At 71.1% G+C, this 115343-nt stretch carries 102 protein-coding genes and 4 pseudogenes (1 of these 106 running past the window's edge); 56 read left to right on the forward strand and 50 right to left on the reverse strand.

The window, feature by feature from the left end; translation table 11 throughout:
* Positions 1-263: 263 nt before the first annotated feature.
* A pseudogene (locus tag BFV98_RS00005) lies at positions 264-631 on the reverse strand (cyclic-phosphate processing receiver domain-containing protein).
* 365 nt (positions 632-996) lie between these two features.
* On the opposite strand from BFV98_RS00005, the gene BFV98_RS31775 reads away from it, so the two are divergent.
* Entirely contained in the window at positions 997-1431 is a 435-nt protein-coding gene (locus BFV98_RS31775) for a hypothetical protein (RefSeq protein WP_143025306.1), read from the forward strand.
* Between the two features lie 122 nt (positions 1432-1553).
* Here the strand turns inward: BFV98_RS31775 and BFV98_RS00010 are convergent, their stop codons facing one another.
* Positions 1554-2807: a hypothetical protein gene (locus BFV98_RS00010; protein WP_071094274.1), complete on the reverse strand. Its 1254-nt coding sequence runs from the start codon at positions 2805-2807 to the stop codon at positions 1554-1556.
* Positions 2808-2840: 33 nt separating this feature from the next.
* Between BFV98_RS00010 and BFV98_RS32510 the strand changes: the two genes are divergently transcribed.
* The 8 genes and pseudogenes from BFV98_RS32510 (at position 2841) to BFV98_RS00055 (ending at position 10014) form a co-directional block, all read left to right on the forward strand.
* Positions 2841-3170 (forward strand): hypothetical protein, encoded by a 330-nt coding sequence (locus tag BFV98_RS32510; protein WP_030275327.1) that lies wholly within the window; start codon positions 2841-2843, stop codon positions 3168-3170.
* 196 nt (positions 3171-3366) lie between these two features.
* Positions 3367-3777: an SMI1/KNR4 family protein gene (locus BFV98_RS00020; protein WP_083395210.1), complete on the forward strand. Its 411-nt coding sequence runs from the start codon at positions 3367-3369 to the stop codon at positions 3775-3777.
* Positions 3778-4278: 501 nt separating this feature from the next.
* Positions 4279-4920: an SUMF1/EgtB/PvdO family nonheme iron enzyme gene (locus BFV98_RS33025; RefSeq protein ID WP_357002107.1), complete on the forward strand. Its 642-nt coding sequence runs from the start codon at positions 4279-4281 to the stop codon at positions 4918-4920.
* A gap of 32 nt (positions 4921-4952) precedes the next feature.
* Positions 4953-5411: a DUF3592 domain-containing protein gene (locus BFV98_RS00035; protein ID WP_013287184.1), complete on the forward strand. Its 459-nt coding sequence runs from the start codon at positions 4953-4955 to the stop codon at positions 5409-5411.
* Positions 5412-5497: 86 nt separating this feature from the next.
* Positions 5498-6616 (forward strand): annotated as a pseudogene (locus BFV98_RS32435) (IS630 family transposase).
* A 345-nt stretch (positions 6617-6961) separates the two neighbouring features.
* On the forward strand, positions 6962-8491 hold the full coding sequence (locus tag BFV98_RS00045) for a tetratricopeptide repeat protein (RefSeq protein ID WP_013287183.1): 1530 nt from the start codon (positions 6962-6964) through the stop codon (positions 8489-8491).
* A gap of 96 nt (positions 8492-8587) precedes the next feature.
* The gene (locus BFV98_RS00050; protein WP_013287182.1) at positions 8588-9583 is read left to right on the forward strand and encodes a hypothetical protein; all 996 of its coding nucleotides are present in this window, start codon (positions 8588-8590) and stop codon (positions 9581-9583) included.
* A gap of 92 nt (positions 9584-9675) precedes the next feature.
* Positions 9676-10014 carry a hypothetical protein gene (locus BFV98_RS00055; protein ID WP_013287181.1) on the forward strand — a complete coding sequence of 113 codons (339 nt, stop codon included), beginning with the start codon at positions 9676-9678 and terminating at the stop codon, positions 10012-10014.
* Between the two features lie 213 nt (positions 10015-10227).
* Here BFV98_RS00055 and BFV98_RS00060 read toward each other — a convergent pair whose 3' ends face one another.
* A complete protein-coding gene (locus BFV98_RS00060; RefSeq protein WP_049794834.1) occupies positions 10228-10551 on the reverse strand; it encodes a pentapeptide repeat-containing protein in 324 nt (107 codons plus the stop codon).
* 133 nt (positions 10552-10684) lie between these two features.
* The gene (locus tag BFV98_RS00065) at positions 10685-11131 is read right to left on the reverse strand and encodes a hypothetical protein (RefSeq protein WP_030275198.1); all 447 of its coding nucleotides are present in this window, start codon (positions 11129-11131) and stop codon (positions 10685-10687) included.
* Here BFV98_RS00065 and BFV98_RS00070 point away from each other — a divergent pair.
* The 6 genes from BFV98_RS00070 to BFV98_RS00095 all read left to right on the forward strand — a co-directional run bounded on the left by BFV98_RS00070 (position 11097) and on the right by BFV98_RS00095 (position 17355).
* Positions 11097-12413: a DUF808 domain-containing protein gene (locus BFV98_RS00070; RefSeq protein WP_255367934.1), complete on the forward strand. Its 1317-nt coding sequence runs from the start codon at positions 11097-11099 to the stop codon at positions 12411-12413. The two genes, BFV98_RS00065 and BFV98_RS00070, sit on opposite strands and share 35 nt — an antisense overlap.
* Before the next feature lie 363 nt (positions 12414-12776).
* Complete coding sequence (locus tag BFV98_RS00075; protein WP_013287178.1) at positions 12777-14150, forward strand: DUF4303 domain-containing protein; 1374 nt, start codon at positions 12777-12779, stop codon at positions 14148-14150.
* A gap of 508 nt (positions 14151-14658) precedes the next feature.
* Complete coding sequence (locus BFV98_RS32520) at positions 14659-15141, forward strand: HAD domain-containing protein (RefSeq protein ID WP_369830069.1); 483 nt, start codon at positions 14659-14661, stop codon at positions 15139-15141.
* Between the two features lie 151 nt (positions 15142-15292).
* The gene (locus BFV98_RS32165; protein WP_071094279.1) at positions 15293-16309 is read left to right on the forward strand and encodes a hypothetical protein; all 1017 of its coding nucleotides are present in this window, start codon (positions 15293-15295) and stop codon (positions 16307-16309) included.
* Positions 16310-16465: 156 nt separating this feature from the next.
* Complete coding sequence (locus tag BFV98_RS00090; protein ID WP_071094281.1) at positions 16466-16804, forward strand: hypothetical protein; 339 nt, start codon at positions 16466-16468, stop codon at positions 16802-16804.
* A complete protein-coding gene (locus BFV98_RS00095; RefSeq protein WP_071094283.1) occupies positions 16792-17355 on the forward strand; it encodes a dihydrofolate reductase family protein in 564 nt (187 codons plus the stop codon). The genes BFV98_RS00090 and BFV98_RS00095 overlap by 13 nt, the downstream gene beginning before the upstream one ends.
* A gap of 129 nt (positions 17356-17484) precedes the next feature.
* Here the strand turns inward: BFV98_RS00095 and BFV98_RS00100 are convergent.
* Positions 17485-18143, reverse strand: a pseudogene (locus BFV98_RS00100) (response regulator).
* A 49-nt stretch (positions 18144-18192) separates the two neighbouring features.
* A complete protein-coding gene (gene metK / locus BFV98_RS00105) occupies positions 18193-19383 on the reverse strand; it encodes a methionine adenosyltransferase (protein ID WP_071094286.1) in 1191 nt (396 codons plus the stop codon).
* A 142-nt stretch (positions 19384-19525) separates the two neighbouring features.
* Between metK and rfbB the strand changes: the two genes are divergently transcribed.
* Positions 19526-20515, forward strand: coding sequence for a dTDP-glucose 4,6-dehydratase (gene rfbB / locus BFV98_RS00110; protein WP_013287172.1), 990 nt, complete (start codon positions 19526-19528; stop codon positions 20513-20515).
* A 58-nt stretch (positions 20516-20573) separates the two neighbouring features.
* On the opposite strand, the gene rfbA is transcribed toward rfbB, so the two are convergent.
* Both rfbA and BFV98_RS00120 read right to left on the reverse strand, forming a co-directional pair.
* Entirely contained in the window at positions 20574-21446 is an 873-nt protein-coding gene (rfbA, locus tag BFV98_RS00115) for a glucose-1-phosphate thymidylyltransferase RfbA (RefSeq protein WP_013287171.1), read from the reverse strand.
* Between the two features lie 16 nt (positions 21447-21462).
* The gene (locus BFV98_RS00120; RefSeq protein ID WP_071094288.1) at positions 21463-22242 is read right to left on the reverse strand and encodes a cyclase family protein; all 780 of its coding nucleotides are present in this window, start codon (positions 22240-22242) and stop codon (positions 21463-21465) included.
* A 153-nt stretch (positions 22243-22395) separates the two neighbouring features.
* On the opposite strand from BFV98_RS00120, the gene BFV98_RS00125 reads away from it, so the two are divergent.
* The 7 genes from BFV98_RS00125 to BFV98_RS00155 all read left to right on the forward strand — a co-directional run bounded on the left by BFV98_RS00125 (position 22396) and on the right by BFV98_RS00155 (position 28575).
* The gene (locus tag BFV98_RS00125; RefSeq protein WP_030275186.1) at positions 22396-22836 is read left to right on the forward strand and encodes a nuclear transport factor 2 family protein; all 441 of its coding nucleotides are present in this window, start codon (positions 22396-22398) and stop codon (positions 22834-22836) included.
* Positions 22837-22903: 67 nt separating this feature from the next.
* Positions 22904-23644, forward strand: a complete 741-nt coding sequence (locus BFV98_RS00130; protein ID WP_013476207.1) for an SDR family NAD(P)-dependent oxidoreductase — start codon at positions 22904-22906, stop codon at positions 23642-23644.
* Between the two features lie 54 nt (positions 23645-23698).
* Complete coding sequence (locus BFV98_RS00135) at positions 23699-24961, forward strand: activator-dependent family glycosyltransferase (RefSeq protein WP_030275184.1); 1263 nt, start codon at positions 23699-23701, stop codon at positions 24959-24961.
* A gap of 110 nt (positions 24962-25071) precedes the next feature.
* On the forward strand, positions 25072-26343 hold the full coding sequence (locus BFV98_RS00140) for a beta-ketoacyl synthase (protein WP_030275182.1): 1272 nt from the start codon (positions 25072-25074) through the stop codon (positions 26341-26343).
* The gene (locus BFV98_RS00145; RefSeq protein WP_071094290.1) at positions 26340-27551 is read left to right on the forward strand and encodes a ketosynthase chain-length factor; all 1212 of its coding nucleotides are present in this window, start codon (positions 26340-26342) and stop codon (positions 27549-27551) included. The genes BFV98_RS00140 and BFV98_RS00145 overlap by 4 nt, the downstream gene beginning before the upstream one ends.
* On the forward strand, positions 27551-27820 hold the full coding sequence (locus tag BFV98_RS00150) for an acyl carrier protein (RefSeq protein ID WP_030275178.1): 270 nt from the start codon (positions 27551-27553) through the stop codon (positions 27818-27820). The genes BFV98_RS00145 and BFV98_RS00150 overlap by 1 nt, the downstream gene beginning before the upstream one ends.
* A gap of 14 nt (positions 27821-27834) precedes the next feature.
* On the forward strand, positions 27835-28575 hold the full coding sequence (locus BFV98_RS00155) for an NAD(P)-dependent oxidoreductase (RefSeq protein ID WP_030275177.1): 741 nt from the start codon (positions 27835-27837) through the stop codon (positions 28573-28575).
* On the opposite strand, the gene BFV98_RS00160 is transcribed toward BFV98_RS00155, so the two are convergent.
* Positions 28565-29326, reverse strand: a complete 762-nt coding sequence (locus tag BFV98_RS00160) for a phytanoyl-CoA dioxygenase family protein (RefSeq protein WP_225319605.1) — start codon at positions 29324-29326, stop codon at positions 28565-28567. The two genes, BFV98_RS00155 and BFV98_RS00160, sit on opposite strands and share 11 nt — an antisense overlap.
* A 204-nt stretch (positions 29327-29530) precedes the next feature.
* On the opposite strand from BFV98_RS00160, the gene BFV98_RS00165 reads away from it, so the two are divergent.
* Positions 29531-30736: an aromatic ring-hydroxylating dioxygenase subunit alpha gene (locus tag BFV98_RS00165; protein ID WP_071094292.1), complete on the forward strand. Its 1206-nt coding sequence runs from the start codon at positions 29531-29533 to the stop codon at positions 30734-30736.
* A gap of 64 nt (positions 30737-30800) precedes the next feature.
* Positions 30801-32018, forward strand: a complete 1218-nt coding sequence (locus BFV98_RS00170) for a class I SAM-dependent methyltransferase (RefSeq protein ID WP_071094294.1) — start codon at positions 30801-30803, stop codon at positions 32016-32018.
* A gap of 43 nt (positions 32019-32061) precedes the next feature.
* Here BFV98_RS00170 and BFV98_RS00175 read toward each other — a convergent pair whose 3' ends face one another.
* From BFV98_RS00175 to BFV98_RS00185, 3 genes are read right to left on the reverse strand one after another with little or no spacing between them, the layout of a single operon-like run.
* Positions 32062-33357: an activator-dependent family glycosyltransferase gene (locus BFV98_RS00175; protein WP_071094296.1), complete on the reverse strand. Its 1296-nt coding sequence runs from the start codon at positions 33355-33357 to the stop codon at positions 32062-32064.
* 2 nt (positions 33358-33359) lie between these two features.
* Positions 33360-34292 (reverse strand): aromatase/cyclase, encoded by a 933-nt coding sequence (locus BFV98_RS00180; protein ID WP_013287158.1) that lies wholly within the window; start codon positions 34290-34292, stop codon positions 33360-33362.
* An 18-nt stretch (positions 34293-34310) separates the two neighbouring features.
* A complete protein-coding gene (locus BFV98_RS00185) occupies positions 34311-35120 on the reverse strand; it encodes an SDR family NAD(P)-dependent oxidoreductase (protein WP_369751983.1) in 810 nt (269 codons plus the stop codon).
* Between the two features lie 112 nt (positions 35121-35232).
* Between BFV98_RS00185 and BFV98_RS00190 the strand changes: the two genes are divergently transcribed.
* Entirely contained in the window at positions 35233-36540 is a 1308-nt protein-coding gene (locus BFV98_RS00190) for an activator-dependent family glycosyltransferase (RefSeq protein WP_071098690.1), read from the forward strand.
* Here the strand turns inward: BFV98_RS00190 and BFV98_RS00195 are convergent.
* From BFV98_RS00195 to BFV98_RS00215, 5 genes are read right to left on the reverse strand one after another with little or no spacing between them, the layout of a single operon-like run.
* Positions 36521-37783: an activator-dependent family glycosyltransferase gene (locus BFV98_RS00195; RefSeq protein ID WP_013287155.1), complete on the reverse strand. Its 1263-nt coding sequence runs from the start codon at positions 37781-37783 to the stop codon at positions 36521-36523. The genes BFV98_RS00190 and BFV98_RS00195 overlap by 20 nt on opposite strands.
* 18 nt (positions 37784-37801) lie before the next feature.
* On the reverse strand, positions 37802-39046 hold the full coding sequence (locus BFV98_RS00200; RefSeq protein WP_071094297.1) for a P450-derived glycosyltransferase activator: 1245 nt from the start codon (positions 39044-39046) through the stop codon (positions 37802-37804).
* Between the two features lie 34 nt (positions 39047-39080).
* Positions 39081-40055, reverse strand: a complete 975-nt coding sequence (locus tag BFV98_RS00205; RefSeq protein ID WP_255367937.1) for an NAD(P)-dependent oxidoreductase — start codon at positions 40053-40055, stop codon at positions 39081-39083.
* Positions 40004-40624, reverse strand: coding sequence for a dTDP-4-dehydrorhamnose 3,5-epimerase family protein (locus tag BFV98_RS00210; protein WP_174361802.1), 621 nt, complete (start codon positions 40622-40624; stop codon positions 40004-40006). The genes BFV98_RS00205 and BFV98_RS00210 overlap by 52 nt, the downstream gene beginning before the upstream one ends.
* Before the next feature lie 45 nt (positions 40625-40669).
* Complete coding sequence (locus BFV98_RS00215) at positions 40670-42067, reverse strand: activator-dependent family glycosyltransferase (protein ID WP_255367938.1); 1398 nt, start codon at positions 42065-42067, stop codon at positions 40670-40672.
* Positions 42068-42139: 72 nt separating this feature from the next.
* On the opposite strand from BFV98_RS00215, the gene BFV98_RS00220 reads away from it, so the two are divergent.
* Genes BFV98_RS00220 through BFV98_RS00230 form a run of 3 tightly spaced genes read left to right on the forward strand, consistent with a single transcriptional unit; the run spans position 42140 to position 44969 of the window.
* Positions 42140-42718, forward strand: a complete 579-nt coding sequence (locus BFV98_RS00220) for a TetR/AcrR family transcriptional regulator (protein ID WP_013287150.1) — start codon at positions 42140-42142, stop codon at positions 42716-42718.
* Between the two features lie 41 nt (positions 42719-42759).
* Entirely contained in the window at positions 42760-43626 is an 867-nt protein-coding gene (locus tag BFV98_RS00225; RefSeq protein WP_013287149.1) for an SDR family oxidoreductase, read from the forward strand.
* A 56-nt stretch (positions 43627-43682) separates the two neighbouring features.
* Complete coding sequence (locus BFV98_RS00230) at positions 43683-44969, forward strand: activator-dependent family glycosyltransferase (RefSeq protein ID WP_071094301.1); 1287 nt, start codon at positions 43683-43685, stop codon at positions 44967-44969.
* Here the strand turns inward: BFV98_RS00230 and BFV98_RS00235 are convergent.
* Complete coding sequence (locus tag BFV98_RS00235; protein WP_071094303.1) at positions 44962-45729, reverse strand: SDR family NAD(P)-dependent oxidoreductase; 768 nt, start codon at positions 45727-45729, stop codon at positions 44962-44964. The genes BFV98_RS00230 and BFV98_RS00235 overlap by 8 nt on opposite strands.
* Positions 45730-45884: 155 nt before the next feature.
* Here BFV98_RS00235 and BFV98_RS00240 point away from each other — a divergent pair, with 155 nt between their 5' ends.
* Complete coding sequence (locus BFV98_RS00240) at positions 45885-46319, forward strand: ester cyclase (RefSeq protein WP_013287146.1); 435 nt, start codon at positions 45885-45887, stop codon at positions 46317-46319.
* A complete protein-coding gene (locus BFV98_RS00245; protein ID WP_071098692.1) occupies positions 46316-47191 on the forward strand; it encodes a class I SAM-dependent methyltransferase in 876 nt (291 codons plus the stop codon). The genes BFV98_RS00240 and BFV98_RS00245 overlap by 4 nt, the downstream gene beginning before the upstream one ends.
* A gap of 68 nt (positions 47192-47259) precedes the next feature.
* Here the strand turns inward: BFV98_RS00245 and BFV98_RS00250 are convergent, their stop codons facing one another.
* From BFV98_RS00250 to BFV98_RS00270, 5 genes are all read right to left on the reverse strand, one after another.
* Positions 47260-48087, reverse strand: a complete 828-nt coding sequence (locus BFV98_RS00250) for an NAD(P)H-binding protein (protein ID WP_030268078.1) — start codon at positions 48085-48087, stop codon at positions 47260-47262.
* 3 nt (positions 48088-48090) lie between these two features.
* Positions 48091-49692: an FAD-binding oxidoreductase gene (locus BFV98_RS00255; protein ID WP_013287143.1), complete on the reverse strand. Its 1602-nt coding sequence runs from the start codon at positions 49690-49692 to the stop codon at positions 48091-48093.
* The gene (locus BFV98_RS00260; RefSeq protein WP_013287142.1) at positions 49689-50012 is read right to left on the reverse strand and encodes an antibiotic biosynthesis monooxygenase; all 324 of its coding nucleotides are present in this window, start codon (positions 50010-50012) and stop codon (positions 49689-49691) included. The genes BFV98_RS00255 and BFV98_RS00260 overlap by 4 nt, the downstream gene beginning before the upstream one ends.
* 108 nt (positions 50013-50120) lie before the next feature.
* Entirely contained in the window at positions 50121-50888 is a 768-nt protein-coding gene (locus BFV98_RS00265; RefSeq protein WP_255367941.1) for an ABC transporter permease, read from the reverse strand.
* 53 nt (positions 50889-50941) lie between these two features.
* A complete protein-coding gene (locus tag BFV98_RS00270; protein ID WP_013287140.1) occupies positions 50942-51928 on the reverse strand; it encodes a daunorubicin resistance protein DrrA family ABC transporter ATP-binding protein in 987 nt (328 codons plus the stop codon).
* A 198-nt stretch (positions 51929-52126) separates the two neighbouring features.
* Between BFV98_RS00270 and BFV98_RS00275 the strand changes: the two genes are divergently transcribed.
* From BFV98_RS00275 to BFV98_RS00285, 3 genes are all read left to right on the forward strand, one after another.
* Positions 52127-52897, forward strand: a complete 771-nt coding sequence (locus tag BFV98_RS00275) for a response regulator transcription factor (protein ID WP_071098694.1) — start codon at positions 52127-52129, stop codon at positions 52895-52897.
* A gap of 289 nt (positions 52898-53186) precedes the next feature.
* On the forward strand, positions 53187-55112 hold the full coding sequence (locus tag BFV98_RS00280) for an AfsR/SARP family transcriptional regulator (RefSeq protein ID WP_236619458.1): 1926 nt from the start codon (positions 53187-53189) through the stop codon (positions 55110-55112).
* An 84-nt stretch (positions 55113-55196) separates the two neighbouring features.
* On the forward strand, positions 55197-56183 hold the full coding sequence (locus BFV98_RS00285) for a Gfo/Idh/MocA family protein (RefSeq protein ID WP_030268087.1): 987 nt from the start codon (positions 55197-55199) through the stop codon (positions 56181-56183).
* A 15-nt stretch (positions 56184-56198) separates the two neighbouring features.
* Here the strand turns inward: BFV98_RS00285 and BFV98_RS00290 are convergent, their stop codons facing one another.
* Positions 56199-56909, reverse strand: a complete 711-nt coding sequence (locus BFV98_RS00290; protein WP_071094305.1) for a trans-aconitate 2-methyltransferase — start codon at positions 56907-56909, stop codon at positions 56199-56201.
* Between the two features lie 178 nt (positions 56910-57087).
* Here BFV98_RS00290 and BFV98_RS00295 point away from each other — a divergent pair, with 178 nt between their 5' ends.
* Positions 57088-58197, forward strand: coding sequence for a DegT/DnrJ/EryC1/StrS aminotransferase family protein (locus BFV98_RS00295; RefSeq protein WP_013476228.1), 1110 nt, complete (start codon positions 57088-57090; stop codon positions 58195-58197).
* A gap of 127 nt (positions 58198-58324) precedes the next feature.
* A complete protein-coding gene (locus tag BFV98_RS00300) occupies positions 58325-59761 on the forward strand; it encodes an NDP-hexose 2,3-dehydratase family protein (RefSeq protein WP_030268091.1) in 1437 nt (478 codons plus the stop codon).
* Positions 59762-59924: 163 nt separating this feature from the next.
* Here the strand turns inward: BFV98_RS00300 and BFV98_RS00305 are convergent, their stop codons facing one another.
* Complete coding sequence (locus BFV98_RS00305; protein ID WP_255367942.1) at positions 59925-61160, reverse strand: nucleotide disphospho-sugar-binding domain-containing protein; 1236 nt, start codon at positions 61158-61160, stop codon at positions 59925-59927.
* Between the two features lie 128 nt (positions 61161-61288).
* On the opposite strand from BFV98_RS00305, the gene BFV98_RS00310 reads away from it, so the two are divergent.
* From BFV98_RS00310 to BFV98_RS00320, 3 genes are all read left to right on the forward strand, one after another.
* Entirely contained in the window at positions 61289-61903 is a 615-nt protein-coding gene (locus BFV98_RS00310) for an NADPH-dependent FMN reductase (RefSeq protein WP_071094309.1), read from the forward strand.
* Positions 61900-62652, forward strand: coding sequence for a class I SAM-dependent methyltransferase (locus tag BFV98_RS00315; RefSeq protein WP_071094311.1), 753 nt, complete (start codon positions 61900-61902; stop codon positions 62650-62652). Before BFV98_RS00310 ends, BFV98_RS00315 begins: the two co-directional genes overlap by 4 nt.
* Positions 62653-62721: 69 nt before the next feature.
* Positions 62722-63141 carry an ester cyclase gene (locus tag BFV98_RS00320; RefSeq protein ID WP_071094313.1) on the forward strand — a complete coding sequence of 140 codons (420 nt, stop codon included), beginning with the start codon at positions 62722-62724 and terminating at the stop codon, positions 63139-63141.
* Between the two features lie 77 nt (positions 63142-63218).
* On the opposite strand, the gene BFV98_RS00325 is transcribed toward BFV98_RS00320, so the two are convergent.
* The 3 genes from BFV98_RS00325 to BFV98_RS00335 all read right to left on the reverse strand — a co-directional run bounded on the left by BFV98_RS00325 (position 63219) and on the right by BFV98_RS00335 (position 68874).
* Positions 63219-64352, reverse strand: coding sequence for a nucleotide disphospho-sugar-binding domain-containing protein (locus tag BFV98_RS00325; protein ID WP_071094315.1), 1134 nt, complete (start codon positions 64350-64352; stop codon positions 63219-63221).
* Between the two features lie 7 nt (positions 64353-64359).
* Positions 64360-65631 (reverse strand): acyl-CoA dehydrogenase family protein, encoded by a 1272-nt coding sequence (locus BFV98_RS00330; RefSeq protein WP_030268103.1) that lies wholly within the window; start codon positions 65629-65631, stop codon positions 64360-64362.
* Positions 65632-65874: 243 nt separating this feature from the next.
* Positions 65875-68874 (reverse strand): BTAD domain-containing putative transcriptional regulator, encoded by a 3000-nt coding sequence (locus tag BFV98_RS00335; protein WP_071094317.1) that lies wholly within the window; start codon positions 68872-68874, stop codon positions 65875-65877.
* Positions 68875-69196: 322 nt separating this feature from the next.
* On the opposite strand from BFV98_RS00335, the gene BFV98_RS00340 reads away from it, so the two are divergent.
* The gene (locus tag BFV98_RS00340) at positions 69197-72145 is read left to right on the forward strand and encodes a hypothetical protein (protein WP_071094319.1); all 2949 of its coding nucleotides are present in this window, start codon (positions 69197-69199) and stop codon (positions 72143-72145) included.
* A 151-nt stretch (positions 72146-72296) separates the two neighbouring features.
* A complete protein-coding gene (locus tag BFV98_RS31325) occupies positions 72297-72515 on the forward strand; it encodes a PEP-utilizing enzyme (protein ID WP_083395213.1) in 219 nt (72 codons plus the stop codon).
* Here the strand turns inward: BFV98_RS31325 and BFV98_RS00345 are convergent.
* The 6 genes from BFV98_RS00345 to BFV98_RS00370 form a co-directional block, all read right to left on the reverse strand.
* Positions 72466-72966 carry a MauE/DoxX family redox-associated membrane protein gene (locus BFV98_RS00345; protein ID WP_071094321.1) on the reverse strand — a complete coding sequence of 167 codons (501 nt, stop codon included), beginning with the start codon at positions 72964-72966 and terminating at the stop codon, positions 72466-72468. The two genes, BFV98_RS31325 and BFV98_RS00345, sit on opposite strands and share 50 nt — an antisense overlap.
* Before the next feature lie 3 nt (positions 72967-72969).
* Positions 72970-73281 (reverse strand): S24/S26 family peptidase, encoded by a 312-nt coding sequence (locus BFV98_RS00350; protein ID WP_013287125.1) that lies wholly within the window; start codon positions 73279-73281, stop codon positions 72970-72972.
* Entirely contained in the window at positions 73278-75056 is a 1779-nt protein-coding gene (locus tag BFV98_RS00355; protein WP_030268113.1) for an ABC transporter ATP-binding protein, read from the reverse strand. Before BFV98_RS00355 ends, BFV98_RS00350 begins: the two co-directional genes overlap by 4 nt.
* Positions 75057-75059: 3 nt before the next feature.
* Positions 75060-75542, reverse strand: coding sequence for a hypothetical protein (locus tag BFV98_RS00360; RefSeq protein WP_030268115.1), 483 nt, complete (start codon positions 75540-75542; stop codon positions 75060-75062).
* Positions 75543-75612: 70 nt separating this feature from the next.
* Positions 75613-75849 carry a hypothetical protein gene (locus BFV98_RS00365; RefSeq protein ID WP_013287122.1) on the reverse strand — a complete coding sequence of 79 codons (237 nt, stop codon included), beginning with the start codon at positions 75847-75849 and terminating at the stop codon, positions 75613-75615.
* 65 nt (positions 75850-75914) lie between these two features.
* The gene (locus tag BFV98_RS00370; RefSeq protein WP_071094323.1) at positions 75915-78833 is read right to left on the reverse strand and encodes an AfsR/SARP family transcriptional regulator; all 2919 of its coding nucleotides are present in this window, start codon (positions 78831-78833) and stop codon (positions 75915-75917) included.
* A 411-nt stretch (positions 78834-79244) separates the two neighbouring features.
* On the opposite strand from BFV98_RS00370, the gene BFV98_RS00375 reads away from it, so the two are divergent.
* A complete protein-coding gene (locus BFV98_RS00375) occupies positions 79245-80786 on the forward strand; it encodes a CopD family protein (protein ID WP_071094326.1) in 1542 nt (513 codons plus the stop codon).
* A 50-nt stretch (positions 80787-80836) separates the two neighbouring features.
* On the opposite strand, the gene BFV98_RS00380 is transcribed toward BFV98_RS00375, so the two are convergent.
* The 10 genes from BFV98_RS00380 to BFV98_RS00425 all read right to left on the reverse strand — a co-directional run bounded on the left by BFV98_RS00380 (position 80837) and on the right by BFV98_RS00425 (position 92819).
* A complete protein-coding gene (locus BFV98_RS00380; RefSeq protein ID WP_071094328.1) occupies positions 80837-81757 on the reverse strand; it encodes a M56 family metallopeptidase in 921 nt (306 codons plus the stop codon).
* Positions 81754-82116 carry a BlaI/MecI/CopY family transcriptional regulator gene (locus tag BFV98_RS00385; protein ID WP_013287118.1) on the reverse strand — a complete coding sequence of 121 codons (363 nt, stop codon included), beginning with the start codon at positions 82114-82116 and terminating at the stop codon, positions 81754-81756. The genes BFV98_RS00380 and BFV98_RS00385 overlap by 4 nt, the downstream gene beginning before the upstream one ends.
* Positions 82117-82224: 108 nt before the next feature.
* Complete coding sequence (locus tag BFV98_RS00390) at positions 82225-82881, reverse strand: DUF305 domain-containing protein (protein ID WP_071094330.1); 657 nt, start codon at positions 82879-82881, stop codon at positions 82225-82227.
* Between the two features lie 76 nt (positions 82882-82957).
* Complete coding sequence (locus BFV98_RS00395) at positions 82958-83359, reverse strand: DUF6153 family protein (RefSeq protein ID WP_071094332.1); 402 nt, start codon at positions 83357-83359, stop codon at positions 82958-82960.
* A 160-nt stretch (positions 83360-83519) separates the two neighbouring features.
* Entirely contained in the window at positions 83520-84662 is a 1143-nt protein-coding gene (locus BFV98_RS00400) for a nitrate/nitrite transporter (protein ID WP_174361801.1), read from the reverse strand.
* Positions 84663-84789: 127 nt separating this feature from the next.
* A complete protein-coding gene (locus tag BFV98_RS00405) occupies positions 84790-86085 on the reverse strand; it encodes a molybdopterin molybdotransferase MoeA (RefSeq protein ID WP_071098696.1) in 1296 nt (431 codons plus the stop codon).
* Positions 86082-86843 (reverse strand): respiratory nitrate reductase subunit gamma, encoded by a 762-nt coding sequence (gene narI, locus BFV98_RS00410; protein ID WP_071094334.1) that lies wholly within the window; start codon positions 86841-86843, stop codon positions 86082-86084. Before narI ends, BFV98_RS00405 begins: the two co-directional genes overlap by 4 nt.
* Positions 86840-87460 carry a nitrate reductase molybdenum cofactor assembly chaperone gene (gene narJ / locus BFV98_RS00415; RefSeq protein WP_030498889.1) on the reverse strand — a complete coding sequence of 207 codons (621 nt, stop codon included), beginning with the start codon at positions 87458-87460 and terminating at the stop codon, positions 86840-86842. Before narJ ends, narI begins: the two co-directional genes overlap by 4 nt.
* On the reverse strand, positions 87457-89154 hold the full coding sequence (gene narH, locus BFV98_RS00420) for a nitrate reductase subunit beta (protein ID WP_071094336.1): 1698 nt from the start codon (positions 89152-89154) through the stop codon (positions 87457-87459). The genes narJ and narH overlap by 4 nt, the downstream gene beginning before the upstream one ends.
* On the reverse strand, positions 89154-92819 hold the full coding sequence (locus BFV98_RS00425; protein WP_030268135.1) for a nitrate reductase subunit alpha: 3666 nt from the start codon (positions 92817-92819) through the stop codon (positions 89154-89156). Before BFV98_RS00425 ends, narH begins: the two co-directional genes overlap by 1 nt.
* A 234-nt stretch (positions 92820-93053) precedes the next feature.
* On the opposite strand from BFV98_RS00425, the pseudogene BFV98_RS31790 reads away from it, so the two are divergent.
* Positions 93054-93228 (forward strand): annotated as a pseudogene (locus BFV98_RS31790) (radical SAM/SPASM domain-containing protein); the annotation flags it as partial.
* A gap of 49 nt (positions 93229-93277) precedes the next feature.
* Here BFV98_RS31790 and BFV98_RS00430 read toward each other — a convergent pair.
* Both BFV98_RS00430 and BFV98_RS00435 read right to left on the reverse strand, forming a co-directional pair.
* Positions 93278-93718 carry a hemerythrin domain-containing protein gene (locus BFV98_RS00430; RefSeq protein WP_047891999.1) on the reverse strand — a complete coding sequence of 147 codons (441 nt, stop codon included), beginning with the start codon at positions 93716-93718 and terminating at the stop codon, positions 93278-93280.
* Positions 93719-93847: 129 nt separating this feature from the next.
* A complete protein-coding gene (locus tag BFV98_RS00435; RefSeq protein WP_013287108.1) occupies positions 93848-94654 on the reverse strand; it encodes a DUF2249 domain-containing protein in 807 nt (268 codons plus the stop codon).
* On the opposite strand from BFV98_RS00435, the gene BFV98_RS00440 reads away from it, so the two are divergent.
* From BFV98_RS00440 to BFV98_RS00475, 8 genes are all read left to right on the forward strand, one after another.
* Positions 94653-95411 carry a helix-turn-helix domain-containing protein gene (locus tag BFV98_RS00440; RefSeq protein ID WP_262420890.1) on the forward strand — a complete coding sequence of 253 codons (759 nt, stop codon included), beginning with the start codon at positions 94653-94655 and terminating at the stop codon, positions 95409-95411. The two genes, BFV98_RS00435 and BFV98_RS00440, sit on opposite strands and share 2 nt — an antisense overlap.
* Positions 95408-96535: a hypothetical protein gene (locus BFV98_RS00445; protein WP_071094338.1), complete on the forward strand. Its 1128-nt coding sequence runs from the start codon at positions 95408-95410 to the stop codon at positions 96533-96535. The genes BFV98_RS00440 and BFV98_RS00445 overlap by 4 nt, the downstream gene beginning before the upstream one ends.
* Positions 96535-97857, forward strand: coding sequence for a hypothetical protein (locus BFV98_RS00450; protein ID WP_071094341.1), 1323 nt, complete (start codon positions 96535-96537; stop codon positions 97855-97857). Before BFV98_RS00445 ends, BFV98_RS00450 begins: the two co-directional genes overlap by 1 nt.
* Positions 97858-97860: 3 nt before the next feature.
* Positions 97861-99213, forward strand: a complete 1353-nt coding sequence (locus BFV98_RS00455) for a multicopper oxidase domain-containing protein (protein ID WP_071094343.1) — start codon at positions 97861-97863, stop codon at positions 99211-99213.
* A gap of 5 nt (positions 99214-99218) precedes the next feature.
* A complete protein-coding gene (locus BFV98_RS00460; protein ID WP_071098698.1) occupies positions 99219-99977 on the forward strand; it encodes a YwiC-like family protein in 759 nt (252 codons plus the stop codon).
* A 129-nt stretch (positions 99978-100106) separates the two neighbouring features.
* Positions 100107-101060 carry an NAD(P)-dependent alcohol dehydrogenase gene (locus tag BFV98_RS00465; RefSeq protein ID WP_071094344.1) on the forward strand — a complete coding sequence of 318 codons (954 nt, stop codon included), beginning with the start codon at positions 100107-100109 and terminating at the stop codon, positions 101058-101060.
* A gap of 185 nt (positions 101061-101245) precedes the next feature.
* On the forward strand, positions 101246-102313 hold the full coding sequence (locus BFV98_RS00470) for a lytic polysaccharide monooxygenase (protein ID WP_013287101.1): 1068 nt from the start codon (positions 101246-101248) through the stop codon (positions 102311-102313).
* A 91-nt stretch (positions 102314-102404) separates the two neighbouring features.
* The gene (locus tag BFV98_RS00475; protein ID WP_013476257.1) at positions 102405-102989 is read left to right on the forward strand and encodes a hypothetical protein; all 585 of its coding nucleotides are present in this window, start codon (positions 102405-102407) and stop codon (positions 102987-102989) included.
* A 156-nt stretch (positions 102990-103145) separates the two neighbouring features.
* Here the strand turns inward: BFV98_RS00475 and BFV98_RS00480 are convergent, their stop codons facing one another.
* Together BFV98_RS00480 and BFV98_RS00485 are read right to left on the reverse strand one after the other, a co-directional pair.
* A complete protein-coding gene (locus BFV98_RS00480) occupies positions 103146-103649 on the reverse strand; it encodes a hypothetical protein (protein ID WP_071094346.1) in 504 nt (167 codons plus the stop codon).
* Complete coding sequence (locus BFV98_RS00485) at positions 103642-104973, reverse strand: molybdopterin-dependent oxidoreductase (protein WP_013287098.1); 1332 nt, start codon at positions 104971-104973, stop codon at positions 103642-103644. Before BFV98_RS00485 ends, BFV98_RS00480 begins: the two co-directional genes overlap by 8 nt.
* A gap of 186 nt (positions 104974-105159) precedes the next feature.
* On the opposite strand from BFV98_RS00485, the gene BFV98_RS00490 reads away from it, so the two are divergent.
* On the forward strand, positions 105160-106221 hold the full coding sequence (locus BFV98_RS00490) for an NAD(P)-dependent oxidoreductase (RefSeq protein ID WP_013287097.1): 1062 nt from the start codon (positions 105160-105162) through the stop codon (positions 106219-106221).
* 37 nt (positions 106222-106258) lie between these two features.
* Here BFV98_RS00490 and BFV98_RS00495 read toward each other — a convergent pair whose 3' ends face one another.
* Complete coding sequence (locus tag BFV98_RS00495; protein ID WP_071094348.1) at positions 106259-107740, reverse strand: hypothetical protein; 1482 nt, start codon at positions 107738-107740, stop codon at positions 106259-106261.
* Between the two features lie 145 nt (positions 107741-107885).
* On the opposite strand from BFV98_RS00495, the gene BFV98_RS00500 reads away from it, so the two are divergent.
* From BFV98_RS00500 to BFV98_RS00510, 3 genes are all read left to right on the forward strand, one after another.
* Positions 107886-108560, forward strand: a complete 675-nt coding sequence (locus BFV98_RS00500; protein WP_071094350.1) for a glycosyltransferase family 2 protein — start codon at positions 107886-107888, stop codon at positions 108558-108560.
* Positions 108557-109231, forward strand: coding sequence for a DUF2064 domain-containing protein (locus BFV98_RS00505; RefSeq protein WP_030268161.1), 675 nt, complete (start codon positions 108557-108559; stop codon positions 109229-109231). The genes BFV98_RS00500 and BFV98_RS00505 overlap by 4 nt, the downstream gene beginning before the upstream one ends.
* A 620-nt stretch (positions 109232-109851) precedes the next feature.
* A complete protein-coding gene (locus tag BFV98_RS00510) occupies positions 109852-110697 on the forward strand; it encodes a DUF6671 family protein (protein WP_013476258.1) in 846 nt (281 codons plus the stop codon).
* A 16-nt stretch (positions 110698-110713) separates the two neighbouring features.
* Here BFV98_RS00510 and BFV98_RS00515 read toward each other — a convergent pair whose 3' ends face one another.
* Entirely contained in the window at positions 110714-111256 is a 543-nt protein-coding gene (locus tag BFV98_RS00515; RefSeq protein ID WP_071094352.1) for a carbonic anhydrase, read from the reverse strand.
* Between the two features lie 91 nt (positions 111257-111347).
* Between BFV98_RS00515 and BFV98_RS00520 the strand changes: the two genes are divergently transcribed.
* Positions 111348-115343: the 5' portion of a putative inorganic carbon transporter subunit DabA gene (locus tag BFV98_RS00520; protein WP_071094354.1), read on the forward strand. 237 nt of this gene lie beyond the right edge of the window; only the first 3996 of its 4233 coding nucleotides appear in the window; its start codon is at positions 111348-111350; the stop codon falls past the right edge of the window.

The following is a 115343-nucleotide window of genomic DNA, read 5'->3' on the forward strand; positions in this document are numbered from 1 at the left end:
CAGCGTGGATGCGGCAGCGCTCGCATCGCCAGTCCGCTGGTTGCCTTTCACAGTTGCATCCGCTCCGGTCCCGTCGAGCCAACCCTGAGAAACAAGCCGCCCGGGCCCGCCCTTCATCCCTGCTGACGGCGGCCCTGTCTCTCAGCGCCACCGTCAACCACCGCGCCGATCTCGGAGCCTACCCAGTGGGTATCGCCTCGACATCTACCGGGCGACAGCCGGTGGGTCGCAGCCTGCTATACGTGACGGCGTGGCCGGATCGATCAGCTCGCCGGAGGGCCTTTGTCGTAGCCGACGTCTGAGCAACCCGACGCGACGCGGACCCGGTAACCCCAGCGCCTCAGGACAAGCGCGATTCTTGCGGCACCGCCCGGGTTGGCGGAATGGACGACGACCACACCGATGTTGAAGGGGCGGTCGTAGAAGGCGGCCTGTTCCAGGACCTCTATCACCGGCCAGATGGTGTCGTCGCCGCCCAGGTCGTGGTCCAGCCACAGCTCGTCCAGCCGACCATCCCCGTAGCGGGTAAGAAGCTCGACTCCGGCAGCGCTCGTACGGGCCACCTCCGCGCGGCGCCATCGACGAATGACCGAAGGTCATCGATCAGAGCGATCGCTCGCCGGGCGTCCACCCGGTCATGATGCGCGGGCACCGCCACGCGTCGCCATCCGGTTTCGCCGGCGAAGCAGGCGCCGAGAGCTGTCGGGGGGTGTTGCGGTGATCCAGGCCGGCGGCGAAGCCGCGGATTCGGGGCATCCGGCGTGGGGCGCGGTTGATCCAGGTGTCGAGGTGCTGCTCGGTGCCCTGGTGGCGGACCAGCGCGGCGGACCCGCGGGCGAGGCTGGCGACGTTCGAGGTCCGGTGACGTGGCGGGCCGGACAGCGCCCCGCTCCCAGGGGGGGGCGGGATCGTCAACTGCAACCGGCATGACCGCGCGAATCGCGGCAGAAGCGGACGGCGTGAGGCATCCTGTTCGCCTCGTCAGAGGAGGTTGTCATGGAGTCGGATCAGCCGACCCAGGCTGCGATGGAGGCGGCGACGGCGGACCTACTCCATCTGGGCTTCCTGGAGATCCGGTTCCTCACTGCGCCACTGCTGGATGCCCATTCGGCGGACGCACTCGATCGACGTCGTGAGCGCGCCAATATGATCGCCGACCTCTGTCACCAGCTTCCAGGGCTTCTCGCGCCGCAGCGACGCGATCAACTCGCCGACGGGCTGCGATACCTTTGGCGAACTGCTACCGCGACCAAGCGTCAGTGGCTGCGGTCCCGCTGGGACCACCTGAACTACGATCACCGCTGGCTGACTGAGGCCGCTACCGAACGGCCCACCTCAAAGGGGAAACTGCAAACGCCGACCCGCCGGGCCCACCAATTGAATCCGGCGCCAAATGACCTCGGGCGGCACCGAGCTACCCACGGCAGATGAGTGCACCTGATCTCGGTCAACGCCCGGACGTCCGACCGTTGAACCGTTGAACCGATGACCGGAGGCGGGCGTCGGGTGCACGTCGACCAGCGCGGCGTCGGTCGCTCGCTGTCGTGGACGGCTCAGGTTTCGTCGAAGAGTTCTTCGGCGATCGTGGCTGTGTATGGAGCCTCGCTGTAGGTAAGCCAGCGCGCGATTTCGTCGGCATGACCGCCGACGGCGGTCGCGGTGGCGACGGCGTCGACCGCGTCCGAGGGTGGCGTGACCCCGTCGCGGGTCACCAAAGCTAGTGGCCACGACGGCCGCACTCGAGCACCGTCGGCGTAGAACAGGAACGGCGGTACGAACTGCAGCAGGCGACCGTCCGCGTCATCGACGGTGTCACCGGAGCGAAGCGCACCGTATGGGCGGTGCAGCAGCTTCATCTCGAATGGCTCGGCACGCTCCAGCCACACGTCTGCCGCGTCGGCGTATCCGCTGCCGACCGGCAGCAGCGCGATGCTCGCTGTCAGTCTCGGCAGGAAGCCGTCGTCCATCGGCGGGTCGTATCGGTTGGACCGCACCACGTAGCACCGGGTCGGCGGTACGCCAACCGCGCACCGGTCGCCCTCGTCGAGTTCGGCCGCCGGCGGGCGCAGCTGGTACGGCCACCACGGCTCGGTAGATTCGTCGACGGGGAAGGCGACGCTGCCGTTCGGCAGGTACGCCGAGTCGGGATCGAGCACGGCCCCCCACGGCCAGCGCACCGCCGCGTAGTACTTGCCGGCGCGTGTGGTCACCGTTGGGGTCCACGGGCATGACACCGCCACCACGTCACCGACCTGGTAGGGCAGATCGTGCGGGGGTATCACGATCTCCGGTCGCTTAGGGTCGGCGTTCAGCAGGCCGTGGTTGGCAAGTCGGGCTGCCCATTCGGCGCCGAGCCGGGCGGAAACGATCCGGATCTGGGCCGCCGCCTGCGCGGGAGGCTGCTGCGTCATCGCCAGGGTGTCCCGCTGCGCCTGCGCCTCCCGGTCTCCCGAGTCGTCGTCGGACCCCAGCTCCGACCAGAGGTCCACCGTCCGCGTGACAAGCTGTTCCATGGGTTCGGGCATGGGCTGCCGAGCAGCCTCGGCCGCTCTGACTATGACCTCGAAGATCTGCGCCTCGGCGCTGTACTCATCGCACAGGGCTCTGAGCTTCGCGCCTACTGCCGCGATCCGGTCCGCGTCGGGCGCGGCGAGCTCGCCGTGCCCCGTCCAGAACGCGTCGACGCTGTCTCGATAGAACGCGGCCGCTCGTAGCGTGCCGCACGCGTGCACGTACGGTGCGAGACGCTCGAGGCAACCCGCCACCCAGAGACCCGCCTGCCAGGGCAGAAGCGTCGTACCAGGCATTCCACCGCACCCCCCGTGTTACGCGCCGGAACAGTGGACCATGCCCGGCATCCCCTGGGAGCGGTCTGGGAGCTGCGGGACCAGGTGCAAAGCGAGGCGGCAACCGCGTCAGAGCCGAGGACTTGGCACCGCGCGTCCAGCGTCAACCCGGGCACCGGCCTGCGTGATAGGGACCGCGACCGCCGGTCCCAGTACCTCGCGTGCGGCGCCGACCTCGGCATCACCTCGGGCGCCTACAACTGGCAGCTCTACCAGCCCGGAACACGGTACTGGCTGTTCCAGGGCATCGAGACCGGCATCTTCGTCGCCGTCGCCGCCCTGCTGCTCTACCTCGCCATCCGCCGCATCCGCCGCGTCGCCTGACCGCGAAGCCGTCCACGGGAGGCACCATGCGCTAACTCACCTACATCGCCGCTGCGGCCCTGCTGGCTCGGCATCCGCTGGCATTCACCTGAATCTCTCTGCAGTTGTGCTCGCCGGCTTTTCCCCCCGCTCATGCCGCTGGTGGTGTGCGTCGATGTCTTGTGGGGGGACTGCTCGGAGCACCGACGATAGTTACATGATCATTGACAGCTTGCCGGTCCCGTCTGCGCTGCTCCGGGTGCTGCAGCAGGGGCGGTGGGTAGCTCCAGACCGCTCGTCGTCGACGTACCGGGAAGTCTTCGGTGATGACGCCGTAGCGCCGCAGTTCCTTCCCTTGAGTCGGATGACGGCCAACAGGCGCTGGCTCGATGACATCCCTGAGGACTATCGCGGGTTCTACCTCGGTCAACCGGACCGGCAGAGCCCGCCCGGCGACGTGGATCCCGACCGGTCTCTCCTGATCGGTGACCTCGGACCTGACCGGCCGTTTGCGTTGGACTACAGACCTTCGTCGGCCGCACCGTCGGTGATCTACCTCAGCACAGCGGCGGACTGGATCGAGGTTGCGCCCAACATCGAGATGCTGATCGAACGCCTCGGGATCTGACTGTGCGGAGGGATCCCTTTGATCTTCTGCCGCCGACCGGGCGCAACGTTCGGTCGCGCCTACCGTATGCGTGATGGCGTGCAGGTGGCCGGGCATTCGTTAGGTGCCGAACCCGCCGCACAGGTAGTACAGGCTCGTGGCCAGTCCCAATATCCAGCCAGCTACGAGGCCAGACGATGACCCACGGTCGAGCCGTCCGGACAGCGCGAAGCAGCTGCCCAGCAACACCAGCTGGGCAATGCCGTACGTGAGTACGCCGACGAAGAGCGCCGCGAACCTCCCACCGGCATCCAAGTCCGAATTCGGCCGCCACCAGCGGCGGTGGCCAGGGCAATCGTGAACCCAACAGGCAAGACCGTGCCCAGCGAGGGAGACGACCGTTCCGGTAACCATCGGCCTGGTGACCGTCACCGCCGGAGCGTGACCCCGTGCCGACCGAGCGCTCGTACTCGTACCAGGCGGCGCGGTTGGTGATGCCGGACTGCTAGCGTTCGGCGTCGTGTGGACCGAAGAGATCGTGGCCGGGCGGCCGGCCTGGCGGCATATCCCGTCCGGCGTGGTCTTTCGGGCGGTGCCGGGCGGGACCTTTCGCATGGGTCTGTAGGTGCGGGTCGAACCATTCCTGATTGCTCGGCACCCGCTGACGGTCGCGCAGGTCCAGCACTGGTTGCCCGAGTACGAGGACGACTACGCCAACGCGGACTCCGGCACGGCCCGGCCCGAGAACGACCTGGACGAGCTGTGCCATTCCGGCTGCCCAGCGAGGCCGAATGGGAGTACGCAGCCCGAGCCGGCACCACCACCTTGACCTTCCGCGGCGACGAGAAACCCGGCGAGGGCCATCTGCTCGACGACTTCGGCGATGAGCGGCGGACAGCCGCCGCTGAGAACGCGTTCGGGCTGGCCGCGATGGGCTCGGCAGCCGAGATTTGCGCCGACGTGTGGATTCCCGGTTTTGTGGGCGCCCCGGCGGATGCCCGCCCACGCACCGGTGACGGGCCCAGGGCCGTACGCGGCGGTGCCGCCGACCTCTACCCGTGGCAGGGCTGCGACGAATGGCTGCTGCTGCTCGCCGCCACCCGGTATGAGCACGATCAGTTCACCGCGGTCCGCCCGGTCGCACCACTGCCGCCCTGGAGTTAGCCAGGCCGCCGGACGAGACGCGAGGAGGGCCGGTGGTGGAGAGCCCGTTCGGCTGGCGAGAGTTGAAGCTGGTCCTCGCGGTTGTCCTCGGCACCCTTCTGATCGGCGTGGGGATGCTGCTCACCGTTCGGCTGAACGAGGCGATCGACGAGCGGGTTCGCGTCGGCGCCGAGACGACAGGCCAAGTGGTCCACGTCGAACGGTTCAGGATCACGCGTTCGTTCTCCGCCACGAGGCTGACTGTGGACTACACGTTCGACGGCGTGCGGTATCGGGAGCGGTTCTCCAGCGAACTCGACGAGAGTGAGTTCCGCGTCGGGGAGTTACTCGACGTACGCGTCGACAGGACGGATCCGACCCGGGCTGCCACGCCCGACGGGTACGCGACGGAGGATCTGCTCCTGCAGGCGCCGACTGTCCTGGCTGGCCTCGGCCTCGTCATGATCGTGATCTCGCTCGCGCTTATCAGAACGGGCCCTCGGCGCGGCTAGTGCTCGGACCACAAACGTTCGCGGTGTTGGTGACACGCCGGGCCTGGGTGGCGGTCGGGCTGGGGTTGCGGCGTCAGGCTGTCGGGGTGGCAGAGCCGGTTCGGGTACGTCGATTAAGTGATCAAGAAGGACAGCGGCTGCAACGGCTTGTGCGCCGGGGCACGGGCTCGGCCGTGCGGCTGCGGCGGGCGATGGTCGTGCTTGCCTCTGCGGGAGGCAACAGCGTGCCAGTCATCGCCCGGCTCGTGCAGGCCGACGAGGACTCCGTGCGGCAGGTGATCCACCGGTTCAACGAGATCGGCATGGCCAGCCTGGACCCTCAGTGGGCGGGTGGCCGTCCCCGCCGGATCAGTAGCGACGACGAGGCGTTCATCGTCGTGACGGCCAACACCCGCCCCGCGAAGCTGGGGCGGCCCTTCACCTGATGGAGCGTGCGCAAGCTCGCCGAGCACCTGGCGCACAACCCGGACCGGCGGGTGGTCGTCGGCCGGGAGCGGCTGCGGCAACTACTGCGCAAACACGAGATCACCTTCCAGCGCACCAAGACGTGGAAGGAGTCCACCGACCCCGACCGCGAGGCCAAGCTGGCCCGTATCGAGCAGGTGATCGAGCAGTTTCCGCACCGCACGTTCGCCTTCGACGAGTTCGGGCCGCTGGCGGTCCGACCGCACGGCGGCGTCGGCTGGGCGCCGAAAGGTCGCCCGCGTAGGCTGCCGGCTAACTACCACAAGCTGCACGGCGTGCGGCAGTCCCACGGCTGCTACAGCATCGGCGACGACCAGTTGTGGGGCGTCATTCGCACCCGCAAGTCCGCGGCGAACACCCTGGCCGCGTTGAAGTCGATCCGGGCCGCTCGCCCGGACGGCGCACCGATCTACGGCATCCTGGACAACCTGTCCGCCCATAAGGGGTTCAAGATCCGGCAGTGGGCGGCCCGGAACAAGGTCGAGATGTGCTTCACCCCGACCTACGCCTCCTGTGCCAACCCCATCGAGGCGCACTTCGGGCCGCTACGAACCTTCGTCATTGCGGGCTCGGATCACCCCAACCACACCGTCCTGGCCCGCAACCTGCACGCCTACCTGCGCTGGCGCAACGCCAACGCACGCCACCCCGATGTCCTGACCGCCCAACGCCGCCACCGTGCCGAAATCCGCAGCGAACGACAACGCCGCTGGGGCCAACGCGCCACCCGAGCCGCATGACCAACCCGGCCAACGTTTGTGGTCAGAGCACTAGGTGGGCTGGTGGAACCCGACTGGCGCCCCCCGGCCGCGGATCGGGGCGGCTGTTCCGCGCGGAGAGTCGTCAACTCGTAGATGGCGGAAGGGTGGTAGTCCGCGCTGAGACTCGAATCCCACCGGATACCTGCTGGCTAGGGCACTTGCTCGGTGACCTCTTCGGCGTGCCCGAAGTGTCTGCGGCTCGGCATACGGGGGCCGACGGGCTGATCATTTGGGCCTATATTCGCCCTAGTGAAGTCGACGGGTTGGCGTAGATGGCTGCGGCGGGGGACGCGGGTTGACGCTTCGCTGCGCCAGGTCGGGGCGGTGGTCGATGAGGCGGTGGAGCTGTCGCGCGCTGGTCGTTTCGACGATGCGGTCGAGACGGGCCGCCGGGCTGTGGAGATGTTGTCTGGCTTGACAGCACGGGACCGTGGCACGGTTCTGCCCACTCTCGTCCTGGCATGCAGCAACCTGTCCTATTACTTGTCGGACGCTGGCCGGCCGACGGAGGCGCTGGAGTGTGCGGAGGAGGCGGTCCGGCTGGCCCGGGAGCTTTACGCCATCGACCGCCGTCACGAGGAGCAGCTCGCGGAGGCCCTGGACGCGCTCGCCAGGCGACTTATGAGTTGTGGCCGAACGCCGGAGGCGCTGACTGCTGGCCGTGAGGCGTTGGCGTTGATGGACGTATGTCCTGACGTCCTGCTGTCGCGCCTGCTTGAGCCCTACGCGATGGCGTTGGCGGCGACCGGCCAGCACGCCGAGGCGCTGCAGGTCAGCGACCGTGCCCTGCAGTTGCTGCGCAGGCTGGCTGTGGATCAACCGGTCGGCTCGCAAATGCACGACGCCCTGGGCAGGGTCTTGAGCCTGCACGCGAACCGGCTGTTCGAGGCAGGGCGGTGGGAGGAAGCGGTCGACGTCGGCGCCGAGACGGTCGCGCACTTCCGTGAGTCGATGACGGGCAGCCAGCCGCGGCGTCTCGGCTACCTGGCGACTGCTCTGAAGAACCAGGCGGTTTGTCTGGCGGGAGTACGACGGACGGCGGAGGCTCTGGCGGCGGCCGCGGAGGCGGTCGAACTGAGTCGTGAACTTGTCGCAGCCCAGCCCGAGGTGCATCATCCGCTCCTCGCCTCGTGTCTGGACACGTACGGCGGGCGGCTCAGCGAGATGGACCGGCGGGCGGAGGCCGCGGCCGCGACCGATGAGGCGGTGAAGCTGTATCGCGCTCTGGCCGCTGTCGACCGGGCGGTATACCTGTCGAGGCTGGCCGAGGCGGTGGGCAATCAGGGAGCCGTCACCGAGGATCGACAGGCCAGCCTCGCCCTTACGACAGAGGCAGTGCAGTTGCGTCGGGAACTCGTTGCGGACAACCGGGCCGGACACCTGCGGGACCTGGCGCTGTCGCTGTTGAACCTGGCTAACGGCCTGGCCAGGTCCGGCCGGCTCGACGAGGCCCTGGCCGTTGGCGAGGAGACCCTTGAACTGCAGCGTGAGGTAGCGACGGTCGACCGGCCTGCAATCCTGTCGCGACACGCGGAGATGCTGCGGCGGCAGGCGGTGTGGCTGGACGACGCCGGCCGTACGGTCGAGGCGCTGGCGCTCGGCGAGGAAGCGATCGCGGTCGCTCGCGAGGCCGTCGCCGGTAACCGGGCCGCCAATCTCAAGATTTTGTCGTATGCGCTGGAGGATCAGGCGGCACGGCTCGAGAAACTGTCCGGTCGCGGATCGCGGCAGACGCGACGGCCCGGGGGCACGCCAAGCTTCAGCAAGAAGAAGGCGCGCCGTGCGCAGGTGATGGCGCGCGAGGCGCAGGAGTTGTGGGCGGAGTACCAGCAAGGTGCGTCGGCCTCCGGCTAAGCGACGCCACAGCGTGCGTCATCGCGTGGTGGTTCCGGAGCGGCCGTTCGGTGCGGTCGGGAAGATCCTGTCGGATCCGCTGCCTAGGGTCAGCGCATGTACTTCGTGTGCCGTTGGCGAGAGGATTCTCCATACAGTAAGCGCGTTGTCACCCTGCCTGATGCGAACGTGCTCGACTGGTTTCGCCGCGGCTGGAAGCACGACGACCCGACGGGGTGGATCGACAGTGAGCTGGGCGGCGATGTGTACGGCTTGGAGTCGATCTTTGAGGCGGCCGGGGAGCGTAACCTGCCGCCGCCGGAGTCGGTGGACGAGCTGCGGCAGCTGCTGACCGAGTACCTGTGGGTGGAGGGCGACGACAAGGGCGACTTCATTCGGCTCGGTGAGCACGCCCTGAGGGTTCGCACCGATGACGACGAGGTGGATCTCGCGTACTACTTCGTCGATGACGACGCGGCGTCTGCCTCACCTGACCGGCTCGCGTTCCTCCTGCACGACACGTGGCCGCTGCCCACCGGCGCGGGCGGGTCGGAGACCGTCTTCCGCCACAGCGTTCCCGTCCGCAGCGTCCGGCTCGCCCCGCCCGGCACGGACTGCACCTTCTCGGTCCGCCTGTGCTGGCAGTCGCCTGACCTATACCGGAACCTGGATCTGACCGGTGCCATCCAGTTTCCCGGCGTGAGCCTGCCGGACCTCGCCACCCACCTGGCCGTCGATGGCCCCGGCAGCCACCGATGGCCACACGACGTCCGGCTGCTACGGGCGCTTGTCGCTCCCGGGGAACACGATATGGGTCGGGCATTGGAGCGCTACGCCCAGCTGCCAGGTTACGCCCCATCACCTGCCAGTCTCGACCGAGCCCCCGCGCATGAAGCCGTTCTTCAGGAGATAACCGACCTGCTGCACACGGAGCGTCTCGCCGAATCGCTGATACGGCTGGATGCGCACATCGCGCAGGTCGCCCGATACATCGACGGCTTCTTCGGGTTCGACCAGTGGATCCTGTTCGACAATCGCTGGGCGGCGACCCATCCCGAGCTGGCACGCTCGCTGCTGCACTACGCCGCTCACTGGGACCCCTACGAGAAATAGCTACGGGCGCGGGTCGTCGTGATCATCGAGGGGGTTGCCGGGTGAACATTTCGTGGAGTGCTACGTCTCCGACGACAGGGACGTTCGCAGCGGTGGAGCGCTCGGGCATCGCTGGCCTCATCGAGCGGTTCGATGGACTGCGGACCCAGGGGCGCGGGTACGTCGAAGTGCGGGCCGGCGATGTTTTCCCTGTGCTCACGCTCGGGTTCACGGAGTCCGCGGCGGTCGTCCATCTGATGACAGGCGAGGACGCCATATCCCTGCTGGCCGCCGACGAACCTGCGAGCATGAATGCGCAGGTACTGGTGCTGGACGACCTGGTCGAGTTCGCCGCGGACTTCATTCTCGACCTCGAAGGCGCCTGGCAGGTCGTCGAGGAGTTCGTCCGGACGGGCGACCCTGGCCGGGCAGGAGGATGGCGTGAGTTGTAGTGACGGCCATCGCGGATGGCGTCCACGCGCTGGCGTCACGGCCAAGCCAGCACGAGATTGCTGAGCCCTTACTCAATCCGTTCTAGGCCGTCAAACGCCACCCAACGATGCGCACGTCCAGCAACAGGGCCAGCTAGCTGGGGTAGCGCGGTTAGGCGGGTGAACGCGATGACAGCTCGGTGGCCCAACATCAACTGGACGTAACCCCGGAATCTAGAGATCGTTCGGCCACCCAATGACGCGCTCGGCGGTGACGCCTCGAAGGTCGGCTCCGTCCCACCGTGCCCCGGTGACGTCCGTGCGTCCGTACTCCGGATCGTGCGTCCTGACGTAGCCGAACCGCGCGTAGGACAGGTCGGTGTCACGCAGGTCGGCGCCCCGCAGATCGCAGCCGGCAAAGCTGACACCGCGAAGAGACGCGCCCCGAAGGTCGGCGCCACGGAAGTCACACAACTTGAACGAGTGCCCATCCAGGGTGCGGTGCCGAAGATCGCGACCCGCGAACGATTGCCTCGTCGCGCGGAGCGGGGTGCTCACCCGCGAACCGTAGCGTGGTCGCCCGTCGCCGAACCAGCGGTTTCTGCCCACTCACTTGCGGGGCAGTCCGTAGCGCAGGACCGCTACTTCGCCCGCACGTCGTGACGCGCGGGCGCCAACCCGAGCTTGACCGTTAGTCGTAGACCTCAGGCCGCCACAGAGTCTCTTCTCTGCGATCCGCCTCCGGCGGAGCCTGAAGCAACGGATGATCTTGTAACGGGCTGCGGTAGACCTCCAGTTTGTGTTCCGGCTGTGCGTTCCGTAGGGCGGCCACGAGGTCTCCGAGTTCCTCGACGACGGCGATGATCTGCTCCTCGCTGTAGCGGGCAGGGGCGTTGGTCTTCTCTTCGGCTGGCGTGTGCTGGTGCCGTTCGGCGTGTTCGCGTTCTGCCTGGGTCTCGGCGATCCAGCCGGCAACGACGCCTGGGTCGGCGTCGGCGTCGAGCGCCGCCCGGTAGCGCGCCAGTTTGGCGTCGCACCCGGCGATTGTGGGTCCTTCGAGCGCCGTCGGGGCGGCGGTGGGCGCTGCCGCAAGTGTGGCCAAGTTGCTCGCCGAACACGGTCGCATCGAGGAGGCCATCGGCCTGCACCGCAAACGCCTGGACGCCGGCAACGAACTCGCCGCCGGAGACCTCGCCGAACTGCTCGCCGAACACGGCCTTACCCGCGAACTGGAGGCAGAAGTACACGCAGGTACTTCTACGGCCACGTACTGGGTCGAGCTCTCGCCCGATATAAGACCCGGGCGGTGGCGTGCCGCGCGCAAGGACCTGAGCGAGAATGGGCCAGTTCGAACTCTGCGCAACCCTGGAAGGACCCCTCCCTTGGCCGGTGGACTCGTAGCCCTGCTGGATGACGTGGCGGTGCTGGCCCGAGCCGCTGCCGCGTCGATCGATGACATCGGGGCGGCCGCCGCGAAGGCCGGCGCCAAGGCTGCGGGCGTCGTCGTCGACGATGCTGCCGTCACGCCGCAGTACGTACGGAGCCTGGCGGCCGAGCGTGAGTTGCCGATTATCAAGCGCATTGCCCTGGGGTCGCTGCGCAACAAGTTCTTCATCATCCTGCCGGCGGTGCTGCTGCTCAGTCAGTTCGTGCCCTGGCTGCTCACTCCGATCCTCATGCTCGGCGGCGCCTACCTCTGTTACGAAGGCGCGGAGAAGGTGTGGGCCAAGATCGCCCATCACGATGCCCACGGCGCGGGCGAGGAGAAGGTGCAGGACGAGACGACACTGGTGTCCGGGGCGGTACGGACCGACCTGATCCTCTCGGCGGAGATCATGGTCATCACCCTGAACGAGGTGATCGATGAGGCGTTCTGGTCCCGCCTGGCGATCCTGGCTGTCGTCGCCGTCGTCATAACCGTCCTGGTATACGGCGTGGTGGCCCTGATCGTAAAGATGGACGACGCCGGACTGCGCCTGTCGCAACGTTCCGGCGCCGTCGCCACGTTCGGCCGCGGTCTGGTGAGGGCGATGCCGGTAGTCCTCACCGTGCTGACGGTGGTCGGCACCGCGGCGATGCTGTGGGTGGGCGGGCACATCCTGCTGCTGGGCACGAACGAGCTGAACCTGCACTTCCTGTACGAGGCCGTGCACCACGTGGAGGTGGCCGCCCACGACGCCACGGGTGTTCTCGGCGGGCTCGTCGGCTGGCTCGTCAACACGGTGGCCAGCGCGATCCTCGGGCTGATCGTCGGAGCGCTGGTCGTGCTGGTCATGACTCTCACGCTCCACCGCCGCAAATCCAAGCCTGCGACTGCGACTGCGGCGGCCGCGACTCGTACTGACGGCATCATCCCCGCTCCGCCGAGCCGTGCAGCTCAGCGTCGCGACGCTCCTGTGGACCGAGCGCCGCGCGGGTGACCGCAAAATCATCGCAATTCGACCAGGGGGTCAGGCGTTCTGGTGCTGAACCGCTCAGTACTCCAGCCGCACCTGGTGGAGCCAGAGTCTTCACTGGTAGTGGGCCGTTCTGACGCGGTATTGGTGTCGTCGTCGCCATCGTGACCTACCGACACAAAGACCGCGCCCTTGGCCGCGTCCCCGCAGCCACCAAGACCAACGGCTAACTGACTCCACGCGCGCCTACTGCCCGCATCCCGAGCGATGCAAGACCAGGCCAGGGCGCTACCAACATCGGGTTCGGCCCGGGCGGTTCTCGGGCCGGACGGGATTGGCGGGGCAGCCATCGGGGAGGGGAGCGGCCGTTTCGGGCAGGATAGCGGGGTGGCGGTGGGCTTGGACTGGGCGAGCTTCGAGCGCGTGCTGGTAGACGCCCTGGTGCAAGCCGTCCGGTCGACCATCGCCGAACATCCTGACGAGCGGTTCTACGCCGCGGCGTTGGACCGGATCTACCGCGAGACCGATGGCCAGATCACCCTGCCCAGCCTCGCGATGAACAGTGTCGAAGCGTTGGCGCAGCTTCCCGCCGAGGAGCAGACGGATGTGCGGTGGAACGCCGCCGACTGGGACCACTACGACGACGAGTGGCTCGCCGAGGGCCTGACCCGGGATTGGGAACGGCAGCTGGCCGCGGAGGCCTGCCGAGGGACGACCCGGCAGTGGGAGGCGACGTTCCGCCGGTACCTGTCGATGCTCGTGCGCGTGTGTAAGCGAGCCAGGGTCGCACTTCGCACCAGCGGCGTCACCGACCGGGACTTCGTGGTGCTGCTGCTCGACGACGAGTACCACGAGACGCTGATCAAACGCGTCCTCACCGAACGTGAGGTGAGCCGGCACATCCCTGAGTACGACCAGCGGGCGGTCGTGATGGCCCGGGTCGCCGCACTACCGGAGGCCGGACGCGCCGCGTACTACGTCGCCCGGCTGGACGCGTTTGACGGCCCGATCAGCGGCGAGGACGCCCAGGTGGCGCTGCGTGATCTCGGGCTGGCCGCGTTTCCCGCCTTGATCCCCCTGCTCTCTGCCAAGGACCGGGCGTGGCGGGCCGCCAAGCTGCTAGCCGACATCGGCCAACCCGACGGCGGCGTCCTGCGGGCACTGCACGAGGCGCTGACCGAGCGGGAAGGACCGGACCAGTCGTGGGCGGGCCGTGCGCTGGCGCGGCTGGGCCGCCTCGATCTCGTGCTCGACCAGATCCACCGTCTTCCGCAGGAGGTTGTGATCACCGCCGTCGCCGCCCCGTACACCAGCTTCCGCAACCAGGCGGTCATCGCACGGCGGTTGGACTACCGGCCCTTGCAGGACGTCATCGAGCGCCGGCCGGCGTATGTGCCGGCGCTGGCCGAGGAGCTCAAGCCAGGGCGGGGGTACTGCGACATCACCGTCGGCGAGGTCGACGAAGCGATCCGCGGACTGGCCTCGCCGTACGTCGTCATCCGCCGGCACGCGGTGTGCGTGCTCGGCGAACGGCGTCTCGGTGCCGCCGTCGCGAGGCGGGTCCTTCCGCTACTCGGACAGACGGTCAGCCAGGACCCGGACGCCACCGTGCGACGGCTGGCGATCCTTTCCCTGCGTGGCTGGCGCAAGGAGTCTTACCGGCACGCGAACGTGATCAGCGAGGCGCTCAACGACCCAAACGAAGACGTCCGCGAAACCGCCGCCTACTGGCTACGGGAACAGAACGGGCGACCCGCGTGACCGCGTATGTGCTCACGTGGGGTGGGCAGCCGTTGGCGCGCCCATGCCTGGGCTGCCGCGGCCAACTCGTGAGAGCTGCTGAATCGCGACCTGGCCCTCGCGGACGTCGGATAAGCAATGACCCCCACCATGGGGTGGAGCCGGGTTGAGCTGCCGGACCGTGAAGGAGCGTTAATTAGTGGACGAACGGACCCGCGGACTTCTCGACGCCGCGGTGCGCGAACAGCTTGACACTCACAGCCGGGTTCTACCGCCATGGCGAGCGCACCCGGAGATCGAGCGGTACAGCATCGGCTGGCGCATGGGCTACGGCGAATGGCACCTGATGCTCTGGTGGCACTGGTGGGAGTCCGCCCCCATGGACCAGGCGGCGCGGATCGCGTACTTCCAGGCCGACGAGCCGCCGCACCAGTGGCTGGACTGGGCCGCGGACCAGATCTGGCCGGATGAGGATTTCGGTGAGGCGAGCGTACGCCGCCTCGCCGCACACGGGATCGGTACGCGTCCGCTGTTGTTCCTGGACGTGGACGGAACACTCCTGCCGTTCGCCGGCGCCGCGCGGCAGATGGACGACGAACCCAACCCGTTGCTGGCCGGACTCAGCCCTGAACACGGCCGTCGCCTGGCCGCGTTGCCGTGCGACCTGGTCTGGGCCACGACCTGGATGGCCGAAGCGAACGAGGTACTCGCGCCGCGGCTCGGCCTGCCTCAGCTGCCCATCGTCGACTGGCCGGACGAAGATGACGACGACGGTCGGCTGCACTGGAAGACCCGCCACCTCGTCGAATGGGCCGCGGGACGCCGGTTCGTCTGGGTCGACGACGAGATCACCGACGCCGACCGGTCCTGGGTGGCCGCGAACCACAGCTCTCCCGCGCTCCTGCATCGTGTCGACCCACGCCATGGCCTCACCGATGCGGACTACAACACCATCGCAGGATGGCTGATGAAAGACGGCTCCACATGCATGAACGAGGAGACCACGTCCTAGGACGCTCTAGAGGGTGTGCCAGCCACCTCAGGCTCCAGTCGGTTGTCGTGTCGCTGAGTAACCGCGGTGGCCCGCCCCATGATCGCCGCCGATGCGTCCGGCGACTCGGCCCGCACCGTCGCCCGGCAGTAGCGGGCCACCGTCCGCCGAGATGTTCCGGCACCTCGACCGCATCGATCCCTGGCTGAAGCGCATGGACCCTGCCGGGCCGCACGAACGCCCCCAGGAGCGCAGCACGCTGAGCCGCGACAACAAGGAGATGCATCCGTACCAGCTCAGCCAGGCTGCCTGGCACGCCCTCTCGCACGCCGTCGACCACCTGCACTGCCTGCGCACCGTCCTGAAAGACGCGCACGTCATGCACATGTACGCCCCGTACTCGCTGGCCCGAGCCGCCTTGCAGAACGCAAGCGCGGCGGTATGGCTGCTCGCGCCGGACGACCGGGCCGAGCGAGTCCGCCGGCGGTTGCGCTTCGCTGCGCTGGACATCAAGGGCGGCGAGGCGGTCAGGGAACTGCTCGGTGCGCCGGAGGGACGCAAACCCGCGGAGGCCCGCACAGAGCAACTGCGCGAAATCGCGCGGCGGAGAGGTGTCGATCCGACGACCGCCGTGCGCCGGCTGACGTACGGGGAAAACGTCGAAGCAGCTGGCGACACCATGCCGGGTGGCAGAGTGCCGTTCGTGCTCACGTGGAAGATGTGCAGCGCTATCGCCCACGGCGACTCTTGGGCCACGATCAACGTGGTCAGCCAGGAGGAGATCCCGGGCGCACCCTCTGGCCTCGCCCATTTGAAGATCACCGCGGACCCGAAGACGTTGTTCTTCGCCGTGTTCTTCGCCGTCTCGATGACCGCCGCCGGCTGGCGCCTGTACGACGATCGGTCGCGCCGCATTCGCACTCAGCGCGACGTCACCCTGAGTGTGGGAACCGTACAGACGCAGAGGACGGCGAGGGGTTGGCGTTCGCCTCCGCCCCGGCCGACTGCCCGCGGGTGGTCTGCGGTCAGGTCGGTGGCCTCGTGTGCTGGTCGACGCCAGCCGGGGCACCAGTTGCCGTGCTTTTGGCCCTGTGCTGGGCCACGGCCTGGGCTCGGCGTGCATCCTCGCCGGGTAGGCGGGGTCGTCGGGCCCGCTTGGCTTGCAGGGTGGCGGCCGCGGGAAGCCTGACAGGTAGGGCAGCGGCTGTCGGATTCGGGCAGGGGCGTTCGTAGTTAGTGTGAGGGACAGCCTACGAGGGTGCTGTCGCGGTCACAGGAGGTGATGGGTGATGCGCCCGTGCGTCAAGGTCCACTGCATGCTCGATCTCGTCGGCCCATTGCCACCGTGACCTTCTCCGAGGTGCCGAACGAGGCGTTCCTGGCCCTCGGTATGCGCGACTACTGGGACGGCTACTTCGCGGGCCGGGCCGCGCTGCTGGGGCTGGCACCGGCGCAGGTGATGCACGCGGCCTTCGACAGCGTGCGGGTGGCCGATCGACCTTGCCCCCTGGCCCGCGGTCAGCGCGCCGACCGCGGGCCGGGCTCTGTACGCCGGCTCCGGGCGCTCGCTGTGCCGGAGGAGCCGGTGGCCCGGCTCCAGGCGTTCACCACGCTGGACGCCACGCTGATGAGTGTCCAGGTTGTAGCGGTTGATCATCGAGAGGTAGGGGCATGGCAAAGCTGATCTATGTGAATAACGTGTCGCTTGACGGCTACATGGAGGACGAACGCGGCGCGTTCGCCTGGTTGCCGATGGACGACGAGGTATTCGTTGTCTACACCGATCTCCTGCGGTCCGTGGGCACGTTCCTCTACGGGCGGCGGCTGTACGAGGCGATGGCCGTCTGGGAGACCGACGCCGCTCTGGCCGCCCAGTCCGACCTCATGGCCGACTTCGCAAGCGCCTGGCAGGCAGCGAGAAAGGTCGTGTACTCCACGACCCTCGCCGCGGTGTCGACCGCCGACACCCGACTCGAACGCCGCTTCGACCCCGACGCGGTACACGAACTGAAGGCCACGGCCAGCAGCGATCTCACCGTTGGAGGTGCAAACCTCGCGGCGCAGGCTCTTGAGGCCGGGCTGGTCGACGAGTGCCAGCTGTTCGTCTGGCCCGTGGTCGTCGGCGGGGGTAAGCCGGGCCTGCCGACCGGCATGCGCGTCGACCTCGAACTCCTCGATGAGCGCCGATTCCGAAACGGCGTCGTACACCTCCGCTACCGCCCTCTCGGGCAGTGAACGACGGCCCCGCCCGATCGCCAGCACTTGCATGGCGGCGGAGCGCTGACGGCTGATCCGACCGGAGACCTCCCAGGAAGACCGAAGTGGTCAGCGTTGGTTTCCGCAACTCGAGCCTGCGGGCGCCGATCAGGTGCCGACGCGGCGTGTCTCGTAGGTCCACATCACGATCACGACGCGGTTGCGGGCGTTGAGCTTGCGCATCAGGGCGGCGATGTGGGTCTTGACGGTGCTGAGGCTGATGGACAGCTCATCGCCGATCTCGCTGTTGGTCCGCCCGCGAGCGGCAGCCAGCAGGACCTGTTCCTCGCGAGCGGTCAGCGGCTCGACAGGTTCAGGTGGCACCGAGCGCGGGCGGCTGTTCGCGAAGGAGGACAGGAGCCTCGCGGTGATGTTCGGTGCGATCAGGGCGTCGCCGCGGGCGGCGGCATGGATGGCCTGGGTGAGCATCTCGGCGCCGGCGTCCTTGAGGAGGAAGCCTCGGGCGCCTGCCTTGAGCGCGTCGTAGACGTACTCGTCGAGGTCGAAGGTGGCGATGACGACGACGGCCAGCGGATCGGCGACGTCGGCCCCGGCGAGCTGGCGGGTGGCTTCGATCCCGTCGACCTCGGGCGCATGCGGGTGTCCAGCAGGCACACATCGGGACGCAGCGAACGGGCCATGGAGGTCGCCCGGCGGCCGTCGGCGGCGTCGCCGACGACGGCGATGCCCGGTTGGGTGTTCAGGATCATGCAGAGCCCTGCTCTGACGATGTCCTGGTCGTCAGCGACCAGCACGCGGATGGTCATGACGCGCGCGCTGTCCGAGGAAGCGTGGCAGGCTTTCCCGCCGTTGTGTTCAGGCCGCGGCGTCCTTGAGGTCCTGCGCGCGATCGGTGTTCTCCCACAGCAGATCGGGCAGTTCCCGGCCGAAGTGGCCATAGACGGCGGTCTGCCGGTAGATCGGGCGGAGCAGGCGCAGGTCGCGGATGATCGCGGCCGGCCGCAGGTCGAACACCTCGTCGATCGCGCGCTCGATCCGGTGCGTCGGGACGTTCTCGGTACCGAACGTGTCCACGAGGAAGCTCACCGGGCGCGCCTTGCCGATCGCGTATGCGACCTGCGTCTCGCAACGCTCGGCCAGGCCGGCCGCCACCACGTTCTTGGCGACCCAGCGCATCGCGTACGCCCCCGAGCGGTCCACCTTGGAGGGGTCCTTGCCGGAGAACGCGCCACCGCCGTGGCGAGCGTATCCGCCGTAGGTGTCGACGATGATCTTGCGGCCGGTCAGGCCGGCGTCGCCCATCGGCCCGCCGATCTCGAATCTACCCGTCGGGTTCACCAGCAGCCGGTAGTCCTCGACGTCCACGCCCAGGCCGGTCAGCTCCGGCTCGATCACGTGTTCGCGCACGTCCGGGGCCAGCAGTGAATCGAGTGAGATGTCCGCGGCGTGCTGGGACGACACCACCACCGTGTGCAGGCGGGCCGGGCGCGAGCCGTCGTACTCGATGGTGACCTGGGTCTTGCCGTCGGGCCGCAGGTAGGGGATCGTCCGATCCTTGCGCGCGGCGGCGAGCCGGCGGGCCAGCCGGTGCGCCAGCGCGATCGGCAGCGGCATCAGCTCGGGTGTCTCCGAGCAGGCGTAGCCGAACATCATCCCCTGGTCGCCGGCGCCCTGGGTGTCGAGGGCGTGCACCGAGCCGCCGGCCACCCGCTCGATCGCCCGGTCCACGCCGCGCGCGATGTCGGGCGACTGCGCGCCGATGGAGAGGTTCACGCCGCAGGACAGACCGTCGAAGCCCTTCCGCGACGAGTCGTACCCTATGTTCAGGATGGTGTCCCGGACGATCTGGGGGATGTCCGCGTAGGCCCGCGTGGTCACCTCACCGGCGACGTGGACCTGACCTGTCGTGATCAGCGTCTCCACCGCCACGCGGCTTTGGGGATCCTGCGCGAGCAGGGCGTCGAGGACGGCGTCGCTGATCTGGTCGGCGATCTTGTCCGGGTGGCCTTCGGTCACCGACTCGGAGGTGAAGAGGCGACGTGTCACGGTGCTCCTCGGGGGTGGCGGACTCGGTCGCCGAAGCCTGGCGGCACCGGCTCAAGGAAGGCTCAAGAGCGGGCGGACGATGCGTCCATCGGCGTTCCAGTGATGTCGCGGCCGGGATCGTTAGCGTGCCCGTATGACGACCATGCTGATCACCGGCGGAGCGGGCTTCATCGGCGCGAACTTCGCGCACCACGTCCGTCGATGTCATCCCGGATACCGGATCATCTTGCTGGACGCGCTCACCTACGCAGGGAACCGCAGCTCCCTCCGGCCGATCCTCGATCACATCGAGTTCGTGCACGGCGACGTACGTGACGCCGAAGTGCTGGATCGGCTGGTCGCGGCCAGCGACACCGTCGTGCACTTCGCGGCCGAATCCCACGTAGACAATTCGCTGCTGGATCCGGCGCCGTTCGTGCAGACGAATCTGGTTGGCACGTTCAACCTGCTCGAGGCGGTACGCCGCTACGATCGGCGGCTACACCACATCTCCACCGACGAGGTCTTCGGTGATCTCCCGCTGGACTCCGACGAGCGGTTCACCGAGTTGAGCCGCTACGACCCCTCCAGCCCCTACGCGGCCACGAAGGCCGGCTCCGACATGCTCGTGCGCGCCTGGGTGCGCTCCTACGGGGTGCGAGCCACCATCTCGAACTGCGCGAACAACTACGGTCCCTACCAGCACGTCGAGAAGTTCATCCCCCGGCAGATCACCAACGTCCTCGCCGGTGACCGGCCGAAGGTCTACGGGCGGGGCGACAACGTCCGGGAATGGACCCACGTCGACGACCACAACACGGCGATAGACGCGATCCTGCGGTCCGGCCGGATGGGTGAGACCTACCTCGTCGGCTCCGGGCAGGAATGCGACAACCGACAGATCGTGCGTCTGATCCTCGAGTTGATGGGCCGGCCCGCGGACGACTTCGACTTGGTCACGGACCGCCCCGGGCACGATGCGCGCTATGCCAACGACAGCGACAAGCTGCGGACCGAGCTGGGCTGGAAGCCGCGGTACGCCGATCTTTCCGCCGGCCTGGCCGGCACGATCGACTGGTACCGCCGCAACGGGTGGTGGTGGAAGCCACAGAAGGACGCGACGGAGGAGCGCTACCGGCGACTGGGTCGCTGACCGGCTCCGTCCTGACGCCTGGCGGAGCCGGCCCGGGAACGGGCCGGCTCAGGCGTGCTCAGGCCAGCTCACCCGCGATGTCCATCACGTAACGGCCGTAGCTCGAACCAGCCATCGCCTCGCCCAGCCGGTGGCAGGCGGCGGCGTCGATCAACCCCATCCGCAGCGCCACCTCCTCGATGCAGGCGATCCGCACGCCCTGCCGGGCCTCCAGCGTGCCGACGTAGAGGCTCGCCTGGAGCAGCGACTCCGGCGTACCGGTGTCCAGCCAGGCGAAGCCCCGGCCGAGGTCGACCAGCCGGGCCCGCCCGCGTTCGAGGTAGACCTGGTTGACGCCCGAGATCTCCAACTCGCCGCGCGGCGACGGTCCGATGTTCTTGGCAATGTTGACGACGTCGTTGTCGTAGAAGTAGAGCCCGGTGACGGCCCGGTTGGAGCGTGGCTTCGCCGGCTTCTCCGCGATGGACACGAGTCGGCCGTCCCCGTCGGTCTCGGCCACGCCGTAGCGCTCCGGATCGTGTACTGGGTAGCCGAAGAGGACGCAGCCGTCCACCTCGCGCGCAGTCTCCAGCAACAGGTCGGAGAAGCGCAGCCCGTGGAAGATGTTGTCGCCCAACACGAGGGCGACCTCGTCGTCACCGATGTGGTCGGCGCCGATCAGGAACGCCTCGGCGATGCCGCCCGGGTGCGGCTGCTCGGCGTAGCTCAACCGGAGCCCGAGATGCGCGCCGTCACCCAGCAGCCGCCGGAACTGCACGAGGTCGGCGGGGGTCGAGATGAGCAGGATCTCGGTGATGCCTGCGAGCATGAGCACCGACAGCGGGTAGTAGATCATCGGCTTGTCACCGACCGGCAGCAACTGCTTCGACACGGCCAGCGTCAGCGGTCGCAGCCGGGTTCCGGAGCCGCCGGCAAGGATGATGCCCTTCACTGGTCCACCTCGGTCCTCAGTCGTCGATCAACGCGACGGCGCGCGTCCAGCCGGCACCGGCGCCGGCGATGCGGATGGGGAAGCACGCGACCCGGAAGCCGTACGGCGCGGGTAGCTCGCCCAGGTTGGCCAGGCGCTCGATCTGGCAGTACTCGCGCTCGCGCCCGACCATGTGCGCCGGCCACAGCACCGACCGGTCACCGGTCCTGCGGTAGCGGTCGATGATGTCGCCGAACGGCGCGTCCAGGCTGAACGCGTCGGTGCCGATGACGCGCACCCCCAGGTCGAGCAGCAGCCGGGTGGCGGGCCCGTCGAGGCCCGCGAACCGGGTGAAGTATTCCGGGGTACCCGCCCGGGCGTCGGCACCGGTGTGCAGCAGCACGATGTCCATCAGGTCGGGACGCCGGCCGATGCGCGCGAACTCCTTCTCGATGCGGGCCGCGTCGATCACGCCCGTCCCGGCGTCGGTGAGGTCGAGGACCATGCCGGGCCGGAAGAACCAGTCCAGCGGCATGCTGTCGATGTGCCTCGGCGTCCCGTCGCCGTACGTGGTACGGGAACCGTAGTGCGACGGCGCATCGACGTGTGTGCCGGTGTGACTGGTCAGCGAGAGGCGGTCGAGGGACAGGAACTCGCCGTCGGGCAGCTCGTGCGGGTCGAAGTCGACACCGAAGTGCTTGCGCATCTCGGCGCACATGTGTTCGGCGCCCTCGCGCGGGGTGAGCACTTTGTGCACCACCGGGTCGGGCTCGGCAGACGATGCGTCGATCGCTGAGGATAGGTCGATCAGCCGCACACAGCACCTCCGCGGTCGCGTCAGTCGGATGGCCTCGATGCTGCGCGCGGCGGCCGGAACGGCGGTCGAGCGTCGCTTGCGGCCGGAACCAGTGAAGTTCGATGTGTACCGGGCACCGTCGAGCGGAAGCCGAGAAAGCCGATGGAGGACTCCATGCCGCTGGACACCGATCAGACCGCGGGTGCGACCCACACGTACGCCCGGGTCCAAGACTTCTACGCCCGGCACATGCACCTGCTCGATGCCGGCGAGGCGGCCGAGTGGGCCGCCATGTTCACTCCGGACGGCGTGTTCGTCCCGCCGTCGGCGCCCGAGCCGATCCGTGGCCGCCAAGCGCTGGAGGCGGGCGTGCGTAGCGCCGCCGCAGCGCTCGCGGACAAGGGCGAGCAGGTCAGGCACCTGCTGACGATGGCGGCGGTTGAGCCGCGCGCCGACGGTGTGCTCTTCGTGCGCAGCTACACGCAGGTCGTGGTGACGCCGCAGGGCGGTAAGCCGCGGTTGGAAATCATGTGCGTGTGCGAGGACGAACTCGTTGCCGCGGGCGACGAGTTGCTGGTGCGGCACCGTCGGGTCACCCGCGACGACCTCCCCTGAGTGCCGTGGCCGTCGTCGTCGAGCGCGGTGCGAGCGCGGCACCGGCCGCGTGTGACAGGGTCGTCATGTGACACGACACGAGGAACGCGTCTGGCTCGTCACGGGCGCATCGCGCGGGTTGGGCCGGGCGGTGACCGAGGAGGCCCTCGAAGCCGGTGACCGGGTAGCCGGCCTGGCTCGCGACGTGACCTCCTTGGCCGCGCTCGACCGGAAGTATCCGGGCCGGCTGCTCGCCCTGCCGACCGACGTGTCCGACCGAGCGGCGGTGTTCGGCGCGGTGGATCGCGCGGTCGCCCAGCTCGGCGGCCTCGATGTCGTGTTCAACAACGCCGGCGAGCTGCTTGCCGGAATGGTCGAGGAGTACACCGAGGAGCAGGTGCATGATCACCTCGCCGTGAATTTCCTCGGCGCGCTGTGGGTGTCGCAGGCGGTGCTGCCGCGGCTGCGCGCCCGTGGCGCCGGTCACCTGTTCCAGGTGACATCGAAGGGAGCCGGTGAGGGGCGGGGCGGCTACGGTCTCTACGGCGCCGGCAAGGCCGCCCTGAAGGCCCTCAGCGAGGCCCTGGCCGACGAGAGCCGCGACTTCGGGGTCCGGGTCACGATGCTGGAACCCGGCCCGCACGCGACGACTCTCGGCAACGCCATGAAGTCGACGCCGCGCCTGGATGTGTACGACCGGACGCGGCGCCGCCTGGCAGCCGAGGCCCCGCCGCTGGGACCGGTCGCCAGCACCAGGAAGTCGGCGGCCCGGATCCTGGAGATCGCGGGACTCTCCGATCCGCCGATCCGGGAGCCCCTGGAGGCCTGACCGGCTCCAGCGTCGCTCAGCGTCACGTCGAGCGTGCGGCCGCATGGTGCGCGCATGCGAGTGCTGTTCACGCCGTTTCCGTCCAGTTCCCACGTCAACAATCAGGTGCCGCTCGCCTGGGCGCTGCGTGCCGCAGGGCACGAGGTCTGCATGGCGACCCAACCCGACGCGACCGAGGACATCCTCGGTGCAGGGCTGACCGCCGTGCCGGTTGGCGACATGCTCGACGTCGCGCAGCACGTTCGCGACGCGGAGGCCCGCGAGGAGGAACGCCCACCCGCCGACGACGAGGCCGGGTCGTGGCTCGACACCTTCGACATCAGCGAAACCCGCACCGAGTCGCTGACCTACGACTATCTCCACGGCACCCTGACCGCCTGGACGAACGTCGTCCTGCAGAACACCATGCCGCGCCGGGCGCTCGACGAACTCGTCGCCTTCACCGCGCACTGGCACCCCGACCTGGTGATCTGGGACCCGATGTACTTCGCCGGCGCGATCGCCGCGAAGTCGTGCGGTGCCGCGCACGCCCGCTTCCTGTTCGGCCTCGACGTCCTCGGCAACCTGCGCCGGCACTACCTCGCGGCTCTCGCGGCCCGTCCCGCGATCCTGCGTGAGGACCCTCTCGCCGAGTGGCTCGGCCGGTTCGGATCCGGGTTCACTGAGGACCTTGTGGTCGGTCAGTGGACCCTCGACCCGGTTCCGTCCTCGCTCGCGTTGGATACCGGACTGCCGCGCGTCGGTGTGCGGTACGTGCCCTACAACGGGGCCTCCGTCGTGCCGGACTGGATCGGCGAACTGGAGGCCGGCACCGCACGCGTGTGCATCACGCTGGGCATGGCGCATCGCGAGGTGTGGGGCACCGATCGGCTCTCCGTCGGCCGGATCCTTCAGGGTGTCGCGGACCTCGGCGTCGAGGTGATCGCCACCCTCGACGACGTCGAGGCCGACGGGGTGCGGGTCGTGGACTTCGTGCCGCTGGACGTGTTGCTGCCGCTGTGCTCGGCGGTCGTGTCGCACGGTGGGGCGGGATCCTTCCAGACCGCGCTGGTGCACGGCGTTCCGCAGGTCGTCGTGCCGGACATGCTGTGGGACACCGGTCTGAAGGCACGCCGTCTCGCCGGGGCCGGTGCCGGCCTGTACGCCAACGACCTGACCGGCCTGCGGGACCTGGTCGGCCGGGCGCTTCACGATCGGGGGATCGCGGCGGCGGCCCGACGCCTGCGATCGGAGGCGCTCGCCATGCCCGCGCCGAGCGAGGTCGTAGCTCTCCTCGAACGACTCACGGCAGCGAACCGGCCAACGGCAGCGGGCTGAGAGAGACACCCGCTCCAGACACGCTCGACCTCGGCTCGAGCCCGCGACTCCATCGTCGATCGTAGGAGACCGGCACCAATGAGCAGGTCCGCAAGAGCGGGGGAGTCTGCGTGAGTCAACGTCGGGTCGTCATCACCGGGATCGGCGTCGTCGCGCCCGGCGGGTTGGGAGCGAAGGCCTTCTGGGAACGCATCGTGGCGGGCACCCCGATGACCCGCCTGATCACCGCCTTCGACTCCGCCGACTTCCGGTCGCGGATCGCTGCCGAGTGTGACTTCGATCCGTTCCAGTACGGCTTCAGCGAGCACGACATCGGGCGCTTGGACCGGGCCGCCCTGTTCGCGCTCACCGCCACGCGGGAGGCGATGAGCGACAGCGGCCTCGTCGTCGACCGCGACGACGCGCACCGGGTCGGGGTGAGTCTCGGTACCGCCGTTGGCGCCACGCTGCGGTTGGAGGAGCGTTACCGCGCGGTCAGCCACGAAGGGCGCGACTGGCTCGTCGACCACCGGCTCGCCGGCCCCGACCTGTACGACTACTTCGTGCCCAGCTCGATGGCGGCCGAGGTGGCCTGGGCCGCCGGCGCGGAAGGACCCAACGCCGTCGTGTCGGCCGGGTGCACCTCCGGCATCGACGCGGTGGGACACGCCTGGGACCTCATCCGCGACGGATCGGTCGATATGATGATCGCCGGCGCCACCGACGCGCCGATCGCGCCGATCACGGTTGCCTGTTTCGACGCCATCAAGGCCACGTCCAACACCAACGACGATCCAGGCACCGCCGCGCGGCCGTTCGACCGTACGCGTAACGGGTTCGTGCTCGGCGAGGGCTCGGCGGTCCTGGTCTTGGAGGAACTGCAGAGCGCGCGCCGCCGCGACGCGCACATCTACGCCGAGATCCGCGGGTACGCCTCCCGTGGCAACGCCTTCCACATGACCGGCCTGCGGCCCGACGGGCAGGAGATGGCCGCGGCGATCCGCGCCGCCCTCGACACCGCCCGCATCCCGGCCACCGCCGTCGACTACGTCAATGCGCACGGCACCGCGACCAGACAGAACGACCGCCACGAGACCCAGGCGCTCAAGCGGGGCCTCGGCATGCACGCCTACGACGTGCCGATCAGCTCCATCAAGCCGGTCATCGGACACTCGCTCGGCGCCGTCGGAGCGATCGAGGTCGCCGCCAGCGCGATGGCGATCGAGTTCGACGTCGTGCCACCGACGGCCAACCTCCACCACCCCGACGCGGAGCTGGACCTGGACTACGTGCCACGCGAGGCCAGGCAGCGCAAGCTCTCCACAGTGCTGACCGTGGGCAGCGGCTTCGGCGGATTCCAGAGCGCGATGGTGCTCTCCGCGCCCGAGGCGGTGGCAGCATGAGCACCGCCGTGGTGACAGGGCTCGGCGTCGTCGCGCCCAACGGCGTCGGTGCCGGGGACTACTGGGCGGCGACCCTGCGGGGCCGCAGCGCGATCGGGAGAATCGACCTGTTCGACGTCGAGGACTACCCGAGCCGCCTCGGCGGCGTGGTCACCGGCTTCGACGCCGGGAACCACCTGCCCAGCCGGCTGCTGCCGCAGACCGATCGCATGACCAGGTTCGCGCTGGCCGCCGCGGACTGGGCGGTCGCCGACGCCGACATCGACCGGTCGGCGCTGGCCGCGACCGACCTCGGCGTGTCGACCGCGAGCGCCTCGGGCGGATTCGCGTTCGGACAGAAAGAGCTCGAGCACCTGTGCGCCGACGGACCGAGCCACGTCAGCGTCTACCAGTCGTTTGCCTGGTTCTACGCCGTCAACTCCGGCCAGATCTCGATCCGGCACGACATGCGCGGCCCGATCGGTGTACTCGTCGCCGACCAGGCCGGTGGTCTCGACGCCATCGCGCACGCCCGCCGCTCCGTCCGAAAGGGCGCGCCGCTCGTGCTCACCGGCGGGATGGACTCCGCGCTGTCCCCGTACGGGCTGGCCGCGCTGATCTCCAGCGGCATGCTGTCCACCGCCGACGACCCGCGCCATGCCTACCTTCCCTTCGACCGCAAGGCGAACGGCCACGTGCCCGGCGAGGGCGGCGCCATCCTCACCGTCGAGGACGGCGACCGGGCCCGCGAGCGTGGTGCCCACGTCTACGGCGAGATCGCCGGGTACGCCGCCACGTTCGATCCCTCACCGGGCTCGGGTCGTCCGGGCAACCTCGGGCGTGCCGTGCGGGCGGCCCTCGCCGACGCCGGAGTCGGCCCGGACGAGGTCGGCGTGGTCTTCGCCGACGCAGCCGGCGACGCGGACGCCGACCGGGCGGAGGCCGAGGTGATCGTCGACCTCTTCGGCCCGCGTGGCGTCCCGGTCACCGCGCCCAAGACGATGACCGGTCGCCTGTACTCCGGCGCCGGCCCGCTCGACGTGGCGACCGCGCTGCTCTCGCTGCGCGACAAGGTCATCCCGCCGACCGTGAACGTCGTCGCGGACTACGCCCTCGACCTGGTCGAGGCCCCCCGGCCCCTGACGGCGTCGGTTGCCCTGGTGCTGGCCCGCGGCCGGCAGGGCTTCAACAGCGCACTGGTTGTACGTGCCCCACGAAAGGAAAACTGATGAGTCAATCCGTCCGATTGAGCGTTCCCGATCTGATGACCATCCTGGCCACCTGCGCCGGCGCAGCGGAGCCCGTCGACGCGGCCGCCGAAGACCTCGGCGAGGTCCCGCTGGCCGACCTGGGCTACGACTCCCTCGCGTTGCTCGAAGCGTCGAGCGCCGTCGAACGGCGGTTCGGTATCTCGCTGCCCGAGGAGGAGGTGGCCGAGGTGCGGACGCTGAATCAGCTAGGCGACCTGGTCAATGACCGCCTCGCCCAGGTCCGGTGACCGGTGCCGACCCGATGCGTCTGATCGGCAGCGGTTTCCTCGCCCGGCATCTGCGGCCGCTCGCGGACGCGTACCCCGGCGTCACCGTGCTCGCTGCCGGGGTACCGAGGCACCCGCTGCCGGACGCCGAGCACGAGCGTGAGGCTCGGCTGGTGGCCGACACACTCCGGGACTGTGTGCGCGACGGCCGGCAGTTGGTGTTCTTCTCGACCGTCAGCATGTACGGCGGGCCGGGTTGCCAGGGACGCGAAGACGACCCCGTCGAGCCGGCCCTCCCGTACGGACGGCACAAGCTGGATCTGGAAGGGATGATCCGCGACTGCGGCGTTCCGTACCTGATCCTGCGCCTCGGGTACGTGCTCGGTCCCGGAGAACCGGAGTTCCGGCTCGTGCCCGCAATCATCCGGCAGCTTCGCGCCGGACGCGTCACGGTCCAACCAGGCGCCCGGCGCGACATCGTCCACGTCGAGGACTGGATGACGGTCGTCGACCGGCTGCTCGCCACCGGCGTCACCGACGAGGTCGTCAACGTGGCGTCGGGGGACTGCGCTGAGATCGCGGCCGTCATCGACGTCCTGGAGCGGCATCTCGGCGTGACGGCCGAGCGGGTGCTCCTCGACTCGACAGTGTCGCACTGCCCGTCGATCGCCAAGCTGCGCACGCTCGTACCGGAGGTGACGGCGTTGGGTTTCGGGCCGGGCTACCATCGCGTAGCCCTGGCCCGCTACCTCTCCTCCCTCCGCGCTACAGGGTGATGAGCGGGAATCCCTCGTCGTCCAGCGGCTGGCCGGGCTCGAATCCCGCCATGTGCCCGTCCTGGACGCCGGGGCGGTAGGTGGCGTCAGCGTTGACGTACACGATGCCGTGGCCCATCCGACGTGCGTCGGACGTGTTGCTACCGGCCAGATGCACGGTACGGCAGTGGTGAAACGCCACGTCACCGGCGCGCAGTGGCACGGTCACCCGCGGCTGCCACGGGAACTCCGGCCAGATGTCGGTGATGTCGGCGAACTCCTCGAAACTCGTCATGTGCTCCTGCCGGTGCTCCGGCGGTCGCAGGTGCGAACGGGGCACGTACGACAGGCAGCCGCGCTCGACCGGGACGTCGGACAGCGCCACCCAGGCGGTCAAGGCCCGCGACAGCGACGACAACGGCAGCCCGGTCTCGTCGTCGTGTACGAGCGTCGGCGCCGCCTTGTGCGGCTCCTTCGCGAGCACCTCGCTGGTGTACAGCCGCATCGGGCCATCGGCGAGCTGCAGCGCGATCGAACCGATCGCCGGGTGAAGGGCCAGTTCCCGGATCGTGTCGCTCTTGCGCCAGGCCTGCGCGACGTAGTTGACCTCGACACCGTTGACGCCGTCCCAGATCTCCATGTGGCTGTCGAGGAGCTGGGCGGCCGCCTCGGCATACCGGGCCACCTCGTCGGCGTCGAGCACGCCCGGCACGTGGACGAAGCCCTGTTCCCGGTAGCGGCGGATGGTCTCGTCAGAAATCGGATCGATCATGCTTCGCGCGCCTGTGTCTCCCATGGACTACGTCCTCCCGTCACGGTGACTGCCGCCCACAGGGTGCGGCGCGCCGCTCGAGTCCTTCGCGTCAGCCGGTAGACCCGCACCGGCCCGGCGTGCTCGCTGCCCGAGTCCGTTTCGAGCGCAGCCTGGGATCGTCCGGAGTTCCAGCCCTACGACCGGGAAGAGAGTCGGGTTCTGATGACGACACCGAACCGGGGCAGCGGCGAGCTCGACGCCCTGCTGGACCAGTTACGTGAGTACGTGACGCCGCAGCCGCCGTGCATCAGCCTGCCGCCACGAGCGTTCACCTCGCCCGAGCTGTATGAGCTGGAACTGGACCGGATCTTCCGCCGCTCGTGGATCATGGTGGCCCGGGCGGACCAGCTCGCCGGGCCCGGCGACTACCTCGCGCTGACGATCGCGGGGGAGCCGTTGCTGCTGACCCGCGACCGCACCGGCGCACTCAACGCGATGTCGCCGATCTGCCGGCACCGGATGATGCCGGTCGTCGCGGCCGGTACCGGGCGGGCCGAGCACTTCACCTGCCCGTACCACCTGTGGCGCTACGGCCTGGACGGCCAGCTGATCGCTGCGACGCACATGCGGGGGAACCCCGCCTTCGACCCCGGCACCTGCCGGCTTCCCGGGTTCGCCGTCGAACAGTGGCAGGGTTTCGTCTTCGTCAACCTCGACAGCGGCGCACCGCCGCTGCGCACCCACCTGAGCCGCATCGGCGAGGACCTGGGCAATTACGAGCTGGGCGCCATGACGCAGGTGGGTTCGTTCGTCGAGGACTGGCACTGCAACTGGAAGGTCGCCGTCGAGAACGTCCACGAGAACTATCACGTCATGGGCTTCCACCCGGAGACGATCCAGCCGTCGACGCCGGGCGGTTCCGACACCGACGTGCGCGACGATTCACCCCTGGTGCTGCGGTTCACGGTGCCGTTCAAGGAGCCGCAGGAGGTGGAGTTCCTCCGGCTGACCGAACAGGAGCGACGCCAGGTCTACAATGTCTCGGTCTTTCCCTGCACGAGTTTCGCCGCGGCCGGCGAGACGGTGATCTGGCTCAGCTTCATCCCGACCGCGATCGACCGGACCGAGGTGCGCGGCGGGATCCTGGCGCCGAGTCAGACCGTCGAGGGCACCGACGCCGAGCAGCTTCAGCAGATCCGCGAGGGGAACGAGGCCTACGCCGCGGTGATCAACGGCGAGGACCAGCGTGGCCTCGAAGAGGTGCAGCGGGCCGTCGGATCCCGTTTTGCCGGACGCGGTCACCTCAGTCCGAAGGAGCCGGCGGTGCCGGTGTTCTACCGCAAGCTCGCCGCCGCGCTGCTTGCCGAGGAGTACCGGGAACCGGCGGTGGCCGGCCCGCTAGCCGCCGTCCAGTCGTCGTTGAGCTGACGACCAGCGCCTTGGCCGACGGTAACCGGATCGACAGCAGCCGCACGAGAATGGGGTACCGGTCATGTTGAGTTGTCGGACGTGCGGTGGGGAACTGCGCGAGTTCTGTGACTTCGGCCCGCAGCCGCTGTCCAGCGGCTTTCTGGAGCCGGACTACGTCGGCGACGAGTTCTTCTTCCGCCTGGCCGTCGGGGTGTGCGGGCAGTGCTCGATGGTGCAGCTGATCGAGGAGGTTCCGCGGCACCTGATGTTCAACGGGCACTACCCGTACCTGTCGTCGGGCTCGGCCACCATGCGCAAGCACTTCGAGCAGACCGCCAAGCACTTCATCGACACCGAGCTGACCGGCGACGACGCGTTTCTGGTCGAGTTGGGCTGCAACGACGGCGTCATGCTGAAGGTCATCGCCGACGCCGGGATCCGGCACCTGGGCGTCGAGCCCTCGCAGAGCGTCGCCGCGGTCGCCCGCGCCTACGGCGTACAGGTGACCACCGAATTCTTCCAGGAGTCCTCCGCACAGCAGATCCGGGCCGCGTCCGGGCCGGCGCAGGTGATATACGCCGCGAACACCATCTGCCACATCCCGTACCTCGACTCGATCTTCCGCGGCGTCGACGAGTTGCTGGCACCCGACGGCATCTTCGTGTTCGAGGACCCGTACCTCGCCGAGATCGTCGACCGCACCTCGTTCGACCAGATCTACGACGAGCACTTCTACTTCTTCTCGGCCGTGTCGGTGCAGGCGATGGCGGCACGGTTCGGGTTCGAACTGGTCGACGTCGAGCGGCTGCCAGTGCACGGCGGCGAAGTGCGGTACACGATCGCACGGCGCGGCGCCCGTCCAGCCTCCGCGCGGGTCGCCGCGCTGGTGGCCGAGGAGCACGGCCGTGACCTCGCCGGGCAAGATACGCTGAAGCAGTTCGTCGGCCGGGTGGAGCAGGCCAGGGAGGAACTGACCACGCTGCTGCGGCAGCTGAAGGCCAACGGCCAGACGGTGGTCGGCTACGGCGCGACCGCGAAGAGCGCGACGGTGACGAACTACTGCGGCATCGGACCCGACCTGATCTCCTTCATCTCCGACACGACGCCGAACAAGCAGGGCCGGCTGACCCCCGGTTCGCACATCCCGGTGCGGTCGCGGGATGCGTTCGCCGCCCCGTACCCCGACTATGCGCTGTTGTTCGCCTGGAACCACGCCGACGAGATCATCGCCAAGGAGCAGGAGTTCCGGAAGGCCGGCGGCAAGTGGATCCTGTATGTGCCGGAAGTCCGGGTGGTCTGAGCCCGGCCGTGAACCGGCCGCAGCCGACAGGGAGGCGGCCGGTTCAGGTCTGCGCGAGCCGCCGCAGCACCGGTACCAGCTCCGCCGGCGTCGAAGCGGCGAGCATCTCGTGGCGCAGGTCGCCGGCGCAGGCCCGGAACGACGGCTCGTCGAGGACGCGTCGGATCAACGCCCGCACCTCGCTCGCCGCGGACCGTCCCGCGACCCCGCACACCGCCACCCCGGCGCGCTCCATGCGTTCGGCCCGCGGGCCGTTGCACCACAGCTTGTACGGCACGATGACCTGGGGTACGCCGTGGATGAGTGCGGTCTGGGAGGTGCCTGATCCGCCGTGGTGGATGATGGCGGCGCAGGTGGGCAGGAGCACGTCGAGGTTGACGAACTCGACGGTGCGGACGTTGTCCGGTATGGGGTGGCCGGGCGGGATCTGGCTGTTGCTCAGGGTGGCGACGACGTCGACGTCGAGGGTGGCGACGGCGTCGAGGAGTTCGGTGACCGCGGTCCGGTCCCCGCCGAGGGTTTCGCGGAACGAGCGGCCCAGGGTGAGACAGACCCGGGGCCGGGTCGGTGGCTCGCGTAGCCAGTCGGGGACGGTCGCGGGCCCGTTGTAGGGGGTGTAGCGCATCGGCAGGTAGTGGTGGTCGACCGGCAGCCGGAGGGAGGCCGGGACGGGGTCGATGGTGAACTGTCCGAGGACGGCCTGCTCGGTGAACGGGTGGCCGTGTCGGGCCAGGACGTCGCCGAGCCATTCCTGCAGCGGGTCGTCGCGCAGGGCCGGCACCCGCCCTCGCAGCAGCTCCAGGTGCCGCTGCCGGACATGGCCGACCAGATCCAGGCCGAACAGCAGCCGCCCGTGCGCCGCCCCACTCGCGATCGCCGCGACCGCACCGGCGAAGGTCACCGAGTCCCACACGACGAGATCCGGACGCCAGTCCCGCGCGAACGCGACGAGATCGTCGATCATCCGATCCGGGCACAGCGTCCGGAAGCCGAACATCGTCACAGCCGTCAGCTGCCTCTGCACGTACTCGTAGGTGAGGATCTCGTCGCGCAGCTCGCTGATGTCGGTCAACTCGATGTAGTCCGCCGGCGTCGGCTCGTCGTCGGGCGCCTCCTCGACCTCGCGCCGGTGCTGCTCGTCCAACTCCCGCACCTGCTCCTGCTGGTTCAGCGGCTCGCCGACCGCGACAGCGGTGAGCCCGGCGCCGGTGATCGCCTCCGTGAGATCCGGCTGGCTCGCCACCCGCACGTCGTGGCCGGCCGCCCGCAACGCCCACGCCAGGGGCACCTGCGCGTGCAGGTGCGTCGGCTGGGCGAAGGTTGTGAAGAGCACCCGCATCGTCAGCCCCGGCGGGCCTGCTCCGCGTACGCCTTCGCGTGCCGCATCGTGGTGCCGCTGTTGCGCCCGAGCGCGGCGCGGATGTACGAGCGAGCGTCGGCGACCGTGGCATCCTCACCGAGAACGCCGGCGATCGCCGACTCGTTGATCACGACGGTGTGTCCGGCCACCATCTCGGTGTCGCCGTTGTGCTCGCGGAACGACCAGAACCCGGTATGCGCGCTCATCAGCTTCGGCGTCTGCAGCTGCTTGTACACGATGCGGTCCGGCGGCAGGCAGATGCGGATCGACACGGTCGTGTGCACCGATCCGTCCGCGGTGCGGGTGTCCATGGCGAGGCTCTGGACACCGCGTACGCGCTCGTCGAGGACGACCCGGGCGACGTGCGGCAACCGCTGCGGCCACAGCCCGGCCTCGTCGATGACGGTGTACGCGTCCGCGGCCCTTCCGTTGATCGACACCGCGTCCTCGAAGGACAGCAGCAGCTCGTCGTCGCGCCCCGCCGCAGCGGCCAGCGCGCTCAGTTCGGCCTCGCTGTTGCGGTCGACGGCGCGCCGAATCCAGTCGAGGTGACCTGGATCGTCGTCGACCGCCCGGTAGGTGTGCAGCAGCCGCACGACCGTCTTGTCGGGTCCGGCCGGTTCGAACCGCCACTCGCCGCTCATGGCCGCCACCGGATGAGCCGGCCGGTCCTGCCGGAACGTGATCGAGCGTGCCGCCCGGTCCAGGATCCGCCGCGAGGTCCAGTTCTTGACCTCGTCGTTCGCGGTGGCCCAGATCCGGATCCGCTCCCCGTCGCCGCTGCGCTCGATCTGTTCGGCGTGCACGGTCGGTGGGAACACCACCGGCCAGCAGCTCACGTCGGCGACGAGGTCGTAGATCACCGCTACGGGTGCGGCCACGGTCACCCGGTGATCGGTGTGCTGTTCCGACATGTCGTCGTTCCCCTCGGGTCAGTAGTTGCCGAGTCCGCCGCAGACGTTGAGCGCCTGCGCGGTGATCGGGGCGGCAGTGTCGGTGACGAGGTAGCCGACGAGGCCGGCGACCTCTTGCGGAGTGCTGTAGCGGCCGAGCGGGATCTTCGCCTGGAACCGGGCGAGCACCTCGTCCTCGGTGCTGTCCCAGACCTCGGCGTACCCCCGTCGGACCCGCTCGGCCATCGGTGTCTCCACGTACCCGGGGCAGACGGCGTTGACCGTCACGCCGGTCTTGGCCAGCTCCAACCCGAGGGCCTTGGTGAAGCCGACGACGCCGTGCTTCGACGCCGAGTACGGCGCTCCGAGCACGACACCCTGCTTGCCGCCGGTCGACGCGATGTTGATGACACGTCCCCACCCGCGCTCCAGCATGCCGCCGGTGGTGAGCACCTCGCGGGTCATCCGGAACACGCTGGTGAGGTTGGTCTCCAGCACGTCGAGCCACAGTTCGTCGGTGATCTGGGCGGTCACCCCGCCGCCGTTGCGGCCGGCGTTGTTGACGAGTACGCCGACTGGTCCGAACCGTTCGACGGCCGCGGTGACGAACGCCCGCACCTGGCCGGCGTCGCGGACGTCGCACGCCTGGCCGTCGACGTCGTGACCCTTCGCGCGCAGCTCCTTGACGGTCAGGTCGACGGCGTGGCCGTCGCGGGCGCAGATGTAGACCGTCGATCCGCGTTCGGCGAGCAACGTCGCGACCGCGTGTCCGATGCCGCTCGTCGCGCCGGTAACGACAGCGAGGCTGTCCTGCGTCAATGTTCTCTCCCGTCCTTCGTGCCGAGCCACATCGTGGCGATCGCCGCTGTCGGGGCGGTCGACGATCGGTGGACCGGCGCTGAACCCGCTGCTCCATCGGGGCTCAGGGCCGGCACGAGCCGTGACGTCCAAGGTGTCCGGCATGCGGGTGCTCTTCACGACCATCGCCGCGCCGACGCACCTGCACGCGCAGGTGCCCCTGGCGTGGGCGTTGCGGGCGGCCGGCCACGACGTGCGGGTGGCGAGCCAGCCGGATCTCACGGAGGCGATCACCGGCGCCGGGCTCACAGCCGTCGCGGTCGGGCCGCCGCTCGGCGCGGACCGGTGGTCACAGGACGTCGTGGAAGAGGTGGCCGAGCGGTGGGAGTTCACCGGCGACGAGCTGTGGGGCCCGGGCGGCCGGATGCGCTGGGAGCTGTTCGACCTGTGCGAGCTGCGCCGGCAGCGGCTCACGTACGACTACGTCCAGTCCGTGCTGACCGCCTGGACGTCGCTGGACCACCAACTGTCCTGCTCCGCTGGGATGATCGATGATCTGGTCGCGTTCACCCAGGACTGGCGTCCGGATCTCGTCGTCCGCGACCCGGTGACCTTCGCCGGTTCGGTCGCGGCGATCGCCAGCGGCGCCGCCCATGCGCGGCTGCTGTTCGGTCTCGACGTCTTCGGGCACATGCGGTCGACCTACCTCGAACTGCTGCGAGGGCGGGTGCCGGCCCTGCGCGACGACCCGCTGCAGGAATGGCTCGGCGACGTCCTGGCCCGACACGGCCACCCGTTCACCGAGCAGGCCGTCCTCGGACAGTTCACCATCGACCCCGTCCCGGCCTCCCTCCGGCTGCCGGTCGACCACCACTACCTGCCGATGCGCTACACCCCCTACAACGGGCCCGCGACCGTCCCCGACTGGCTACGCGAGCCACCGACCCGGCCCCGGGTCTGTCTCACCCTGGGCCGCTCGTTCCGCGAAACCCTCGGCGGGGACCGGACCGCGGTCACCGAACTCCTCGACGCCGTCGCCACCCTCGACGTCGACGTCGTCGCCACCCTGAGCAACAGCCAGATCCCGCCCGGCCACCCCATACCGGACAACGTCCGCACCGTCGAGTTCGTCAACCTCGACGTGCTCCTGCCCACCTGCGCCGCCATCATCCACCACGGCGGATCAGGCACCTCCCAGACCGCACTCATCCACGGCGTACCCCAGGTCATCGTGCCGGCGGTGTTGCTCGACAACCACCTGAAGTCGTGGCGGGTGGCGGAGGCGGGAGCGGCACTGTGCGGCAGCGCCGAGAAGTGCACGGCGCGGGAGCTGCGCGCACTGCTGTCGAGAGTGCTCGAGGAGTCGTCGTTCGCGGCCGCGGCCGCCCGGCTGCGGGTCGAGATGCTCGCCGCGCCGGCACCGGCCGAACTGGTGCCGGCGCTGCGGCGCCTCACCCGCGCTCTGCGGTGAGCTTCTCCAGCATTGGAACCACGTCGTTCGGCGAGGGCATCGCACTCATGGCCTCGCGCAGCTGTCCGGCCCGGTGCCGAAACGAGCCCTCGTCGAGGATTCGGGCCAGGAGGCCGCGCAGCCTCGCCGGGGTGAGGTCGGAGGAGTGCAGGGCCAGTCCCGCACCGAGCGCCTCGGTGCGCTGGGCCCGGTAGACCGCGTCCCACATGTATCCGAGCGACAACTGCGGTACGCCCAGCGCTGCAGCAGTCGCCCAGGTGCCCAGGCCCCCGTGGTGCAGGACGGCGGCGCACGTCGGCAGCAGCACGTCGAGCGGCACGTGTTCGACCAGCCGGACGTTGTCCGGCACGTCCGGCACGAGGGCCTGCTCCTCGGCGGAGAGCGTGGCGACCACCTCGACGTTGAGCTCCGCGACGACCTCGAAGAGGTCCTCGATGGCGATCATGTTCGACCAGTTGCTGGTACGGGCGGTCATGCCGAGCGTCACGCACAGACGCGGCCTGCCGGGCGGCTCGCGCAACCAGTCCGGCACGATCGACGGCACCTGGCCGTTGTAGGGGATGTAGCGTATCGGCACGGTCGGCTGCCGGGTGTCGATCCGAATGCCCTCGGGCATCGGGTCGATGGACCACTGCCCGGTGACGATCTCCTCGTCGAAGCCGTGACCGTAGCGCGCAAGGGTCGAGTCGAGCCAGGACGCGAGCACGTCGTCGCGCCGCCCGGCAGGTAGCCGGTCGAGCATGGACAGGTGTCGCTCACGGGTGCTGAGAAACATGTCCGGCATCGTCAACAGCCGGGCGTGCGCCGCGCCGGTGACCCGGGCGGCGACCGCACCCGCGAACGTGAACGGCTCCCACAGCACCAGGTCCGGCTGCCAGCCGTAGGCCAGGTCTACGACGTCGTCGATCATCGAGTCGCTGTTCACCTTGGAGTAGAACAGCGCAGTCATCACGGTCTCGTGGCCCCTGAGGAACTCCAAGCCCAGCCTGTCGTGGCGCTTTTCCAGGTAGTCGCGGTCGTCGTGCAGCGCGAGGATGTCAGCGCCGACCTTGGCGAGCATCTGGTCGTGGGCGTGGTCGACGCCGACCGGCGCCGCGGTGAGTCCGGCACGCACGACGGCCTCGATGAGCGCCGGCTGTCCGGCGACGAGAACCTGGTGCCCGGCGGTGCGCAGGGCCCAGGCGAGGGGCACGCATCCGCTGAAGTGGCTGTCGACGGCGAAGCAGGTGATGAGTACTCGCATGTCCGCGCCTCCTTTCGCTCACGCAACGACGGGCCGCGACAGCGGGCTGCCGGTCACGGGGGACCGCAGCCGCCGGTAGCCCTCGCCGGCGGCGCGCAACGTGGGCAGGTGTGCCGCGAGGGCGGACACGGCGACGGTGGCGTGCCGGCGTACCGTCTCGGCGACGACGCCGGCCGGCATCGCAGGGTGCGCCCAGAGGATCTCGGCAGCCGGCTCGCGTCCCGGATCGAAGTGGTCCGGGTCGGCGAACGCGGCGGGGTCGCGATTGGCAGCTTCGAGCAGGACCACGACCTCGCTGCCCGCCGTGATCGCGGTGCCGTCCAGATCGAGGTCGGTGCGGGCGACGAGGCGTTGCAGCCGGACGGGCGGCGCGAAGCGCAGGGTTTCGCGTACCGCGGCGGCAGCGAGACCCGGATCCGTCGCCACGGCTGTCCACCGCCCAGGCTCGGCGAGCAGCGCGCACATGGTGTTGGCGATCAGCGTCGCCGTAAGGTCGGCGCCGACGGCACAGTGGAGCAGCGCCACCGGCAGGACGCTGTCCGGCTCGGTGCGCGTCAGCTCGCCGAGCAGGTCGTCACCGGCGCCGGTCGGCAGCGAGACGAGCAGTTCCCGCAGCCCGGCGATCGAGTCGAGCAGCAGCCGGGCGGTGTCCAACCGCGGCGGGCACAGCGTGGCGTCGAGGGCGGTCGCGGCGCCCGCACACAGCCGCGCGAACTCCTCCTGGTGCGCTGCCGGCACGCCGAGCAGGACAGAGGTGGCCATGGTGGCGACAGGCACCGCGTAGTCCGAGGTCAGGTCGAACGTGCCGTTGAGGCCGGCGGCCAGCCGGTCGATCCGGACGGTGATCTCCGTGTGTGCCCTTTTCAGGCGTGGTGCGGCGAGTGCGGCCGCGACGCTTCGCCCGAAGCGTTCGCAGTCCGTCCGGTCGAGTTGGAGCCCCACGTCGTCGAGGGGCAGCACGTCGTCGAGGGTCGGCATGGCCCACGACGGTGCGCTGTCGGTGGGCGGCGGTTTGCGCAGCCCGAGCCGCTCGTCGCGGAGCAGCCGGACGGCCAAGGCGTGCGTCGCGGTGACCCAGGCCTCGGCACTGCTCCAGGTCAGCGCACCGTTCGCGCGTACGCGCCGGCCGAGTTCGTGGGGGTCGTCGCTCTCTGCCCGGAGCAGGAGGGCGTAGGGGTCCTGCCGGGCCCCGTACACCCACTGGAAGCCGCGCAGTGTCATGAGGGTCGAGCCGAGGGCGTCGTCTGTGCTGGTCGCCGTCATGCGGACAAGCTAGGAACGCGCGCTCGTGGTGCCCTCAAGCTTCGCTGTATCGCCTTGCCGCGTCGTGCCACATGTCGCGCAGCGACGCGTCGAGCGCGGTCCGCGGCTGCCAGCCGAGCAGCCGCGCCGCCCGGCGGTTGTCCGCCCGGGTCCAGTCTCCGCCCTTGCTCTGCACCGCGGCGCCCTGCTCGTCGATCGTGTCGGGCGGCAGTCCGGCCGCGGCCAGGAGCCAGTCGACGAGCTGCCGCATGGCGACCGCCTCGCCGCGGCCGACGTTGATGACCTGACCCACCGTGCTCTCGGGCGCGCGGGCCGCCCGGACGACCGCGTCGGTGAGGTCCCGCACGTCGAGGTAGTCGCGGCGCGCGTCGGCAATCGTCATCGGCACGCGGTCGCCCGGCCGGACGTCGCGGATCCGGTCGAGGACCGCGCCGAGGAAGCTGGCGGAAGTCGTGCCCGGCCCGCACACGTTGACCGCGCGCAGGACCACGCCCCGTGCGGTGCCGGCGGCGGTCGCGTTCAGAAGCGCCTGTGAACCGGCCAGCTTCGTCCGGGCGTATCCGGTCTGCGGCTCCGGCGTGCGGCTTTCGTCGATCAGTGTCCCGGCCGGCACCGGGCCGTACTCGTGGATGGTGCCTATGTGGACGATGCGCGGCGGATCGGGCATGAGTGTGCTGGCGGCGACCAGCCGTTCGACGATCTGGACGTGGGCGAGGTGCATCGCTTCGGCGCTGAGGACCCAGCCCCCCGTCGCGTTCACCACGATCTCGGTGCGGTGTGCGGTCAACGCTGCGGCGAGCTGCGCCGGCGCAGCCTCCGCGAGGTCGAGGCGGAGGGCGGAGCCCGCCGCGGATGGGCGCCGGGCGATGCCGAGCACGTGGTCACCGGAGGCACGGAACGCCGAGCACACGTGCTGCCCGACGCCACCGGTGGCCCCGAGTACCGCGACCGCGGTGCTCACTCGCGGCCCCGGGGCGCGGCGAACAGTTCGCTCTCCAGCTTCTGGCACTGTGCGTAGTCCGGTAGCAGACCCAGTCTGCGGGCCTCCTCGATCGTGGGCGCGGACCTGTCCCGATCGGAGAGCACCCGCTCGACGCCGGTCGGCAGCGGCAGATTCAGCGCCGGGTCCAGCACGTTGACCGCCTTTTCGTGCGCCTCGACGTAGCCGTCGGAGAGCATGTACGACACGACGGTGTCGTCCTCGAGCGCGGCGAAGGCGTGGGCCACGCCAACCGGCAGGTAAACCGCCCGGAACGCCTCTTGGTCGAGCAGGACCTGATCGAACTGCCCGAAGGTCGGGGAACCGACTCGGATGTCCACGACGAAATCGATCGTCTTGCCCCGCGCGCAGTACACGTACTTGGCGATTCCGGGCGGGGTGAGGGTGAAGTGCGCGCCCCGGACCACGCCCTTGCGTGAGCGGCTGTGGTTGGTCTGGGCCACCGGAAAAAGTGGGTGGCCGAGCGCCTCGACGAAGGCGGTCTCCTGGAAGGGTGAGACGAAGATCCCGCGGTCGTCGGGGAAGACCCGTGGGGTGAATTCGACGGCGCCTTCGACCTTCAGTGCGCGGGCCTGCATGGTGGATGACATTCGGTGCTCCCGAATCGGTTGGGCGATGGACGATCAGTTCGGACCGGCGGTGACCGGCCGACGATGCTGCTCGGTGAGCAGTTCGAGGGCGGGAACGACGTCGGCCGGTGTCGGGGCGCCGAGCACCTCGCGTCGCAGCCGCGCCGCCGCCTCGCGGTACGACGGATCGATCAAGACACGGCGGACGGCCGCGGCCAGGGCCGGCGCGGGGAAGTCCGGGTCCCGGATCCACACCCCGGCACCCGCACGTTCGATCAGCTCGGCCTTGTATTCGGTGTCCCACATCAGGTCGGGCACGACGACCTGCGGTACGCCGTGCAGCAGCGCGGTCTGCATCGAGCCGGAGCCGCCGTGGTTGATGATCGCCGAGCAGGTTGGCAGCAGCACGTCAAGGGCCATGAAATCGACGACCCGGACGTTTGACGGCACCGGGCCGAGGCCGGCGAGTTGCCGTGCGTCGAGCGTAGCGACGATCTCGGCGTCGATGTCGGCCGCGGCGGCGAGCAGTTCGGCGCTCGCGGTGCGGTCGCGGCCGAGCACGTCGCGTCCGCTCTGACCGAGCGTCAGGCACACGCGTGGCCGGTGCGCCGGGGCGCACGTCATCTCCGTCGCCGTGGCCGCGCCGTTGTAGGGCACGTACCGGACCGGCACGCGAAGCTGGTCGGTGGCGAGCCCGACCGAGGGTGGCACGGGATCGATCGTCCACTGCCCGACCACGGCTTCCTCGGCGAACGCGACGCCGTACTTGTCGAGCGCGCTGCCGAGCCAGTCGCGGAACGGGTCGTCGGGTGCGTCGTGACGCCGGTACTCCATCCGTGCGCGGGCGATCAGGTCGAGTCCGAACAGCAGCCGCGCGTGCGCGGCGCCGCCGGCCATCGCGGCGACGGCGCCGCCGAACGTCATCGTGTCCCAGACGACGAGGTCGGGCCTCCAGTCGAAGACGAGGTCGACGAGCTGTGCGATCATCGGCTCCGGGTTCAGTGCTCGGTAGACGTCGGTGGATATCGCCAGGGCGGTGCGCAGGTATTCGCGCGTGCGCCGGTCGGGCCGCCGGCAGCTCAGGTCGGCCAGTGCCGTGAAGTCGACGGAGCCGTCGTCGGGCCGGTCGATCTGTTCGGACAGGGCGAGCGGCTCGCCGACGGGCACGAACAGATGGCCGGTCCGCGCGACGGCGTCGGCGAGATCCGGCTGGCCCGCGATCCGGACGTCGTGCCCGGCTGCGCGCAGCGCCCACGCGATCGGCACCTGGATCTGCAGGTGCGAGGGGGCAGCGAACGTCGTGAACAGGACCCGCATGAAGGTCTCCTCGAATGCGGACGGCGGCTGCCTCAGGCCCAGAGATTCGCACCGGGCGCTTGCGATCCGCTCGAGTCGGACTCGATGACTCCGTCTCCGCTTTCGAGCCGGAGAAGTGGGATCAGGATGTGCCAATCGTGGAGTACGATCTCCAAATTAGTTGCACTCATGTTCCGCTCTGGGCCACTATCCTGCTAGGCTGGGTCAATGGTCACGGAGGTGCCGGAGTCCGGAACGCGCAACCGAACCCGGCGCGCGATTCTCAACGCTGCGGCGTCGGTCTTCGCGCACAATCGTTCGGCCACCCTGGCCGACGTCGCGGTGGCGGCCGACGTGGGTCGTAGCACACTGCACCGCTACTTCCCCGACCGCGACGAGCTGATCAACTCGGTGGTCGCCGACTGCTACACGGCGATCGAGCAAGCCGTCGTCGACGCGCACGTCGAGCAGGGCAAGCCGCTCGACGCCATGCGCCGCCTGGTGGCGGCCATGGTGGAGCTCGGCGACCGTCTGCTGTTCCTGTTCGGCGACCCACGGCTGGCGGAGGAGTTCGCCAACCGTAAGCCCGAGAAGCCGCCGATCGTGCAGCCGGTCATCCTGCTGATCGAGCGAGGTCAGCAGGAGGGGGTCTTCGATCACGCCGTTGATGCGCGGTGGATCCAGCACGTCCTGTGGTCGCTGGTCTATACCGGCTGCGAAATGTCCGGCCAGGGCATGATGTCGCGGCACGAGGTCACGTCGACGGTCATCCGCACGCTCGAGCGTGGTGTCGTCCGCGACGCGTGAACGCGACCGGACACCACCCCTACAAGCCAATGGGAGCAACGATGAGGATCCTTGTGACCGGTGCGACGGGTTACGTTGGCCGCAACGTCCTGCCGCAGTTGGTGTCCGCCGGCGTCGACGTCCGCGCGCTGACCCGCGACCCGGCCAGGGCAGAGGTGCCGGCCGGCGTGGACCTGGTCCGCGGCGACCTGAGCCGGCCGGACTCGTTGAGCGAGGCGCTTGAAGGCGTCGAGCGGATGTACCTCTTCCCGGCACCGGAGACCGCGCGTGAGGTAGTCGCCCGCGCCGTGAAGGCCGGCGTGCGGCGCATCGTCGTGCTGTCGTCGGGGGCGGTGACCACGGGTTACGACACCGACTTCCACCTGCCGGTCGAGCGGGCAGTCGAGGAGTCCGGCCTGGAGTGGACCCATGTCCGGCCCGGCGAGTTCGCGACCAACACTCTGCACATGTGGGCGCCGTCGATCCGTGCCGAGAACGCAGTGTACGACCCGCATCCGGACGCCGTCGGCGTGCCGACGCACGAGCGTGACGTCGCCGACATCGCTGCTCTCGCGCTACTCGAAGACGGGCACACAGGTAAGGCCTACACCATCGTCGGGCCGCAGCCGCTCACCCACGCCGAGCAGCTGGAGGCGATCGCCGCGGCGGTCGGACGGGAACTGTCCTTCAAGGACGTCACCGCGCAGGAGGCATTGGCGTACTACCAGGCGCTCGGTGGCTGGGCAGCAGCGAACGCACCGTTCCTGCTAGGTCTCGTCACGTACTCCAACGAGGAGACGACGCCGGAGGCCGAGCACCAGTACGACAAGGACACGGTGGAGGAGCACCCCACGGCCGAGAGTGTGACCAACCGGCCCGGGCGCACGTTCGCGCAGTGGGCTCAGGACCACGCCGACGACTTTCGCTGACGGGCTGCCCAGCGCGCTTCGAGCCGGCCACCACGGCCCGCTCCTAGCTTCGCGGTATGCGGGTACTCCTGACGACCTTCGCGGTCCGGTCCCATATCTACAGCCTCGTGCCGATCGCGTGGGCGCTACGTGCGGTCGGCCACGACGTGTGCGTCGCGACCCACCCCGAGGGGGAGGAGCACGTCGTCAGCGCCGGCCTGCCGTTCGCAGGGGTCGGCGAGCCGATCCCGAGCGTCGGTGAACAGGACACCGGCGGGGACGTCGAGAGCGGTGCCGCACAAGACAGCGGCGGGACCTTCGGTTGGGCGGACTGGCCGGAGCTGCTCGACCTCGCCGAGACCGACCCGACGACGCTCACCTACGACTACCTTCTCGGCGTCTTCGCGGCGTACACGCCGATGGTCTTTCGGTACTACACCGACGGCATGGTCGACGGCCTGGTGGAGTTCGCCCGCAGGTGGAAGCCCGATCTGGTGCTGTGGGACACGATGTCGTTCGCCGGCCCGGTGGCGGCGGCGGCGTGCGGCGCCGCCCATGCGCGGGTGCTGTTCGGACTGGACATCCTCGGCCACGCCCGCGGCGCGTTCCTGCGCGCGGCCGCACGACGCCCCGCGTCCGCATGCGACGATCCGCTGCGCGAGTGGCTCGACGGCGTGCTGCGCAGGCACGGAAGCACGTTCAGCGAGGACGTGGTGGTCGGGCAGTGGACCGTGGATCCGGTGGTGTCCTCGTTGAGCCTGGGCACCGCATCGCCCCGCATCGGCATGCGATACGTGCCGTACAACGGGCCCTCGGTCGTTCCGGCGTGGCTGGCCGAACTCGATCCGGAGGTGCCCCGGGTATGCGTCACGATGGGAATCTCACACCGGGAGATCTGGGGCGCGGACCGCGTACCCGTCGCCCGGTTGCTGGACGGGATCGCCGACCTGGGCGTCGAGGTGGTGGCGACATTGTCGGGCGGTCAGCGCGACGGCGTCGACACCGAGCGCGTACGGGTGGTGGACTTCGCGCCGCTGGACGCGCTGCTGCCGCTCTGCTCCGCCGTGGTGAGCCACGGCGGAGCCGGTTCGTTCCAGACCGCGCTCGTGCACGGGGTGCCGCAGGTGCTGGTGCCGGACATGCTGTGGGACACCGGGTTGAAGGCGAGCCGCCTCGAGCAGCTTGGCGCGGGTCTGCGCGTGCGGGAGGTGCCCGCGACCTCCGCGCTGGTGGAGCGGGCCCTGACTGACAGACGGCTTCGCGACCGGGCGGCGCGGCTGCGGCGCGAGGCCCTCGGCATGCCGGCCCCCCGCGAGGTGGTACCAGTCCTCGAACGGCTGACGGCACGTCACGGCGTCAGGTGAGGGACAGGCCTCCGTCGATCGGGATCACTACGCCGGTCAGGTAACCGGCGTCCGGCTCGACGAGCTTGCGCACCCAAGTGGCGATCTCCTCCGGCGTGCCGACCCGTCCCGCCGGCGCACGGTCGGCCATCCACTTGAGGAAGTCGGCGTACTGCTCCTCGGTCATGCCGCTGCGGACCCCGATACCCGTATCGGCGACGCCGGGCGCGATCCCCACGACCCGGATCCCGCGCGGAGCCATCTCGACGGCCCAGGTGCGGGTCAGAAAGTCCAGCGCCACCTTACTCGCGCCGTACGCCCCGTTGGCGGGCCACGTCCGCTGGCCGAGCGCGCCCGCCGTGCTGATGTTGACCACCACGCCCCGGCTGGCCGCGAGGGGTTCGAGAGCACACCGCGTCAGGTGGATCGGTGCCATGACATTCGTCGCGAACTGCGACTGGATCTCCTCCTCCGTGGTGTCGGCGAGGAGCTTCGCGACCGACGTGGCGGCGTTATTGACCAGGACGTCGATCCGCCCGTACGCCTGCTGAGCCGCGTCGACGACGGCCTGCGGTGCGCCGGGAGCGGTGATGTCGGCGACAGACGTCCGGATGCCCGGGTAACCCTCGGCGGTGTCCCTCAGGCTCGCCGCAGTACGGCCGACGATCAGGACGTCATCGCCCTGCTCGGCGAACCCGCGGGCCACGGCGCGGCCGATGCCGGTGCCGCCGCCGGTGATGACGATGCTGCGCCTCAGCGCGGACTTGTTCCCATTACCCATGGCCGGATTCTGCGCTCCGCACCTCGAGCGGGTCTGTCTGGAGACCGGACCGTCGGGTACGTGTGGGCGAGCGCCGTTCGAGCCGGGTTCGAACCGGTGACGATCGGCTGCTGCCAGGGTCGGGCAACCGCCCCGACCATCGGTAGGAGCACCGCATGAGCAGTCAGACCGACGCCGTACGGCGCGTGATCAACGCGTTCAACACCGGCAAGACCGACGACGTCGACGAGTACATCCACGACGAGTACCTCAACCCGGCGACGCTCGAACACGGCATCTCGCAGGGTCCGAAGGCCTTCGCGATGGTCGTCGCCTGGGTACGCCGGACGTTCTCCGAGGAGGCGCACCTCGAAGAGATCAACGTTACCGAGAACGGCGAATGGGTCCGCGCCCACCTTGTGCTGTACGGCCGTCACGTCGGCAACCTCGTCGGGATCCCGCCGACCGGCCGGCGCTTCGCCGGCGAGCAGATCCACCTCTTCCGGATCGTCGACGGCAAGATCCGCGACCACCGCGACTGGCCCGACTTCCAGGGCACCCTGCGCCAGCTCGGTGACCCGTGGCCGGAGAACGGCGGGTGGCGGCCGTGACGACGCTCAAGGCCTCGGACTACAAGACCGAGGTGGCCGCTGCTTTCGACCGGGTCGCCGGGACCTACGACCGGCTCGGGGTCGAGTTCTTCGGACCGATGGGGCGACGGCTGGTCGAGCGTGTCGCGCCCGCACCCGGCCACCGGGTCCTCGACGTCGGCTGCGGCTCCGGCGCCTGCCTGTTCCCGGCTGCGGCCCGGGTCGGTCCGGCCGGCCGCGTCGTCGGCATCGACATCGCGGCGGGCATGGTCGAAACAGCCCGTGCCGAAGCCGCCCGGCGCGGCGTCGGCAACGTCGAGGCACGCGTCATGGACGGCGAACGGGTCGACTTCCCGGCGGCCTCGTTCGACGTCGTGATCGGCAGTTACAGCCTCATCTTCCTGCCCGACGTGCGCAGCGCGTTGCGCCGCTACGCGCAGGTGTTGGTGCCGGGCGGCCGGATTGGCTTCACCAGCCCCCAGTTCCGCACCGGCGCCTTTCCCTTCCTCCCGCCGGTCTTCACCGAGCTGATTCCGAACGATCTGTTGCGCAGCCTGCCCGAGCAATGGCGGCCGGAGGCGCTGCAGCGGCGCTTCAACAGCTGGCTGGAGGGCCCGGCCGACCTGCGCGCGACAATGGAGGCGGCGGGATTCGTCGATGTCGACGTGCATGACGAGGCGGTACCGCTCGTCGCGGCCACCGGAGAGGTTTGGGTCGACTGGTCACACACGCACGGCATGCGGCTGATGTGGGACCACCTGACCGCCGACGACGCCGCCGCGCTGCGGGCCCGGCTCATCAAGGCCCTCGATGAGATGCGCGACGGCGCGGGACCGCTCGTCATCGACACCCCGGTCCGGTTCGTCACCGCGCAGACGCCTCCGGTGCGATAACGGGTCGCTGTGTTCGTCGGTCAGGTGACCGACGAACACAGCGACCCGGTCTTCTCTCGGGAGTCCGGTCAGAAGTCCGCGACGTGGTCGGCGGCCCATTCGGCGAGCGTGCGGGTCGGGCGGCCGATCACCCGTTCGGCATCGGGAGAGACCTGCGGTGGATGTTCGACCCACCGCTCCTCGAAGGCGAGGAGGTAGTCGGCGATCTGCTCCGGGAAGCCGAGGCCGATCAGGTCCGCGCGTGCCTCCGCCGGGCTCACCTCGATGAACGTGAGCGGACGGCCGATGCCGGTCGCGATCGCGGCCACCTGCTCACCCGGCGTCAGCTGCTGCGGACCGGTCACGCGGTACGCGGCGCCCACGTGGTCGTTGCTCGTGAGCGCCGCCGCCGCGACGGCCGCGATGTCGGCCTCGTGCACCGGTACGCCGCGCGCCGCCGGGTAGGCCGCACGCACCACGCCCTTCTCGCGGATCGAGCGACCCCAGGTGTCCAGCTTGTTGAGCGCGAACTCGCCGGGCCGCACGTGGGTCCACTCGAGGCCGGACTTCTCAATCGCGCGCTCCACCGGCAGGTGGTAGACGGTGTCGGTGCCGTCGGTGACCGCGTCCGAGGAGAGCACGACGGCGCGGCGGATCCCGGCGGCGCGGGCGCGCTCGGCCACCGCCCCGGCGGTTTCCGCGACCGGGAAGAGGAACATCCGGTCGACGCCGTCGAAGGCGGGACCGAGGGTGTCCGGTGCCGCGAGGTCGCCCCGGACGATCTCGACGCCCGCGGGTAACCCGGCGACGGCTGGTTCCTGGCGGGTCAGCGCGCGTACCTCGACGCGCAGGGCGAGGAGATGCGCGATGAGGTGCCGGCCCACGTTGCCGGTCGCACCGGTGATCAGAATCCTCATCGTCTACTCCCAGGCCCGAACGGATAGCCCGTGGTGGAACACGTCGAGCGGGTCGTATGTCCGCTTGACCCGCTGCAGCCGTGGATAGTTGTCGCGGTAGTAGAACGCATGCCAGGGCACCCCTGACCGGTTCCACGCGGGATCGGCGATGTCGACGTCCGGGTAGTTGATGTAGGTACCGCTGTAGGCCTCACCCGGCACCGGTACGCCGCCGGTGGAGGCGTACACATCGCGGTAGCACTCGCGGGCCCAGGTGAGGAGCTTGGTCTCCTGCTCGGGCGTGAACCACACCGACTGGATCACCGAGGCGAAGCGCGCGTCGCGGTGCGCCATCGCCGTGGACGCTGCATCGACGGTGTTCACCTTCCCGCCGAAGTACCCGATGAAGGCATTGCTGCCGTAGAACTCGTAGCTGCCCTCGGACAGATAGCGGTACAGGGTGGACAGTTGTTCGCCGGTCCAGCCCGTACGCAGGAACGCGTCCTTGGCCTTGAACGAGTAGTCGCCGGCAGGCGGCATCGACAGGGTGGCCTTCAGCCACGGAGTCACCGACCGTTCCTCGGTGTTGGTGATGCCGAGTCCGTCGGACAGCGCGGCCAGGTATCCGGTGAGCAGCGCGTCGGCATCCGGGCGGGTGCCGTCGACGTTCACCCCGAGCTGGATCTGACCGTTGATCTTATGGTAGAGGAAGATTCCCGCGTCGATTCCGGTGTCGGTCGTCCCGTCGCCGCCGTGCTCCTCGTGCCACCGGCAGAAGTTGTGGACGAGGCGGAGGAAGATCTGCTCGTTGATGTCGCTCCAGTTCCAGTTGACCGCGGCGTGCAGCAGCGTGGCGGGCGGCCGGGGCAGCAGGGCGGCTGCGCTGGCGCCCGTCGCGCCGGGGGAGCGCAGCAGGTAGCGGGTGACGACGCCGAAGTTCCCGCCGCCGCCGCCGGTGTGCGCCCACCAGAGGTCGCGGTTCGGGTCGTTCGGCGCCCGGGTCGCGACGACCGTGCGCACCCGTCCTGACGCATCGACGACGACGACCTCGACGCCGTAGAGATGGTCGGCCGCGAGCCCGTGCCGTAGCGCCAGCGTGCCGTAGCCACCGCCGGCGAGGTGCCCGCCGATTCCGACACTGGGGCAGACGCCGGCCGGCAGAGTGACACCCCACGCGAGGTACAGCGTCCGGTACAGCTGGCCCAGCGTTGCTCCCGACTGCACGGAGATGGCCCGGTGCACCGGGTCGTAGGAGATGCCGCGCATCTCGGAGACGTCGATGACCAGGCGAACCTCGGGGCTGTCGACGAAGTCCTCGAAGCAGTGCCCGCCGCTGCGCACCGCGAGCCGGGCTCCGGTGCGCCGGGCGTCCCGGACCGCCTCGACGACCTGGGCGGGGGTATTCACCAGCCGTACCGAGTCGGGTGTGCCGGTGAAGCGGCGGTTCGCGCCCCGGATCGTGAGCTCCTGGTAGCGCGGGTCGTCGCGCCCGACGCTCACCGCGCCGAACTCGGGTGCGCAGCCGGCGGCCGCGGCGCCGCCGGGCGCGCCGATACCGCCGACGAGTGCGGAGCCGCCCGCGACGATCGATCCGCCGAGCAACCGGCGGCGGGTCAACGGGGTCATCGCTGCTCTCCGGCGACTTCCCGGTACAGGTTCGGTTCGCTGCTGCTCAGGGCTCGCAGGGCGCGGGCGTGCGGGGTGAATCCGGGTTGTGCCAGCGCGTTGTGGAATCGTTCGGCGTCGCGCCACACCGCGATGTTGACGTAGCTCTGCTCGTCGGTCGTGTGTCGCAGCAACGTGTTGCCGAGGTAGCCGTCCTGCGCGGCCATGAACGCGGTGGTCGCGGCGAACGTCCGTTCGAACTCCTCCGCGGACGCGTGCACCGTGAAGCGGTTGATGAATGTGACCGGTGCTACCGGTCCGGTCGGTTCGTTACCTGCCACCTGATCGCCCTTCGCTACGGTGCGGCGTCGGGCCTACCGGGCCCGGCGCCGGTCAGGCTGGCAGGGACGCCTCGCGCGGGGATCGACGATCGCTGGTCGGCCGGCGCGTCACCGGCTCAGGTTGCGCCACCGGCGCACGGCCAGCGGGAGGAAGACCGCGGTGATCACCAGCGGCCAGACGATGGCCAGAAGGGTGGCGTGGTCCGCGGCCCAGGAACCACCGGTGCGCCCGGGATTGCCGAACAGTTCGGCGCTGGCACCGATGGTCGCCGAGAGTGGGTTCCATTCGGACATGACCCGTAGCCACGTCGGCATCTGCTCCGGCGACACGAACGTGTTGGCCAGCAGCGAGACCGGAAACAGCACCACGAACGACGACCCGGCGGCCTCCGGGGAGAGCCGGAGTCCGATGTAGATGCCCACCCAGATCAGCGAGTATCGCAGCAACAGCAGTAGCAGCACCGCCAGAACGGCGCTCTCCCAGCCGTTGTGCCAGCGCCAGCCGATGGCCAGGCCGCACAGGATCAGGCTGACCAGTTCGAGGAAGGAGTGGAACATTCCGGTGAAGCAGTGCCCGAGCACGACCGACGAACGCGAGATCGGCATCGAGCGGAGGCGGTCGGTCACCCCCTTGGAGCTGTCGTTGGCGACCGTCATCAGGGTGGTGACGATGCCGAAGAGCATGGTCTGGCCGAACAGGCCCGGCATGAGGTATTCGCGGTAGTTGTCGACCCCGTCGACGGCCATCGCGCCGCCGAACACGAAGCCGAACAGCACGACCATCTCAACCGGCCAGAACAGGCTGTATGCCATCTGAATCGGCACGCGAACCCAGCTGATCAGGTTGCGATGCCACATGACGAAGCTCTCGGTCAACGTCCAGCGCAGGTGTCCGGTGAGGCGGTCCGGCGACGATACGACCGTCGGGTTCATCCGACCGGCTCCTTGGTCTGATCGATGGGTATGCCCTCCTGCGCCGGGTCTGCGGTCAGCCGCAGGAACACCTCGTCGAGGGTCGGCCTGCGCAGCGCGATGTCAGCGACGTCGATGCCGGCCTCAGCGAGCCGGCGCGTCACCTCGACGAGCGTGCCGACCCGGTCTTTGACCGGAGCATTGATGCGGCGGGTGTCTGGCTCGCTGTGCGCACTCTGCGTCGTGACGCGTTCCACCAGGGCGGTAGCCGCGGCCAGCTCAGCGGCGTCGCGCACGACGATGTCGAGCTGGTCGCCGCCGAGGGTCGACTTGAGCTGCTCCGGGGTGTCGTCGGCGATCACGCGGCCGTGGGCCATCACGGCGATCTGATCGGCGAGCTGGTCGGCCTCGTCGAGGTACTGCGTCGTCAGCAGAACGGTGGTACCGCCGTGGGTCAACATGCGCACGGCGTTCCAGACCTCGTTGCGGCTCCGAGGGTCGAGGCCGGTGGTCGGCTCGTCGAGAAAGAGCAACCGTGGGGCGAGGATGAACGCGATGGCAAGATCGAGCCGGCGGCGCATGCCGCCGGAGTAGTGCCGAACCTGCTTGTCGGCTGCGTCGGTGAGCCTGAACTGTTCCAGCAGCTCGTCGGCGCGGATCCGCGCCGCCCGGGCCGGAAGATGGTACAGGCGGCCCCACATGCGCAGGTTCTCGCGGCCTGTCAGCATCTCGTCGACGGTCGGCTGCTGCCCGGTGAGTCCGATCTGGAAGCGCACCCGGGCGGGCTCGCGTACCACGTCGAACCCGGCGACGGTCGCGCTGCCGCTGTCGGGCAGAAGCAGGGTTGTCAGGATGCGCACCGCGGTGGTCTTGCCCGCGCCGTTCGGGCCGAGAAGGCCACACACGGTGCCCTCCATGACCGTGAGGTCGAAGCCGTCCAACGCCTTCGTCTTGCCTAGCTTCTTGCACAGGTCACGGGCGATGAGCGCAGGTCTGGTCGGCATGCTGCGCCTCCTCTCGGCGCCCTGAATCTAGCACACGAAACTCCAGTAATGGAACACTGATGTTCCATTGAGATTCGATCTCTTGGCAGAATGGGCTTCGCTGGTACTCTTTCGTAAGGCATCGACGTACTCTTTTCACTCACAGGGGCATGTTTCCGGCGGGGGCTGGCGGGTGCTCACCGACTCGCTGAGGTGTTGATGAAGATCGATTCACGATCGGAGCCCGACTCGACGTCACCGGCGATGGGGTCGCCTGTTGGTCACGTCCGCCCGACGACATTGATGATCGTGGATGGCCACGACCTCATCCGGCACGGGGTGCGCCAGATCCTCGAGACCGAGCAGGATCTGTCGGTCGTCGCCGAGGCCGGTGACAGCGTCACCGCAGTGACCGTCTCGACGGCGGTCCGGCCCGATGTCGTCGTGCTGGACATCGAGATCCCGGGTGGCGACCCCGTCGGCACGGTGCGCCGGATCAGGGAGGGGTCACCCGACACGGCCGTCATCATCCTGAGCATGCTCGATGGCCCGGAGCTGGTGCGCGATCTGCTCGAGGTCGGCGTGCGGGGCTATCTGCACAAGAGCGTGGCGCGGCACGACCTGGTGAGCGCGGTCCGAGCCGTCTCGCGCGATCGGGCCCGGGTCGTGCTCGGAGTCTCGCGCAGCAGCCTCGACCATGTCTACGGCCGGCGCGACGAAGTGCTGTCGCCGCGCGAACTCGAAGTGCTCGCTGCTACCGCCGAGGGCCTCAGCAACGCACAGATCGCGACCCGTCTGTCTCTCGCGGAGACAACCGTGAAGCGGCACCTGCGCAACATCTTCGCCAAGCTCAGCGCGGTCTCGCGAATCGATGCCGTCAACAAGGCGGTGGCCGCCTCGATCATTCAACCTCCGGGCGCCCGCAATTCCTCCCGGCCGGGCCTCGTCGCAGGGGCGGTGCGGCCCTTTCGTAGTCGCACCAAGAATTGACAGGGGCCTTAAGGCCGGTCAATCTCTCGGCTGTCCAGCATTCCCAAGATGGCTGCAAAATATGTTTACATGCATGCAACAAATTGGGCGCCCAACTCGTCGCCAACGCCACCTCTGAAATGCCCATATCGACGCTCTACTACTTTCGATACCACTCTCTGCTTCCTTTGTGCACTGCGGTCCCGAGTCTTTGGCCTGCGGTGTAAAGGTCGTTTACGCTCGACCTCGTCTACACCGAACGTCGAGTTTGGGGGACTCAATGGACTTTCGAGTGCTCGGGCCTCTGGAAATGTACGCCAACGGACGGGAGGTCGTTCCTACCGCACCCAAGCCGCGCCAGGTCATTTCGCTTCTCCTGCTGCGTCGAAACGCCCTCGTGCAGACCGGCGAGCTCATCGACGAGCTGTGGGAGCAGGACCCTCCGGCAAGCGCGATGACGACCCTGCAGACCTACGTGTACAAGCTGCGCCGGGCCCTGGTCGGGTGCGGGTCGGAGCCGATCCTGTCCACCAAACCGGGTGGCTACCTGCTCAACGTCCCGGACGAGGCGGTCGACCTGTACCGGTTCGAGACCGACGCCGCCGAGGGACGCGCGCTACTGGAGGCCGATGACGCCGAGCGGGCCGCGACGACGCTGCGCCGTGCCCTCGCCCTGTGGCGCGGGGCCGCGTTGGTCGACGTGGTGCCCGGCGCGTTGCTCACCTCGTACGTGACCCGCCTCGAAGAACTCCGGGCCCGCATCCTCGATTTGCGCATTCAGGCCGATCTCACCCTCGGCCGGCACAACGAGCTGGTCAGTGAACTGAAAGCCCTCGTCCTCACCCGCCCGCTCGACGAGCAGCTGCACGCTTCGCTCATGCTGGCACTGCACCGCTCCGGCCGCCGTCAGGAGGCCCTCGAAGTCTTCCGGACCCTGCGCGGCAGAATGATCGAGGACCTTGGGCTCGAACCGGGCCACGCCCTCGGCGCGCTGCACCATTCGCTGCTGTCCGACGCCCCGATGGTGCCGAGCCAGCCCGGGCCGCCGGCACGTGAGCGGATCGTCGCCGGCGGGCAGACGCCCGCCGAGCCGGCTCCGGGTCGCCGGACGGTGTCCGAACAGCCCCGGCCCGTGCCCACCGCCCCGGCGAGTCAGCTGCCGCGGCCCGCCCAGCTGCCGACCGACATCGCGGACTTCACCGGACGGGCCGGCGTACTCGCCGAACTCGGCGCACACCTCGCGATGGACGCGGACGTCGGGTCGCGGACCGCGACCCGCATCGGGTTCATCACCGGCATGCCCGGTGTCGGCAAGACCGCCCTCGCGACGCACCTGGCGCACCGGCTGCGGCGCTCGTACCCCGGGGGTCAGCTGTACGCCGACCTCAACGGCTCCTCAGGCCGGGCCCTGGACCCGGCCGAGGTGTTGCACGGCTTTCTGCGGACGCTGGGTCTGGCGGAGGAGCACATCCCCGACGACCTCACCGAGCGGTGCAAGACGTACCGGTCGGCGACGGCGGGACGACGACTCCTGGTGCTTCTCGACGACGCCGCCTCCGTCGACCAGGTGCGGCTACTGCTGCCGAGCGACCCGCGGTGCGCGGTCGTCGTCACCGGACGTCGCCGCCTGTACGGGCTGGGCGGCCTCTGGAACATCGATCTCGACGTGTTCGACCACGCCGAGAGTCTGGAGCTGCTCGCCCGCATCATCGGCCGGGACCGTGTCGACCGCGAACAGCGGGCCGCCCGCACCCTCGTCGACATGGTGGGCCGGCTGCCGCTCGCGTTGCGGTGCATCGGCGCGCGGCTCGCCGCGGTACCGGCCCGCTCGCTCAGCGGCATGGCCGAGCATCTGCAGAGATCGCGCGAGGTACTCGACGAGCTGTGCCTCGGCGAGCTGGATGTGCGATCGGCATACGACGCGAGCTACGACCTGCTCAACCGGGTGGAGCAGAGCACCTTCCGGCTGCTGAGCATGCTGCCGCACGGGGAGTTCACCGCTGAGGCCGTAGCCGACCTGCTCGGCTGGGAGGTCCCGCCGGCGGAGCGGCTCCTGGAGCGGTTCGCCGACAACCACCTGCTGAAGGTGAGTGTCGTACCCGGCGCCCGAGACCAGCTGCACTACTCGTTCCCGAGGGTGGCGCACCTGTACGCCCGGGAACGGCTCGACTCGGTGCTGTCGACGATGCGTAAGTTGCCGCCGAACCCGATCGAGCGGGTGTCGAGCAGCCGATGAGGCGTGCCCGCCAGGGTCGCCTTGGTTCGCACGTACGCCCGCGCTGAGAGGTGCCCGTTGTCTGGATCCGGTTCTGTGCTTCGGATGGGCGTGCTCGGGTGCGCCGACATCGCCATCCGGCGGTTGATGCCCACGATCGCAGGGCTCGACGGTGTCGAGGTCGTCGCGGTGGCCAGCCGGAGCCGGTCCAAGGCCGAACAGGTCGCCGGCCGGTTCGGCTGCGCGGCGGTGACCGGCTACCGCGATCTGCTCAAGCGCGACGACGTCGAGGCGGTGTACATCCCGCTGCCGCCGCGGCTGCACTACGAGTGGGTGGCGGAGGCGCTGCAGGCCGGCAAACACGTGCTCGCCGAGAAGCCGTTGTGCACCACGCACGTGGAGACGGTCGAACTGATGGCCGTCGCCCGCGAACGCGGACGTGTCCTCGCCGAGAACTTCATGTTCCTGCACCACTCGCAGCACGACGCAGTCCGGGCCATGGTCGCCGCCAACGCCATCGGCCGGCTGCAGGTGTTCTCCAGCTCGTTCGGTGTGCCGCCACTCGATCCGGCCGGGTTCCGCTACCAGCCGGCCCTCGGCGGCGGCGCACTGCTCGACGTGGGGGTGTACCCGCTGCGGGCGGCGCAGCTGTTCCTGCCGGAACTCGAGGTGCTCGCCGCCACGCTGCGGTACGACGAGACCACCGGCGTCGACGTGGCCGGATCCGCCCTGCTGGCCGCGCCGGACGGCGTGGCGGTACAGCTGGCGTTCGGCTTCGACCACTCCTACCGGTGCGAGTACGCGCTGTGGGGCAGCACCGGCCGGATCGCCGTCGACCGGGCGTTCACGCCGCCGGACCAGCTGAAACCGCCGGTCCGGGTGGAACGCCAGGATCAGGCCACCGAGTTGGCGATGCCGGCCGACCCGCAGGTACGCAACGCGGTGCGGGCGTTCGTCCAGGCGGTTCGCTCCGGTGTCGACGGGCCGATCGAGGAGCGGGCCACCCTGCGGCAGGCCCAACTGGTCGAGGCGGTCCGCGACGTGGCACGCGTGACCGGTTCCCCGGCGAGAATGCTGCGTGCGGCCGGATGACGGTGCCGCACGCCCTCACTGTCGGATACCGACGAACAGGCCGCGCCCGGTCGGCGGGCCGGGGAGGAACTCGATCGAGCATCCGGCATCGCGGAAAGCTGATTCGTACTCCTCACGCGTGAACAGCGTCAGGCGGTCGATCTCCACGAACTCGCGGATACCCGACTCGTCGGCGACCAGGAACCGGACCTCCATCCGGGTGGCCCGGCCGTCGAGTGTCGAGTGGGAGATCCGGGCGATCGTGAGGTCCTCACCACGGGCCAGGTCACCCGCCACGTAGCCCTCGATGAACTGTTCAGGGAACCACCAGGGCTCGACGACCAGGACCCCTCCGGGCGCCAGGTGCCGCGCCATGCAACCGATGGCGGTGCGCATCTCCTCGACCGTGTCCACGTACGCGATCGAGCAGAACATGCACGTGATCGCGTCGAAGGTGGTGTGCAGGTCGAAGTCGCGCATGTCGCCGGCCCGGATGTGGACGCCGGGCAGCCGCAGCCTGGCCCGCTCCCGCATCGGTTCGGCCAGTTCGAGGCCCTCGACGTGCGCGAATCGGCGGGACAGCGCTTCGAGATGTGCCCCGGTTCCGCAGGCGACGTCGAGCAGCGTGCGCGCCGCCGGGCGGTGCCGGCGCACGACCTCGTCGACGAGGACGGCTTCGGCGCCCCAGTCCTTGCCCCGGCTCTGATAGATCCGCTCGTACACGTCGGCCAGATCGGCGCTGTACATCGGCGCTCCTGCGAAAAGGGGAGGGTGTCGGCCAAGAACCCTGGCAGAGCCCGCTCGCGGCGTGCTGAACGGCTCACCAAGGTGTATCGAGCCGCGTTGCAGCGGTTCCCGAGCGCGTGCTGCGAACGTCGTGCCGACCTAGCCTGGCGCAGCGAACGGATGAGGGGCCGGCGCATCGATGAGCGACAACGTATGGGACTACCTCGGCGAGTACGAGACCGAGCGGGACGACATCCTCGACGCGGTCGACACCGTGTTCCGGTCCGGTCAACTGGTGCTGGGCCAGAGCGTAAAGGCGTTCGAGGCGGAGTATGCGGCCTGGCACGGGATGGCCCACTGCGTCGGCGTCGACAACGGCACGAACGCGATCAAGCTCGCGCTGCAGGCGGCCGGGGTCCGCCCGGGCGACGAGGTGATCACGGTGTCGAACACTGCAGCGCCGACGATCGTCGCGATCGACTCGGTCGGCGCGGTGCCGGTCTTCGTCGACGTCGACAGTGACACGTACCTGATGGACAACTCAGCGGTGAGCAGCGTGGTCGGCCCGCGGACCACCTGCATCCTGCCGGTTCACCTGTACGGACAGTGCGTGGACCTGACCGAACTGCGCGCGCTCGCCGACGCCCACGATCTGATCCTGCTGGAGGACTGCGCGCAGGCGCACGGCGCGCGCCACCGCGGCCGGCTGGCCGGAACGACCGGTGACGCCAGCGCGTTCTCGTTCTACCCCACCAAGGTGCTCGGCACATACGGCGACGGGGGAGCGGTCGTCACCGGCGACGACGAGACGGCCCGGCGGCTGCGCAGGCTGCGGTACTACGGCATGGAGGAGCGCTACTACGTCGTCGAGACGCCCGGTCACAACAGCCGCCTCGACGAGGTCCACGCGGAGATCCTGCGCCGCAAGCTGCGCCGGCTGGACAGCTACATCGCGGGCCGGCGGGCGGTGGCCGACCGGTATGCCGCCGCGCTGGCCGGGACGGACCTCGCGCTGCCGGTGGTCGCACCCCACAACGAGCACGTCTACTACGTCTACGTGGTGCGCCATCCCCGGCGGGACGAGATCATCGCCGCTCTGCGCGAGTACGACATCAACCTCAACATCAGCTATCCCTGGCCGGTGCACACGATGACCGGCTTCGCGCATCTGGGCTATGCCGAGGGCGCCCTGCCGATCACGGAGAAGCTGGCGGGGGAGATCTTCTCGCTGCCGATGTATCCCGCGCTGGAGCCGGCGAAGCAGGACCGGATCATCGATGCGCTCCAAAAGGTTCTGGCCAAGCTGTGACCGGGCCGGTGCGCGAGCCTGCTCGCGCGCCAGTAGAGCGCGGATCCAGCCATCGTCGACGGTTACCCGTGACGGGTGCGCGACCGTCGAGACTTCGCACTTGGTAACGACGACGGAGGACTGCCGCATGCCTGTCCTGCCCCCTGCCACGACGTTACGGGTCGATCGTGAGCCGATCCACCTGCGCCTAGCCCGCTCGGCTCTCGTCCGTGACGGCGCCGGCGTTGCGGACGTCCGGGGCTGGTTTGACGAATTCGCCCGGCGCGCGTACACCGACGTACGCCGGATTCCGTTGTCAGCGCTGAAGAGCTGGCACACCGACCCGGCGACCGGCGACATCCGCCACGACCTGAGCAAGTTCTTCGTGGTGCAGGGCATCGACGTGGCGGTTCCCGGCGGGCCGGTCGCCCACTGGCGCCAGCCGATCATCCACCAGCCGGAGATCGGAATTCTCGGCATCATCGCCAAGGAGTTCGACGGGGTACTGCATTTCCTGATGCAGGCGAAGGTGGAACCGGGCAACGGCAACGGCCTGCAGTTGTCGCCGACCGTACAGGCGACCCGAAGCAACTACACGCGGGTACACAACGGCCGTGCCGTGCCGTACCTGGACTACTTCCGCCACCCCGGTATGCACCGGGTGATCGGCGATGTACGCCAGTCCGAGCAGGGGTCCTGGTTCTACCGCAAGCGCAACCGGAACATGGTCGTCGAGGTGACCGGGGACGTCGAGGTGCTGGACGGGTTCCGCTGGCTCACGCTCGGCCAGATCCATGCCTTGCTCAGCGCAGACGATCTGGTGAACATGGACGCACGCACCGTGTTGTCATGCCTGCCGTTCGCTGGCGCCGGTGTGCACAGGGTGCTGCCCGGCGGCGGCGCGATCCGCGAGTCGCTGATCCGTGCCTGCGACGAGACCGCCGGCAGCTTGCACACCACGGGCGAGGTCCTCAGTTGGATCACCGAGATGCGCTGCGGGCTCGACGTCGAGACCCGGCGGATCCCGCTGAACGAGGTGACCGGCTGGCATCGGACCGAGGACGCGATCGTCCACGAGAGCGGCCGGTTCTTCTCGGTCATCGGAGTCGGCGTCTCGGCGGGCGGGCGTGAGGTCGCCCACTGGACGCAGCCGATGATCGAGCCGGTCGGCACCGGGCTGATCGGACTCCTGGTGCAGGACATCGGCGGCGTGCTGCACGTCCTCGTGCAGGCCAGAGTCGAGCCCGGGTATCTCGACGTCGTCGAACTCGGTCCCACCGTGCAGTGCATCCCCGGCAACCACGAGATGCTGCCACCCGGCGACCGGCCGCGGTTCCTCCCAGACTTTCTCAACGCGCCTGCCGACCAGATCCACTTCGACACCGTGCTGTCCGAGGAGGGCGGTCGATTCTTCCACGCGCTCAACCGGTACATGATCGTCGAGACCAGTCGCGGCGCCGAACTGGAGCATCGGGCGTTCCGCTGGATCGCCGTGCACCAGCTTGTGGCGCTGCTGCGACACAGCCACTACCTGAGCGTCCAGGCGCGCAGCATGCTCGCCTGCCTGCACAGCCTGATCACCTGAGCACCCGCCGGCCGCCCGGCGGTCAGGCGGGGCGGTCGTCGGTGTCGTTGAGCGGCAACCGCAGCCGTATCCGCAGTGCCGCCACCCGGTCCGCTCGACACGTGCAGCTTCGATGATCGCCGTCAGGGAGCCGGAGAGCTGTCACGGACGAGGAAGCAGAGAGTCAGACGCCGATCAGGTCTACGAGATCCGCGGGCGTCGGCCGCTGCTCCATCTCTCCGCGCAGCCGCACGGCCGACCGCCTGTACGACCCGTCGGCGAGCAGTTCGTCGATGGCACGGCGGATCGCGGCGGCGTCGACGAGGTGACCCGGCAGCTGAACGGCGGCGCCGGCGGCGGCCACCCGGGTCGCCGACGCGGCCTGTTCGGAGGCGAACGTCAGCAGCACCTGTGGCACGCCCGCCCAGAGCGAGGTCAGGGTGCTGCCGCCGCCTCCGTGGTGGACAACCGCTGAGCACGTCGGCAGCAACAGCCGTAACGGAAGCCGCTCGAGTACCCGCACCGTCGGCGGCACCGGGCCGAGCTCGGCCACGTCCTGCGCGGTCGCGGTGAGCACCACCTCGGCGTCCAGGCCTTCGAGCGCACGCACTGCCTCGGGCAGCACGAACGAGCGGGGACCCGACATCGAGCGCAACGCCGTCGACCAGGACAAACAGACCCGCGGACGGTCGATGGGTTCGAGCAGCCACGTCGGAGCCGGGGCGGTGCCGTTGTAGGGGACGTAGCGCACCGGCAGCCGCTCGGCCGCCAGCGGCGGTTCGACCGATGACGGGCACGGGTCGACGACCGTCTTGATCATGCCGGCGTCGAACGGGCCGAGACCGTAGCGGGCGAAGGAGCCGCTGATGTCATCCGGCACGATCCGCATGTGCTCTGGTTCGGCCGGACCGACCGGACCCCACAGCACCATGGCCGTCTTGACGCCGGTGACGAGGCCGGCGAGCAGGCCCTCCAAGCTCGCCGGGTCGTGCAGCACGAAGTCCGGCCGGAACGCCGTCGTGTACTCGACCGCGGCGTCGAAGCTGGCCGCGGCCCGGGCGGCGACCTCCGGGAGCTGACGCTCGCGAAACCCGGTCAGGTCGAAGTCGTCCAAGCCGTCCAGCTGCGCGCCGGTGATCGGATGCAACGGCGGCCACGGGTACGGCCATACCCCGTCGACCGCCTCCATGAAGTACTGCAGGCGGAGCCGGATCTCGTCCGACGGACTGTCCAGAATCGGCACCGGAATCAGCCCCGCTGCGCACAGCGGCGCTACCTGCGACGGGGTGCACAAAACGCGCACCTCGTGCCCGCCGGCCTGCAGTGCCCAGCCGATCGGCACCATCACAGCGTAGTGGGTGGGCCAGGACGACACCGTGAACAGGACCTTCACCGCAGCTCCCTCGATACGGATGCGCACGGCCTGCGCGTCGCCATCCTGGCCACATCCGGTCGAAAGGTGCTCGAGCGGGCGTCGATGCGTCGCCGACCGGAGCCGGGCAGAGTCGCCATGACACGACGTTCAGCACGACAGAAAGAGGTCCGTCGATGCCTGGACCACCCCACCGCAGCAACCATCCGCCTCCCCAGGTCGTACTCATCGGTGGCTCGCTGTGCGCATCGTCGCGCACCGGCCGGCTTGCCGTGTGGTGTGCTGGTAGATGCGCCGAGGACGGAGCCGTCGTCACGTGCCTGCGCGGCGCCGACCTCGAGTTGCCGTTCTACCGGCCACACCGCGGGGACGGGCCGCAGCGGGTACCACGGATCGTGGCGGCCCTCGCCCGTGCCGACGGGGTCGTGCTCCTCTCACCCACGTATCACGGCACCGTCTCCGGCCTGCTGAAGAACGCTCTCGACTACGCCAACGACCTCGCCGACGCCCGTGAGCCGTTCCTCAGCGACCGGCCGATCGGCTGCGTTGCCATCTCCTCCGGGGAACAGGGCGCGCACTCCACCCTGGCCACCCTGCGGACCATCGCGCACGCGCTGCGCGGCTGGCCGACCCCGCTCGGCCTCGCCCTGTCCGGTGAGCGCGCCGAACTGGACACGACCGGAGCGCCCGCCGACCCCCGTACTCGGGCCACTCTGGAGATTCTGCTGGATCAGGTACTCGTCGCCGCCCGCCGTCGGGTGCGGCCGACCGTGGCGGGAGCGCGGCGATGACGACATCGGTGCCGAAGGCCGGCATGTACGGCGAGGAACAGGCCGAGGTGTACGAGCTGGTGCACCGTGCCCGAGGCAAGGATTACGACGAGGAAGCCGCGTTCGTCGCCGAGCAGGCGCGGGCGTTGCTGCCCGGCGCTGCGACCCTGCTCGACGTCGCCTGCGGCACCGGTGCGCACCTGCGCGCGTTCGCTCGGCTCTTCGACCGGGTGGAGGGCCTGGAACTGTCCCCTGCGATGGTCGAGGCGGCCCGCACGAACACCCCGGGGGCGGTCGTGCACCACGGCGACATGCGCTCCTTCCATCTCGGCGAGCGGTACGACGTGATCACCTGCATGTTCGGCTCCGTGGGCTACCTCACCGACGTCGAGGAGCTGAACGCGGCCCTGCGGCGCTTCGCGGCGCACCTCTCGCCCGGCGGTGTGGTCGCGATCGACCCTTGGTGGTTCCCGGACACCTACCTCGACGGATACGTGTCGGCATCCCTTGTCGAGGCCGACGGGACAACCGTCGTACGCCTCTCGCACTCCAAGCGCGACGGCGACGCTTCCCGAATGGAGGTCCACTACATCGTCGCTCGCCCCGCCGGCGGCGTCCACCACTTCGTCGAGCAGCATCGCATCACGCTCTTCCCCCGCGACACGTATGAGAAGGCATTCCGGGGCGCGGGATTGAGCGTGCGCTACCTCGAGGGCAGCCAGTCGGGCCGTGGCCTCTTCGTCGGCTGTGCCGGACACCAGGAGGACTGAAGCCCTTTCCGAGCGCCGGGTGCCAGCATCGGCGGCAACCCGGCAGACCCCAGAGCATGAGGAGTTGGCATGTCGCCGCTGGAGAACAAGAATCGCTGCCTGCAGATGGTCGCCGCCTGGAACCGGGCAGACGTGTCGGGGGTGACTGAGCACTGGGCGCCCGACGTCACGCATTACAACCTGGACGGCGAGCCGCACGACACCGAGCTCGTCCTGACGGCGATGCGTGGCTCGCTGGTGTCCTTCTCAGACCTGCGACTCGAAGTGAAGAGCATCCTCGCGGAAGACGACCGGGTGATGCTCCGGTTGACCGCGACCGCCACGCACAGCGGTGAGTTCGCCGGGATACCGGCGACCGGGCGGAAGGTCACCTGGCACTACCTCGAGGAGCTGCGCTTCAACGAGGAGGGCAAGGTCGTCGAGCACTGGGACATATTCGACTTCGCCCCGCTGTTCCGGGAACTCGGCCACCCGGCACCGGCGCTCTGAGCGTCACGCCGGGCAGCGCCGGCAGTGCGAAACGGCCTCGTCCGGTCGCCGCGGGCGAGGCCGTTTCGCGTACCGGCTCACCTGGTGAGCTGCACCAACCGGGGAACGAGGTCGGCGACCGGCGGCATGGTGGCGGCCTCGGAGGCCGCGTCCCGAGCCGCCTCGCGCATCGAGTCGTCCTCGAGGAGCCGCCGGCACTCTGCGGGACCCAACTGCGCCGAAGTGGTCGAGAAGCCGATGCCTCGCTTGACCAGCACGTCGCGCCCGATGTTCTGGAAGGAACCCTGCGGGATCACACACTGCGGCACCCCGGCGACGAGCGCGGTCATGATCGTGCCGCTGCCGCCGTGGTGGATGATCCCGGCGCAGGACTCCAGGAGCACACCCAGCGGGAGCCACTCGATGACGCGGACGTTCTGCGGCAACTTGCCGAGCAGCGCCTCGTCACCGCCGCCCAGAGTGAGCACGAACTCGGCCTCGACAGAACCGGCGGCCTCGATGAACGGGGCCAGCTGGGCGATCCCACCCCAGCGGGCGTCGATCGTGCCGAGCGTGACCGCGATGCGCGGCCGCGCCGGCGCTTCCACGAGCCACTCCGGCAGGATCGCACCGCCGTTGTAAGGCTGGTACCGCACCGGCCAGGCACCCGGCGTGTGCGGACCGGGCAACAATGACTCGATGCTCGGCGCCATCGGCATGAGCCGGACCCGGGTACCGGGCGAGCCGCCGACAGCGTGCCGCTCGTAGTCGGTGGCCATCGCCGCACGGATCAGCGATGGCAGCTGCTCCTCACCGTCGGCCGGCCCGAGCGGCAGTTCGGCGCAGGGTATCCCGAGCGCAGCGGCGACGAGTGGCCCGGCACCCTGCGTCGGGGTGTACACGACCAGGTCCGGCCGCCACTGCTTCGCGAACGCGAGCGCGCCGTTCACCACGGCCCCCGAGACCCGGGCGAACATGGCTGCGAGATCAGCGACGCCCGCCTCGTCGGAGTGCATCGGGTCGACGCCGTCGGTCTCGTCGGGGATGAACAACTTCGCGTAGTCGGCGCCGGGCGAGGCGTCGACGCCACACAAACCGGCCTCGGCGACGGCATGGATCTCGCCGCCACCCGCGTACCGGACGTGGTGGCCCGCGGCCTGAAGGGCGTGGGCGAGCGGCACGGTGGGCAGGATGTGGCTGAGCCCGGGGGACGGAATGAACAGGACGCGCATGGCTCTCCTAAGGGGACGGCTCGCGCCGGGCTCTGATCGCCCGGGCGCTGACGTAGTCGTTGTCCTGGTCAAAGCAGAGGACTTGGCCGCTGAGGTAGTCGATCGCGTCGACGTAGGTGTACGGCTGCATGTATCGGCCGGCGCGCACGTCGCGGTAGTGGCGGGCGAGCGGGTGCCGGGCCGAGAAGGAGGCGCCACCGACGACCGTCATGCAGCGATCAACAATGTCTGACGCGAGCTGGTTGACCATGAGCTTCGCGCACTGGAACGGGGTCATCATCCGGCGGCCGCGCTCATCGGCAACGACCGAGAAGTCGAATGCGAGCTCGTCGGCATTGCGTAGCGCGGCGGCGGCCGACGAGCGCAGTGCGAACAATCGCGCCTCGATCTCGGCGAGCAGCGTCCGGACCGCCGCTCCTGGGTCGACCCGGCGCCGGACGGTCCAGTCGACGGCCACGTTGCGCGCCGCCGACGCGATCCCGGCGTAGATGCCGAGCATGGTGACCGAGCTGACCGTCTGCCCAGCGAGCACCGCGTCCTGGCGGGCACCGACGGCGGCCCTGGGGAGGACGTCCTCCGCTGCGATCGGGCAGTTGTCGAAGACGATGTCGACAGTGCCCGAGCCGCGCATGCCGAGGCCGTCCCAGTTGTCGAGGACCGTGAGGCCGGGCGTCTGGCGGGTCAGTACCGGCGCGGCGAGGCGGAGCGGTTCCTCGTCGACGTGCACCTCGGCGTATACCGCGAAGTGTGTGGCGGCGGGCGCGAGGCTTACCAGGGTCTTGCGACCGTTGAGCAACCAACCTCCGCCAGGCGCCGGAGTCAGCCTGGTCGTGGCACGCGGCGCGTCCTTGACCGCGCCGCAGATGATCGCCTCGCGCTCGCCGACCGAACGCATGAGCCGCTCGGCGAGGGACTGCGCCTCCGGCGCGCCGTAACGCCACTCGTATGTGAGGGTGAGCCCACGGCTGAGCTGCATGTGCAGCGCGAGCGCGACGGACGCGTCGAACTCGGCGAGGGTACGTAGCGCGAGCGCCACGTCGTGCATGTGGCTCACCCCGAGACCGCCCAGTTCGGCGGGAACGGTGGCGGCCAACACCCCCGAGGTGCGAAAGCGATCGAACACCTCGAACGGAAATGTGCCGTCCCGGTCGTGCGCTCCGCTTACCTCCCGCACGTACGGAATGTGCACGGCCAGCAGGTCAAGGAACGCCTGCCCCTCCTTGCTGACCGGTGCCAGCAACTCCCCGGCCGCCGGTGCTCGTACAGGCGTGGTGGTCATCCATGCTCCAGTCTGTGACCGTGTGCGTCAGATGCATCCGACTCTGCTCCGGACGATTTGAGCCTCACTGGAGCGGCATCATCGCCGTCAAGGAGGATTCGAGGGACCAACGCGACGGACGTCGGCCGGCCCGCCGTAGCCCTGGATAGCGCCCCCGAAACCCATCCAGAGCGGAACAGGGAGTCTGTTGCCTGGTATCTCGCCGGGTTGGCCGCCGCCGTACGTGGGCCCGGTCAAGACGATTCAGTCGTCGAGCGTCTTCAACAGTCCAAGCGCGCGCGACTCGATCAGCCGGTAGCCGGCTTCGATCGCCATGCGCAGCGCGGCCTCGGCGTGCTCGCGAGCGACGTCGGGCTGCTCGGTGGCCAGGCACACCGCCGCCAGCCCCACCAGGGCACTCGCCTCGCACCACACGAACCGGGTCTGCCGGGCCAGGTCGAGCGCCAGGCGGTGTTCCTCGGCTGCCTCTGCCGGCCGTTCAGCGGCCAGCAGCACGCGGCCGTAAGCCTCGCGTGCCCACGCCTCGGTGCCGGCGTCGCCGATCTCCTGGGTCAACGCCACTGCTTGTCGCGCGTCGGCGCAGGCGCGTGGTGCGCGGCCCGTCATCGACCACAACAACGCACGTCCGCTGAGTGCCGTCGCCTCGCCGTACTGATAGCCCAGATCACGGTTGGCGACCAGCGCCCGGTCGTACAACTCCTCGGCGGCTTCCCGGTCTCCACGGTCGCGGCGGATGCCCGCGAGGTCGACCAGAAGCACCGCTTCGTTGTACCGCGAGCCGCTCCGTTCCGCGCAGGCTAGTGCGTCCCGGATGTGCTGGTCCGCCTGTGACAGCGCGCCGAGCTGCCAGTGTGCGAAGCCGAGGTTGGCGAGGGACATGGCCTCGCCGCCGTCGTTGCGGTATTGCCGGTTGAGCTCCAGGGATTGTTGGGCGCACTCGATTGCGGCTCGGGGGTTGCCGAGGCGCTGGTGCACCGCGCTGAGATTGTTCAGCAGGGCCGTGCGTCCCTCCGGCCACCGGTCATGGGCGTTGATGCGGAGGCCGTCGAGGAGGTGTTGGCGGGCTTCCTCGTACCGGCCGGCGGTGACGTGGGCGAGGGCGATGCTCAGGTGCATGCTGGCCTGGGCTGTCAGGTCGTTCGCGGCCTGGGCGGCGGCCAACCCTCCGGTGGCCGCGGACAGCCACTCGGCGCGGCGTCCACGCTGGTGGAACCAGGCGCGTAGGGCGTCGGTGAGCTGCCAGACAAAGCGTGCATGCCCGTGGTCGGCGGCGTGGTTGATCGCCGCGATGACATTGGCTGCTTCTGCGTCCAGCCACGCCGACGCCTCGTCGGCATCCGGAAACGATTGTTGCGGGACCGGCCCGGGGAGCCTGAGGAAGTGGGGGATGAGTTGACGTCCGGCGGCGTCGGCCCTGCTGCGATAGTGCTCAAGCAGACGCTGCCGGGCGTCGTGACGGGTGGTGTCGTCGTCCTCCGTGACGAGCCGGTCCACGGCGTACTGGCGGAGCAGGTCGTGAAACCGGTATCTGTCGCCTCCCTGATGCTCGATCAGGTGTGCGGACGCGAGGGCGCGAAGTGTTCTCGTCGCGATGGGGGGCGCGACCCCCTCGAGCGCGGCGGCGACGTGGGGGGTGAAGCTGCCACCGGGGACCAGCCCGATGTGACGGAACATTCGTTGCTGAGCGGTGGGCAGGGCCCGATACGACATCGCGAAGGCCTTCGTGACCGCGCCCTCGTCGGCACCGTCGACGGTCAGGCTGGTGAGAGGACCGCCCTCGTCGAGTTCCTCGGCCAGTCCGGCGATGCGGGGATGGCCGCTCGTCTGCAGGTTCGCTGCCGCTATCCGCAGTGCCAGTGGCAGGTGCCCGCAGAGGTGGGCGAGGCGGGCCGCGGCGCCAGCCTCGACCCGGACGGCCTCGTCGCCGAGCATCGCCGCCAGCAGCCGTACGGAGTCCGTCGGGCTGAGCACGCCCAGCAGCAGAGATCGGGCGCCGGCCCGGACGACCAGCTCACCGAGCCGACGACGGCTGGTGATCAGCACGGTGCCGCTGGGCGGGATCAGCGGTATCACCTGGTCAGCGTCACGAGCATTGTCCAGCACCAGCAGAATCCTGCGGCCGGTCATCGTCGAGCGGAACAGCGAGACCCGGCCGTCCTGATCGTCCGGAACGACGCGGGGGTCGACACCAAGCCCACCGAGTAGCTGTCCGAGCGCGGCGGACGGTGTGACGGGTGGGCGCTCGACGTCGAAGCCGCGCAGGTCGATGAACATCTGACCGTCGGGGAAGGCGTCACGTACCCGATGCGCCCAGCGCACCGCCAGCGCCGTCTTTCCGACTCCGGGGATTCCGCTGAGAACCCAGACCGTCGTGGCGCTGGATCCGCCCGACAGCTGGTCGAGACGGGTCATCTCGTCAGTTCTACCGATGAAACCTGGCACGTCCTGTGGCAGCTCTTCCGGACGGTGCGGGACGCTCGGCAGTGCGTCGTCGCGTTCCGCCGGCAGCACCGGATCGCCCCTGAGGATGAGCCGGTGCAGGCGGCTGAGCTCGCGTGACGGTTCCAGGCCGAGATCGTCGTGTAGCCGGGTGCGGAGATCGCGGTAGACCTCCGATGCTCGATCGGCCTGGCCCTCGAGATACAGGGCTGTCATGAGCTGACCGACGAGGCGGTGCCGATAGGGCTGTCCGGCCACCTGGTCGGACAGCTCGCGCACCACTCTCCTCGTGCGACCCAGCCGCAGCAGCGCGTCCGCCCGGTCCTCCGCAGCCGTCCAACGGGCCTCGACGAGACCCGAACAGAGCAGTTGGCGTCCGGAATCGTCGACGACGTCGAGCAGTGGCTCACCTCGCCACAGGTCCAGCGCCTGGTCCAGCAACTCCACGGTGGTGCGATCGTCGGAAGAGCCTGCGGCCTGCTGGACGAGGGCGGAGAAGCGGTGTGCGTCGACGGTCGCCGGATCGGCGTGCAGCCGGTAGGCGCCGCGCTCGCTCAGCAGCTGCGCGGATGCACCGATCTGCCGGAAGGTGGCCCGTAGGCGCGAGACCATGGCCTGCACCGTCGCTCGTGCGCTGGGTGGAGGCGCCTGAGCCCAGATCAGGTCGATGAGCCGGTCCGCAGGTACCGGTCGATTGGCCTCCAGGACGAGCGCCGCCAGGAGCAACCGGGGCTGTCGTCCTCCGATGGCGACGCGGACACCCTCGGACCAGATCTCCACCGGCCCGAGGACCCGAAACTCCATGTGCCTTCCCTGCCGTCGCTGCGTGTGCGGGCCGGCGCGACTCCTCTGCAAGCATTTTGCAAGATCGCTGCATGCGCCGGCCCTGATTATGGTCGAGCCCGCTGACAGTGAGCGGGCGGTACGAGCGTGCGCTTCGCGGCGCGGCCAGCACGGGGTGGCCGCGAGCGACGAAGGGTGCGCAGAGTCCGGTGCGCTCATCCGGGGGGGCGATGAGCGACGCAATCGCCGGGGTGCGATGCCTGCTGGCCGAGCACAACGATCCACCGGCCCGACGCGCCGCCCACCGGACGGCACCGGCCGGTCATCCAACAGAGGGAGTGCGATGAGAGACCCCCTGGCCCTGCTCAGCGCGACAGTTGTGCTGGCAGCGGCCGTGTTGACCAGTGGCGCCGCGCAGGCGGCGCCCGATTCGGCCGCGGCGCCAGCCGCCGTGGGAGCCGTCGCGCCGCCGCACACCGAACCGCGAGTCGCCGCCCCGCCGGTCCCGCAACCGACGCCGTTCAAGGAGGCGCCGCTCAGCACCGCCACCGGCAGGACGGCCGCCCCGCCCGACTTCGGCCCCGGGGAACGCGTGCTCTCGGCGTACCACCGGGGGAAGCTCTCCCGCGACGACGCGGTGCGGTACGGCCTGGGCGCGGTGCGCTCGCCCCGGGCGGTGCCGGCGCACCTTCGACCGACCGGGGCCATCCGCGACCCGCAGCGATATCTGACATACCTGTCGATGTTGGCGGCGAGCGCCGATCCGGAGGCGGCGCGGACGATCGCGCCAGATGTCGCGGTGCCTGCCGGCGCCGCCACGGCCGCCGGCTACGACGACTGCGCCGCCGAACCGTACGACTACCTCGGGGTCACCTATCGCTGCCGGGCGTCGGCCGGCGAGTTCCTCGTCCTCTACAACATCGCCGGTGGAGGCAGGCCGGGCATCCCGGCGGACGCCAACCCGAACGGCCGGGCGAAGGCGGTGCAGCATCTGCTGAACGCGCTCTCGATCGCCGTCGACGAGTATCGCGAGATGGGCTACCCGTTGCCCGTGCGGGACGGCAAGCCCTGGGTGCTGGTCTACGGCGTCGACGAGATTCCGATCGTCGGCGGGGTCGGCCTGCCGATCGACGCGCCGTTCGTCCTGCCGTTCGGCTTGAACCAGCAGGCGACCATGCTGGTGCCCAACGGGCAGGACGACTGGGACTACCTGCCGCGGCATGAGCTGTTCCACGTCATGCAGTACCAGTACTGGGACCGGTCCGACGTCGGCCTGGACTACCTGGCCCTCTTCGTGGGTGGCAAGGAGTTCGGCTCGATGAACTGGTGGATGGAGGCCACCGCGGAGTGGGCGACCCGCCAGACCTACGTCCGGGCGCCGTACGTGCCCATCCCCGGCGAGGAGAAGCTGTACGCCCGCAACGTCTACGACGTGCTCAGCAAGCCCGGGGCGGCACTCAACTCCTGGGGCGGGCTGGGCGGCGGTCCGCAGTATGGCGCGTTCCTGCTGCCGACCTACCTCACCGAGCAGGTCGACGCCTCCTTCGTGCGACGCACCTGGGAGAGCATCCGGGACCACGACCATCTGCCGATCGAGGCGATCCGGCACACCGCTGAGGGCTACGGCCTGAACTTCGCGGACATGCTCCTCAACTACCACATCGCCAACTACCGACTGGCCAAGGCGAACGCCGCGCCCGCCCCGACCGTGGACGCCTGGCGGATCTACGGCTACTCCGACTCCGACGCGAGCCTGTGGCGCAGCAACCTCACCGGCGCGAGCGGGACGAGCGACGACGCCCTCGGGGGCGCCAGACCGGCCCGGAAGAGTCACTCGACGCCCGCCGGCACCCAGGCGGAGTACCAGGACATCCTGCGTAAGGGCGGTGCTGTCTACCACGACTTCCGCGCGGTCAAGAACTCCGGCGACGCGAGCTGCGGATACTGCTCGACACTGATGGTGGACACCACCAGGGACGCCAACCGCAGATCTGCCGTCGTCGTCTGGTCGCCGACGGGAAGCACCGGCACGCTGGCGAAGTACCCGAGCATCCACACCGTGCGCCATCCCGACGCGGGTGGACTGATCACGGTGCCGGACTTCGCGTACCCCATGGTGGCCACTCTGGTGACCACCTGGACCGAACTGGACATCCACTCCGCCGACGCGGACAGCAGCCCGAAGACGTTCACCACGAATGTGGAGAGCGTGCTGCCACTCACGGCCCGCTCGTGCGCGCTGCGCCCGCTCTCGGTGCACAGCGTCGAGACCACGGTCGAGCCGGAGGGCGCGTTCAACAGATACGCCGCCAGCACGCCGGACGGCTGGACCGGCGGCGACTCCACGTACTCGGTGAAGCTGCCCGACGGCCGGATCGTCTGGCTGTTCTCCGACACCTGGATGGGCCCGCTCAACAGCGACGGCACCCGCCCGGTGAGCGCCCCCCTGGTCAACAACACCTTCGTCGTGCAGAACGGCGGCAGCCTCACCACCTACCAGGGCGGCACCGCCGGGGCGCCTCGGGCGTTGATGCCGCCGTCCGGACCCGGAAAGTGGTACTGGGTCGGTGACGGCCACCTCTCTGGCGGACAACTTCAAGTCGTGTACCAGGAGTACGAGCGGTTCGGCTCCGGCGCCTGGGACTGGCGGTTCAACCGCAACGTCGTCGCCAACTTCGCCCTGTCCAACCTGCGGACCCCGGTCAGCGTCCGGGGGTTGCCCTCTGCCAGCGGGGTCGCCTGGGGCTCGGGGCTGCTGCCGGCCAGCCGCAGCGGCGACGGCTACACCTACGTCTACGGCGTCGACGACTCCCCGATCAACAAGCAGATGCGCATCGCCCGGGTGTACGGCAGCGACCTCGCCAACGGCACCTGGCAGTACCACACGCCGTGGGGCTGGACGCTCCGCGAGCAGAACTCCCGCAACCTGCTGACCGGCATCGCCAACGAGTACAGCGTCACCCCCTGGGGCGGACAGTTCCTCCTCCTCAGCCAGGACAGCACCGAGGCGTTCAGCGGACAGATCAACGCCTGGACGTCCTGCTCACCGTACGGCCCCTTCACCCAGAAGACCCCGGTCTACCGCATGCCGGAACCCGGCCCCTACGGCAGCTACTGGAACCCCAACGTCATCTCCTACAACGCCCACGTGCACCCCGCGCTCAGCTCCGGTGACACCTTCATCGCCTCCTACAACGTCAACAGCATGGACACCCGTGTCTCCCCGGAAGCGGACCACTACCGCGATCCGGGCATCTACCGCCCCCGCTTCTTCCGGTTCGTCCTCGGATAACCACTGCGGTTCCGCCGGGCGTAGGACACGCCCGGCGGAGCCATCGGGCATCACCGGTACCGGTGTGTGCCTCCAAGAGCGCGACCGCGACGTGGGGTCAGCGACTTCGACGACCTGCGGGCCCCACGTCGCGGCATGCCTGGGGCCGCCGATGCCGGGCGTGCCGGACCCCGGCCACCCGTACCTGCTCATCGCCGGCGACCTGGCGCCCGCCGACACCGCCGGTCTCGAACCAGGCCTGGTCACGGCCGAGGGCGGGCCGACCAGCCACACCGCGATCCCGGCCCGGACCCGCGGCATCCCGGCCGTGGTCGGCTGTGTCACGTGCGGCTGGCGGCGCCGAACAGGTAGCGCAGCTCGTCCAGCATGACGACCAGCACGCCGACGGCCAGCGCGGCGGCGCCGGCCAGGACCGCCTCGCCGGGGCGTACGGCACCGGCCGGCGCGAGCGCGCCGGCGACGGCACAGGCGACGAGGAACGCGTTGCGCCACACGTGGTGCCGGCCCAGGGGCGCGGCGGTGCGGCCGAAGCAGCGGCAGGTGCCGCCGCCGCGCGGCAGGTTCGCGACGATGGCGGCGGTGAAGGCGAGCAGCAGGGCGCCCGAGGCGAGGAATCCGGCCAGCGGGAACACCGCCAGCAGGACCACGGCGGTGAACTCGGCGGCGACCACGGCCGCGGCGAGCGGGCCGGCGGGCCGGAAGCCCATGTCGCGCACGGAGCGCGTGAACTCGCGGTAGGCGTCGCGGCCGGAGACCTTCCCGACCGCCGCCGCCAGCAGGACCGTGCCGAGCAGCACCCGGCACCCGATCTCGACGTACATCTGTCATCGCCTCCCTCTGACCACGCCGAGGACCGCCTCGGGTGGCACCGCGCCGAAATGCCGCGAGTCCTGGCTGTGGGTGTTGTCGCCCCGTACCGTCACGGCGCCGTCCGGTTCGACCCGGTGCACCCGCTTGACCATCCACGTCAGGTCGGAGGCGGGGACGACGTCGCGGGCCCGGAAGACGACGAGGTCACCGACGGCGGGCGCCCGGCCGACGCGGACGATGAGCCGGTCGCCGTCCCGCAGCGTCGGCGCCATGCTCTGCCCGCTCACCACCACGAGGCGCCAGCGGCGGCGCAGCCAGCCGGTCATGTCGCCGCCAGCTGGTAGCCGTCCGCCTGGAGGCGGAAGAGCCGGGCGTACTCGCCGTCGGCCGCCATCAGCTCGTCGTGCGTGCCCGACTCGACGACTCGCCCGGCGTCCAGCACGACGATGCGCCGCGCGTCGCGCAGGGTGCTGAGCCGGTGGGAGATCAGCAGCCCGGTGCGGCCGTGGCGGATCCGGGTCAGCGAGGCGTGCACGCGGGTCTCGGCGTCCGCGTCGAGCCCGGAGCTGGGCTCGTCCAGGATGAGCAGGTCGGCGTCGGCGCGCATCAGGGACCGGGCGAGCGCGACCCGCTGCCACTGCCCGCCGGAGAGCGTCACGCCGGGCTCGCCGTCCTGGCCGGCGAAGGTGCGGCTGAGCAGCGTGGCGTACCCGTGGGGGAGGGCGCGGAGGCGGTCGTGGATCTCGGCGTGCGCGGCGGCCTCGGCGACCTGCTCGGTCGTGTGCGGCAGCCGGCCGATGCCGACGTTCTCCTCGGCGGTGAGGTCGTAGCACATGAAATCCTGGAACACCGCGCCCATCCGCCGGCGCACCGTCTCGATCCGCAGCTCGCGCAGGTCCACCCCGTCCCACGTGATCCGGCCGCGGTCCGGGTCGTAGAACCGGCAGAGCAGCTTGACCAGGGTGCTCTTGCCGGCCCCGTTGAGTCCGACGAGCCCGACGGCCTGCCCGGCGGTGATCGTGAGGTCGACGCCCCGCAGGACCCAGGGGCCGTCCTCGTCGTAGCGGAACCATACGTCCTCGAACCTGATCGCGGTGCGCAGCGGCGGCGCCGGCACGGTTCCGTCGACCAGGTCGGTGGGGCTGTCGAGGACGGCGACGTAGTGCCGGAACAGCCGCATGGCGGCACCGGCCTCGCCGAGCTGGGCGGCGATGCCGGCCAGGCCGCTGTGCGCCGCGGTGAACGCGGCCAGCAGGAGGGTGAGGTCGCCGAGGCTGAGCCGGCCACGGACCGTGGCGTTCACCGCGAACACCGTCGCGGTGAGGGTCACCGCGGCGCCGGCCAACGCCCAGCACGCCTGCACCGTCGTGGTGTGCCGGGCGGCGGCCAGCTCGATCCCGGCGGCCGAGCGCACCGCGCCGATGAGCCGGTCGTGGAAGAAACGGCCGAGGTGGTAGAGGCGCACCTCCCGGGCGGCGCGCAGGTCGGTCAGCACGGTCTGGAACAGGAACCGGGCCCGGAACAGGCTGGCGCTCTCCTCCACGGCCCGCGCGGTCCGCCGGGACAGTCGCAGTTGGATGAGGAAGTCGGGCACCGCCACGGCGAGCAGGAGCAGACCGGCCGGCGGCCAGAGGGACGTCAGGATCACGGCGAAGCCGCCGATGGTGACGACGTTCTGGGCCACGTCGACCGCGAACATGACGACCACGTACGGCGCCTGGGTGGCGGCCTGCTGGGCCAGCGCCAGCCGGTCGCGCAGGGCCGGCTGCTCGAACGGGCCCAGCCCGACGAAGGTGTTCAGTTTCCGGTACAGCCGCACGTCGGCGGCGATCGTGATCGCGTTCTGCAGGGCCGTGGTGAAGTATCCGGACACCCGGCTGGCGATCGCCGCCAGCGCGCCCAGGACGGCGATCGCCACGGCGTACCAGGTGGCGGTCGACGGGTCGGCCGAGCGGCCCCTGCCGACCTCGTCAAACAGCAGCTTGGTGAACCACGCGACGCCGATCGGGGGCGCCGCGCCGATGACGACGAGGGCGACCGTGGCGGCGAGCGCCCTGCGGTCCGCGCAGCCCAGTCGCAGGGCGGCTCGCAGCGTGGCCACGTCTCAGGCCAGGACCGGAAGCTGGTGGCTGGAGTTGACGACGACGCCGTCGACGACCGACAGCACGGCGGGGAAGCCCTTGACCCCGAACTCCTTCTCCGCCTGGTCCTCGTTGATGGTCGCCGTGTCGAAGTCGGCCAGGCGGGGCGCCATCTCCACCGTGTCCTCCGGCATGCCGATCATGAACACGAAGGTGTCGTGGCGGTAGCGCCGGGCGTCGACGGTGAGGGTGTCCAGGATGGTCTGGCACGGTGGACAGGTGGGGGTCAGCATGACCACCGTGCGCCGACCTGCGGTCAGGTCGACGTGCGGGAAGCCGGTGACCTCCAGGCCCGGGGCGGGCAGCACCTCGGGGGCGGCCCCGCCGTCGTGGGCGGCGGCGGTCTGCGTCTCCCGGAGCCGCCGGGCGAGGGCCAGGGTCAGGACGAGGTTGAGCACGGCGACCGCGCCGATCACGGCGATGGCGGCGTAGGCGAAACCCGGCATGGGAACTCCTCAACGAGTCAGCGGGGGGTGGGGGCCGCGCCGACGGCGCGGCCCCCGAGGATGAGCCAGGTCAGCAGACGCCGACCTTCTTGGTGTAGCAGATCGGCGACGACGTCGTGACCGAGCACACGCCGGTGCAGGACAGGGTGCTCCGCCGGTAGTAGCGGAAGTACGAACCGCCCGAGCAGTAGCCGTTGGACACCGCGCAGCACGACTGGCCGTGCTCCGGCACGCAGGCGCCGGCCACCTCGCGGCCGAGCACCTTGCTGAGCATCGCGTCGCCGACGCGGTTGATGAGCTTGGTCATGGCAGACCTCCTTGGTGGGTGACTGCCATCACTGTGCTGGGTGCCGCTGCGCGCGCCCTGCGCTCCTACTGCGCGCCGGCTGCGCTCCGCCAACGCGTCAGCGATTCGCGCAGGTCGTCGACGTACGCGGAGTCGAAGTGCTCGAAGATGTGCAGCGCCTCCTCGCCCAGCGCGACGGCCCGGTCGTGCCTGCCGAGGGTGGCCTGCGCCCGCGCGAGCAGGTGCAGCGAGTTCGCCAGCGGGAACGGCTGCCCGACGCCGCGCAGCATCGCCACCGAACTCTCCAGTTCCACCACCGCCCGGTCCGCGTCGCCCTCCTCGAGGTGCGCCTTGCCGAGCAGCCGCCGGGAGATCGCTTCGCCCCACTCGTGACGCAGCTCGTGGAACGCCAGCACCGTACGCCGCAGCAGCCGCCGTGCCGCCTCGCCGTCGCCGGCCGCGAGGTGCGTCGCGGCCAGCGCCTGCTCGGCCGTGGTCACGCTCATCCGGTCGCCGAGCCGGCGCGCGGCGGCCACCGCCTGCCGAAGCTGCTCCACGGCTGGCGGCCACTGCTCGGCGTGCCGGTGCAGCAGCCCGATGGTCTCCCGCGCGAGCGCCTCGCCCCACAGGTCGCCGTCGTCGACGAAGACCCGCAGGGCCGCAGCGCAGGCGTCCAAGGCGAACGGGGAGGTGAGCCGGTACTGCCCGTGCTGCATGCCGAGGGCCAGCAGCACGTGCCCGCCGACGCGGCCGACCGGCCAGTGCGCGGCGCACAGCCGCACCATCACCAGCAGCGCGGCGTCCGCCTCCCGCAACCTGCCGAGGTGGCGGCAGCACAGCGAGTAGCCCTGCAGGGCGACGAGGCGGTGCGCCACCCACCGCCCGCGGCCGGCCCGCTGCGCCGCGCGCAGCAGCGGCACGGCTTCGGCGTGCCGGTTCAGCGACCGGTACGCCGTGCCCAGGTGCAGCCGCAGCGACATCCGGGTCGCCGACGGCAGCTCGGCATGGCGGTCGAGCACGGCGCGCAGACAGTCGACCAGCTCGGGCAGGTGTTGGCTGCGCATCGTCGCGAAGTTGCCCATCGTGCAGGCCAACCGCCCCGCCAGGTCGACGGCGCCCAGCCGCAGCAGGTCCTGCACCGCCGCGACCAGGTTCTCCCGCTCCGCCTCGAACCAGTCGACGGCCTCCCAGGCGTCGAGCGCCGGCCCCGCGTCGGCCACCGGCAGGGCCCCGCAGGGCAGCGACGCGTCGGCCCGCTCGGCGTACGCGTGCAGCCGTGCGTACCACGCGACGACCTCGTCGACGGGGACCTCGGTGCGTTCCCGGGCGACGAGCCTGACCAGGTCGTGCATGCGTACCCGGCCGCTGGCGTCGTCGGTCAGCAGGTGGGCCCGGCACAGCTGCTCCAGCAGCGGCTCGGTGGTCTCGTCCCACATGCCGAAGCTGCGCAGCGACGTGCGGCTGAGCACCGCGAGCAGCCGCGCGGCGGGCTGCGGCAACCGCTCGAACCCGACGGTGAAGCTGCTGCGCACGTCGAGCCCGTCGAGGGAGAGTTCGTCGAGGCGCCGTCGCTCGTCGCGCAGCCGCTCGCGTAACCGCGCCACGGTCATCGCCTCCCGCTCGGCCAGCCGCACGCCGGCGATTCGCAACGCCAGCGGCAGGCGACCGCACAGCTCCACGACGTCGGCGGCGGCCCCGGCCTCCCGGTCGATTCGCTCGCCGCCGGCGAGCCCGGCCAGCAGGTCCAGGCCGTCGTCGATCGGCAGCACGTCGAGCGGGACGACCTCGGCGCCCGCCAGCCCCGGCAGCGCTCCCGTGCTCGTGACGACAGCGCTGCCGCCGGGCGGCAGCAGCGGACGCACCTGCGCCGCGTCCGCCGCGCTGTCCAACATCACCAGCAAGGTCTGGTCGGCGAGCACGGAGCGGTACAGCGCCGCGCGCTCCTCGGCCGCCGCCGGGATCGCCTCGCCGGCCACGCCGAGGGCGCGCAGGAACGCGCCGAGCACCGTGCCGGGCCGCGCCGGATCCGGGGTGTTGCCGCGCAGGTCCGCGTAGAGGCACCCCCCGGGGAAGCGGTGCCGGCTCTCGTGGGCCGCGCGCAGCGCCAGCGTGGTCTTGCCCGTTCCCGCCAGCCCGGTCACGACGATCACCTGGGCGACCCCGGCGACCGTCGGGGTGCGCCCCAGCAACGACAGCAGCAGCCCCAGCTCCTTGTCCCGCCCGACGAAGTCACCGGTGACTCCGGGAAGCTGGTTGGGGCGCACCCACCCCCGCGGGGACGTCTCCTGCTCGCTGCCGAGGATCTCCCGGTGCAGTTGCCGCAGCTCCGGCCCCGGGTCGATGCCGTGCTCCTCCGCCAGCACCCGGACCCCGGCCCGGTACACGGCGAGCGCCTCCGCCTGTCGGCCGCTGCGGTGCAGGGCCACCATCAGCTGGCCACGCAGCCGCTCCCGCAGGGGTCGGTCGCGGACCAGCGTGGTCAGCTCCGGCACGAGTTCCCGGTGCAGACCGAGCGAGAGCAGTGCCTCGGCGCGCAGCTCCGTCGCGTGCTCGCGCAGCTCACGAAGCCGATCGCGCTCGTACTCGACGAGCCGCGACCCGACGTCGACGAACGCGTCGTCGCGCCAGCGCGCCAGCGCCCGGTCGAGCAGCTCCACGGCGCGGCGGGCATCGGCGGTGGCCGCGGCGGCCGCTACCTCGGCGGCGAACTCCGCCGAGTCGACGACCGCCACGGGGTTCAGCTGGTAGCCGGGCGAGCGGGTGAGGATCAGCTCCGGCTTCGCGCCGCGGCGGACCGAGGCGACGACCGCCTGGACCCGGTTGCGCGCCCCCGTGGGCGGATCGTACGGCCAGAGCCCGTCGATCAGGCGGTCGACGGAGACGATGCGTCCGTGGTGGGCCGCCAGGCTCGCGACGAGTGCCCGCTCCAGCGGGGCGAGCGACACGGCCACACCGTCGATGCTCACCTCGATCCGACCGAGGATGCCGATCCGATACCCACGCACGGCGCAAAACTAGCGCGGTCTGCGCCCTTCGTGACCGCACGTCCGGAACGTTCCCGGCGCTGAAAGCGCTGGTCACGACGTTCCGGCCCGAAGATCGTGACCAGAGCCACTGTCTGCCCGGTCGCGGGGTGGCCGGTCCGACGCGGACACCGCGACGCCGGTGGCCTGCCCGAGCCCTGGTGACCTGCGCGTGTCCGACCTTGGCGGGGCCGCCGTCGATTTGCGCGGCACCAGTGAGCTACTACTCCTTGCTAGTAGTTGCCCTATGATGGCGACCGCGTCAGGTCGGAGCGATGGGCGCCGGGTCCATGTCTTCTCGACGGAGGGTTCAGCAGTGCCTTTCTCGCGGCATGCCCAGGTGGCCTGACGGTGTCCGCCGCATCGACGAGGTCTTCCCGGCGCAGGTTGCCGATGCGTGGCGTGGCACGGTGGGTGCTGCTGGTATGGCTGGCGTGGTGTCCAGCCCTGTTCGTGGTGCTCGGGTTCGCCTCGCCGGCCGCCGCGCACTTCAAGCTGGTCAAGGCCGTGCCGGCCGACGGCGCGCGGGTGAGTGGCGCTGTCGGAGAGGTCCGGCTGACGTTCAGCGCGCCCGGCACGCCCACCGGGGCCGGTTTCCGGCTTTCCCGCGACGGCGAGGCCGTTGCGGTGACCAGTCACACCCCGGACGGGGGTCGTACGTGGCTGGTGCACCCGGCCGCCCCGTTGACCGGCGGGGAGTTCGCGCTGCGGTGGAGTGTCGCCGCCCCCGATGCTCACCCGCTGACCGGCGACGTGGCGTTCACTGTGGTTCCGTCGGCTGCGGCACCCGGGGTGACGGCCACGCCCCGGCCCACCGCCGGTCCGCCCGGGCATGCCGGTCACGGTGTGCCAGGACTGCCGTCGGCGTCGCCGTCGGCCCATGCCGGCGGGCACGCGGTGGGTCATACCGCTGACGCCGAACAGGGGGCGGTGCGGTTCGTCGGCGTGGCGGGCCGGTGGCTGTCCTACGGGGCGACCCTGCTCGGTGTCGGTGGTCTGGTCTTCGCGTTGACCACGCTGGTGGGAACGCGCCGCGACATCCAGCTGGTCCAGGTCTGGGTGCGGGCGGCCGGGCTGACGGTGGCAGCCGGCGCGGTGCTCGAACTCGCGGCGCTGGCGGCGGTGTTCAGTGCCGATGGTGGTCTCGCCTCGGCGGCCGGCACACAGGCGTTGACCGCGCTCAGTCGTACACCGGTGGCCGCCGGCCTGGGTCTGCGGCTCGCCGGCGCGGCCGGGTTGCTCGTGGCCGGGTCCTTGGAGCCGGCGTTGATCCGGGGCCGGCACGCGGTCGGCCGGCACGCCGCAGCGACCGTCGCCGGTATCCCGACCGACCCTCAACCCCTGGTCGTGCCCACCGTCGGCGAAGCGCACGACGACGACGCGCACCGGGTCCGGGCGCGCGCGGTCCGGCCTGTGCTTCTGGGTGTCACCGTGGCGCTGCTGGTGGGTTCGTTCCTGCTCGACGGGCACACCGTCACCGCGCGACCGCGGATGATCGTCGTGGCGGCGGACGTCGCGCACACTCTCGCCGCAGCCGTGTGGGTCGGTGGGGTCCTGCTCCTGGCCGCGCTGCTGCTGGGGCGTGCACGTCTCGGTGCGCCGACCGGGGCCGCCGAGATGGCGGTGCGGTTCTCCGTGCCGGCCACGGCGGCGGTGACGTTGACCGGAGTCGCCGGCGTCGCGTTGACCGTGGCGATCCTGGACCGGCCGGGTCACCTGGTGAGCACCAGTTGGGGGCGGGTGCTGCTGGTCAAGGTCGCGTTGGTGGCGGTCGTCGCCGTCATCGGGCTCTACAACAGCAGGCGGGTGGTACCCCGGTTGGACGATCCCGTGCCGGGCGGCACGCGTCGCCTGCGTCGCACGGTGCTGGTCGAGGCGGTGCTGATGGTCGCTGTCCTGCTGGTCACCGCGATCCTGGTCAACGCCGGCACGTAGGCAACGCCCACCGGACGCACGGCCGCGTGTCGCGGACGGGGTTGCGGGGGTTACAGGCAGAACAGGATGCCGGCGGCCACGCCGACGACCAGGGGTGCGGCCAGGGTGGCCGAGGCGAGCGCGGCGCGGGCGAGCCCGTTGCGGCGGTCCGGCCGGTACCCCTGAAGGCGTTGGAGTCGGATGGCCACCTCGGCGCCGGCCATCGACAGCGCCGACGGTGGGTGCGGCGCGCCGGCGAAGGTCAGCAGCGCGTCGCGTACGGCGCTCGGGCCGCACTCGCGGACCGCGGCGGCATCGGCGCGCAGTTCGACGAGCAGGCGTACGGCCGAGGGCGCCTGCCGGGTCAGTGGCAGCCACGGTACGGCCGCCGCGAGCCCCTCCACTGCGCCGACGAGGAGGTGGTGGCGCTCGCGCAGGTGGGCGCGTTCGTGGCTGAGCACCGCGGCGAGCTGCTCTGCCGGCAGGTCACCGGCGGCGCTGGCCAGGACCGTGAGTCCGCGGGATCCGCCGATGCTGTACGCCATCGGGGTCGGGTGTGGAATCCACAGCACCGCCTCACCGGACGCAGGCGGCCCGCCGGCGAGCGTGAGCAGGTCGGCGTGGGCGCGACGGGCGCGGTGGGCGCGGTAGGCCCGCTGGGTGCAGGTCATGGTGAAGCGGGCGAGCACGGTCAGCAGGAGCAGGGCTCCTACCGCCCCGACGACCTCGTCGACGGCGGCTGGCCGGCTGGGTTGGGCCCAGTGCCAGCAGACGCGAGCGAGGTCGTGCAGTGCCCACTGCCGGGTGCTGCCCGGGGCGAGGAGCATCACGGTGGCCAGGAGAAAGGTGGCGATCATCGCGACGAGCAGGCCGAGCCAGCCGAGCAGCATCGCGACGGGATCGGCGACATGCCGGAAGCACCACCGCAGCGCGGCGGGACCCCACCAGGCCACGGCCGCGGCGCCGGTGACGAGGGCGAGCGCGAGGCTCACGCCTCGGACTTCCGCTCGTCGAGGACCCGCCGGAGGATGTGCAGCTCGTGGTCGGAGGCGGACCGGGCGAAGTGCATGAGCACCAGGTCGGGATGGCTGCTCGTCTCGATGACCCGACGCAGGGTGCGCGCGGTGATCTCCTCGCGGGTGCCGGCGGCGCGATAGCGGTAGGCCTTGCCGTCCTTCTCGCGAACGGCCCAGCCCTTACGGTGCAGGTTGTCCAGCACGGTGAGGACGGTCGTGTACGCCAGCGCCCGCTCGGTGGTCACCGCGTCGAGGACGTCGCGCACGAGCACCGGATCAGAGGCACGCCACAGCACGTCCATGACGGCCGATTCGAGTTTGCCCAGTTCCGCCACGTGCCCTCCTTCGTGTCGCTCAGGGTACGCGAGGCGACGCGGCGGAGTCACCGCGCGGCGGTGCGGCCGGTTCCGACGCCAAGGCCGGAACCGGCCGCACCACGCCGGCTACAGGCGGTCGAGGATCTTCTGCAGGGTCTGCACCTCGGCGGCCTGATCAGAGGCGATCTTGGCGGCCAGCGCCTTGGCCTCGGGGTTGCTCCCGTCGGCCTGCTCGGTCCGGGCCATGTCGATGGCGCCCTTGTGGTGGGCGATCATCATCTCGGCGAACATCTTGTCGAACGCGGGGCCCTTCGCCGCGGCGAGGTCCGTCATCTGCTGCTCGGACATCATGCCGGGCATCCCCGCGTCCATCCCCGGCATGCCGTGCCCGGGCGTGGCGCTCATGCCGGGCATGCTGTGGTCGCTGGGCAGGTCCGTGGGCTTGCCCCAGGCCGTGAGCCAGCCCTTCATGGTGGTGATCTCCGGGTCCTGCGCTGCCTTGATCTTTGCGGCCAGGTTCTTCAGTTCGCTGTCGCTCGCGCGGGTCGGGGCCAGGTCGGCCATGGCGACGGCCTGCTGGTGGTGCGGGATCATCATCTGGGCGAACATCACGTCCGCGTCGTTGGCGGTGGCGTTGGCCGAGGACGAGGCACTCGGCGCGGCACTGCCGGCGTCGTGCGTCATGCCGCCGGCGTCGTCCGCGCCACCGCAGGCGGCGACGGTGAGCAGGGCGGACAGGGCGACGCCCGCGAGGGCGGCGCGACGCAGGATGGTTGGCGTCATCTGGTACGTGGTCCTTGTCGTGAGGTGGGTCGGAACAGGGCCGTCGGTCCGGGCGAGGCGCCGGACCGGGGTCTGCTCACGTGCGCAGGAACGTGACGGCTCGCAGTCGCAGCCCGATGGGCCGGCGGGGTGGACCTCGATCCGGGCTGATCACCCGCCGGCGGTGGCCGGTCGGCGTGCGTGCGCCGCGATGGCGGGACCGCAGCAGGGACAGGACGCCGAGGATCAGTGCGCCGCCCAGCACCGCCAGGCACACGGTGAACGCGTGCTCCCCGCCCCGGTGTCCAGGCGAGCCGTCGGGTCCGTGTTCGGCGGCGGGCGCGGCGGCGCTCCGGTGGGCGGTGCTCGCGTGGGCGGCTCCGGGTTCGCCCGGGTGGCCGAGGGTGTGCATGCCGAACACGCCGAGCGTCACGGCGACGAGAAGCGCCAGCCGCAGCGGCGCGCGCGCCGGTGGACGCCCCACCCTCACCTGTCGCATCCCACCCCCAGAGGTCGGCCGCCCCGACATCCTCTTCTACTACAACCGCATAGTAGAAGGATTATCACGGCGGCTCGGCACGGGGCTGGCGTTCACCCGGATTCAGCTTTGTCGTGCCTGGCCCGACCGGTGTGGCGCCGGTCAGGCCGTACCGAGACCGTCAACCGGCGCGGCGGGCCAGGCCTCCCATCTTCACCGCGGTGAACACCGCGGCGGCCAGCGCCACGTCGGAGAGCAGCATCAGCCCGATGGCGTAGGAGCCCTGCGACCCGTACACCCAGCCCATGATCAGCGGCGGCACGAACCCGCCGAGCCCGCCGGCGGCCCCGACCAGCCCGGTGACCGCGCCCACCTGGTCGGCGGGGGCGACCTTGCCGACCAAGGCGAACACCGCGCCGCTGGCCGCGCCGAGCAGCACCGCCATGCCGAGCAGCGCGACCGTGGCCACCGGCATCAGGGCCGGCTGGAAGGCCTGCACGACGGCGAACCCGGCCACCCCGGAGAAGCACCACACCAGCACCGGCACGGGGTGTAGCCGGTCGGAGAGCCAGCCGCCCACCGGGCGGGCCAGCACGGCGAGCACGACGAACCCGGCGGTCCGCAGCGCACCGTCCGCGGCACTGAGCCCGTAGGCGGTGCGCAGGTACGCCGGCAGGTACACGCTGAAGGCCACGAACCCGCCGAACCCGACCGCGTACAGGAAGCACAGCTGCCAGGTGACGGTCAGCCGGGCGACGCCGGCGAGCCGCTGCCAGGCCGACCCGGTGGGCCGGGCCGGGCCCGGCGCGTCGCGCAGCAGCAGGAACGACAGCACCGCGTACGCCGCCAGGATCGCCGCGACCAGCAGGAACGGGGCCCGCTCCCCGTAGGCGTCGGCCAGCCGGACGGTGGTGAAGTTGGCGATCGCGGTGCCACCCATGCCGACACCGAACACGCCGATGGCGAAGCCGCGCCGGGCCGGCGGATACCAGCCGGACACCAGCGGGACGCCGACGGCGAAGGCGGTGCCGCCGATGCCGAGGAAGAAGCCGGTCACGATCAGCGCCGGGTAGGAGGAGACCGTGGTGAGGGTCAGCACCGGCACGATGGTGGCGACGGTGACCAGCGGGAAGACTACCCGGGCCCCGTACCGGTCGGTGAGCGCGCCGACCGGGATGCGGCCCAGCGAGCCCACGATCACCGGCACCGCGACGAGCAGGGACTGCGCGGCGAAGCCGAGCCCCAGCCGTTCCTTGATGCCGGGGCCCAGCGGACCGAGCAGGGCCCATGCCCAGAAGTTCACCAGGAAGCCGAGGGTGGCCATGGCTAGCTGGAGGGCGGCGCCGGAGGTGGCCTCGGGACGCCCGACCGGGGCGGTGGACCCGGCTTGCCGGTCACGGATGCTGGTCATCGTTCAACTCCGTCGGGATCGTCGTGCTGCTGTCGCGGCGTCAAAGGGGAATTCGGCGGTCCGCTTCACCGGTACGAGCCTCGCTCGAGCCAACCCACCCCGGCAGGGCCGGAAGACCCGGCCCAGGAGGACGTCCCACCTGCCACGGCAGGGTGAGCAGACCGACCGGGGTGCCGGGGCGCCAACCGGGCGGCACCACGGCCAGCGCGTCGGCGTCCGCCGCCGCGCCCAGGTATCCCGGGTGCGCCCCGTCGACCAGCCGCAGGCCCCGCGCGCCGCGCCGGACCGGCACGATCCGGGTGTTCCGCTCGTCGAGGCGCAACGGATCGGTGAGGACGGCGGTGTCCAGATCGGCCGGCGGCCGTCCGGCCAGCCCGGTGAGCAGCGGGTCGATCAGGGTGAGCGCGGCGACCAGCGCCGCGTACGGGTTGCCCGGCAGGCCGGCGATCCAGCGGGCCCCGGCCTGGGCCAGGACCTGTGGGTGCCCGGGCCGGCACCGCACCCCGTCCACGTGCGCCACGGCCCCGAGGTGCCGCAGCGACGCGTGCAGCCCGTCCGCCGGGCCGACGGAGGACGCCCCGCAGACGACCGTCACGTCGGCGTCTCGCGTGCTGTCCGCGATCGCCTCGGCGAACCAGTCGGGCTGGTCGCCGACCATCCGCGGACCGAGGAGGTCCGCTCCCCAGGCGGACAGCAGCGGGGCCAGCATCGGGCCGATCGCGTCCCGGACCCTGCCCCACGGGGGACGGCCGGCGTGGACCACCTCGTCGCCGCTGATCAACAGGCGGGCCCGGGGTCGGGCCCGGACGGTTAGGTGGTCGAGGCCGACGCTCGCGGCCAGCCCCAGCACCGCCGGCGTGACCGGCGAACCCGCGGGCACCAGTTCCTGACCGCGGGCGGCGTACTCGCCCGCGCACCGGATGTGCCGACGGTCGCCCGGCACCGCCCGCAGGACGTCACCGATCCGGTCGGCGATCTCGTAGGGCACGACCCGGTCCGCCCGGCCCGGGACGGGAGCGCCGGTGGCCACCTCTACGGCGGTCCCCTCGACCAGGGGCGCGACGGCGTGGGTGCGACCGGCCAGGATCTGGCCGACCACCCGCCACGGGCCCGGACCGCGCACCGCGTATCCGTCCATCGCGGAGTTGTCGAACCCGGGCAGCGGGACCGCCGCGACCAGTGGCGCCGCGAGGGTCCGGCCGGCGGCGGAGGCCAGCGGTACCGACTCCGCGGGCAGGGGAGCGGGGAGCCGGTGGGCCAGCGCCCGCGCCGCGGCCCACTCCGTCGCGGGTCGGGACGAATGGTGACTGCCGGTGTGGTGCGGTGCGGTGGTCACCGGCGTGAGCGGGTCCGACCGCCGCGCGGGGTGGGCAGCTGGGGCGGCCCCTCCCATCCGGGGCGGGTCGGCCGCAGTCCGGGCCGGTCGTCCCGGCTGCGGTAGACGACGTAGGGGCGGGTGGCGTAGCCGACCGGAGCGCTGAACGCATGGACGAGGCGGGTGAACGGCCAGAACGCGAAGAGCGCGAAGGCGGCCAGGATGTGGATCTGGAAGCCCACCGGGACGCCGGCCATGATCTCGGGGTCCGGGCGGAGGTAGAACAGCGACCGGAACCACGGGGAGATGGTCTCCCGGTAGTCGTAGCCGGGGCCGGCGACGTTGGCCCGCACCGTGGCCCAGAGGCCCAGCACGATCACCCCCGCCAGCACCACGTACATCGCCTTGTCGTTGCGGGTGGTGGCGGCGAAGACCGGCCCGGTCAACCGGCGGCGGGCGATCAGGATGCCCAGCCCGATCAGGGTGCAGAAGCCGGCCACCGTGCCGATGAACACGGCCATGAGGTGGTAGGTGTGCTCGGTGACGCCGACCGCTTCGGTCCAGGACTTCGGGACCACCAGGCCACCGATGTGTCCGATCAGGACCATCAGCACTCCGAAGTGGAACAGCGGGCTGCCCCACCGCAGGATGCTGCTCTCGTAGAGCTGGGAGGATCGGGTCGTCCAGCCGAACTTGTCGTAGCGGTGGCGCCAGATCAGGCCGCCGACGAGGATCGCGATCGACAGGTACGGGTACACCACCCACAGCAGGATGTTCATCGGCGTCCTCCAGTCGTGTCGACCAGTCCGAATGGTTCGAGTCCGACCTGCTCCACCGGCGGCCCGGTGCGGGCCAGCCGGGCGGCGGCGGCGATGTCCCCGGGCTGGGCGGGCGGCAGCATCTCCCGGACGGCGGCGACGGCCTGCCGGTACACCGACTTCTCCCGCCCCAGCGCCTCGACCAGCAGGTCGAGGCCGACGCGGTTCTCCCGCAGCAGCCGCCACCCGTCGTCGTCGGCGGCGGCCAGGTCGAGGACAGCGGGCAGGAAGTCGGGCAGCTCGCCGTCGACGACGGTCAGTCCGGCCGCCTTGTACGCGGCGGCGAAGTCGACCAGCGCCTCACCCCGGCGACGGGTGTCGCCGCAGGTGTAGTACGTCAGGTGCAGGCAGCAGCGGCGCCGGAAGTCGAACACCTCCACGTAGGCGGTCCGCAGGTCGACCGGCGCGGCGGCTTCCCGGTGGGCGACCACCTCGCGCAGCGGCCGGGCGACCTCGGCCGGCAGGCCGTCGAGCGCGGCCCGCACGGTGGGCAGCGCTGCGAGGACCTCCTCTTCGGGATAGCGCAGCAGCAGGGACGCCGCGCGGGCGGCCACCGCCCGCCAGGTCGGCCGGCTCACGGGTTACCTCCGTCGACGGGTGCGGATTCGCGGCTGCGGGGCGGGAAGAGGCCCTTCGGGCTGCCCTTGCCGTCCCAGTTGAGCAGGTTGACCCGGCGGGGTTCGTCGCCCGGGTCGGTGAAGCCCTCCGCGGTCTGCCGGTCGCGCAGCATGTGGAAGGTCTCCACCTGGACCGGCACCGGCGTGCCGGAGGACTCCCCGAAGGGCCCCTGGCCGTACGGGCCGCCGCCGCCCATCCCGGGGCCGCCCTCGTAATCGAGGCTGCACTCGGTGGCGATCTTCTCCAGCCGGTGTGCGTCCTCAGCGTGCGCGGCGGGGATGACGTACCGCTGCTCGTACTTGGCGATGGCGAGCAGCCGGTACATCTCGTCCATCTCCGCGCCGGTCATGCCGACCGCGGCGGCGATGGACTCGTCGCGCTCCTCGCCCAGGTTGATCCGGCGCTGGTAGGCGCGCATCGCGGCGAGCCGGTTCAGCACCCCGCGCACCGGCTCCGGGTCGCCGGCGGTGAAGAGCTCGGCGAGGTACTCCACCGGGATGCGCAGCGCGTCGATGGCCCCGAAGAGGTTGCCGGCCTCCTCCGCGTCGTGGCCGGTCTCGCGCAGCGCGTCGGCCACCGGCGACAGCGGCGGGATGTACCAGACCATCGGCATGGTCCGGTACTCCGGGTGCAGCGGCAGCGCCACCTCGTAGCGCATGATCAGGTCCCAGATCGGCGAGCGCTGCGCGGCGTCGATCCAGTCGTCCGGGATGCCGGCCTCGCGGGCGGCGGCGACCACGGCCGGGTCGTGCGGGTCGAGGAAGACCGACCGCTGCGCGTCGTACAGGTCGTGTTCGTCGGCGATGGCGGCGGCCTCGGCGACGCGGTCGGCGTCGTAGAGCATCAGCCCGAGGTAGCGCAGCCGCCCCACGCAGGTCTCGGAGCAGATGGTGGGCTGGCCGATCTCGATGCGCGGGAAGCAGAAGGTGCACTTCTCGGCCTTGCCGGTGCGGTGGTTGAAGTAGACCTTCTTGTAGGGGCAGCCGGTCACGCACATCCGCCAGCCCCGGCAGCGGTCCTGGTCGACCAGCACGATGCCGTCCTCGGCCCGCTTGTAGATCGCCCCCGACGGGCAGGAGGCCGCGCAGGACGGGTTGAGGCAGTGCTCGCAGATGCGCGGCAGGAAGAACATGAAGGTCTTCTCGAACTCCTGCTTCACCTGGCCGGAGACCTTCGCCAGCACCGGGTCACCGGCGGCGATCTCGTTGCCGCCGGCGAGCGAGTCGTCCCAGTTGGCGCTCCAGGTGATCTTCGTATCCTGGCCGGTGAGCAGCGACTTCGGCCGGGCCACCGGGGTGTCCTCGCCGGCCGGCGCGTTGATCAGGTGCTCGTAGTCGTACGTCCACGGCTCGTAGTAGTCCTGCATGGACGGCAGCTTCGGGTTGGCGAAGATGCTGAACATCTTCTTCACCCGGCCACCGGAGCGTGGCTTGAGCTTGCCGGAGCGGGTCCGCACCCAGCCGCCCTGCCAGCGCTCCTGGTTCTCGTAGGTGCGCGGGTAGCCCTGCCCGGGGCGGGTCTCCACGTTGTTGAACCAGACGTACTCGACGCCGGAGCGGTTGGTCCACGCCTGCTTGCAGGTGACCGAGCAGGTGTGGCAGCCGATGCACTTGTCGAGGTTCATCACCATCGCCATCTGTGCCATGACCCGCATCAGTACTGCACCTCCTGGGAGCGGCGGCGGATCACGGTGACCTCGTCGCGTTGGTTGCCGGTCGGGCCGAGGTAGTTGAACGCGAAGGACAGCTGCGCGTACCCGCCGATGAGGTGGGTGGGCTTGACCAGCAGCCGGGTCAGCGAGTTGTGGATGCCGCCGCGCCGGCCGTTGGTCTCCGACTTGGGCACGTCGATCACCCGTTCCTGGGCGTGGTACATGTAGACCGTGCCCTCGGGCATCTTGTGCGTCACCACGGCCCGGCAGACCACCACGCCGTTGCGGTTGACCGCCTCGATCCACTCGTTGTCCCGGACGCCGATCTTCGCCGCGTCGGCCTCGCTCATCCACATCGTCGGCCCGCCCCGGGACAGCGTGAGCATGATCAGGTTGTCCTGGTACTCGGAGTGGATGGACCACTTCGAGTGCGGGGTGAGGTAGCGGACGGTGATCTCCAGCTCCCCGTTGCGGCCGAGTCTCGGTTCGCCGAAGAGCTTGTGCATGTCCAACGGCGGCCGGAAGATCGGCAGCGCCTCGCCGGCCTCGTGCATCCAGTCGTGGTCGAGGAAGAAGTGCTGCCGGCCGGTGAGCGTGTGCCAGGGCTTGAGCCGCTCGGTGTTGATGGTGAACGGGGAGTAGCGCCGGCCGCCGTGCTCGCTGCCCGACCACTCCGGGCTGGTGATCACCGGCACCGGGCGGGACTGGGTGTCGGCGAAGGTGATCTGCTTGCCCTCGTGCTCGGCAGCCAGGTCCGCCAGGCGTACCCCGGTGCGCTTCTCCACGTCCCGGAAGCCCGCGGTGGCGACCCGCCCGTTGGTGGTGCCCGACAGCGCCAGGATCGCCTCGCAGGCGTGCGTGTCCTTCGCCAGCGACGGCCGCCCGTCCGCGGCGCCGCCGCGCACCTCACCGTTCTTGTGGCGCAGATACTCGACCTCCGGCCGCACGTCGACCGAGAAGCCCTTGCCGGTGGTGCCGAGGGTGTCCATCAGCGGCCCGAGCGCGGCCATCTTGTCGGCGATCGCGCCGTAGTCCCTCTCGACCACCACCAGTTTCGGCATGGTCCGGCCCGGCACCGGGGTCTCCCCGGTCGCCGCCCAGTCGCGGACCCGGCCGTGCGGGGTCGCCATCGCGTCCGGGGTGTCGTGCAGCAGCGGCGCCGCGACCAGGTCCTTGCGTACGCCCAGCCGCGGCCCGGCGAGCGTGGAGAACGCCTTCGCGATGCCGTGGAAGGCGTCGAAGTCGGTCCGGGTCTGCCACGGCGGGTTGATCGCCGGGGTGAAGGCGTGCACGAACGGGTGCATGTCGGTACTGCTCAGGTCGTGCTTCTCGTACCAGGTGGCGGCGGGCAGCACGATGTCGGAGAAGAGCGTCGTGGAGGTCATCCGGAAGTCCAGGCTCAGCAGCAGGTCGAGCTTGCCCTCCGGGGCCTCCTCCCGCCAGGTCACGTCCTTGGGCCGCAACTCCTCCGGCGCCTCCTCGGCGCGCAGGTTCGCGTCGGTGCCGAGCAGGTGCCGCAGGAAGTACTCGTTGCCCTTGGCCGACGAGCCGAGCAGGTTGGCCCGCCAGACGGTCAGCACCCGTGGCCAGTTCTCCGGCGCGTCCGGGTCGGTGCAGGCGAACTTCACGTCGCCCTCGCCGAGCCGCTCGGCCACCCAGCCCGCCGGGTCGTCCGGCCGGGCGGCGAGGGCCTCGTCGGCCAGGTCGAGCGGGCTGCGGTCGAAGGTGGGCATCGACGGCATCCACCCCGAGCGGGCCGACTGGGCCAGCAGGTCCATGGTGTGCTTGCCGGCGAACGCGCCGGTGCCGGTGGGGGAGGAGACCACGTCGGCGGAGTAGGTGTCGTAGCGCCACTGGTCGGTGTGCACGTACCAGAAGGCGGTGCCGATCATCTGCCGGGGCGGGCGGACCCAGTCCAGGCCGAACGCGAGCTGCGCCCAGCCGGTCGCCGGGCGGCACTTCTCCTGCCCCACGTAGTGCGCCCAGCCGCCGCCGTTGACCCCCTGGCAGCCGGTGAGGGTGACCAGCGCCAGGATCGCCCGGTAGGTGGCGTCGGAGTGGAACCAGTGGTTCGTGCCGGCGCCGAGCAGGATCATCGACCGTCCGCCGGAGCGGTCCGCGTTGTCGGCGAACTCCCGCGCCACCCGGGCCACCTGCGCCGCCGGCACCCCGGTGACCGGCTCCTGCCACGCCGGCGTGTACGGCGCCTCGACGTCGTCGTACCCGGTCGGCCACTGGCCCGGCAGGCCGTCGCGGCCCACCCCGTACTGGGCCAGCACCAGGTCGAAGACGCTGGTCACCAACTGGCCCCGCACCGTGCGGGTCGGCACGCCCCGGCGCAGCGCCTGCGGGGTGTCGGTGTCGAACCGAGGCAGCTCCACCTCCACCGCGTCGCCCGCCCCGAGGCAGGTCAGCGCCGGCTCCAGGTCGCCCAGGTCCAGGTTCCACTGGCCCTGCTGCTCGCCCCAACGGTGGCCGAGGCTGCCCCGCGGCACGGCGGGAGCGTCGGTGGCCGAGTCCCAGAGCACCGTCCGGAAGGCCGCCTCCTTGTCCGTCTCGCCCAGGTCGTCGGCGGTGAGGAACTTGCCCGGCCGGTACGCCCCGTCGGCACCCGGCTCCAGGGTGACCAGGAACGGCAGGTCGGTGAACCTGCGGACGTAGTCGACGAAGCGTGGGGTGCGCCGGTCGACGAAGAACTCCTTGAGGATGACGTGCCCCATCGCCATCGCCAGGGCGCCGTCGGTGCCCGGCTGGGCGGGCATCCACTCGTCGGCGAACTTGACGTTGTCGGCGAAGTCGGGGCTGACCACCACGACCTTCTGCCCCCGGTAGCGCGCCTCGGCCATCCAGTGTGCGTCCGGCGTGCGGGTCACCGGGACGTTGGAGCCCCACATGACGAAGTAGGAGGCGTCCCACCAGTCCCCGGACTCGGGCACGTCGGTCTGGTCGCCGAAGACCTGCGGGGAGGCCACCGGCAGGTCGGCGTACCAGTCGTAGAACGACAGCATCGAGCCGCCGAGCAGGGACAGGAACCGGGCGCCGACGGCGTGCGACACCATCGACATGGCCGGGATGGGGGAGAAGCCGGCGACCCGGTCCGGGCCGTACTCGGCGATCGCGTGCACGTGCGCGGCGGCGACCATCTCCTGCGCCTCGTCCCAGGTGATCCGCACCAGGCCGCCCTTGCCGCGGGCCTTCTGGTAGCGGCGGCGTCGTTCCGGGTCGCCCTGGATGTCCGCCCACGCGGCCACCGGATCACCGAGGCGGCCCCTGGCCTCCCGGTACATCTCCACCAGCACGCCCCGCGCGTACGGGTAGCGCACCCGGGTGGGGGAGTAGGTGTACCAGGAGAAGGCGGCACCCCGGGGGCAGCCCCGAGGCTCGTACTCCGGCCGGTCCGGCCCGACGCTCGGGTAGTCGGTCTGCTGCTGCTCCCAGGTGATGATGCCGTCCTTGACGTACACCTTCCAGGAGCACGAGCCGGTGCAGTTCACCCCGTGCGTGGAGCGCACCACCTTGTCGTAGGACCAGCGGTCCCGGTAGAAGGCGTCCGCCTCCCGGCCGCCGATCTGGTGCAATGTCCGGCCGTCGGCGGAGACCTCGGCCCGGCGTACGAGGCCGCCCACGGCCAGCAGCGCCCGCCCCGCACTATCGGTGGCTCGCGACATACGCCTCATTCCTTCGATAGATGGCCGTACTGCCCCACGTTCTCGGCAGATGCGCCGGAGTGCAACCCCGAGCGAGGGCGTCCTGGCCATGGTGCCGACGTACAACCTCGGGAAACCGGGCCGAAGGTCCCGAGATCATCGGCTTTGTACCTGCGGGTCCGTGGCGGGACTTCGGGCCCGGTCGGGCGGTCACCGGCGGGGCACGGAGCGGGGCCCGGCCGTCTCGGTGTCACCCTGCCGGAGATCGCCGGGCAGGTCCGGGACCGGGGCCACTGTGGAGCGTGCTCTTCCTGGTGCCGGCCGGGTGGGGCGCCGCGCTGGGCGGCCGCGACGCGGGCAGACCGAGGACGTGCTCGACGCTCTCTACGACCTCGGCGAGACCGTGCCGGTCAAGACCACCGAGGCGCACCGCCGGTAGCCGCGGGGCGGCGTCGGCAGCGGCCGACATCCGGGCCGGCTCACCTGGCTGCCGCCTCCGCCGGGGTGATCCGGTCCCAGGCCGGGATCGGCAGCGCGATCACCGCGGCCGGGAAGAGACCGTGCTCCTCGTTGTCGATGTGCCGGTGGAGCCGGTCCAGGGCGGCCAGCACTGCGGGCCAGTCCGGGTCGGCCCGGTCGACGCCGCCGAGCACGCCGTGGATGTCGTCGTGCTCCGCGCAGAGCTTCGCCACCGCCCCGGCCAGGCTGCCCTCGGCCCGCAGCTCCACGAAGAGGCCGTCCTCCTCAGTGGAGGTGTGCGGCATCAGCAGCGCCAGCAGCGCGTCCAGCGCCACCAGGGCGTCCGGGCCGGCGGCCCGCACCGCGCCGCGCAGCCGGCCGGCCGCGTTCGCGATCGCCTCGTGCTCGGCCGAGAGCCGGCCGATCAGCGGGAACTCCCGACAGCCGCAGTAGTTGCACACTTCGTCTCCTGACCACGAGGGTGGGCGACTCCATCGTGCGCACCGGCAACCTCCGTCAGCAGGGCCGGACGGCCCGGTACGCCGGGACGGCGGGCCCTGATCCCCACCGCCCTGGCACCGACAGACTGCTCAGACCGTCACCGGCCGGCGGGAGAGCCGGATCTGCCACACGTCCGGCCCGTCCTGCAGCCACTCGCTGGTCATGCCGTCGCCGTAGCGGGCTGCGACCTCGGCCAGCAGCGGGCGGGGTGCGTGCGGGGCGACCAGCACCAGCGCTCCACCGGCCGGCAGCGCCTCCAGCGCCGCCAGCACCCGCGCGTGGCGCTGGTCGTGCGGGAGCTGCCGGACGTCCAGCCGGGGATCGATGGTGAGGGTCGGGGCCGGCGCGTCGGCCGGTGCCCGGTCACCACCGCAGCCGCAGCCACCCCCGCCGCAACCGCCGCCATTCGAGCTTTCCGAGGAGCCGAGCAGATCGTGCATCCCCTCCAGCAACTTCGCCAGCGAGACGTCGGCCGCGTCCACCAGCAGCGGGACGACCAGGTCGTTCTCCTTGGCCAGGTGGACGGCGAAGAGCGCGGCGAGGGCGCGCGCGGTGCCGGCGAGGCGTACCGGCCGGTTGCCGGTCTCCAGCTCGGCGACCAGGCCGGTGATCGCCTGGTGCTCGTCGAGCATGCCCCGGACCAGCAGCGCACCCTCGGCCCGCTCACCGGCGGCGGCGTAGAGGGAGTCCTCCTCGGCGTGCGCGTGCGGCAGCAGTTCGTCGCGGAGCCATCGGAGCAGTTCGTCACGGTGCCGGAGCGCCCCGGCGGCGTCACCCTGGTCGGCCGCGGTCAGCAGGTTTCCGACGTGCCGGTCGAGGTCGGCGGCGAGCTGGGCGTGGTGCCGGACGACGGCCTGCGCGGCCTCGCGGTCGGCCGGGGAGCGTGAGGCGGACATGGAACCCTCCAGGGTTTTGCGGTTGAACGACGTTGTAACGTTATCTAACGTGGAAACCCCGAGAACAGGGCCGGTCGGCGAGACCATCGACCCGCAGCGCCACCGGGCTCTCGGCACCGCCAGCCGGGCCTCGATCCTGGAGCTCGTGCGCGCCGCCGGCGCCGGCATGACGATCGCCGAGGTGGGGGAGCGGACGGGCCTGCACCTGTCCACCGCCCGCGCCCACCTCGACCGCCTGGTCGACGCAGGACTGCTGGTCAAGGCGCGGGCCAGTGGGGGCCAGCCCGGACGGCCGGCGTGGCGCTACCGGGTGGCCGTCGCGGAGGCCCCGGCCCCCGCGCCGTACCGGGCACTCGCCGCCGCCCTGCTCGACCACCTGTCGCGGCGTGGCCACGGCGACGTCCGAGCGGAGGCCACCCGCGCCGGCCAGGACTGGGGACGCCACCTCGCCGCCGCCACCCCGCCCGGCAGGGAGCCGGTCGATACGCTGCTCGACGTCCTGCGCGGGCTGGGCTTCAGTCCCCGCCGACACCGGACGGCCGACGGGGCGACCGAGATCCACCTGCACACCTGTCCCTTCCTGGAGCTGGTCAACCGCAACCCCGACGCGATCTGCGCCCTGCACGTCGGCGTGGTCCGCGGCACGCTCGAACACGCCGGTGCCTCACCGGCCGGCGCCGTGCTCGAACCCTTCGGCGCACCCGACGCCTGCGTGGTGCGGCTGGCCCTGCCGAATATCACCGAAGAGCCGGCATGAACCCACGGCCGATCGCCGTACAGTGGCGGCTCCCCGTCCTCGCCGCGGGCGGCTTCGCCCTGGTGAGCGGTCTCTACGCCGCCCTGCTGCTGCTCGGCCTGCCGGTGCCCGCGCCTCACGTCCCACTGGAGCAGGTGCACGGCCCGCTGATGGTGCTGGGCTTCGTCGGCACCCTGGTGGCGCTGGAACGCGCGGTGGCCCTCGGCACCCGGTGGGCCCTGCTCGCGCCCGCCTGCTCCGGCGCCGGAGCGGTGCTGCTGGTGCTGACCGGGCCGAGCCTGCCCGGCCGGCTGCTGCTCATGCTCGCCTCGGTGCTGCTGCTGCTGATCTACCAGCGACTGTGGTGGCGGCAGCCCGGCCCGGCGCTGCTGGCCCAGGTCACCGGCGCGCTGAGCTGGTACGCCGCTACCCTGCTCTGGCTCGCCGGCCTCAGCGTGCCGGAGATCGTGCCCTGGCTGGCCACCTTCGTGGTGGCCACCATCGCCGGGGAGCGTCTGGAACTCGCTCACCTCACGCTGCCCCGGCACGGCGTCGGCTGGTTCCTCGCCGCCCTCGGCATGCTGACCGCCGGCGCCACCGCCACCGCGCTCTGGCCGGCCGTCGGGGCGTACCTCTTCGGGGTCGGCCTGCTCGCGACGGTGGCCTGGCTGGTGGTCTGCGACGTCGCCCGCCACACGGTGCGCGCCGTCGGCCTGCCCCGCTACGTCGCGGTCGGCCTGCTCACCGGGTACGCCTGGCTGGCGCTGGCCGGCCTGCTGTGGGCCGGTGCCGGGCCGGTCACCGGCGGCTCCCGTTACGACGCCACCCTGCACCTGGTCTTCCTGGGCTTCACCATGTCGATGATCTTCGCGCACGCTCCGGTGATCCTGCCGGCGGTGCTTCGCCGCCCACTGCCCTACGGGCCGTGGCTGTACGCCCCGCTCGCCCTGCTGCACACCACCCTGACGATCCGGGTCCTGGTCGGCGACGTGCTCGGCGTGCCGGCCGGGTGGCGCTGGGGCGGCGTCGGCAACGTCCTGGCGGTGCTCGGTTTCGTCGGCGGAGTGGTGGCCGCGTTGGTCCGCGCCGCCCGGCGGCGGACCCGGACGGCGGCCGTCCCGCCGGTCGTGCCGGCGGTGCGGTGATGGCCGGCACCCGCGGCGACTCCGCCCCGACCGCGTCCTCGGGCCCGGGGGCCGGGCCGACCGTCTCGGCAGTCGCGTCGGCCGGTCCCGCCGCCCCGGCCCCCGGCCCGGCGACCGCTCCGGCCGTGGCGGCGGGCCTTCGGCGGGCCGGCTGGCACCGCCGGGTCGCTGCGCTGCCGCTGGCCTACCTGGCCGGGCTGGTCGTGCTCGCCTTCGTCCACCCGTTCCTCCCTGCGTGGCGCTGGACGGCCGTCCACCTGCTGCTGCTCGGTGCGGTCAGCAACGCCGTCGTGGTGTGGAGCGCCCACTTCGCCGCCGCCGTGCTGCGTGCCCCCGCCCCGGACCGCCGCCGCGCCGAGGCGGCCCGGCTGGCCGCGCTCAACGTGGGCGTGCTGGCGGTCCTGACCGGCGGCACGGCCGACCGCCCCTGGCTGGGCGTGGCGGGCGCTACGCTGGTCTTCGTCGCGGTGACCGCCCACCTCGTCGCGCTCACCCGCCGGCTGCGCCGCGCCCTGCCGGCCCGGTTCTCCGTCACGGTCCGCTACTACCTGGCGGCGACCGTGGCCCTGCTCGCCGGCGTGCCGGTCGGCGCCGGGATGCTGGTGATCGACGACCCGCTGCGCCCCCGGCTGCTGCTGTTCCACGCGCACGTGAACCTGCTCGGCTGGGTGACGCTGACCGTCCTCGGGACGCTGCTGACACTCTGGCCCACCGTGCTGCGTACCCGGATGGCCGACGGTGCGGTCCGCGCCGCCACCGTCGCGCTGCCGGTGGCGACGACCGGACTCGTCCTGCTGGGCGTCGGCCTGCTCGCCTGGTGGCGGGTCGTCGCCGCGGCCGGGCTGAGCCTGTTCGCCCTCGGCGCGCTGATCGCCCTGCGCCCCGCGCTGGCCGTCGCGCGCACCCGCCCCCCGTACGCGTTCGCGTCCTGGTCGCTCGCCGCGGCCGGCGGCTGGCTGATGGTCGCTCTCGCCGTGGACGCCGCGACGCTGCTGCCCGCTGCGGACCCGGCCGGCGCGGCCGACCGCTTCGGTGCGGTGCTGCTCCCGCTGCTGGTCGGCTTCGTCGCCCAGGTCCTCGTCGGAGCCCTGACCCACCTGCTGCCCGTGGTGCTCGGCGGCGGACCCGCGCCGGTGCGCCGCCGCGCCGCCCTGCTGGAGCGGCACGGCCCGCAGCGCGTCGCGATGACCAACGCCGCCCTGCTGGTCCTCGTCCTGCCCACCCCGCCGTTCGTCCGCATCACCACCTCACTGCTGGTCCTCGCCGCGCTGGTGCAGTTCCTCGTGCCGGCCGTGCGGGTCCTGCTCACCGCCCGGAGGTAACCCGTGTCCGCGCGCACCGACGCCCCCGTGCCCCGCCCGCTCGGCGGAGCAGCCGTGGGTCTCGCCCTCGTCCTCGTCGCCGTCCTCGTCGGGGTCGCCGCCCAACGCGTCTCCGGTGACGCACCCGTCCCCGCCGCCGCCACCGCCGTCACTCCGACCGGGCACACCACCACGGTCACAGTGGTCGCAGACGGCATGCGTTTCCACCCCGACCGGATCGACGTGCCCCGGGGTGATCGACTGGTCATCGAGCTGACCAACCGGGACAACCGCCGCCACGACCTCGTCCTGGCCTCCGGGGCGAAGACACCGCTGCTGACGCGGGACGGCGACGCCCGGCTGGACGCCGGCGTGATCGGGACGACGGTGGAGGGCTGGTGCTCCCTGCCCGCCCACCGGCAGGCCGGCATGACACTGCGGATCGTCCCGACGGGGGCCACGGTGACCGCTCCGGCAGGGACGGCCGTGGCGACGGAGGGGACGAGGCCGCGCCTCGATGCCATGGCCGACCCTGGCGCGGCCTTCGTCGCCCGGGACGCCACCGCGCCGCCCGCGCCGCCCGGCCGGCTGCACCGGCGTGAGCTGCACGTCCGGGAAGTCGTCCGGGAGGTCGCGCCCGGGGTACGGCAGCGGCTGTGGACCTTCGACGGAACCGTGCCCGGCCCGGTGTTGCGCGGCCGGGTCGGCGACACCTTCGAGATCACCCTGGTCAACGACGGCACCCTGGACCACGGCATCGACTTCCACGCCGGTGCCGTCGCCCCGGACGAGGTGATGCGCCCGATCGACCCCGGGCAGCGGCTGACCTACCGGTTCACCGCGACCCGCGCCGGCGTCTGGATGTACCACTGCTCGACCATGCCGATGCTGCACCACATCGGCAACGGGATGTACGGTGCGGTCATCGTCGACCCGCCCGACCTGCCCCGCGTCGATCGCGAGTACGTGCTCGTCCAGTCCGAGTTCTACCTCGGCCCGGACGGCGAGCCCGGCGACCTGGCCGCGATGCAGGCGGAGCGCCCCGACGCCATCGTCTTCAACGGCTACCCCGCCCAGTACACGCACCGTCCGCTGCCCGCCCGGGCCGGTGAACGGGTCCGAGTCTGGCTGCTCGACGCCGGCCCCAACCGAGACAGCTCGTTCCACATCGTCGGCGCCCAGTTCGACACCGTCTACCGGGAGGGGCACTGGGAGAACCGGCCGACCGACCCCGGCGGAGCCCAGGTGCTGTCCCTCACCCCGGCCGGCGGCGGCTTCGTGGAGACGGTCTTCCCCGCAGCCGGGCACTACCCGTTCGTCAGCCACGCCATGGTCGACGCCGAGCGCGGCGCCCGTGGCCTGTTCGAGGTCCGGTGACCACCATGAACACCGCTGTCGTAGCCGACCGCCCGGCGATGCGCCGCCGCCGCGTGCGGCAGTTCGTCCCACCCCAGCACGGCGCGTGGGCGATGCTCCTGCTGCCGTACACCGTGGGGGTGGCCTTGGCCGGCCCGCGCTGGCCGCACCTGCCGCTGCTCGGCGCCTGGCTGACCGGCTACCTGCTGTCGTATTACGCCTTCCAGGCGATCAAGAGCCGTCGGCCGAGCCGCTTCACCCCCCAGCTGCTGGTGTACGGCCTGCTGGCGGCGCCGCTCGCGGCGACTGTGGCGCTCGCCCGGCCCGCCGTCCTCTGGTACGCCCCGGGCTACGCCGCGCTGCTGGCGGTCAACGCCGGATACGCCTGGCGTCGCCGGGAACGGGCCCTGCTCAACGACTTGGCCTCGGTGGCGCAGAGCTGCCTGCTGGTCTTCGTCGCGGCGACCATCGCCGGTGTGTCCGTCACCCGGGTCACCCCGGCCTTCGCAGTGCTCCTGCTCTACTTGTTCGGCACTGTCCTCTATGTCAAGACGATGATCCGGCAACGCGGTGACAGCCGCTTCCTCCGTCTCTCCGTCGGATACCACGTGCTCGCCCTGGCCGCCGTGGTCTGGCTGCTGGATGTGCTGCTCGGTCCGGTCTTCCTGCTGCTCCTGCTCCGGGCCGCGCTGCTGCCGGCACGCCGGCTCCGCCCTGTGCAGGTCGGGATGATCGAGATCGGGTGCTGCCTGGTCGTTCTGGCCGGGGTGCTGGCGACGCTCTGATCCTTGCGCAACGTCCCCCACTCGGAGGCGGTTGGTCCCTTGTCTCTGTCTGCTACCAAGAGGCCGTTGCCGGCAGGCCGTGGGCATAGTGCGGCCGGAGCGCCTGGGTGAAGGGCTAGGGGTGCGTGGATGAAAGCGATTGTGTACGACCGGTACGGGTCGCCGGATGTGTTACGGATCGAGGACGTCTCCAAGCCGTCTCCCACCGGCCGGCAGGTGCTCGTCAAGATCGCAGCGACCTCGGTCAACCTGAGCGATTGGGAGACCCTGCGCGGCTCGCCGCTGTATTCGCGCATCAGTGGGCTGCGCTCACCGGCACGCCGGACACTCGGTTCGGACATCGCAGGCCGGGTCGATGCGGTCGGCCCGGCGGTCACCCGGTTCCGGCCCGGTGACGCGGTGTACGGTGACAACCTCATGCTCAAGGGCGGCTTCGCCGAGTACGCGATTGCTCCCGAGTCGGTTCTGGCCCACAAGCCCGCCGCCCTGACCTACGCCGAGGCCTCAGCGATTCCGCAGGCGGGAGTCATCGCATGGCAAGGGACTCAAGGCGCGGCAGCCGGAAAACGGGTCCTGATCAACGGTGCCGGCGGAGGATCGGGCTCATTCGCCATTCAGGTTGCCAAACAGTTCGGCGCCGAGGTGACCGGCGTCGACAACGCCGGCAAGCTCGACTTCATGCGATCGGTCGGCGCGGACGAGGTGATCGACTACCGCAGCCAGGACTTCACCCGCAGCGGCCCGTACGACCTCATCCTCGACCTGGTCGCGCACCGGTCGGTGTTCGACTACCGCCGGGCACTGGCCCCCGGCGGCCGTTACCGGTGCGTCGGCGGCTCGGTCCCGGCGTTGCTCCGCGTACTGACGATCGGTGCCGCGGCCGGCCGGCTCACCCGCCGCCGCCTGGGTGTGCTCGCCGTCAAGGAAGGGCCGACGCATTTCGAACCGGTGGCCGACCTCTGCGCCACGGGTGACCTCACCATCCACATCGACCGTTCCTTCACCCTCGATGAGGTGCCCGAGGCGTTGGCCCACGTCGGAGAGGGCCGAGCCCTCGGGAAAGTCATCGTGACCGTCGTCTGACCCGATACGCCGGTATCAATTTACATTGACAGCCGTCTTTACTAACATCGTGGCTGGGAGTCGCCATGCGCTGCTGGGCAGCAGTGCCGTCCACCCCTGGGACGGCTTGAATCGATCGGCGTCACCTTCTCCGGGGTGGGCACCCAGCGAGGGCCACTGGGCGCCGGCGCATCCACTGGAGCATCATGAAAATCTCACGGACAGGACGCCGTCTGGGACTGGGCGCGGTCGCAGTTCTCCTCGCCTCGTTCACGATGGTCGTCGTCAACCAGGCCGATCCGGCCTCGGCGCACGGATCGGTCACCAACCCGCCGACACGCAACTACGGATGCTGGGAGCGCTGGGGTTCCGATCACCTCAACCCCACCATGGCCCAGACCGACCCGATGTGCTGGCAGGCGTGGCAGGCCAACCCGAACACCATGTGGAACTGGAACGGCCTGTACCGCGAGAACGTCGGCGGCAACCACCAGGCCGCCGTGCCGGACGGACAGCTGTGCAGCGGCGGTCGCACCCAGGGCGGCCTGTACGCCTCGCTCGACGCGGTCGGCGCGTGGACCGCGAAGCCGATGCCGAACAACTTCACCCTCACGCTGACCGACGGCGCCAAGCACGGCGCCGACTACATGTTGATCTACATCACGAAGCAGGGTTTCGACCCGACCACCCAGCCCCTCACCTGGAACAGCCTGGAACTGGTGCTCCGCACCGGCAGCTACCCGACCACCGGGCTCTACGAGGCGCAGGTGAACGCGGGCAACCGCACCGGGCGGCACGTCGTCTACACCATCTGGCAGGCGTCCCACCTCGACCAGCCGTACTACCTCTGCAGTGACGTGATCTTCGGCGGCGGCGGCAACCCGCCGCCGACGACCCCGCCGCCCACCACGCCGCCGCCCACCACCCCGCCGCCGACGACTCCGCCGCCCACCACGCCGCCGCCGGCCGGAAACGGTGCCTGCACCGCCACCTACCGCAAGACCAACGAGTGGTCCGGTGGATTCGGCGCCGAGGTCACCGTCCGGGCCGGCAACGCCGCCATCTCCGGATGGACGGTGGCATGGACCTGGCCCAACGGCCAGAGCATCACCAACGCCTGGAACGCGACGGTCACCTCGAGCGGTTCGTCGGTCACCGCGTCGAACGTCGGTTACAACGGTTCCCTGAGCGCCAACGGCTCCACCAGCTTCGGCTTCAACGCCTCCTGGAACGGCACCAACTCCACACCCACCCTCACCTGCACCGCTCGGTAACAGCATCTGCGGTGGGGTGGCGCGGCACGCGCCACCCCACCGTCGGTGCCCTCCGCCACCATCAGGAACCGCGACGAGGTGAAGAACGATCATGACTTCCCGGGTAGGCGTCGGCGGCTGGTACCGGAGCCGCGTCGTGTGGATCGAGGTGTGCCTGCTGGCCGCGTCGATCGGTGTGGCCGCCGTGGTCACCTCGACCACCCCGAGGACGGACCCGGCAGATCTCCGCCGGCAGATCCTGGCCCGGATGCGTACGACCCTCGAGCAGGCGGACCCGGCACATCACCAGCACGCCGGGCACACCGCCCCGCAGGTGCCGGCCGGAGAGCAGGCCGCGCCGGCGGTCGTCTGCGGAGTCCATGTCTACGGCCACGAGCCCACCGGGGCCGCCACCCTGGCCGACGTCCGGACGGTCTACGGCTTCCACCTCTGCGGCGTCGCCGAACAGAAGCGCCACTGGGACGGGGCGGTCAAACTCGTCGGCCCGGTGATCATGGACATGACCACCCAGCCTCCCGGCATCAAGGTGGTCGAGGCGACCGCCGACGTCAGGTTCGTCGACCGGCTACGGGAGATGTTCCCCGACAAGTACGAGGTCCTGGCACTCAGGGAGGCGTTGCCCCCGTCGGAGATGGCCGACCTGCGGCGCCGGTACGACGCCGCCGCCGGCCTCTGACCACGCCGAGCGGCCGATACCCGCGCCGCGGCGCCGCAGGCGGCGAGGGCGAGAACGCCGGCGGTCAAGGCGTCCGCACCGGGCAGGGAAGTGCTACGAGGACCGGACATGAGCGGATGTCGGACCGGCCCCTGGTCGCGCCGGATCACCTGATTCTCACGTCTCCGCCGGTGGTCGACGGGCTGCTCGTCCTGGAGTCCGGCGTCGCTGCGGACGCAGCGTGCCACGACGGTGCCGCAGCGCGTAGAACGCCGCGCTGACCGCGAAGATCGCTGCGCTGGCCAGCAGCCAGCGGGCCAGCAGCGGCTGCGGGGTCAGGCCGGTCGCCGCCGTGTACGTGTCGCCGCCGAGCCCGAGGATGCCGGGAAGATAGACGAGCAGCAGCAGTCCGGAGGCGAGCGCGGGCACCCGCACGTGATTCAGCGCCGATCGGCGCCCGGGGCCGCACACCGCGGCGCGCAGCGCCCGGTCGACCAGCGCGTAGAAAGGGAACAGGAGCAGGTCGTGGGCGACGACCGCGCCGACGAACCAGAGCAGCATCCGGCCGGCGGCCGGTTCTCCGGCCAGCCGCAGAGCAATCCAGCCGGTCACCGCGAAGCAGCCCAGCAGGAGCAGCAGGTGCCAGGGCGCGGCGCCGTAGTCACGCCGGAACTCAGTCATCAGGCTGGTCCTCGAAGGTGATGTCGCGGACCCACTTCGTGCAGTGCACGCCCGGCAGCGCCGGCACGACGACGCGGGCGGGGTAGCCGTGGTCGGCCGAGAGGTCCACGCCGTTGACTCTCAGGGCGAGCAGCGAGTCGGGGTGGCGGACCTGGTTGACCTGTAACCGGGCCTGACGGAACAGGCCGCCCCGTTCCAGCGACTCGACCCGCGCCACGGCGCTGCCGGCTGCGCCCACCAGCGCCGCGAGGTCCCGTAGCCGTACCCCCGTCCAGGTCTGCGTCGTCGACCAGCCCTCCACGCAGGCGATCGGCAGGTCCGCGGTGTGCTGCGTCATCGCGAGCAGGCCGTCGCGGTCCACCTCCACCGTGCGGCTGCCGGCGCGCACCGTCAGCCGCCACTGAGCACCGGTGTCGTCGGGTCGGACACCGGCCGCGGCGGCGGTCCGGTTGACCGGGAAACCGTTGGGTCCGTCGTCGTGCTGCCGGCCCCGCGGTAGCAGCAGCGCGGTACGGCGCAGCACCCCGTCCAGGCCCTGCCCGACGGTCAGCGCGGCCAGCAGCAACGCGCCGCCCCCGGTCAGGGCGAGGACGCCACGCCGGCTCATTGTCGCCGGGCCGGGCCGGCGGGCCACCAGCCCGTCCGGATCCGGCGGCTCCGGCACTGTCTCCTCCGCCGTCGTACGCATGAAGCGCGGGCCGCGCAGCGCGGAGATCGTACGAGGAAGCTTGATCAGCACGTGCGCGACGAGGGCGGCGGTGAAGATCCAGGCGCCGTACCAGTGCGCGGTGTAGAAGTCGAATCCGAACAGGTAGGCGTACTGGATGTTGAGCAGGCCGGTGGCCGTCTCGAAGAGGATTCCGCCCACCAGGAGCAGTAGGGAGAGCCGTTCGAGCACCTGGGCCACGGACCGGGCCGGCGGCCAGTCGAACAGCTTGGGTACCACTGACCAGAGTTTCGCCACGACCACCGGTAGCAGCACGATGCCGAGCGTCACGTGCAGTCCCTGGGTGAGCCGGAACAGCCAGGCGGGACGGGTCGGCCAGTCGAAGACGGGAGGGTGCAGCCAGCCCACGTCGCTGGGAAATGCCTGGCCGAGCCGGGGACCGTACGCGATCCAGTCCAGGAAACCGGTGATGATCACCAACGGAAGCGTGGCGAGCAGGACGACGCCGAACACGGACGTCAGCCAGGGACCACGCACCGGACTGCGCCACGCGTCGGCGGCGGCGTCGGCTCCGGGCGGGCGATGCCGGTCCAACGTACGCCACAGCCGCGCCGGGTAGGCGGCAGGTGGTTCGTCGGACGGCGGGTCGGCTGGCACGGTTCCTCCAGTCGGCGAGGCCGTCGGACCGGACGCGACGGGCTTCGTGCAGGACGCTAACCGGCAACGGCGACCTCGGGCGGGCTTTGCCGCATTACCGAAGGCTTACCGGCCGTCCCCTTACGAAGTGCTGACGTCGGAGCCGAACGAGCCCCGGCGGCTTCTCCGCTGACCTAGCGTGACGCAATGCGGGTACTCGTCACCGGCGCCGCCGGGTTCATCGGATCGCAGGTCGCGGACCTGCTCGTCGCGCAAGGCCATCAGGTGGTGTGCCTGGACGCGCTGTTGCCCCAGGCGCACGGGAGTGAGCCGCCCGAGTGGTTCCGCCGCCATGAACCGGTCGTCGGCGACATCCGCGATGCGCACCTGCTCGACGATCTGCTGGCGGGCGTCGACGCCGTGTGTCACCAGGCGGCGATGGTCGGGCACGGGCTGGACCCGTCGGATGCGCCCGACTACGTCAGCCACAACGACTACGGCACGGCGGTGCTGCTGGCAGCGATGCACCGGGCCGGCGTGTCTCGCCTGGTGCTGGCGAGTTCCATGGTCGTCTACGGCGAAGGGCGATACACGTGCGCCCGGCACGGCGTCGTCCGGCCGGCCCCACGCCGCGCCGCCGATGTCGCCGTCGGCCGGTACGACCCCACCTGCCCGGTCTGCGCCGGCGCACTCGCCAGCGCGCTCGTGCCGGAGGACGCCCCGCTCGAACCGCGCAGCACCTACGCGGCCAGCAAACTGGCCCAGGAGAACCTGGCCGCCGCGTGGAGCCGGCAGACCGGGGCGGGGGTCTGGGCACTGCGCTACCACAACGTGTACGGCCCCCGGATGCCCCGCGACACGCCGTACGCCGGAGTCGCGTCGATCTTCCGGTCGGCGCTGGCCCACGGCCGGCCGCCGCGCCTCTACGAGGACGGCTTGCAGCAGCGCGACTTCGTGCACGTCTCCGACGTGGCGCGCGCCAACGTGCTGGCGCTGACCGCTCCGGCTCCGGACGGCCTGGTGCCGGTGAACGTCTGCTCCGGCCGGCCGCACACAGTCGGTGATCTCGCCACCGCCTTGGCGGCGGCGATGGACGGTCCGGCGCCGGTGGTCGTCGGCGGTGCCCGGCCGGCCGACGTGCGGCACGTGGTCGCCGACCCTCGCCGCGCACGTGACCTGCTCGGATACACCGCACGGGTCAGCTTCGCCGACGGGGTGGCCGCCTTCGCCACGGATCCGCTGCGGGAACGCGCCGCCGTGTCGGTCTGAGCGGCCCGCCCCGGCCCGCCACCGGCGGCAGGGCGGCTCACGAGACGGTGAACACGAGGTGATTGACGGCGAGGGCGGTGAGCGCCTGCCCGGCCAGCCACCAGCGGTGCGTCGCGGCGGGTAGGTGCGCCACGGCGACGAGCAGCCAGACCGTGAACGGTAGCCAGATCCGCTCGACCTCCGCCTTGCTCATGCCCGACAGGTCGGCGGCGAGCACCGCCAGCACCGCGGCGGCCGGTAGCAGAACGGTCGGCCCCAGTGTCCCGACCCGTCGCGCGAGCGCGCCGAGCCGCCGGTTCCGCACCGCGACGTGGGTCAGCGGGTCACCGCCAGGTGCTGGTCTGCCGGTGCCGGGCGTCCAAGCGGCCGGTGCCGGGGAACCGTCCCACCCTCGCCAGGCCCGGCGGGCCGCGTGCAGAGTGCGGCGCAGTGCCGGTCCGACGACCGGACCGGCAGAGAGCAGCAGCGCCGCCAGGTTCGCCCAGACCCAGTAGGCGTACGGACGGTCGGCCGCCCAGCCTTGGTAGTAGCGCTCGACCACCCGGTCGTACCCCTGCCACCAGTGGAAACCCGCGACGGTGAACACCGTCGCCACAGTGGCCACCCCGGTCGCACCGGCGAGCAGCGCGGCAACCCGGCCTCCTGGACGCAGCGCGAGCACGACGAGAGCCAGGGGCGCGACGAGCACGAAGCCGTAGGACAGGTACAGCGCGAAGCCGAGCAGCACGCCGCCCGCCAACGCGGTCGCGGTTCCCCGCACGGCCAGCAGCGCGAGGCCGGCGGCCACTACCCCGGCGAAGAGACCGTCGGCGGAGGCACCCGCCCAGACCGCTCCGGGCAGCAGCACCAGGAACGGCAACGACGTGCGGGCGGCCCCTCCGGCGCCCAGTGCCCGTAGGGCGATCGGCACGGACACCACGACGCTCGCCCCGACCAGGACGCAGGCCATCGCCGCGGCCGTGCCACCGCCCAGGCCGACCCGGTCGAGTGCGACGAACACCAGCAGGGCACCTGGTGGATGGCCGGCCGTGTGGGTGGACCAGGAGTCCGGCTGGAAGTCCAGGATGCGGTCCGCGAAACCGGCCAGCATCCGCCCGACGTCGGTGACCCGGGGTACCTCGTGCAGATACTCCGCCTGCGCGGTGAGCCGTGTCGTCAGCCCCGCCGACCAGCCGTCCACCAGCGCCAGGGCGAGCGTCCAGCCGACCGCCGCCAGGTAGCCGACGGACAGCAGAGGGCCCCACCGGGCGGTGCGGGCCCACTGCGTTCCGGGGCCGACCACCGCGACGGCGATCGCCAACGCGGCCGGCGTGCCCCAGCCCAGGTGCGGTCTCCAGGTGGCGTAGAGCGGCGCGGCGTCGGCGTGCAGGCCCACTCCGGCGCGGTTGAGCATCGCGCCCACCGCCACGGCGGTGACCAGCAGCGTCGCCTCGACGCCCAGCACCAGCAGGTCCCCCCGGTGTCGATCCGGGAGGCGGTGGTGGACGGACGAGCGGGAAACGGTGGCACCGGGTCTCATGTCGACCGGACGGTACGGCTCGGTTCCTCCGCTGTCAGCCGCTTCGCCGGTACGTCACCGGACGGTAAGGAGTGTCGGCACGGTAAGTGTTCCGTAAGGTTGAATCGAGCGCGCACCGCCGTCGGGCGGCCCTAGCGTCGGCGGTATGCCGACACAGATCGACGTGGTGCTGCCGTGCCTGGACGAGGCCGCTGCTCTGCCCGCCGTGCTGACCGCGTTGCCGCCCGGGTACCGGGCGATCGTCGTTGACAACGGGTCGCGCGACGGCTCACCCGAGGTGGCCGCCCGGCACGGGGCCCGGGTGGTGCACGAACCACGGCGCGGGTACGGAGCGGCCGTGCACACCGGGGTCGAGGCCGCCGGCACGGAACTGGTCTGCGTGCTGGACGCCGACGGCTCCTTCGCTCCCCGGGAGTTACCCGCTCTGGTCGCCCTCGTCGCCGACGGGGTCGCTGATCTGGCCGTCGGCCGTCGCCGACCGGTCGGCGCCGGGGTGTGGCCCTGGCACGCCCGGGCGGGCACGGCGCTGGTCGCCGCGCTGCTGCGGCACCGGGGCATGCCGCTGCGCGACCTCAGCCCGATGCGGGTGGCGCGCCGGGAGGCGCTGCTCGCCCTTGGGGTCACCGACCGGGCCTTCGGCTATCCGCTGGAGCTGTTGATCCGAGCCGCCGCGGCGGGCTGGCGCATCCGCGAGGTGGACGTCACCTACGCACCACGCGCTGCCGGCACCCGTTCCAAGGTCTCCGGCTCGGTACGGGGCACCCTGCGGGCCACCCGAGACTTCGCCGCCGTGTTGCGTACCGTCCGGAAGTCGCGGTGACCGTCGTACTGGTGATGGCCAAGGCGCCCGTGCCCGGTCTGGTGAAGACCCGGCTGTGCCCGCCGGTGACTCCCGTCCAGGCCGCCCTGCTGGCCGCCGCCGCGCTGCTCGACACCCTGGACGCCGTCCGGGGGACACCAGGGGTGACGCCGGTTCTGGCGTTGGCCGGACATCTCGCGGAAGCCGTGGACGGCGTGGAGCTGACCGCCGCCCTCGCCGGTTGGTCGGTTCTGCCGCAGCGCGGCACGGACCTCGCCGACCGGCTCGCGCACGCCCACCTCGACGTCGCCGAGATGTTCCCCGGCCGCTGGGTGCTGCAGATCGGGATGGACACCCCGCAACTGACCCCGGCGTCACTGGCCGCCGCCGTGCGCCGGCTCGAAGATGCCGACGCGGCGCTCGGCTTCGCCCACGACGGCGGCTGGTGGGCGCTCGGGCTGCGCGACCCCCGGCAGGCCGTGATGCTACGGGCGGTGCCGATGTCGACGCCGGTCACGGGCCGATCGACATGGTCCGCGCTGACCGGACGCGGGTTACGCCCCGTGCCGCTGCCCGTGCTGCGGGACGTGGACGACTGGTCCGACGCGCACGCCGTGGCGTCGGCGGTCCCGGACGGCCGGTTCGCCCGCCAGGTCGAGGCCGTGCGTCGCGACATGGTGGTACGCGCGTGAACGGGGACGGATTCGCCTCCGCTACGCGACCCCGCCGGAGACGTGCACTGGCTGGTGCCTGCGGACGGGCCCAGCCGCCGCCTGCCGGTGGAGCGGTGGCATCGGCAGGCCACAGCCGCGGAGGCGACGGTGGTGGCCCGCTGTGCCGGTGCCGGTGCCTGGCAGGGGCAGGCCCACGTGGAGACCGGACGACACCGGCGACCCCCTTCCGCCGGGCGTGGCTGGACCCGGATGCGATGTCAGGTGTCGCTGTGGCGGCGCGCTCGCCGATGACAACCGGGAGATCTACGAGGACATCGTGCGGCTGGCCGGTGGCCCCGGCCGGACCCGGATCGGCATCGTCACCGCCGCCGCGCCGGTGCGGGCCGAGGATCCGACGCCGGCACTCCGGACTGCAACAACGGCGACTGCTGCGCCGGCCTTTTCCGGACCTGCGGGGCGGCCGACGCCCAGTGGATCCCGATCGACCTCGACCACCCGGGCGCCGCCGGCGACCGGTACCGCTACGTCACCACGATGACACCACAGCCCGGGCGACCGCTCCGATACGTAACCGAATTCCGGCCGATACGTAACCGAATTCCGGAATCCTGCTTCTTATCCCGGGTAGGATCGGTGGTGTGGAGGCGTCACCGTTCCATGGCGTGGTGGCCTGCCTGGCCACCATGCACGGCAAACAGTGGGCGCTGCGTCCGCTGCTGCGACGACGGCTCGGGATGAGTGTGCGGGTGGCGCCGGTGGACACCGACGCGCTCGGTACGTTCACCGGCGAGGTGCGGCGGGTCGGCTCGGCGCGGGAGACCGTGGTGCGCAAGGCCCGGCTCGGGATGGCCGCGACCGGGTCCGTGGTCGGGCTGGCCAGCGAAGGGGCGTTCGGCCCGCACCCGGCGGCTCCCTGGACTCCTGCCGACGTGGAGTACGTGGCGCTCGTCGACGACCGGTCGGGTCTGACCCTGGTGGAGAGCGCTCTGAGCGTCGAGACCAACCACGGCCAGGTGGTCACCGACGGTCGGGACCGCGGCGCCGTGCTCGCGTTCCTGCGCCGGGCCGGGTTCCCGCACCACGCGGTCGTCGTCCGGCCCGCGGCCGGGCCCGGTCGGCCGGTCAAGGGACTCCGCCGGCTCGCCGACGTCCTCGTCGCCGTCCGGCGGGCCGCCCTCGACTCCGCCGACGGCACCGCCGTGCTCGGCGCGGACCTGCGGGCCCACGTCAATCCGACCAGGATGCGGGTCATCGCCGCCGCCGCCGACCGGTTGGCCCGGCGTCTCGCCACGCCCTGTCCCGCCTGTGCGGCGCCGGGATTCGGCCTGGTCGGCACCGAGCCGGGACTGCCCTGCCGCGACTGCGGCACGCCCACCGCCCACGACGCGCTGCTGGTCTCGGGATGCGGCAGGTGCGCGTACCGCTCGCGCCGGCCCGTGGGCGGCGCCGCGGACCCCGGTGCGTGCCCGGTGTGCAACCCCTGATGGGGCGTCGCCCCACTCAGTGCGACCGCATCGACGCGTTGTTCGGTGGCCGCAGGCGGCAGGCCCGCCGGGCCGGCGGTGGCAGCGCGGGCCGCACCTCGTTGAGGAGGCGGTCCGCGTCGTGCCAGATCATGCCGTGGATGCCGCAGCGGCCGGAGTGGACGGCCTGGTCGAGCAGGGGGGACCGGCGGCGCAGGGCGGTGAGCGTGGCGCGTACCCGGTCCGGCCCGCTGCCGCCCGCCAGGGAGCAGGAGGCGTGGCCCAGCACGACCAGCAGGGGTGCGCCGAGGCGCGCGACCGCGTACTCCAGACTGCCCAGCGCGGCCGGGCCGACCTGCAGGCCGGCGGTGCGGACCGCGTAGACGTCGACGCCGCCGAACACGGTCACGGCCTCGGGCTGCGGGTCGGCGCACGACAGGACCGCGGCCACCGGTGTCGCGCCGGCCGACGGGACGGGAAGGCCGCCGGCCCGGAACCGGTGGTGCCCGGCGCGTAGCCGGGCGAGGGCGAAGCTCGGGCTGGTCTGCCACACCTGCGACGGGGATCCGGTCGCGTCCATCGCTCCTCCTCGTGCCGAGCCACTGTCGTGCGTCTCACGATACACGAATTACGAATCGTGTAATACAGTGCGCGTGTCTGAGGAGGTGACGATGTCCGTCGCACTGGTTCTGGGAGTCCTGGCCGGGCCCGCATCGGCGGCGCTGTGCGCGCTGGCGGTACCCGATCCCCGTCGAGCCGCCCGGGTGGTGGGGGCGCTGCTCGCTCTCACCGCCGCCGCGGCCGCCGCGCTGCTGGCCCGGGTCGCGTACGACCCGGTGGTCCCGGCGCTCCTGCTCCGGCTCGACCCACCCGGGCCGGCGTTCTCCGTGGGGATCCGGCTCGACCGGTTCACCGCGCTGTTCGCGCTCCTCGTCTGCGGGCTGGCCGCCGTCGTCGCCGGCTACGCGCGCCGCTATCTCGACGGCGAGCCGGGCGCCCGCGCCCTGCAGGCCCGGATCGCGGCGGCCACCACGGCGACCCTGGTGATGACCACCGCGCCCAGCCTCGTGCAACTGGCCGTCGGCTGGATCGCGGCCGGGCACCTGCTCATCGGGCTCATCGGCTACTACCGGGAGCAGCCCCGGGTACGGGCGGCGGTGCGCCGTACCCGGGCGGTGTTCCTCGTCGGCGACGTGGCCCTGGTCGCCGGCCTGGCGCTGCTGGTCGCGCCGACGGGCGACGCCGACCTGGACGCGGTCCGGGCGGCCGCCGGCGACCGGCCCGGCTGGCTCCTGGCCGCCGCCGGCGGGCTGCTGCTGGTGGCCGGCGCGGTGCGATCGGCCCAGGTGCCGGCGCACCGCTGGCTGCCGTACACCCTGGACGCCCCGACCCCGGTCTCCGCCTTCCTGCACGCAGGCATGGTCAACGTCGCCGGCTTCCTGATGATCACACTGGCGCCGGTGGTGGTCGCCACACCCGGCGTGATGCCGGCGATGGTGCTGACCGGCCTCGTGACCGCGGTGTCCGGGACGGTGTTCGCCGCGGTGCGCACCGACGTCAAGGGCACCCTCGCCCGGTCCACTGTCGCGCAGATGGGCTTCATGCTCGCCCAGTGCGGGCTCGGCGCGTTCGGCCTGGCCGCCGTGCACCTGGTCGGGCACGCGGTCTACAAGGCGTACGCGTTCCTGTCCGCCGGCGGCGCGCTCCAGGCCCAGGCGCGGACCGCGGCCGCGCCCCGCCCGGTCGGCCCGCCCCGGACCCGGACCGTGGCGCTGGCCGGCGCGGCGGTGCTCGCCGCCGTGGCGCTCACCGAGCTGTCGCTCGGCGCCAGCCCGAGCGGCCTGCTCAGCGCCGTCCTGGCCGGTGCGGCCGCGCTGACCGCGGTGCGGTCGGCGCTCGCGGACCGCGAGGTGCCGGCGCGGACCGCCGTCGCGATCACCCTCGCGGCGGGCGCGCTGGCCGGCGGCTACCTGGTCGCCGGTCGGGCCGTCGCCCGGTGGCTGGGGCTGCCGACCTCGGTGACGGACGCCGGGGTGGGCGTCGCGGCGGTCACGCTGGCCCTGGTGGCCGTCGCCGGCGCGTTCCTGGTGCGCCGGCACGGCGCCGCGCTGTGGTGGTGGGCCTGGCGTGACGGCGCCGGCGCGTGGTGGCGCCGCTCCGCCGGCGTGGCGGCGGGGGAGCCGGCCGCCTGGGCCGTGACCGCCGTACGCCGCCGCGACGCGTCCGACCGGTCGGACGCCGCCCGGGTCGTCGCCGCGCTGGCCGCTGCCGGTGACCACGTCGCCGCGGTCTGGCCGCTGGACACGTTCGTGGCGGTCAACCCGCTCGCCGGCCGGGAGCGGGTGCCGTTCGCGCGGGCCACTGCCGAGCTGCGGGCGCTCGGCGGCGCGCGGACCCACCTGCCGGCCGACGAGTACCGGCGGCGGCTGCGCGACGGCGAGATCGAGCCGGCCGACCTGACCGCGGTGCTCCCCCCGGCGGCCTCGGCGCCGGTCACGCTCGGCGGACGGTCGATCACGGCCGCGGACCTCCAGGTCGCTGCACTGGCCCACCCGGTGCACGACGGACCGCCCCCGCCACCCGACCTGCTCGCCGTGGCGCGGCGCCGGCTCGCGGTGACCCGGCCCGCCGTCGAGGCCGACCCGGACCCGCTCACCCTGGCCGAGTTGCTCGACCGGGTCCTGGGTACCCGGATCGGCGCCGACGTCGACGAGCTGGTGGCCGGCTGGTGCGCGGCGCACTGCGGCCGTCCGGCCGCCCGCTGGCCGGTTCCCGGCCCGGCCGACGAGAGCTGCTGGGCGCGCTGGCGGCGGGTGGCCGGCGTCGACCGCGCGGGCGTCAGCGGCCTGCGGGCACTCGTCGCCGCGCTGCCCGCCGAGCCCGAGCGGGCAGTCGCCCTGCTCCTGCGCGCCCTCGGCGTGGCGCCGGCGGCCTGGCCGGCGTATCTCACCCGGTCCCTGCTCCGGTTGCCGGGCTGGGCCGGCTACGCCCGCTGGTCTCAGACGCGTCCCGGTGAGCGACCGGACCTGACCCCGCTGGACCTGCTCGCGGTCCGGCTCAGCTACGAGCTGGCGCTGGCCGGCACCGCCACCCACCGCCACCTCGGCGTCCCGCCGACGCTCCAAGCGGTGACCGCCGCGACGACCCCCACCGCCGCGACGCCGACCGCCGTGTCGACGCCCACCGCCGGGACGGCGGGGACCGTACCGGCCGCCGGTGCGCCGGGGACGGACGAGCCGGCGGCTCTCGCCCGGCTGGTCGCGGCGCTCGGCGTCGACGCGCCGGCCCTGGCGCTGCTGCCCGAGGAGACGGTGGCGGTGGTGCGCGACGTGGTGGCCGAGCTGTCCCCGGCGCGGCAGGCCGAGGTGTGGCTCGCCGCCGCGGAGCACGCATACCGGCGTCGGCTGCGGAACCGGCTGGACCACGGGGCGCGGCCGCGCCCACGCCGCGCCGCCCGCGTCACCCCGCTCGCCCAGGCGGTGTTCTGCATCGACGTGCGCAGCGAGGGCCTGCGCCGGCACCTGGAGGCGGCCGGGCCGGTGGACACCTACGGCTTCGCCGGCTTCTTCGGCCTACCCGTGCGCACCGTGGCGGCCGATGCCGCCCGGGGCCGGGACCGCTGCCCGGTGCTCATGCGACCGGTGGCCACCGTCGGGGAGACCGCCGACGCCACGCGGGTACGCCGCCGGCGGGCCCGGCAGGCGTGGCGCCGGGCGTTCGCCTCGGCCAAGGTCGACCCGGTCGGCGCGTTCGCCTTCGTGGAGGTCGCCGGCGTGCTCGCCACCGCCGCCCTGGCGGTGCGCGCCGTGGCGCCGGGCCGGTTCGCGCCACCCGCCGACGACACCGCGCCGACGGTGGCCGACCTCGCCGCCGCCCTGACCCTCGACGAGCAGGTCTACTACGCGGAGGCGACGCTGCGCACCGTCGGGCTGACGACCGGCTTCGCCCCGCTGGTGCTGCTCTGCGGGCACGGGGCCACCAGCACCAACAACCCCTACGCGGCCGCGCTCGACTGCGGCGCCTGCGGCGGCAACCGGGGCGGGGTCAGCGCCCGGCTGGTCGCCGCGCTGCTCAACCGGCCCGAGATCCGCGAGGCGCTGGTCGCCCGGGGGATCCACCTGCCCGCCGACACCCACGTCCTGGCCGGCGAGCACGACACCGTCACCGACGAGGTGCGCCTGTTCGATGTCGACACCGTCCCCGTCCGGCTGCGCCCGCACGCCGACGACCTGACGCGCCGGCTCGCCGAGGCGGGAGCGGGTCTGCGTGCGGAACGGGCCACCCGGCTGCCCGGCCGGCCGGGCAGCCGCCACCTGCCCGGCCGCGCCTCGGACTGGGCCCAGGTGCGGCCGGAGTGGGCGCTGGCCGGCAACGCCGCGTTCATCGCCGCGCCGCGCGAGCTGAGCGCCGGGCGCGATCTCGGCTGCCGCACGTTCCTGCACTCCTACGACTGGACCGCGGATCCGGACGCGGTCGCGCTGGAGACGATCATGACGGGCCCGCTCGTCGTGGCGTCCTGGATCAACCTCCAGTACTACTTCTCCACGGTGGATCCGCACCGCCTCGGTGCCGGCACCAAGACCGTGCACACCGTCCTCGGCGACGCGCTCGGCGTCCTCTCCGGATCCGGTGGCGACCTGCGTGCCGGGCTGCCGCTGCAGTCCGTC

The sequence above is a fragment of the Micromonospora sp. WMMB235 genome (genome assembly GCF_001855515.1).
Lineage (GTDB): Bacteria > Actinomycetota > Actinomycetes > Mycobacteriales > Micromonosporaceae > Micromonospora > Micromonospora aurantiaca.

Coding starts and splice junctions, on each gene's coding strand:
- BFV98_RS31775 (WP_143025306.1), top strand. CDS start 997: ATGGAGTCGGATCAGCCGACCCAGGCTGCGATGGAGGCGGCGACGGCG.
- BFV98_RS00010 (WP_071094274.1), bottom strand. CDS start 2,807: ATGCCTGGTACGACGCTTCTGCCCTGGCAGGCGGGTCTCTGGGTGGCG.
- BFV98_RS00020 (WP_083395210.1), top strand. CDS start 3,367: ATGATCATTGACAGCTTGCCGGTCCCGTCTGCGCTGCTCCGGGTGCTG.
- BFV98_RS00050 (WP_013287182.1), top strand. CDS start 8,588: ATGTACTTCGTGTGCCGTTGGCGAGAGGATTCTCCATACAGTAAGCGC.
- BFV98_RS00065 (WP_030275198.1), bottom strand. CDS start 11,131: ATGGCCTCCTCGATGCGACCGTGTTCGGCGAGCAACTTGGCCACACTT.
- BFV98_RS32165 (WP_071094279.1), top strand. CDS start 15,293: ATGTTCCGGCACCTCGACCGCATCGATCCCTGGCTGAAGCGCATGGAC.
- BFV98_RS00095 (WP_071094283.1), top strand. CDS start 16,792: ATGGCAAAGCTGATCTATGTGAATAACGTGTCGCTTGACGGCTACATG.
- rfbB (WP_013287172.1), top strand. CDS start 19,526: ATGCTGATCACCGGCGGAGCGGGCTTCATCGGCGCGAACTTCGCGCAC.
- BFV98_RS00125 (WP_030275186.1), top strand. CDS start 22,396: ATGCCGCTGGACACCGATCAGACCGCGGGTGCGACCCACACGTACGCC.
- BFV98_RS00135 (WP_030275184.1), top strand. CDS start 23,699: ATGCGAGTGCTGTTCACGCCGTTTCCGTCCAGTTCCCACGTCAACAAT.
- BFV98_RS00145 (WP_071094290.1), top strand. CDS start 26,340: ATGAGCACCGCCGTGGTGACAGGGCTCGGCGTCGTCGCGCCCAACGGC.
- BFV98_RS00150 (WP_030275178.1), top strand. CDS start 27,551: ATGAGTCAATCCGTCCGATTGAGCGTTCCCGATCTGATGACCATCCTG.
- BFV98_RS00155 (WP_030275177.1), top strand. CDS start 27,835: ATGCGTCTGATCGGCAGCGGTTTCCTCGCCCGGCATCTGCGGCCGCTC.
- BFV98_RS00160 (WP_225319605.1), bottom strand. CDS start 29,326: ATGATCGATCCGATTTCTGACGAGACCATCCGCCGCTACCGGGAACAG.
- BFV98_RS00165 (WP_071094292.1), top strand. CDS start 29,531: ATGACGACACCGAACCGGGGCAGCGGCGAGCTCGACGCCCTGCTGGAC.
- BFV98_RS00170 (WP_071094294.1), top strand. CDS start 30,801: ATGTTGAGTTGTCGGACGTGCGGTGGGGAACTGCGCGAGTTCTGTGAC.
- BFV98_RS00175 (WP_071094296.1), bottom strand. CDS start 33,357: ATGCGGGTGCTCTTCACAACCTTCGCCCAGCCGACGCACCTGCACGCG.
- BFV98_RS00180 (WP_013287158.1), bottom strand. CDS start 34,292: ATGTCGGAACAGCACACCGATCACCGGGTGACCGTGGCCGCACCCGTA.
- BFV98_RS00190 (WP_071098690.1), top strand. CDS start 35,233: ATGCGGGTGCTCTTCACGACCATCGCCGCGCCGACGCACCTGCACGCG.
- BFV98_RS00195 (WP_013287155.1), bottom strand. CDS start 37,783: ATGCGAGTACTCATCACCTGCTTCGCCGTCGACAGCCACTTCAGCGGA.
- BFV98_RS00200 (WP_071094297.1), bottom strand. CDS start 39,046: ATGACGGCGACCAGCACAGACGACGCCCTCGGCTCGACCCTCATGACA.
- BFV98_RS00210 (WP_174361802.1), bottom strand. CDS start 40,624: ATGCAGGCCCGCGCACTGAAGGTCGAAGGCGCCGTCGAATTCACCCCA.
- BFV98_RS00220 (WP_013287150.1), top strand. CDS start 42,140: ATGGTCACGGAGGTGCCGGAGTCCGGAACGCGCAACCGAACCCGGCGC.
- BFV98_RS00225 (WP_013287149.1), top strand. CDS start 42,760: ATGAGGATCCTTGTGACCGGTGCGACGGGTTACGTTGGCCGCAACGTC.
- BFV98_RS00230 (WP_071094301.1), top strand. CDS start 43,683: ATGCGGGTACTCCTGACGACCTTCGCGGTCCGGTCCCATATCTACAGC.
- BFV98_RS00235 (WP_071094303.1), bottom strand. CDS start 45,729: ATGGGTAATGGGAACAAGTCCGCGCTGAGGCGCAGCATCGTCATCACC.
- BFV98_RS00240 (WP_013287146.1), top strand. CDS start 45,885: ATGAGCAGTCAGACCGACGCCGTACGGCGCGTGATCAACGCGTTCAAC.
- BFV98_RS00250 (WP_030268078.1), bottom strand. CDS start 48,087: ATGAGGATTCTGATCACCGGTGCGACCGGCAACGTGGGCCGGCACCTC.
- BFV98_RS00255 (WP_013287143.1), bottom strand. CDS start 49,692: ATGACCCCGTTGACCCGCCGCCGGTTGCTCGGCGGATCGATCGTCGCG.
- BFV98_RS00270 (WP_013287140.1), bottom strand. CDS start 51,928: ATGCCGACCAGACCTGCGCTCATCGCCCGTGACCTGTGCAAGAAGCTA.
- BFV98_RS00275 (WP_071098694.1), top strand. CDS start 52,127: ATGAAGATCGATTCACGATCGGAGCCCGACTCGACGTCACCGGCGATG.
- BFV98_RS00280 (WP_236619458.1), top strand. CDS start 53,187: ATGTACGCCAACGGACGGGAGGTCGTTCCTACCGCACCCAAGCCGCGC.
- BFV98_RS00285 (WP_030268087.1), top strand. CDS start 55,197: ATGGGCGTGCTCGGGTGCGCCGACATCGCCATCCGGCGGTTGATGCCC.
- BFV98_RS00290 (WP_071094305.1), bottom strand. CDS start 56,909: ATGTACAGCGCCGATCTGGCCGACGTGTACGAGCGGATCTATCAGAGC.
- BFV98_RS00295 (WP_013476228.1), top strand. CDS start 57,088: ATGAGCGACAACGTATGGGACTACCTCGGCGAGTACGAGACCGAGCGG.
- BFV98_RS00300 (WP_030268091.1), top strand. CDS start 58,325: ATGCCTGTCCTGCCCCCTGCCACGACGTTACGGGTCGATCGTGAGCCG.
- BFV98_RS00310 (WP_071094309.1), top strand. CDS start 61,289: ATGCCTGGACCACCCCACCGCAGCAACCATCCGCCTCCCCAGGTCGTA.
- BFV98_RS00315 (WP_071094311.1), top strand. CDS start 61,900: ATGACGACATCGGTGCCGAAGGCCGGCATGTACGGCGAGGAACAGGCC.
- BFV98_RS00320 (WP_071094313.1), top strand. CDS start 62,722: ATGTCGCCGCTGGAGAACAAGAATCGCTGCCTGCAGATGGTCGCCGCC.
- BFV98_RS00325 (WP_071094315.1), bottom strand. CDS start 64,352: ATGCGCGTCCTGTTCATTCCGTCCCCCGGGCTCAGCCACATCCTGCCC.
- BFV98_RS00330 (WP_030268103.1), bottom strand. CDS start 65,631: ATGACCACCACGCCTGTACGAGCACCGGCGGCCGGGGAGTTGCTGGCA.
- BFV98_RS00335 (WP_071094317.1), bottom strand. CDS start 68,874: ATGGAGTTTCGGGTCCTCGGGCCGGTGGAGATCTGGTCCGAGGGTGTC.
- BFV98_RS00340 (WP_071094319.1), top strand. CDS start 69,197: ATGAGAGACCCCCTGGCCCTGCTCAGCGCGACAGTTGTGCTGGCAGCG.
- BFV98_RS31325 (WP_083395213.1), top strand. CDS start 72,297: ATGCCGGGCGTGCCGGACCCCGGCCACCCGTACCTGCTCATCGCCGGC.
- BFV98_RS00345 (WP_071094321.1), bottom strand. CDS start 72,966: ATGTACGTCGAGATCGGGTGCCGGGTGCTGCTCGGCACGGTCCTGCTG.
- BFV98_RS00350 (WP_013287125.1), bottom strand. CDS start 73,281: ATGACCGGCTGGCTGCGCCGCCGCTGGCGCCTCGTGGTGGTGAGCGGG.
- BFV98_RS00360 (WP_030268115.1), bottom strand. CDS start 75,542: ATGCCGGGTTTCGCCTACGCCGCCATCGCCGTGATCGGCGCGGTCGCC.
- BFV98_RS00365 (WP_013287122.1), bottom strand. CDS start 75,849: ATGACCAAGCTCATCAACCGCGTCGGCGACGCGATGCTCAGCAAGGTG.
- BFV98_RS00375 (WP_071094326.1), top strand. CDS start 79,245: ATGCGTGGCGTGGCACGGTGGGTGCTGCTGGTATGGCTGGCGTGGTGT.
- BFV98_RS00390 (WP_071094330.1), bottom strand. CDS start 82,881: ATGACGCCAACCATCCTGCGTCGCGCCGCCCTCGCGGGCGTCGCCCTG.
- BFV98_RS00395 (WP_071094332.1), bottom strand. CDS start 83,359: ATGCGACAGGTGAGGGTGGGGCGTCCACCGGCGCGCGCGCCGCTGCGG.
- BFV98_RS00400 (WP_174361801.1), bottom strand. CDS start 84,662: ATGGCCACCCTCGGCTTCCTGGTGAACTTCTGGGCATGGGCCCTGCTC.
- narI (WP_071094334.1), bottom strand. CDS start 86,843: ATGAACATCCTGCTGTGGGTGGTGTACCCGTACCTGTCGATCGCGATC.
- narH (WP_071094336.1), bottom strand. CDS start 89,154: ATGCGGGTCATGGCACAGATGGCGATGGTGATGAACCTCGACAAGTGC.
- BFV98_RS00425 (WP_030268135.1), bottom strand. CDS start 92,819: ATGTCGCGAGCCACCGATAGTGCGGGGCGGGCGCTGCTGGCCGTGGGC.
- BFV98_RS00440 (WP_262420890.1), top strand. CDS start 94,653: ATGGAACCCTCCAGGGTTTTGCGGTTGAACGACGTTGTAACGTTATCT.
- BFV98_RS00435 (WP_013287108.1), bottom strand. CDS start 94,654: ATGTCCGCCTCACGCTCCCCGGCCGACCGCGAGGCCGCGCAGGCCGTC.
- BFV98_RS00445 (WP_071094338.1), top strand. CDS start 95,408: ATGAACCCACGGCCGATCGCCGTACAGTGGCGGCTCCCCGTCCTCGCC.
- BFV98_RS00450 (WP_071094341.1), top strand. CDS start 96,535: ATGGCCGGCACCCGCGGCGACTCCGCCCCGACCGCGTCCTCGGGCCCG.
- BFV98_RS00460 (WP_071098698.1), top strand. CDS start 99,219: ATGAACACCGCTGTCGTAGCCGACCGCCCGGCGATGCGCCGCCGCCGC.
- BFV98_RS00465 (WP_071094344.1), top strand. CDS start 100,107: ATGAAAGCGATTGTGTACGACCGGTACGGGTCGCCGGATGTGTTACGG.
- BFV98_RS00470 (WP_013287101.1), top strand. CDS start 101,246: ATGAAAATCTCACGGACAGGACGCCGTCTGGGACTGGGCGCGGTCGCA.
- BFV98_RS00475 (WP_013476257.1), top strand. CDS start 102,405: ATGACTTCCCGGGTAGGCGTCGGCGGCTGGTACCGGAGCCGCGTCGTG.
- BFV98_RS00480 (WP_071094346.1), bottom strand. CDS start 103,649: ATGACTGAGTTCCGGCGTGACTACGGCGCCGCGCCCTGGCACCTGCTG.
- BFV98_RS00490 (WP_013287097.1), top strand. CDS start 105,160: ATGCGGGTACTCGTCACCGGCGCCGCCGGGTTCATCGGATCGCAGGTC.
- BFV98_RS00495 (WP_071094348.1), bottom strand. CDS start 107,740: ATGAGACCCGGTGCCACCGTTTCCCGCTCGTCCGTCCACCACCGCCTC.
- BFV98_RS00500 (WP_071094350.1), top strand. CDS start 107,886: ATGCCGACACAGATCGACGTGGTGCTGCCGTGCCTGGACGAGGCCGCT.
- BFV98_RS00515 (WP_071094352.1), bottom strand. CDS start 111,256: ATGGACGCGACCGGATCCCCGTCGCAGGTGTGGCAGACCAGCCCGAGC.